Genomic DNA, 114522 nt, shown 5'->3' on the forward strand with positions numbered 1-114522 from the left:
GCCGAATGCGAACGGCTCGGCAACCCGTCTGAGCTTGCAGCAACGGCACCGATCGCACCGGAAACCAGCGCTGCGTCCGCGCCACGCTCGCCTCAAGCGACGGTTCCCCAACCCGGTGAACGGCCGCTCGCAGTGATCGGCCCGGGAACCGGGCTCGGGATCGCGTTCTTGTGGCAACCGGCGCGTACACCGGCACCCCTCGTCCTTTCGACAGAAGCGGGCAATCTGCGCCTACCGCTTCTGCCCGAACTGGCGACTCACTGGCCAGCGATCGCGGCAGACGCGCCGGCGCAACAACCCTATTGGGAATGGCTCCTTTCCGGCCCGGGACTCATGCGACTCCATCAGTTCCTCAACGGCGCGACGCTCGCGCCCGAAGCGATCGTCGCCGCCGCGCACGCGGACCCGGAAAGTGCCGCCGCCCACACCGTTACCCTCTTTTCCCGCTTACTGGCCCATTTCGCCGCCGAAGCCACGCTGATGGCGTGGGCGACTCAGGGCGTCGTGCTGGTCGGTAGCCTCGCGAACGCGATCGCGCCGTGGCTGCGGCGGCGAGAATGGCATGACGCGTTCCTGAGCGGTCCACGCTACCGCGACGCGCTCGCCGCAACCCCGCTTTGGCTCGTGCATGCGAGCGACTTGGGGCTACGCGGTGCGGCATATGTTGCGTTTCGCCAGGCACGCGCGGCGCGCTGACCACCAACCGAGCGCTACGCCTCGATCAACGCGCGAATGTGCGCCCCGGCCGAACGGGCGAGCGAACTCATCACGTACCCCCCTTCGAGCATCGAGACGATCGGCGCGGCCCCTCCGGTGATCTCGCGCAGACAACGGACCAACTCGTGGGTGGCCCACGCGTAATCGCCTTCGCGCAGTGCCAATGAACCCATGTCGTCTTCCAGATGGGAGTCGAACCCAGCAGAGATCAAAAGCAGCTGTGGCTGATGCGCGCGAATCGCCGGCAACCAAAGGTCGGTCACCACTTGACGGAATTCGTCACTGCCCGAACGCGCAGGCAGCGGCACATTGACCATGTGCGGCGGCGGATTTTCCGTCCCGGAATAGGGATAGAACGGGTGCTGAAAGATACTCACCATCTGCACGCGCGGGTCGTCGCGAAAGATTTCCTCGGTCCCGTTGCCGTGATGGACGTCCCAATCGACGATCGTCACCCGCTCAAGGCCGTGGTGCGCGAGTGCATGGGCTGCGGCAACCGCAATGTTGTTGAAGAAACAGAACCCCATCGCGCTGGCACGCCCCGCGTGGTGCCCCGGCGGGCGCACCAAGCAAAAGGCGTTTCCCACCTCGCCGCCGAGCACGAGGTCCACGGCGAGCACCCCTGCACCGGCGGCGCGTTGCGCGGCAACCAGCGTATCGGGGTTCATCGCGGTATCGGGGTCAAGGTGCACCAGCCCGGTGAGCGGCGCGCTCGCCCACAGTTCGTCGAGATACGCGGGGTCATGGACCCGCTCGAGCGCTTCGCGCGTCACCAGCGGCGCCTCATAGGGCACCAGATAGGCGTCTAAACCCTGCGCGATCAGATGGTCGTGAATCGCACTCAAACGCCGCGGGCATTCCGGGTGGTGGCTCCCCATCTCGTGCCGCGCGCAATCCGGATGGGTAATCAGCGCCGTCATCGTCATCCTTCCCTCCCTTTTGCTCTCTCTTTCGTTATCGGACTGGCAAGCTCTGTCAAGAGGTCAACATCTCGTCCGGTCGCACCCCGGATTGGCGTGCGATCCGGCGCAAACGGCGAATCGCCTCCATCTGGATCTGCCGCACCCGCTCCCGCGTCAAGCCGACCTCTTCCGCGAGCTCCTCCAGCGTAGCCGGATCGCGACCGTCCAATCCAAAACGGCGGGTCACGATATAGGCGTAACGGGTGGGCAGCGTATCGAGCCAGCGCCGGATCACCTCGGTCACCTCGCGTTGCGCGATCACCGTTTCGGGTTGCGCGTCGGGTTCGTCGGGCAGATTGTCGGCCCATTGCCGTTTGTCGTCGTCGCCCAACGACTCGTCGAGCGAACGCGGCGTCATCCCAACTGCTTGCAGCGAATGGAGATCGGCAAGCGCGATCCCGAGCGCTTCGGCCAATTCGCCATCGCCCGATTCCTCCCCTTGCCTCGCGCGCTCTGCCGCGCGCATCTGGCCAAGACGGCGGTGGATGTGGGTGGGCAACCGAACGGTTCGACTTTGACTGATCACCGCCCGTTCGATCGCCTGCCGAATCCACCAGGTTGCGTAGGTCGAGAAGCGAAAACCGCGTTCCGGGTCATACTTCTCCAGCGCATGCATCAGCCCAAGGTTGCCCTCTTCGATGAGATCGAGGAAGGGCACCCCGCGATGTTGATAGTGTTTGGCGATGCTCACCACGAGCCGCAAATTGCTTTCGATCATCTGCTGCCGCGCCGCTTCGTCCCCGGCTTTCGCGCGGCGGGCAAGCGCCAACTCTTCCTGTGGCGCCAAGAGGCTGATCGAGCCGATCGCGTCCAAGTAGCGGTGAGCCAGATCGGAGAAGAGTTCGTCGTCGAACCGCTCCTCGGTGTCATCCACGCACGCGTCGGCCACCGACGTCTCGGAATCGAAATCCGGCGCGTCGTCGAACGCCGCCGAGGTATCGCCGTCCAAAGGCGTTTCGCTGGGTTCGTTCCCTTGCGCCCTGTCGACGTCGGACGCGTGGGTCTTCTGTGGTTCGGTTTTCGTCGTTTTCGTGCGCCCCATCACTCCTCCCTCCGATCGCCGCGAAGCGATCGTTCGGTCACGTTTTGGGTAACACGGTCTCCGGGTCGATCGCTTTACCCGCGCGGCGGATCTGGAAGTGGAGTTTCGGCCGATCGGCATTACCGCTTTTCCCCATCCGCGCGATGATCTGGCCCCGTTTGACCGTATCGCCTTCTTTCACGACTACCTTGTCGTTGTGGGCATAGACCGAGACGTAGTCGTTTGCATGTTGCAGGATCACGATCAGCCCGAACCCCTCGATCCCTTCGCCGACGTACGAGACCGTCCCGTCCATCGCCGCATAGACCGGATCGCCCACGTTGCCGCCGATGTCGATCCCTTTGCGGATTTTGCCGTCGAACGGCGCAAGCACCGGACCACGCGCTGGCCACGTCCAACCGCTGGCGTTCGCAGGGGGTGTCGTTGCGGGCTGTCCGGTGGCCGTTGCGGTGCCGCTCTCTGGCGTACCGACCGGAGCCGTAGCCGTGAGCGGCGGCGCACTCAAACGCCCGCCAGTGGCAACACCGGTCGAAGAAGCGGTGGATCCGCCCGGCATCCCCGCACCACCCTGCGCATCCGGCCCAGTCGCTGTCGTGCTCGGCGTGCCCACAGGGAAAACCTGAACGCCCGTTGCCCCCCCACTTGGCGTCGCCCCCGGACGCAACCGCAGCTGCTGTCCAACGAAGATGCGATCCGGGTCGCTCAAGCCGTTCAACTGCACCAACGTTTCAGGCGCGACACCATAGCGGCGGGCAATCGCAAAGAGCGTCTCACCGGGTGCGACTTGATGGAATTCGGGGAGCGACGCCGCCCCCACGCTTCCCCCGCCAACCGTCGGTGCGGTTGACGCCCCGCTACTGCGGTCGACCACCGGGGATTTCACCGGTGTTGCACACCCAGCGAGCACGACCATCGCCACCGTCGCCCACAATCCGACTCGCATCGCAATCCGTTCCCTCATGTCCGTTCTCCTATTCCACGCCGGCAACGAGCGGCACGAACCGCACCGGCTCGACGGTTTCTGCCACCCACTGCCCATTTTTCTGCTGCCAGACCGTCAACCACTGCGCCGTCTCGTCCCCCATCGGCGCAACGATCCGGCCGTGGGGCTCCAGCTGTTCGAACCACGCCGCAGGAGGCTTCGCGCACGCTGCCGCAACGAGGATCGCGTCGAACGGCGCCGCTTCCGGCAACCCCGCAGCGCCATCTCCCCACTTCAAGCGCACGTTGGCGAACCGAAACGGTCGCAGGTTGGCTTTCGCCTGTTCGAACAGCGCCTGGATCCGCTCCACACCGAACACCTCGGGGACCAAATGGGCGAGCAGGGCCGTTTGATACCCACACCCCACCCCGATTTCGAGCACCTTGTTCGGCTGCGGCGGGGCGAGGAGCAATTCCAACATCCGTGCGACGATATAGGGTTGTGAGATGGTTTGTCGATGTCCGATCGGCAACGCGACATTCGCATACGCTTGATATTGGAGCGCCGCATCGACGAACCGGTGGCGCGGCACTTGACGCATCGCGTCGAGCACGCGCGGATCACGAATTCCCTCGGCTGCCAACTGCTGCACCAGCGCGTCGCGTTGGCGGCGAAACGGCGCATCGCCACGCTCCGTTTCGTTCGCTTCCTGCCAACGCAACTGATGGGCCATGGGCTGCTTCCTTACGCCAGCCACGCGCGCAGCGCGTCGATGCCCTCGTAATCGGTGAGGTCGATCTGGAGCGGCGTCACCGAAACGTAGCCTTGTTCCACCGCATGGAAATCGGTACCCGGTCCGGCGTCGGCCGCTCCGCCTGCTGGGCCGATCCAATAGACGGTCTCCCCCCGCGGATTGGTTCCCTTGATGAGCGGCTCCGCCTTGTGGCGCCGCCCCAGCCGCGTGACTTCGATCCCTTTGATCGCCTCGAGCGGCAAGTCGGGAACATTGACGTTCAAAAGCACCCGACCCAACGGGTTCGCTTGCGCCCGCGCCACCAACTGGGCGGCAATCGCCGCAGCCGCCACGAACGACTGCGGATTCTTACTCACCAGTGAGATCGCCAACGAAGGCACCCCGAGCAGATACCCTTCCATCGCAGCGGCGACGGTCCCCGAATAGATGGTATCGTCGCCCATGTTCGCCCCGAGGTTGATCCCGGAAACGACCATATCCGGAACGACGTCGAGCATGCCGGTGACCGCCAAATGGACGCAGTCGCTCGGTGTGCCGTTGACGAACCAGAACCCATTGGGCGCGCGCCGCAGCATGAGCGGACGGTCGAGGGTGAGGGAGTTGCTTGCGCCACTGCGGTCGCGCTCCGGAGCGACCACCGTCACCTCGCCGTACGCACGCAGTGCTTGTGCCAATGCTTCGATACCCGGGGAAAAATAGCCGTCGTCGTTACTGATCAGGATCCGCATCGCGCTCTCGAATCAGGGAAAAGGCCCTTCTTTCGGGAATCTTACCATAGGCGCTCAGCGCGCAATGAGCCGGTCGAGCATCCATTGGGCGGCGGCAAAGCCCATCGCTCCGGTCACGGTGACCACCGAACCGTAGCCGGCACACGCCAGTCCCGCAGCCGCGTCACAGGCAGCGCCGCGCACCATCGGTTCGTCGCTGAAAACGACCTTCACGCCCATTTTGCGCGGCGCGCGGGGAAAACCGTAGAGGCGCCGCAGACGGCTACGCACCTTCGCAAGCAACGGATCTTGGATCGCCGACGCGAGATCGGCACAGCGAATCCGCGTCGGGTCGCGTTTGCCGCCGGCAGCGCCCGCTAGGATCAACGGGGTGCCGCTTTCCCGCGCCCAACAGGCAAGGGCAACCTTCGCCTTGCCGTCGTCGGTCGCATCGATCACGCCATCGGGCGCCTCGGCAAGAAGCGTCGCGACATTGTCCGGGGTCACGAACGCATCGACCGGACGCACGTCAAGCTCAGGCGCAATCTGAGCAAAACGTTCGGCAAGCGCCGTCACTTTGGCCATCCCGCAGGTGGTGCGCAGCGCCTGTACCTGACGGTTGAGGTTACTTTCGACGACCACGTCCATATCGATGAGCGTGAGGCGTCCCACGCCGCTACGCGCCAACGCCTCGGCCGCCCACGAACCGACACCGCCCAGACCGACCACCGCCACGTGCGCGTCAGTGAGGCGTGCCACACCTTCAGCGCCAAAGAGGTTGGCGAGCGCCGTCAGACGGCGCGGACGGTCCGATCGCGCCAAATGCCCAACCCCTGCGCGTTCAATTCGAGATCCCACGCGAGGAACTCGAGTAACATCTCGCCGGTAAGCGGCCACCCTTGGCGTTCCCCCTCTTCGAGCATCAACGCCCGCAGCCCCTCCAAGATCTCGAGGTGACGCGTCGTCCCCTCGCCACGCGCCGAACGGGCGATCCCGACGTACGCATCGACCAAGCGGTTGTGCTCCGCAACCAGACGCGCCACTTCGGTCACCCCGCCAAAATGGGTGAGGTACGCCTTTTCCGGCGCAAGCGCGGCGATGCGGTTCGTCGTCGCCACGAGCGCATCCGGGTCGAACTCGCTTGGCGTCGTGGTCGGGACCACCGTCGGGCGCCCCTCGACGTCGAGCTCCCGGTACGACAACCCCAACGTGTCGCCCGTAAACACGATCCGCGCCGTTTCGTCCCAATAAAAGAGGTGATGGCGCGCGTGTCCCGGCGCGTCGAACGCCACGATGGTGTGATCGCCAACGGTGAACCGCTGACCCTCCGTTGCCGGGATCACCCGCTCTTCGGGCACGGGCATCAGGTAACCGTAGAGCGCAAAGGCTTGCGCTTCACCGTAGACGGCACACGTTGCCTGCCACAGGCGCGAAGGGTCGATCAGATGGCGCGCGCCGCGCGGATGGACCACCACCTGCGCGTTGGGAAGCGCAGCCAACAACTGCCCCGTCCCCCCCGCATGGTCGAGGTGGATATGGGTGAGAAAAAGATAACGGACCGCTTCCGGCGCGATTCCGCTTCTGGCCAGAGTTTCCAGGTAACGCGGCAACGCGCTATTGACGCCCGTATCGAAGAACGCCGCTTCGTTTCCCGCTGCCAAGAGATAGACTGCAGCGAGATTGGAGCGAAGATAACCGGTATCGATCGTGGCAACGCCACGATCGTCCCACACCACCGTTTCGGACATAATCGTCAGAACGGGATATCGTCGTCGGCAAAGCCATTATCGACGAACGGCGCCGCCGCGGCACTGGGCGCGCCAGACGGTTGCGCAGCCGGAGCTGCCGCCGGTTGCATCGGCACGTCGCCTTCGCTGCCCCCGCGCGAACCCAGCATTTTGAAGGTATCGCCACGGATTTCGGTCGTATAACGCTCTTGTCCGTTCTGGTCCGTCCATTTGCGCGTGCGGATCGACCCCTCGATATAGACGGGCGAGCCTTTGCGCAGATACTGCGCGGCGACCTCCGCCTGCCGCCCGAAGAAGACGACGCGGTGCCACTCGGTCTGTTCGCGCATCTCACCGGTTTGCTTGTCACGCCACCGTTCCGACGTCGCCACTGAGAGATTCACCACCGGCTCACCGCTGGGCAGATACCGCGTTTCGGGGTCGCGCCCGAGATTACCGACCAGAATGACTTTATTGACCGATGCCATGATTTGCCTCCTCGATGCCCTCTGCCGGGGGAGAGAGCCGTTGCGCGGAAGCATACCACAAAACCCCTGCCAGGGCGCAGGCAAGGAAGAGCGCACCACGCCCCCAGTGTTGCGCTACCCAACCGCCGAATGCTCCGCCCGCGAAAAGCCCCAACGACTGCAGCGTGTTATAGACCCCCAACGCTGCCCCTTTGTATCGCGGTGGTGCCACTTTCGAAATCCACGACGGCTGGGTCGCTTCGAGCACGTTGAACGCGACGAAAAAAAGCGTGAGCGCTACACCCAACGACCACAGGCCGCTGCGGTCCGGGAAAAAGGCCAACAGGGCGAACCCCAGTTGCACCGCGACCAGCAACAGCACCGCCCCCCGATAGACCGCAGCGATTTTCCCCCGCTTCTCCGCGAGGATCACCAGCGGCACCATCACGAGCAACGCGACCACCACCGCGACCGCATAGACCTGCCAGTGGGCCGATACCGGCAACCCAGCCTGTGCGACCAACAGGGCGGGAACGACTACCCACATCGCCATCTGAACGAAGTGCAGGCAAAAGACGCCGAAATCGAGACGCAGCAAGCGGGAATCCCGCAAGACGACCGCAAAACCCCGGCGTTCCGCTTCCCCGTGCGACGCACTGTGCGTTGGGGCTGGCGGCGGCGGATTGGGCACTCCGCGCGCCACCATCACGAGCGCCAGCACTCCCATCACTGCGGTGAGGAGAAAGATGCCGCGCATCCCGATCACCCCGTAGAGCCACGGCGCCACCGCCAGCGACCCCGCAAACGCCAACCCGATCGACGCCCCGATCATCGCCATCGCGCGCGTGCGAAACGTTGGAGCGGTCAAATCGGCGACGAGCGCGGTCACTGCGGACGAAATCGCTCCGGCCCCTTGAATCGCGCGCGCCGCAACCAGCCAATGCACGGTCGGTGCCCACGCCGCTAACACCCCACCGAGCACGAACAGCACCAACCCAAAATAGATGATCGGTTTGCGCCCCCAACGGTCGGATGCCCAGCCAAGCGGCAGCAAAAGCAGCGCTTGGGTCAGCCCATAGACCCCCAACGCCAGCCCCACCGCCGACGCCGAATCGCCACCCGGCAAATGGCGAGCGTAGTCGGCAAGCACCGGTAATACCAAAAAGAGCCCCACCATACGGAGCGCAAACACCCCCGCCAGGCGAACTGCGACCTTTCGTTCGTCTTGCGTATCCGTCATCACCCCTCCACAAATGACAAGGGCGCCCCCTCATCCAAAGGGTAGGCGCCCTGATTGGGTAGCCTGCCTAGGCAAGAATCACCGCGGCAGGATCGACGTTCCCATCAGCGCCTCGTCGACGGCCCGTGCGCACTGCCGCCCTTCGCGAATCGCCCAGACCACGAGCGATTGTCCGCGGCGGCAGTCCCCCGCGACGAAGACACCAGGTACGTTCGTTGCGTAGGCGTTGGGCCCATCGGTTGCCGCAGCCGCGTTGCCGCGCGCGTCCTTTTCGATCCCGAACGCATCGAGGAGTTCCTGCGCCGGATGGACGAACCCCATCGCCAAGAAGACGAGGTCGGCAGGCAGTTCGAATTCGCTGTCGGGGATCTCGACCGGCTTGCCGCTCGACCAGTCGAGCCGCGCCAAGCTAATCGCTCGCACGCGCCCGTGCTCGTCCCCCAGGAACGCTTTGGTCATCACCGCCCACTCGCGGACGACCCGCCCCTCTTCGTGCGAGGTCGAGGTCCGCAGTTTGTGCGGCCAATAGGGCCAGGTCACGAGCTTTTCTTCCTTTTCCGGCGGTTTGGGCAACAGTTCGAGCTGGGTGACCGAAAGCGCCCCTTGGCGCAGACTCGTCCCGGTACAGTCGGCGCCGGTATCCCCGCCACCGATCACGATCACGTGCTTGCCTTTGGCGTCGATGGGATTGGGTTGATCCCCCGCGACCGCTTTGTTTTGCGGCGTAAGGAACTTCATCGCGAAATGGATGCCCGCAAGCGTCCGCCCCGGCACGTCGAGATCGCGCGGCACTTCCGACCCGACCGCAAGGACCACGGCGTCGAACTGCGCCCGCAATTCTTCTGGAGTGATCGACTCGGTGGCGTCGTCGTTCACCGCTTCGGGCAACGGCGGCCCGACACGCACGCGGGTGCGAAACACCACCCCTTCTGCCTCCATCTGCGCGATCCGGCGGTCGATCTGCCACTTTTCAAGTTTGAAGTCGGGAATCCCGTAGCGCAGCAGCCCCCCGATGCGGTCGCTCTTTTCGAACACGGTAACGCTGTGTCCGGCACGCGCCAACTGCTGGGCACACGCCAGCCCTGCCGGGCCCGAGCCGACCACCGCGATCTGCTTTCCGGTCTTTTCACGCGCCGGTTCCGGAACGATCCAGCCGTGTTCCCAACCGGTATCGGCGATATACCGCTCGATCGATTTGATACCGACGGGGTTGTCGTCGAGGTTGAGCGTGCAGGCCGCCTCGCACGGTGCCGGACAGATGCGACCGGTGAATTCCGGGAAGTTGTTGGTGCTGTGCAGCACCGTCACCGCCTCGCGGACCTTACCGCGATAGACGAGGTCGTTCCAGTCAGGGATGAGGTTGTTCACCGGGCAGCCGTTGTTGCAGAACGGGATCCCACAATCCATGCACCGCGCACCTTGAATCTTCGCCTGTTCGTCGGTGAGGCGATGCACGAACTCTTTGAACGATTTGACCCGCACCTCGGGCGCTTCGTACGCCTCGGAAATGCGCGCAAATTCCAGAAAACCGGTTGGTTTACCCATCGTTGTTTTCCCTTATCGATCAAGCGGACTGCGTTTCCCGTGCCTGCGCCATCTCGCCGAGTGCGCGACGGTATTCGTGCGGGAAGACCTTGACGAAACGGCTCCGCCAGTGACTCCAGTGGGCCAAGATCTCTTTCGCGCGGCGGCTGCCCGTGAAATGGGCATGCCGCTCGATCAACCCTTTGAGGATCAATTCGTCACCCATCGTCAGGTGGTCGATCGCGACGAACCCGTGCGACTCGAGCTCTGGGCCGCAGTCACACTCGGCGCGCGCAGCGATCTCGTCCGGCAACGGTTCCAGCGCCACCATCGCGAGGTTGCACCGCTCCGCAAACGTGCCATCCTCGTCGAGGACGTAAGCGATGCCACCGGACATCCCGGCGGCGAAGTTGCGTCCGGTGCGCCCCAAAACGACCACTGTACCCCCGGTCATATATTCGCAGCCGTGATCGCCCACCCCTTCGACGACCGCGACGGCGCCCGAATTACGGACCGCGAAACGCTCACCGGCAACGCCACAGAAATAGGCTTCCCCTTCGATCGCCCCGTAGAGCACCGTATTCCCAACGATGATGTTTTGGGTCGGTTCTCCCCGGAACTCGGGCGACGGACGCACGATCACGCGACCGCCCGAAAGCCCTTTACCCACGTAGTCGTTCGCTTCACCGATGAGATCGAAGGTGATCCCGCGCGCGAGGAACGCCGCGAAGCTCTGGCCCGCGGTGCCGCGCAACGTCACGTGGATCGTATCGTTCGGCAGCCCTTTGTGGCCGTAGCGCTTCGCCACCTCCCCGGAGAGCATCGCCCCGACGGTACGGTTGACGTTGCGCACCGGCAGGTCGATGCGCACGGCGTCGCCCCGCGTCAGCGCCGGTTGCGCCTCGCGGATCAACTGATGGTCGAGCGCTTTCTCGAGCCCATGATCCTGCGTTTCGCAGTGATAATGGGGGGTTTCGCCGTAGCCCTTGGGCTTGGCGAGGATGCGCGAAAAGTCGAGCCCTTTGGCTTTCCAATGGTCGATCGCCGGGCGCATCTCGAGGAGTTCGTGCGCTCGGCCGATAAGCTCGTCGAAACGGCGCACCCCGAGTTCGCTCATCAACTGCCGCACCTCTTCGGCGACGAAGAAGAAGTAGTTGATCACGTGCTCGGGCTGACCGACGAAGCGGCGGCGCAGTTCCGGGTCTTGCGTTGCCACCCCCACCGGACAGGTGTTCAAGTGGCACTTGCGCATCATGATGCACCCTTCGGCAACCAACGGTGCGGTGGCAAAGCCGAATTCGTCGGCGCCCAACAGCGCCCCGATCACCACGTCACGCCCCGTCTTCATCTGACCATCCACTTGCAGTCGCACCCGACCACGCAAGCGGTTGCGCACCAACGTCTGCTGCGTTTCGGCCAGGCCAAGCTCCCACGGCGTCCCCGCGTGCTTGATCGACGACAGCGGCGACGCGCCGGTGCCGCCGTCGTGCCCGGCGATCACGATGTGGTCGGCTTTCGCCTTCGCCACACCCGCTGCAACGGTGCCGACCCCCACTTCGGAGACCAGTTTCACCGAGATCGACGCGTTCGGATTGACGTTCTTGAGGTCATGGATGAGCTGCGCCAGATCCTCGATCGAATAGATGTCGTGGTGCGGCGGCGGCGAAATCAATCCGACCCCCGGCACCGAGTGGCGCAGGAAGCCGATGTACTCGGAGACTTTGTGCCCCGGCAGTTGCCCGCCTTCGCCCGGCTTGGCCCCTTGCGCCATCTTGATCTGGATCTGGTCGGCATTCACCAAGTATTCGGTGGTCACTCCAAAGCGGCCTGACGCCACCTGCTTGATCGCAGAGCGCAGGCTATCCCCCGCTTTGAGCGGAATATCCCGCACGACGCGGTCTTTGCCGAGCACTTCCGCGAGTGTCGTGTCGCGCGTGATCGGGGCAAACCGCGCCGGGTCCTCCCCACCCTCGCCGGTGTTCGATTTCCCGCCGATGCGGTTCATCGCGATCGCAAGCGTGGTGTGCGCCTCGGTCGAAATCGAACCGAGCGACATCGCGCCGGTTGCGAACCGTTTGACGATTTCGCTCGCTGGCTCCACTTCGTCGAGGGGCACCGGCTCGGCCGCTTTCTTGAACTGGAAGAGCCCGCGCAAGGTCATCAGCCGCTTCGACTGATCGTTGATGATCTTCGCGTATTCGGCGTAGGTTTCGAACTTGCCGGTGCGCACCGCGTGTTGCATCTTCGCGATCGCCTCCGGCGTCCACATGTGCTCTTCGCCGCGATGGCGCCACGCGTATTCCCCGCCGACGTCGAGCATCTTTTCGAGCGTCAGATCCTTGCCGTACGCCGCTTGGTGCATGCGGATCGCCTCTTCCATGATCGTGAAGAGGTCGATCCCTTCCACCTGACTGACCGTCCCGGTGAAGTATTTGTCACACACCGCTTGCTGGATCCCCACCGCCTCGAAGATTTGCGCCCCGGTATAGGACATGTAGGTGGAGATCCCCATCTTCGACATCACCTTCATCAGGCCTTTGCCTACCGCCTTGATGAAGTGCTGGATGTATTTCGCTTCGAGCGCTTCGTCGCCATTGGCGAGCTCTTTGAGCGTCATGAGCGCCAGGTAGGGATGCACCGCCTCGGCACCGTACCCGGCCAAAACCGCGAAGTGGTGGACTTCACGCGCCGATCCGGTTTCGACCACCAACCCGGTGCGGGTGCGCAACCCTTTGTTCACCAGGTGCTGATGCACCGCGGAGAGTCCAAGAAGCGCCGGCACCGCGACCCGTTCGCGATCGACTTTGCGGTCGGAAAGGATCAGGATGTTGTACCCATTGAGCACCGCATCCTCGGCTTGCGCCTGCAGCGACGCCAAGAACGCTTCGACCGCCTCTTTGCCCCAGGAAACGGGGTAGGTGAGGTCGAGCTCGAAGCTCTTGAAGCGGCCGTCGGTGAAACGGGCGATCTCACGCACCTTCGCCATCGCGGCAAAATCGAGCACCGGCTGCGGCACTTCGAGCCGGTACGGCGGGTTGATCTCGTTGAGTTCGAGGATATTGGGCTTCGGCCCGATGAACGAAACCAGCGACATCACCAACTGTTCGCGAATCGGGTCGATCGGTGGGTTGGTCACCTGCGCGAACAGTTGCCGGAAGTAGTGGTAGAGTGGCTTCGGTCGGTTCGAGAGCACCTCGAGCGGCGCGTCGTTGCCCATCGACCCGACCGCCTCTTCACCCGTTTTCGCCATCGGCTCAAGGATGAATTTCAGGTCCTCGTGGGTATAACCGAACGCCTGTTGCAGATCGAGGATCGGCTGTTTGCTCAAACCCGCGGCGATCGACGACGCGCCGGGCACCGGCAACGAGTCGATATGGATGTTGATCCGCTCCAACCACTCGCGATACGGTTTGGCGTTGGCAAGCGTCGTCTTCAACTCTTCGTCTTCGATGATTCGCCCTTGCGCCATGTCGATGAGGAACATCCGCCCCGGCTGTAGCCGCCATTTGCGCACGATCCGCTCTTCGGGGATCGGCAAGACTCCGGCTTCAGAAGCCATCACCACGACGTCGTCGTCAGTGATCAGATAGCGCGCTGGCCGCAACCCGTTGCGGTCGAGCGTCGCACCGATCTGGCGACCGTCGGTGAAGGCCACCGCGGCAGGGCCGTCCCACGGCTCCATCATCGCCGCGTGGTATTCATAGAACGCACGCCGACGCGGGTCCATTCTGGTATGCGCTTCCCATGCCTCTGGGATCAGCATCATCATCGCGTGGGCGAGCGAATAACCGGCCATCACCAGGAGTTCCAGCGCGTTGTCGAACGACGCCGAATCGGACTGTCCGGGATAGATGATCGGCCAAAGTTTCTCCAGGTCGTGCCCCAAGAGCGTAGAAGAGACTCCGCGTTCGCGCGCGCGCATCCAGTTGTAGTTGCCGCGTAGCGTATTGATCTCGCCGTTGTGGGCGATGAAGCGGAACGGGTGCGCCAACCGCCATTCCGGGAAAGTATTGGTCGAGAAACGCTGATGCACCAACGCCAACGCCGATTCGCAGCGTGGATCGACGAGATCCCGGTAGTACTCGCCCACTTGATGCGCCAACAGTTGCCCCTTATAGACGACAGTGCGCGCCGAGAACGACGGGACGTAGAACTCTTTGGCGTGTTCGAGCTTGAGCGACAGGATCGCGTTCGCCGCGCGGCGACGGATCACGTAAAGCTTGCGCTCAAGCGCATCGGTCACCATCACGTTGGGGCCGCGTCCGATGAAGAGCTGGCGAATCACCGGCTCTTTCGCCTTCACCGCGGGCGACATCGGCATTTCGTGATTGACCGGGACGTCACGCCATCCGAGCACCACCTGCCCTTCCGCGACGACAGCGCGCTCGAGCGCCTCTTCACAGGCACGGCGTGCAGCGGGCTCCTTGGGCAGGAAAATCATTCCGACGCCGTACTCTCCCGCCGGCGGCAAGGTCACCCCTTGCTTCGCCATCTCTTCGCGGTAGAGGCGATCGGGAATTTGGATCAGAATGCCTGCGCCATCGCCTTGCAGCGGATCGGCGCCCACCGCGCCGCGGTGATCGAGATTCTTGAGGATCTCGAGCCCTTGCAAGATGAATTCATGGCGTTTCTCACCGCGGATGTGGGCGACGAAACCCACCCCACAGGCGTCGTGTTCGAGATGCGGGCGGTAGAGCCCTTCTTTCCAATCGTGCTCGGACATCGTGCTTCCTTCTGAGTGCGGATCGAGCCAAAAGACGGACAAACCAATCTATTTTAGCGCAATCCGTCAAGCAGGGAAAACCCCAGTTGACAAATACCGATCCCCCCGATCACAAACGATGAACACGATCACCGCATCGGACAGAGTTTCCGCGATGCGCAGCGTCACCGCCAACGCGCCGCCCGAAGAGATTCCCGCAAAGATCCCCTCTTCGCGAGCCAAGCGCCGCGTCATCGCCTCAGCCTCGGCTTGCGAGACATACTCCAGCCGGTCGACGCGATGGGGCTCAAAGATTTTCGGCAAGTACTCCGGCGGCCACTTGCGGATCCCGGGTATCTGCGAGCCCTCGTCCGGTTGGCACCCGATGATCTGGATCGCCGGGTTTTTCTCTTTGAGGAAACGCGACACCCCCATGATCGTTCCCGTGGTCCCCATACTGGAAACGAAATGGGTGATGCGTCCGTGGGTCTGTTCCCAAATCTCCGGCCCGGTCCCGGTATAGTGCGCGAGAGGATTGTCTGGGTTCGCGAACTGGTTGAGGATGATCCCTTTGCCCTCACGCTCCATCTGCTCCGCGACGTCGCGCGCCAACTCCATCCCCCCATCCTTGGGCGTCAGGACGAGCTCAGCGCCAAACGCGCGCATCGTCTGGCGCCGTTCCACGCTCTGGTTTTCCGGCATCACCAGGATCATCCGGTACCCGCGAATCGCCGCCGCCATCGCCAACGCGATTCCGGTGTTGCCGCTGGTTGCCTCGATCAGGGTGTCGCCAGGCTTGATCCGGCCACGCGCTTCAGCCTGCCGGATCATCGAGATCGCCGGACGATCTTTCACCGACCCGGCGGGGTTGTTCCCTTCCAATTTCGCCAGGATCGTATTGTTCTTGCCAGCGGTAATCCGCTGCAACCGAACCAACGGTGTATTGCCCACAAACGCTTCGATCGTTGGAAATTCCATCTTTGGTTCCTGTGTTGTCATTGCGCTCGACTCCCCTCAAAAGCCACCGTTCGCCGTGGTGGGAACGTCCCCCACTCGCCACATGCGGGGCAGCGCCAATGGTGCTGCTTGGCTTTGAACCCACACTTTTGGCAATGATAGCGCGCCAGCCGCTCCACATACCCATGCACCAGCGAACGGACCCGATCGACCTCGACCCGCCACCCTTCCGGCACCATCCAGACGACAAGGCGCAAATAGGCGTCCAGCACCATCAAGTCGGGCGATACCCGCATCGCTTCCTGTAAACGGCGAAACGCCTCATCGGCAGAACCGCACTGCAGCTCCACATCGACGTACCGCGCCCAGGCGTCGATCTGCGGAAAACGCTGAAACCATCGGCGAACGACCGGCAAGACCGTCGGCCACTGCTCGACGGGCAGCGCACTGAGCCATTTGTCCAGCACCAACGCCAAGCCGTCGGGGTGGATGCGCTCGATCCGCTCCCAAACAGAACGAACACCAGCTTCGTCCTGGGTGGCGAGGCGCCACTCCCCTTCGACCAGTAACGTCCGGAGCGCCTGTCCGCCCCCTGCCTCGCACGCGGCTCGCCAATGGTGCGCCACCGTCGCCCAGTCTTCGCGGGAAATCGCTTCCTGGGCCAGTTCACAGTGCAAATGCATCTGCAAAAGTTGCGCGTGGGGCAACGCTTCCGGTGCCGCTTCGAGCAGCGCGAGACACTGGTTCCAATCGCGTTCGGTTTGCAGGATCGCAACGAGCGCCGCGCGCGCCCAGCCATCGCGCGGACCGCCCAGCATCTGTCGGTACGCCGCTTCAGCCCGATCCAAAAAACCCGCCCGATGGTAGTCGAGCGCCAGCTCCGCGATCACCTCGTCACGCTGCTGTGCCGTCAACTCGGATCGCGCCGCAAGCGCCCGATGAATCGCGATCGCCCGCTCGTACTCGCCCCGGTCGCGCATCAGCGCCGCCAACGCAAGTTGCAGTTCGACCGGTCCCGGGTGGAGTTCGGCCGCAGCAAGTAAGGCTTCGAGCGCTTGATCCCGCCGCCCGTGCAACAGGTGGTTGAGCCCCGTCAGGTAGGCGCGTGGGAGTTGACTCGCCGCTCGTGTCACCGCACGGAGATCGATCCGTCCGGCGATCCAACCCAAGGCAAAAAAAAGCGCCCCAATGAGGAGCGCGTACCACCATTGATCCCAGATCATGCGTCAGTGCGTCTCAGGAGTCATAAGCTGCTGCCGAGACAAGCAGGCCACTTCCCGCCGGGCGCGCCAGAGCTGCCACCGCTGACGCAACGCCGCAGGGAAAAAGAGCAAAAGCGTGAGAACCACCCCCAACGCAAATGCCCCCACGAGCAACCAAACGAGCGGCACCTCGCCCTGCCAGATCAACGCGTGAAAAAAGACGTTGTGGTGGTTGCGAAACGCAAGCGCGCCCACGACCGCGAACACCACCACGAAGAGGACGAGGATTATCAGCCGCTTCATCACTGCTCCTTAATTATTTCCCGATTTTGCCGCATCGACCCGCTCGCGCAGCGTCTTGCCGGGCTTGAAATGCGGTGACCATTTCGCAGGCACCGCAACCACTTCACCCGTTTTCGGGTTACGCCCCATCCGCGGCGGCCGACGGTGCAGCGTGAAGCTCCCGAAGCCGCGAATTTCGATCCGCCCACCCTTGGCGAGCGTATCGCACATCGTCTGCAACAACACGCGCACCGCGGTGTCGACATCCTGCGGAGGCAATTGGGAAAACTGAGCAGCCAATGCCGCGATCAGCTCGGATCGTGTCATGGCTGCGCCAATTTACCGTTTCTGCTCGTTCAGCTTGGCTTTGATCAGGTCGCCAAGCGTCGCCGGCGCCGCAGGCTGTTCGGCAGCGATCCGGTTCATCGCTTCGTCTTGCTCGGCCTGCTCTTTCGCTTTCACCGACAACTGAATCGAGCGGTTCTTCCGGTCGACGTTGGTGATCACCGCTTCGATCTCGTCGCCCTCTTTCAACTCTTGGGTGAGGTCGTCGACCCGATGGATCGCGAACTCGGAAGCGCGCAGGTAGCCTTCGACTTCGTCGTCGAGCTGGATCACCGCCCCCTTCGGCTCGACCGACTTCACCTTCCCTTTGACGACGGTCCCTTTCGGATTCATCGCAATGTAGTTGGTGAAGGGGTCACCCTCGAGCTGCTTGATCCCAAGCGAAATCCGCTCCCGTTCGACGTCGATCCCCAACACGACCGCTTCGACCTCGTCGCCCTTCTTGTAGCGGCGCACCGCCACTTCGCCAGGTTCGGTCCAAGAAAGGTCGGAAAGGTGCACCAGCCCATCGATCCCCCCTTCGAGACCGACGAAAACCCCGAAATCGGTGATCGATTTGATCTGACCGCGCACTTTGTCGCCCTTTTGATGGTTGTGCGCGAACTCTTCCCACGGGTTCGGCTTGCACTGCTTGATCCCGAGCGAAATCCGACGGCGTTCTTCGTCGATTTCGAGCACCATGACCTCGACTTCGTCGCCCACTTGGACCACTTTGGTCGGATGGATATTCTTGTTGGTCCAATCCATCTCGGAGACGTGCACCAACCCTTCGATCCCCGGTTCGATCTCGACGAATGCACCGTAGTCGGTGAGGTTCGTGACCTTACCGAAGAGACGGGTCCCCGCTGGATAACGGCGCGCGATGCCCACCCACGGGTCGTCACCGAGCTGCTTCATGCCAAGCGAAACGCGCATCTTCTCGCGGTCGAACTTGAGCACCTTCACGGTGACTTCGTCGCCCACCGAGATCACTTCGGACGGATGGCGAACACGACGCCAAGCGAGGTCGGTGATATGTAGCAGCCCGTCGATGCCACCCAGATCGACGAACGCACCATAATCGGTGATGTTCTTGACCACCCCCTGGACCACTGCGCCTTCTTCCAGCGACTCGAGGATCCTCTCCCGTTCGCTGCCCATCTGCTCTTCGAGCACGGCGCGGCGCGAAACGACGATATTGTTACGTTTGCGGTCGACTTTGATGATCTTGAACTCGAGCTCTTGCCCTTCGAACGGCGTGGTGTCACGCACCGGGCGGATATCAACGAGAGAACCCGGCAAGAAGGCGCGCAGGCCCATCACATTCACGGTCAAACCGCCTTTGACGCGCCCTGTGACCCGTCCGGTTACGGTCCGACCCTCTTCGAAGATGCGCTCGATCTCGTCCCACGCTTCCAGCATCTTCGCGCGGCGACGCGACAGACGGGTTTCCCCATAACCGTCTTCCAGCGCTTCGATCGCCACCTTGACGAAGTCGCCAACCTTCACCTCGAGTTCGCCGTTCGCGTCGAGGAACTCTTCTTTTGGAATGTAGCTCTCCGACTTCAGCCCGGCGTTCACGACGACGAAGTTGTCGTCGATATCGACCACTTCGGCCGTGATCACTTGCCCAGGACGGAACTCCTGCATCAGGCTCTCTTCGAAGAGCTGAGCGAAACTTTCGTTGGTGGTTGGTTCAGCGACTGCGGTAACAGAATCCATGTTGCGTTTGTCCAAAATGTGAAAAAAGTTTGATTTACCCCACACGTACGGCATCGCTCACGGCACATGCCGTACGCACCCACTCGAGCACCGTCGCGACCGCCTCGTCGATGGTCATCGCCGTGGTATCAAGTTGCCGCGCATCCGGTGCTGCTTGCAACGGAGCCACGGCGCGCGCCCGATCTTGGGCATCGCGCGCCGCCAGTTCCCGACGCAATTGGTCAATGTTAGCATTGAATCCTTTTGCGATCAACTGCTTATAACGCCGCTCGGCGCGCACCTCGGGCGACGCGGTGAGAAAGACCTTGACGCACGCGTCCGGAAAGACGACACTGCCCATATCGCGCCCGTCGGCGACCAGCCCGGGACGCCGCCGACTGGCGCGTTGCAACGCCAGCAACGCGTCACGCACCGCAGGCAGCGTCGCGATGCGCGACGCCGCGCACGACACCGCTTCGGTACGGATCGCATCCCCGACATCGACCCCATTTACCGCAACCCCACCGTCCCGAAATTCGAGCCGTGCGGTGCCAGCCAGCGCAACGAGCGCCGCAGGGTCGTCGAGTGCGACACCCTTTTCCAGTGCCAGCCATGCGAGCGCCCGGTAGACGGCCCCGCTGTCGAGGGTGTGCCAACCCAACGCGGCTGCGACCCGCGCCGCGACCGTTCCTTTCCCCGACGCACTGGGGCCGTCGATCGCCACTACAGGCACCGGACGCACGATCGCCCGATAACACGCCCAATAGGTGGGAAAAGTTTTGTTCACGCACGCCGGGTCGAGAATCCGCTGGTAGCAGTCGCCAAACGCGGTAAGCGACATCGCCATCGCCATTCGGTGGTCGTCGTACGTGGCAATCGTCGCAGCGCGCCACGTCGCAGGTGGCGTCACCTCGAGCCAATCGTCGCCACAAGCGACCGTTGCACCCACTTTGGTGAGCTCGGCAGCCATCGCCGCGATCCGGTCGGTCTCCTTCACCCGCCAACTGCCGATCCCCGTCAAGCGGCTTGTCCCGTCACCGAAGAGCGCAAGCGCTGCCAAAGTCATCGCTGCGTCGGGGATCGCGGTCGCATCATAGGTCAATGCCCGCAGCCGTGGCGCGGCTCCGCCCATCGGATCGAATCCTTCGGGCGCCGCGGCTTCGATCCAATTCTCCCCTTTGCGCACCCGCGCACCCATTTGCGCGAGCGCGTCGGCAAACGCGACATCGCCTTGAACACTCTTTTCCCCGACGCCGACGACGCGCACGGGCCCACCCCCCAGCGCTCCGAGCGCCAGAAAGTAGGAGGCCGACGAGGCGTCTCCTTCGACGTACCAGGTTCCAGGAGAACGGTAGCGACTGCCTGCGGGAACGACGAAACGCTGCCACCCCTCGCGATCTACCGTCACCCCGAAGTGCGCCATCAGCGCAATCGTCATCGCCACGTAGGGTTGGGAAATGAGCGTCCCGTCCACCTCGATCACCGCCTCTTGTCCCAAGAGCGGCGCGGCGATCAGCAACGCGGTGAGGAACTGGCTCGAGACGTTGCCGCGCACGCGGGTGACCGCAGGTGCCGCAACGCTTTGGCGTTCACCGATGCGAAGTGGCGGATATCCCTGCGTCCCAAGGTAATCGATCTGACACCCCCACCGCGCCAGAGCATCGACCAAATCGCCGATCGGGCGTTCGCGCATCCGCGCCACACCGTCGAGGCGGTAATCCCCTCCCAGCACCGCGAGCGCCGCAGTCAGTGGCCGAAACGCGGTACCCGCGTTCCCCAGAAAGAGCGACGCCTCGCGGTTGGGGAAACGGCCACCACAACCTAGGACGTCGAGCGCGCCGTCCGGTTGCGGTTGTAACGTGACGCCCAGCGCTGTGAGCGCTTCGCGCATGCGTGCGGTATCGTCTGCATCGAGCAGGTCGTAAAGACGGGTTGTGCCGTGCGCGAGTGCCGCCAACAACAGCACGCGATTCGAGATGCTTTTGCTGCCGGGCAATTGAACCGTTCCTGCCGCGGCACACGCGGGCGGCAGATCCAGATGTGGAATGCGTTCGCTCACTCCGGCCCCTCCGTTGCCCGTTCGCGCGCCACCGCCCAACGATTACGCGCTTCGCTCGCCGCGGCGAACAGACGATAGAGCCCATCTCCGTTGCCACTCATCAAGAGCGCTCGGATCCACGCCAGTTCTGAGAGGTATTCGTCGAGCTCCGCGAGGATCGTCTGTCGGTTGGCCAAGCAGATGTCGCGCCACATCTCCGGGTGGGAACCGGCGATGCGCGTGAAGTCACGAAACCCCCCCGCGGCGTAATCGAAGAGCGTCTCGGCGTTGGCGCGCCCCGCCAATTCGTGAACGAGCGCGTACGAGAGCACATGAGGCAAATGGCTCACCGCCGCAAAAACACGGTCGTGCTCCTGCGGCGTCATGGTCCGAACTTCCGCGCCGCAAGCCGCCCAGAGCGCGGTCACGCGCGCCACCGCTTCAAGGTCGTTTTCCGGTAGCGGCGTCAGTACCACCTTGCGGTCGACGAAGAGCGCGGCGTCGGCCGCGTCGGGGCCACTTTGCTCCTTTCCCGCGATCGGATGCCCCGGCACGGCACGCGCCAGATGATCCGGCAAATCGAGGTAGAACGCTTCGACGACGTTTTGTTTGGTGCTTCCCGCGTCGGTAACGATCGTCTCTGGAGCAAGATGCGGTGCGATCGTCTGCACGATCGTCCGCGTCTGCCCAACGGGCATCGCCAAGAAGACCAAATCGGCGCCAGCCACGGCCGCTTTCGGTTCGGTCGTACCCCAGTCGATCACGCCAAGGCGCTGCGCGCGCTCCAGCGTCGCTTCGCGGCGCCCCAGACCCACTACCTCGGCAACGAGACCCGCGCGTTTCAGCGCCAATGCAAACGACCCACCGATGAGGCCGACGCCCACCACCACCAACCGCTTGAGTGACGCCGTTGCTCGCGATTCCGGATTGCTCACGACCGCTCCTTTAGGATCGAAGCAAGCGCAGCCAAAAACTGCGCATTCTCTTCCGGCAACCCAACCGAGACCCGAAGCCACTGAGGCATCCCATAACCGGCAATCGGCCGCACGATGATGCCGCGGTCCAACAGCGCGTCATTTACCCGCGCCGCATCGCCGACCCGAACCGCGACGAAGTTGCCTTTCGACGGCAGGTAGGACAAACCCAGCGCCTCGAACCCTTCGGTCAGCTGCCGCAACCCCTCGCGATTCACCGCGACACTCTCCGCCAAAAAGCGCGTATCCGCCAGCGCCGCGGTCGCAGCCGCGAGCGCGAAGCTATTGACGTTGAAGGGCTGTCGGATGCGGTTCATCGCATCAGCAACCGCGGGGTCTGCCACCGCGTAACCGACACGCAAACTGGCCAGACCGTACGCTTTCGAGAAGGTGCGCGTCACCACCAGATTGGGAAAGCGTTCGAGCCACGCGAAACTGTCGTAGCGGTCGGCGGGTTCAAGGTATTCGGTATAGGCTTCGTCCAGCACGACGAGCACGTCTGCGGGGACGCGGTGCAAAAACCGCTCGATAACCTCCCCGGGCACGAAGGTGCCTGTTGGGTTGTTCGGGTTGGCAACGAAAACGATACGGGTATCCTCGGCGATCGCTTCAGCGATCGCGTCCAAATCGTGGCCGTAATCCCGCGCGGGCACGACGATCGCTCGCGCCCCCAACGCTTGGGTCACCAAGGGATAGACTGCGAACGCATATTGGGAGAAGACCGCACTCGTTCCCGGTTGGAGCACGAGCCGCGCCACCAGCTCCAGCACATCGTTGGAGCCATTCCCCAAGACGATTCGTTCCGGTGCCAGTCCGAAACGTTCGGCAAGCGCTGCTTTCAACGCAAAACCATTGCCGTCGGGATAGCGTGCTCCGTCGGCCAACGCCGCGCCTACCGCAGCCATCGCTTTCGGGCTCATCCCCAGCGGATTTTCGTTCGATGCCAATTTGATGATCCGATCGGGATCCAGACCCCGTTCCCGCGCCAACTCTTCGATCGGTTTTCCGGGCTGATAGGGGGCAAGCGCTCGAATCGCTGCGGGGACATGCGGCAATACCGATCGCTGCACCCCGCTCGTCTGTTCCTGGTGTGGTCGATTGGTCACGTGTCACCTCACTGGGTTGTTGTCATCATGAAAAGGAAGCTGCCGTGCAGACGCTCAGGCGATTGCGGCGGGATAGGAACCGAGTCGTTTGACGAATGCGGCACGCTCCTCGAGTTCCGCCAACGCCTGTGCCACCTCCGGGTCACTTTGATGCCCTTCGATATCGATGAAGAAGACGTACTCCCAAAGCCCCCCTTTGGCTGGCCGCGATTGGAGTTTCGTCATCGAGACACCATGTTTGGCCAACGGCTCCAACAAACGGTGCATCGCTCCTGGGCGGTTCGGCGCGGAACAGACGAGCGACGTCTTGTCCTTGCCCGAAGGCCCGGCGTCGTGCTTCGCAATCACCAGAAAGCGCGTCGTATTGTTGGGGTCGTCCTCGATGTTGTGCGCGAGGATCGGCAACCCGTACCGTTCTGCCGCCGCCGCACCGGCAATCGCCGCGCCGTCGGGGTCTTCGGCCGCCATCCGCGCCGCCTCGGCGTTGCTCCCCACTGGGATCCGGGCCGCGTCGGGAAGATGGAGGTTGAGCCACTCATGACATTGCGCTAAACTCTGCGCGTGCGAATAAACCCGCTTCACCGCCCGCAGCGACGGAACCTGTCCCATCAAATGTTGGTGGACGCGCAGCAACGCCTCGCCGCAGATCTTGAGGGGGTGCAGAAGCAGCAGGTCGTGGGTCACCCCAACCGCCCCTTCGGCCGAATTTTCGATCGGGACAACCCCATAGTCGAGGTTGCCCGCTTCGACCTCGCGAAAGACTTCGTCGATCGTGGTCATCGGGTGGAAATGAGGCGCCGAACCGAAGTGTTTGCGTGCCGCCATCTCAGAGAACGTTCCCCAAGGACCGAGGAACCCGACTTGCAGCGGCTGTTCGAGCGCCAGACACGCCGACATCACCTCGCGAAAAATCACCCGCACCGCTTCGTTCGGCAGGGGTCCGGGATTCGCGGCGATCAGGCGGCGCAACACGTCGGCCTCTCGCTCAGGACGGTAGATGACCCCCTCGCCTTTGAGCGCACCGATGCGCCGGGCGCATTCGCCCCGTTCCGACAACAGACGCAAAATTTCGGCATCGATCGCGTCGATCCGCTGCCGCACCGCTATGAGTTCCCGCTCCCGCCACGCCGGGTCTTCGGTTGCTTTCTCCGACGCCTCCATGATCATCCGCTCCCTACCAGTTCCCATCAGCCGTCAAGCGGTGTGGCGCGCGGCAAAATCGTGTAGGAACGCCACCAACGCGTCGACCCCCTCTTCGGGCATCGCGTTGTAGATCGACGCCCGCATCCCGCCGACCATTTTGTGTCCTTTGAGGTATTTGAGCCCAGCCGCGTCGCTCTCGTGCAAAAACCGTTCGTTCAGCGATTCGTCCCGCAACCGGAAAGGCACGTTCATGCGGCTGCGCCACGGCACCTCGACTCGATTCTCATAGAGCGGCAGCGCGTCGATTGCAGCGTAGAGTTTTTCCGCTTTCCGTCGATTGACCGTTTCGATCGCCGCAACACCGCCTTGCGCCTCGAGCCAGGCAAACACGAGGTTCGCCACGTAGATCGCGAAGGTGGGCGGGGTATTCAACATCGACTGGTTGGCGTCCTGCGCCGCGTACTGCATCACCGACGGCGTACCCACCCACGGGTCGTTGATGAGGTCACGGCGCACGATCACGATCGTCACCCCAGCGGGGCCGACGTTCTTTTGCGCCCCCGCGTAGATCAAACCGAATTGGCGCACATCGATCGGCCGCGACAACAGGTGCGAACTCATATCGGCGACGATCGGCACGCCTGTGGCGGCAATCGCGTCGAGATCGAGCCATTCGACGCCATGAATCGTTTCGTTGGTGCATACGTGCACGTAACTCGCGTTGGGATCGAGGTCGAGCTCGTCGGCACGCGGCGCCCGGGTGAACCCGCTCTCTTCGGTAGAACCCGCGAGCCGCACCTTTCCCCCCAACGCCGGCGCCAACCGCAAGGCTTCGCGGTAGGCCTTTTGTGACCACGCGCCCGTGACGATGTAATCGGCGGAACCCCCACGCAAGAGGTTCATCGCTACTTGCGCGAATTGCAACGTCGCGCCACCTTGTAAAAACAACACCGCGTAATCGTCTGGAATCGCCAAAAGCTGGCGCAACCGAGCCTCCGCTTCATCCCGCACCGCAGAAAAGTGCGGCCCGCGGTGGCTCACTTCGATCAGACTCGACCCGATGCCGTGCCAATCCAAAAGTTCGCGCTGCACCTGTTCGAGCACGGGTTGCGGCAAAGTCGCCGGCCCGGCACTGAAATTGAATACCCGCATCGCACCACCCCTCACCGTGTTTCTCGTTATCCCGCTCCGTACTTCCTACTTCCCTTTCCGGTTACCCGTCACATTCGTCCGTTTCGCCGTTTGGCCCTTGCGCGACTTTCACCACCGCCGCCAGACGGTCGTTGGCGTCGAGCGCCATCAACGTCACGCCTTGGGTTGCACGCCCCAATTCGCGGATGTCATCGACTCGGGTCCGAATCACGACACCGTTTTGGGACATCAGCATTACCTCATCCCCGGGGCGCACCAGACATGCGCCGACCAATTTGCCGTTGCGGGCACTCGTCTGAATCGCGATCATCCCTTTGGTGCCGCGGCTGTGGCGGGTGAATTCGGCAACCGCGGTCCGCTTGCCAAAGCCGTTTTCGGTCGCCAAAAGCAGACTCGCATCCTCGTCTGGCTGCGCCACCGCAACCATCGCCACGACCCGCTGCCCCTCTTCCAGCTGCATCCCGCGCACCCCGCGCGCTTCCCGACCCATCGGACGCACGTCGTGTTCGGAAAACCGCACCGCTTTACCGGCGTCGGAAAGCAGCATCACGTCGGCATCACCATCGGTGATCGCTACCCCGATCAGGCGGTCGCCGTCGTCGAGCCCCAACGCGATGATGCCCGCTTTACGCGGATTGGCGAACGCATCGAGCGCAGTTTTCTTCACCACTCCTTGCGCTGTGGCAAAGAAGACGAACGCGTCGCTGGCAAACGTTTTCACCGACAATACCGCCTGGATCTGTTCCCCAGGCTGGATCGGCAGCAAATTGACGATCGGCTTGCCACGGCCGGTCCGCCCCCCTTCGGGCAGATCGAACACGCGCAACCAGTAGACCCGCCCACGGCTCGAAAAACAGAGCACCCAGTCGTGGGAGTTCGCAACGAAGAGCTGTTCGGCAAAATCGTCCTCTTTGGTGCTCGCCGCCAATTTTCCACGCCCGCCGCGCCGTTGCGCGCGATAGTCGTCGAGCGGCTGCCGCTTGACATACCCCGAATGGGTCAGCGTCACCACGGTTTCGTGCGGCGCGATCAAATCCTCCAATCGGATTTCGTCCGCTTCGGTCACGATCTCGCTGCGCCGCGGGTCACCGAAACGCGCTTTCACGTCACGCAACTCGTCGGCAATGATCGCAGTCACCCGCTCACGCCGCGCCAAAATATCGAGCAGATCGGTGATGCGGTCGATCACCTCGCGGTATTCGTTGAGGATCTTCTCCTGCTCGAGACCGGTAAGCCGCTGCAAGCGCAACGCCAGGATCGCGTCGGCTTGCGCTTCGCTCAACCGATACCCCTGTTGTGCCAACCCGAACTCGGCAGGCAACCCTTCCGGCCGGTAGGCACGGGCGTCGGCAACGGCACGCGAGAGCATCTCCTCGACCAGAGGCGAGCGCCAACGGCGCGACAGCAATGCCGTTTTCGCCGCAGCAGGCGTAGGAGACGCCTTGATGAGCGCGATGATCTCATCGACGTTCGCCAACGCCACCGCCAACCCTTCGAGGATATGGGCGCGCTCACGCGCCTTGCGCAGTTCGAAGACCGTGCGCCGCGTCACCACCTCACGCCGGTGGTCGAGGAAGCACTCGACTAATTCCTTGAGATTCAGCGTGCGCGGACGCCCGTCGACGAGCGCGACCAGGTTCATCCCAAAGGTGTCTTGCAATTGCGTCAATTTGAAAAGATGGTTCAAGACCACCTCGGGATGCTCGCCGCGCTTGAGTTCGATCACCACCCGCATGCCCGATTTGTCGGACTCGTCGCGGATTTCGCTGATCCCATCGATCCGTTTCTCATTGACGAGTTCGGCGATGCGCTCCAGAAGGGTCCGTTTATTGACCTGATACGGCAACTCGTCGATGATGATCGCCGGACGCTCGGATGCCCCCTTACCGATGGTTTCGAAATGGGTGCGTGCCCGCATCACCACGCGGCCACGGCCGGTGCGATAACCTTCCCGCACCCCTTCCAAGCCGACGATCAAACCAGCAGTGGGAAAGTCGGGTGCGGGAATGTAACGCATCAGGTCGTCGACGGTGAGTTCCGGGTTTTCCAACAGCGCGAGACAACCATCGACCACCTCGCTCAAATTGTGCGGCGGGATATTGGTCGCCATCCCCACGGCGATACCGCTTGCGCCGTTGATCAGCAGATTGGGCACACGCGTTGGCAACACCAACGGTTCGCGCTCGGAGTTGTCGTAGTTCGGCCCGAAATCGACGGTCTCTTTGTCGATATCGGCCAGCAACTCGTGCCCGATACGCGCCATGCGAATTTCGGTGTAGCGCATCGCCGCGGCGGCGTCACCGTCGATCGAACCGAAGTTTCCTTGCCCATCGATCAACGGATAGCGCAGGCTGAAATCCTGCGCCATGCGCACGATGGTATCATAGACCGCGGAGTCACCGTGCGGGTGGTACTTACCGATCACATCCCCGACGATGCGCGCCGATTTCTTGTACGGCTTGTTCCAATCGTTACCCAACTCATACATCGCGTAGAGCACGCGCCGGTGGACCGGCTTCAAACCATCCCGCGCATCGGGAAGTGCTCGACCCACGATCACGCTCATCGCGTAATCGAGATAGCTGCGACGCATCTCCTCTTCGAGGCTCACCGCCAAGGTTTCACGCGCAATCGACTCCATACGGTACACTCATGCGATTCGTTATGCCGATTTTACCACCCAGAGCAAGGAACACCGGACGATGGCCACGCAAGATCGCCAAAATGGGCCCACGACGACGCCCCAACCACCCATACAGGAACGCTTCGTTTTGGCCGCTGCTTGGGTGATCCCGATGGATCCCCCAGGCACAGTCCTCACCGACCACGCCGTCGTCGTCGCCGAGGGGCGCATCGCTACGTTGCTCCCCATCACAGAAGCCCAAACGCGCTATCCACAATCGGAATGGCCATGGATCGTTCGCCCAAACCATGTCGCGCTCCCGGGGTTCGTCAATGCCCATACCCACGCCGCGATGACCCTGTTGCGCGGTATTGCCGACGATCTGCCGCTCGAACGCTGGCTCAACGAAGCGATCTGGCCACGGGAGCAGGCGCTCGTCTCACCCGAATTCGTCTATGAAGGGAGTTGGATCGCCGCTGCGGAGATGATCGCGGGCGGCATCACCACTGCGCTCGACATGTACTTCTTCCCCGATGCTGCCGCGCAAGCGTTTCATGAAGCGGGGCTGCGCGCGATGCTTGGGCTCGTCACGCTGGAGTTCCCCACTCCATACGCCAACGACGCCGACGCCTACCTCGAAAAGGGGCTGGCCGCTTGGGAAAAATGGCGCGACACGCCGCTCCTCTCCTTTGCGCTGGCGCCCCATGCCCCCTACACCGTCAGTGACGCCACATTTGCCCGAATCGCGGCGCTCGCCAACGAACTGGAACTCCCAGTTCACCTGCACCTCAACGAAACGGCCAACGAAACGCCGCAGTCGCTGGCGCAGTTCGGCGTCTCGCCGCTTGAACGGCTCGCGCGCACGGGCATCCTGGAAACGCCGCAAGTGATCGCCGCGCACGGCGTCCATCTCGATCGCGACGAATTGGTGACGTTGGGCAAATACGGAGCCGCGCTCGTCCATTGCCCCACCTCCAATATGAAACTCGCCAGCGGCGCCGCCGATGTCACCGCTTGGCACGCGCACGGCGTCATCGCGGCGCTTGGCAGCGACGGCGCCGCGAGCAACAATCGGCTCGATCTGTTTTGGGAGATGCGCCACGCTGCGCTCCTTGCCAAACTCACCCAGAAAAACGCCGCCGCACTCCCCGCCGCAACCCTACTCGAAATGGCGACGCTCGGCGGCGCGAAAGCGCTTGGGCTTGGCGACGAAATCGGCTCGCTCACCCCGGGCAAAAGTGCAGACCTCATCACCGTCTCGTTCGAATCGTTCCTGACGCGGCCTCTGTTTGACCCCATCTCCCATCTCGTTTGGGTTGCCGACCGCGAACAGGTTTGCGACGTTTGGATTGCTGGCGTTGCGAAAAAACGCGACCACGCCCTCTTGTTGCAAAAAAGCAACACACAGCTCGCCGTTTTCGCCGAAAAGTGGCGCAAATATCGCAAACAATCTGGCCCATGCTTGTCATGAGGTGGCACAGTCATTATAATGGGCTAGTCAGTGACCCAGATAAGAAAGGAAGGCACCATGAACCCAATTCGTACCCTTATCGCGGCCGCACTCGTTACGGGCGCTTCGATGGCTACTTTCGCGCAAGACATCGTCGTCGATGCCAAACAGGGCGACATTCCCTACGTGATCGACGGTCGCGGCGTCGTGGCGCGCAGCGGCACTGGGCTCTGCTGGCGCACGGGCTATTGGACGCCGGCGCTCGCCGAGCAAGTCAAAGACACCAACGGCAAGCCGCTTGCCTGCTCGTGTGACCCCGAGGTAATCGCCAAAGAGAAGTGTGAACCTCCCAAACCGATGGCGAAGCCGGCACCGCAACCGGTCTCCAACAAAGTGAAACTCTCTGCCGACACCCTCTTTGACTTCGACAAAGCAACCCTCCGTCCGGAAGGGAAGCGCAAGCTCGATGAACTCGCCGCACAAATTAAAAACATCAACGTCGAGGTCATTTTGGCGGTGGGCCACGCTGACCGGATCGGTTCCGATGCCTACAATCAGAAACTCTCCGAGCGTCGTGCGGAAGCGGTGAAGAAATACTTGGTGAGCCAGGGCGTTCCGATGAACCGCATCTACACCGAAGGGAAAGGTGAGAAGATGCCGGTCACCGGTAACAAGTGCGACAAGATCAAAGAGCGCAAAGCCTTGATCGCTTGCTTGCAGCCGGATCGCCGCGTCGAAGTGGAAGTGATTGGCACCAAGTAATCACCGATAACTGTTCACCCCAAAACGCCCTGCTCCAGCAGGGCGTTTTACTATGGGCGATACCATGAACGCAACTGCAAACGTCGATCCAAACGAAATCGCCAAATTCAGCGAATTGGCACACCGCTGGTGGGACCCCACCAGTGAATTCCGCCCATTGCACGAAATCAACCCGTTACGCCTCGACTGGATCATCGCGCAGTGCGGAGGGCTTGCCGGCAAACGCGTAGTCGACGTCGGATGCGGCGGTGGCATCCTCACCGAGGCGATGGCGCACGCAGGCGCTGAGGTTACCGGCATCGACCTTTCGGAAAAAGCGCTCACCGTGGCCAAGCTTCATGCACTCGAAAGCGGCGCGCCGGTGCATTACGAAATGATCGCTGCTGAAGCATTCGCCGAAATGCACCCAGATACTTTCGACGTCGTCACCTGCATGGAGATGCTCGAACACGTACCCGACCCCGCGAGCACCATTCGCGCCTGCGCCAAGCTGGCAAAGCCGGGCGGCACCGTCTGTTTCGCAACGCTCAACCGAACCGCCAAATCGTACCTCTTTGCGATCATCGGCGCGGAGTATCTCTTGCAGCTTTTGCCCAAAGGCACCCATGACTGGCAAAAATTCCTCAAACCTGCCGAGATCACTGCGTGGGCGGAAACGGCAGGCCTGACACCCAAAGCGATCATCGGCATGGGCTACAACCCGCTCACGAAACGCTACTTCCTCACCGACGACGTCGCTGTCAACTACCTCATCGCACTCGCCAAATGGTAAAGGTGATTAGCAATGTGCCCAGATGCAGTGTCTGTTCCCAGCCACGAGCGAATTCACAGCAGTTTCTCCCGCCAAGCAGCGATGGCGCTGATCCGCGCTGAACTCACGGATGTGCAACCTGGCACCGTTACGATCACGCTTCCTTGCTGGGACGGAATCAGACAACAACACGGTTACGTGCATGGCGGTGTCGTCGCAATGATCGCTGACTCAGCCGCTGGCTATGCCGCGATGACCCTGGCACCGCCAAACACCTCCGTCCTGACCGTCGAGTACAAGATCAACTTGGTAGCACCTGCCCTTGGTAAAAAGCTGATTGCTGAAGGGAGTGTCCTCCGTTCAGGAAAGACGCTATCGCTCACCCAGGCACGTGTCTTTGCGGTCACCGACGATGAAAAGAAGTTGTGTGCAGTATTACAACAAACCATAATGATCTGCGCCGATCGTCCGGAACGCTAATGCCAGCCAGTGCGGCACGCCTTGCACCCGAGGCATTTCGGCGTATCTGCTCGCTTTTTTCTCCCCAATAGGAACTTGCTCCTGCATTTTTCGTCTATAATGGTACTTGCGCTGGGGCCGTACTTGGCTTCGACGGGGGCTGCAAAGCAGTCGAGGGCATGCCGAGGTCCAGTCACCTCGTAAATCCACTGGCAAAAAACAAACGCCAACGACGAGCGTTTCGCCGTCGCCGCTTAATCCCGGCGACGCGCTGCACCGGCTGAGCCTCACGGCCGGATGGTGACTTCGGTCACCTGTGCAGCGTCACCACTTGAGGCTAGCCAAAGCTGCCTGGCCGTTTGGCGGCTTTGTGCGAAACCCAAAATGGCTCGCATCGACGTGGCGCGCGCCTTGGCCGGCGTCGATGCTAAACGCAACAAGGCGCTAAGCATGTAGTCCTCGCTGTGGAGGGCTTCCGGACGGGGGTTCGACTCCCCCCGGCTCCACCAAAATGGTTGCAAGAACCCATTGACCAAAACCCCGAATTCCCGTATCATTCGGGCTTCTCGGCCAGGTAGCTCAGTCGGTAGAGCAGCGGACTGAAAATCCGCGTGTCGGTGGTTCGATTCCGCCCCTGGCCACCATCTCTCATCACTTCGACCTTCCGCTCACTTCCAGCGTATCGCACTGGCGCGTGCCAGATCCATCTGCTCGCTCAGAAACGGTACGGGCAATTCGAACACGGTCGATCGCGCTGCTTCTCGGTTCTCAAAAGGTCCCAACACCAGCAACCACTGGTGTTGGTTATTGCCGCGGGAGGCGGATACCAGTAGCAGCTCCAAACCAGACGGCACCATCGACTGCAAACGTAACTGTTCTTTTTCGAGCGACGCTTTCGATACGCTCCGACGAACGATCAAAACCCAGCGATTCGCCTGTTGCCACGCATGCCATTGGTGACGCGCCGCCTCAATCGAAGCGTCGTCGTGAACAGGCACCGCAGATTCTGACATAGGTCGAATGGAAGTTTTCTCGGCCTCTGTACCGGAAATGGCAGACCACGTTTGGTCATTCGTTGGGTCGGCGGAATTTGGAGCGGGCGATCCCAGGCGCGTCATAGGCGGTTGCTTCTGATCCCCTGGGTTCGTGGGGGTCAGCGACCGTTCCGTTGATGCAATATTGACCGCGCCCCCGACTTCCTCCACGGGAGCTTGCATGCGGGGGAGAGACTGCGGAACGGGAGCGACCTGCATCTCAACAGCCGATTCTGCGGCGACAACTTTCTCCGCATCGTTTGGTTGTTGCCGCCAGTGCCACCACGCGACCACCCCAAAAAAACCCAGCCAGAATGCCAAAACGACCCCAATTCCTGTCAGCAACCAACCCGGCATGCGTCGTAAATAACTTTCCACCCTTTACTCCTTGGAAATTCCGTTACAATTCTAACTGTAACAGCCAGTCGGAGCAGCAAAAAATGGCAACGTCCCGTTTAGGCTTGTGGCTTGCTTTGTCCGCAATCCTTCCTGCGTGTTCGCATATCCCTTCCACATCCGAATCCACACCACCACGCACTGAACATGACACCGCGGCTTCGCGTCACACCCAACCACCAAAAACGTCCTTGCCGGCACCGAATCCTCAGACACATTCGTTGCCCAATCGAATCGCCTCGGAACCCAGCCCCGCCCATCATACCGAAACGGCCGACCAGACCTCCAGCCCATCGCAATCACCAGAACAGAAAGCCCTCCAACCGTTGCTGACTACCCGTGTCACTCCGGGACAATGCTGGGTCCAGGCCGTGATCTATCCCCTCCCGAAAAAAGAGCCGCTCTCGATCGTCGTGCAGGATAGTGCGACAACGTTCGAAGTCTCCCCGCCGCAGCTGGCAAAGACGCAGAAAGAGGTCATCATCCGCGAAGGAGGAACAACCTACCGTATCGAACCACCAGTCTATAAAGCGGTAACCGAGAAAATTTTGGTCAAACCCGAAATCCGCCGCACGATCACGATCCCGCCGGTCTATGAGACCCAAACAGAAACGGTTGTGATCGAAGCCGAACGCACGATACTCGAACGGTGCCGCTTACCTGGTGTCAACCGTTTGCTGGAAGGCGCAGTACAACCCCTTTGCGCACGCACCATCCCCGCCAAGACCAAACAGGTCGAGCGCCGCGTGTTGGTGAAACCCGCCACGACCAAAGTCGAAGTCATCCCTGCCGAATACAAAGAGGTCACCCGCTGGGTGCTCGACAAACCGGCACGTGCGGTACCCGTGCAGATCGAGCCAGCAATCCGAAAAATTCCTGTGCTGACTATCGCCAAACCGGAAGAGATCGAGGAGAAAGCGATACCGCCCAAAGTCATCGAACTGGTCAAGACGCTCTATGAAGGCGAGCCGCAGGTGGCGCTTCGCCAGGCGTTGTGCAACAACGACTTGACACCCGAACTGGTCAAATCCCTCCAGGTGAAGCTCAAAACCGCGGGTTACGACCCGGGCCCGATCGACGGAAAGCTAGGCATTGCAACCAGCCGCGCGATGATCGCGTATCAACGCGACCATGGGCTGGCGGCAGGCGCACTCACGTTGGAAACGCTCGAGCATTTCCAAATCCCGCTTCCCAAAACGCAATCGCGATGATCGTTTTCGATCTGACGTGTGACCATGCCCACCGCTTCGAATTATGGGTACCATCTGCGGAAGCGCTGGATCAACAAATCGCGAAAGGGTGGGTAACGTGTCCGCACTGCGGCACGCAAGCGGTTCGCCGCTTGCCTGCCGCCCCTGCTGTCCATACCACCCCCAAACTTCAACGCACTTCGGCGCAACAAAAACAGGCATCGACCACTTCCGACAACCCGCCGAATCTGTCTGCGCAAGCTTTGGAACGTATCTGGAACACGCTTCAGAAACTCAAGCGCGAAGCGCAAGATGTCGGCACCCGTTTCCCGGAAGAGGCGCGAAAAATCCACTACGGCGAAGCGCCGCTTCGCCCCATCAAGGGTCAAGCAAACCGGGAAGAGTTCGTCTCCCTTTTAGAAGAAGGGATCCTGGTCATACCACTGCCGCCCGACAAAGAAGAGATGCACTGAGCTATGGAGCGGGAAACGGGACTCGAACCCGCGACCCCAACCTTGGCAAGGTTGTGCTCTACCAACTGAGCTATTCCCGCATGGGCGTTGATTCGCCGAACTGGAGGCGCGGGCCGGAATCGAACCGACGTCCAAGGATTTGCAGTCCTCTGCATAACCACTCTGCCACCGCGCCACTGGAGCGGGAAACGGGACTCGAACCCGCGACCCCAACCTTGGCAAGGTTGTGCTCTACCAACTGAGCTATTCCCGCTCGGCGAGGTTTGCAATTATAATCGAGCGATTGCCAAAGTCAACAATCAGCGCGCGCTGTCTGCTTCATCGATACCATTCCCCCTTCCCTTCAGGCTGGGTTTTGAAGCGGCGATGAACCCAAAAGTATTGCGCAGGCAAACGGCAGACCGCAGCTTCGATCTCGCGATTCATTCGCTCGACATCCGCACGTTCATCATCGGTTGGATAATCGCGCCACGGCAGTGAAAAACGCGCACGATAACCCCGCCCAGAAGGATCCATTTCAGCAATACACAACACCACCGCTGCATTCGCCAGACGCGCGAGGCGAGGAAGCGCAGTAATCGTCGCCGCCGGTACCCCGAAGAAGGGAACGAAAATCGCATCCTTCCCGCCATAATCGAGGTCGGGCAGATAATAGAACGGCTGCCCTGCCTTGAGTGCACGCACCACCGGGCGGATACCATCCTGCCGCGCGATCAAGAGTTGCTGTCCAAATCGCGAACGACCGTGGCGCAACCAACGATCGGCAACCGGGCGGCGGCGCTGTCGTGAATAGACGCTGACGAAATCCCCTTCGAGCGTCAACCGGGTCCCGACCAGATCCAAACCCAGGAAATGGGGCGTCACCAGAATGACCGGTTGCCCCGCTGCGATCAACGGCGCGACATGCTCTGCCCAGCCCTCCAAACGGACCAGCCGACGGATCCGTTCCGGCGACGCAAACCACGCGATGCCCCGCTCCAGGAGGCTGCGCCCCAAGAAATGGAAATGTTCGCGCAGCAGACGCGCGCGCGCATCATCCGTCCATTCCGGAAAACAACGGGCGAGATTGACTTCCGCGATCCGTCGACGCCGCTTGGCCAGCAACCGTAACAGCGTACCAAAGCGTGCGCCCACTTTCGCCAATACCGGTAGCGGCAGCCAATGCAGCGCCCAAATGAACGCCACCACCGCGCGATCCGCCTGACGCAACGCCCAAAGCCGCAGCGGCGAATCTTTGTGCCAACGCAACCGCTTACCCATGCGCCGTTTCCACCGGCGGGGCTACTCCAGCTGGCACCTTGAAGCGTGGGTACCCCCAAAGGTACTGCTCAGGAGCACGCCGAATCCACGTCTCCAAAACGCGATTGATCTGCGCAGCGCGTGTCGCCACCGCCTCATCACCCGACCACGCCACCGGCGCGAAGTGCAAGCGAAAACCGGCTCCGTTCGGCAACCGTTCGCCCCACACCACCACCGTCACGACATCACCCATCAGACTCAAGCGCGCCGCCAGGGTCATCGTCCAAACGGGACGGCCAAAGAACGGCGCCCACACCCCTTCTCCCGCTTTTGGCGTCTGGTCGGGCAACAACCCCACCGCTTCACCCCGACGCAACGCGGCCACCAACTGCCGAACCCCGCTGCGATCGGCCGGCGCAAGCTGCACCCCGCCACGAGCGCGCCCCGCGCGCAACCAGGGCACCAGTTCGGGCTGACGTGGCGGGCGGTAGAGCACCGTGAGCGGCATCGCCTGCGCAGCCCAGAGCGACGTGATCTCGAAACAGCCCAAGTGCGGTGTCAAAAAAAGGATTCCTTTCCCGCTCGTTCGTGCAGCGCGTACCGCTTCCCAACCTTCAACCGACCGAACGAGTGAGACCACGCGCGCATACGGCTGCAGCCAAAGCCATAAGGCTTCGACGACCTGCACCCCTGTTTCACCGATCACGCGACGCCGCAACGCACGCTCCGAAAATCCAGCATGCGCAAGCGTTTCTGACAGATCGCGGCGATAGCGGGCAGAGGCCAGCCACCATACCCAACCCAACATCCGGCCCAAGCGTTGCGCGCCTGCCAGAGACAGCCGCGCCAACACCCAACGCAGACTCCGCAACAAAACCGTCCGCACCCGTTTCGTCAACCGCGGTTCCTTTTGTCCCAAAATTTTGTTATGATACTCGGTCATCCGCCGAGTTAATCCGACAACTTGCGGGGCGGACAGCAAATACCGCTAAAGCGTCGGCAGCTCTGCCCACGATCCCCTCAGAGCCGCCTACGCAGGGCTGGCAAGGGGATCGGAGAAAATACCATGGGCAAACACTACCTCTTCACCTCCGAATCGGTTTCCGAAGGGCACCCGGACAAAGTCGCCGACCAAATCTCCGATGGCGTGCTCGACGCCGTCCTCAGCGAAGACCCAACCGGGCGCGTTGCCTGTGAAACGTTGGTTTCGACCGGCCTCGTCGTCATTTCGGGCGAAATCACGACCACCGCGCACATCAATTATCGCGAAATCGCCCAAGAGGTCGTCAAACGCATCGGCTACGACGACTCCGAGATCGGCTTCGACTACAAATCGTGCGCCGTCCTGGTTGCGATCAACCGCCAATCGCCCGATATCGCGCAAGGGGTCAACCAGGCGCACGACGATCCTCTGGACCAAGGGGCTGGCGACCAGGGGTTGATGTTCGGCTTTGCCTGCAACGAAACGCCGACCCTGATGCCGCTACCCATCTATTACGCCCACCGGATCATGGAGCGGCAGGCCCAACTGCGCAAAGACGGGCGCTTGCCGTGGCTGCGCCCCGACGCGAAAGCACAATTGACCGTGCGCTACGAAGACGATAAACCCACCGCGATCGACACCGTCGTCGTCTCGACCCAACACCATCCCGACATCCCCTACGACCAGATCCGGGAAGCGGTGATCGAAGAGATCGTCAAGCCGGTCCTCCCTCCCGAGCTTATCAAAGGGGAGATCCGCTACCTCATCAACCCGACGGGACGCTTCGTGATCGGCGGCCCGCACGGCGACTGCGGGCTCACCGGGCGTAAAATCATCGTCGATACCTACGGTGGTGCTGCCCACCATGGCGGGGGCGCGTTCAGCGGCAAAGACCCCTCGAAAGTCGACCGCTCCGCTGCCTACGCCGGACGCTACGTCGCGAAAAACATCGTCGCCGCAGGGCTTGCCGAGCGCTGTGAGGTTCAGGTGGCCTACGCGATCGGTGTCGCCCGGCCGGTGAGTCTGATGGTCAATACCTTTGGCACCGGCAAGATCCCCGACGAACAGATCGCAGCGTTGGTGGCACGCCATTTCGACTTGCGCCCGCGGGCGATCATCGAAACGCTCGATTTGCGCCGCCCCATCTACACCAAAACCGCCGCCTACGGGCACTTCGGCCGTGAAGAACCGGAGTTCACCTGGGAGCGGACCGACAAAGCCGCCGCGCTGCGGGCTGACGCGGGTCTCTGAGCCCCGAGGAGCACCGATGAACACAACTGCTTGGGGAGCTCTCGTTGCCGGTCTCGTCGTTCTTTCGCTGGGCGCCGACCTGATGGTGCGGGGCGCGGCCAAACTCGCGGTGCGTTTCGGCATCTCGCCGCTCGTGGTCGGCCTGACGATCGTTGCGTACGGCACGAGCGCCCCTGAATTTTCTGTCTCCGTAGGCGCCGCCCTCAAAGGAAGCGGTGAAATCGCCATCGGCAACGTCGTCGGTTCCAACATTGCCAACATCCTGATCGCATTGGGCCTATCGGCGCTCATTGCTCCGGTTGCGGTACACCTGCAGGTGATCCGCCAGGAACTGCCGGTACTGCTTGGCGTTTCGGTGCTTTTTGCCGTCACTGCGTTGGACGGAACGCTTTCTGCGTTCGACGGCGCGCTGCTCTTTGCACTCATCATCGGTTACACCATCTTCCTGATCCGTCAATCGCGCAACGCGGGCAAAGATGCAGAAGCCGAGTTTGCCGAAGAGATCCCGAAAAGCCACTGGGACGATCCTCTGCCGGTGCAAATCGCGCTCATCGTCGGCGGGTTGGCATTGCTCGTTTGGGGCTCCGACCTGGCTGTGAGCGGTGCGGTCGCAATCGCCAAGTCGCTCGGCATCAGTGAAGTGGTCGTCGGATTGACGGTGGTCGCAGTCGGCACGTCGCTCCCAGAAATCGCGACCTCGCTCATGGCCGTTTACAAGGGCGAACGCGACATGGCGGTAGGCAACGTGATCGGCTCCAACGTCTTCAACCTGCTGGCAGTGGGCGGGGCGTCGGCGCTCGCTGCGATCCCGCACGGTGGCATCACCGTACCTGTCTCGGTGACGACGACCGACCTCTGGGTGATGTTGGGCGCCACGTTGCTGCTCTTGCCAGTTGTCCTCTCTGGCTATTCGGTCAATCGTCAGGAAGGTGCGCTTCTGGTCGCGCTCTATATCGCCTACCTCACCTATCTGGTGCTCGACGCGCTGCACCACCCTGCCCTAGCGGCATTCCGCACCTTTGCGCTAGGTTTTGCACTTCCCTTGCTGGTTGCGGGCGTACTGCTTCGTTATCTCACCCATATCACCCGCGATACACCGCCGTCATAGCGCCTGCCCCAGTGTGGTATCATTACTGTGCCGAGGAGCGCTGCAAGCGGTCGTTCGCCCAGGCTCGGCTTACCCAAACGGCGCTCACCAATTCCCAACCCGCCGGGTTGGGGGACTGGTGAGCCCCCCACCCGGCCACCGTTCAACGTCAAGGAGTCATTCGATGAACGCTGTGGCTGATCTACTCCTCGTCGGCAAACCTTTTGCCGACTGCGCCATCGCCGACCCCGCCCTAGCGGAATGGGGGCGGCGTGAAATCGCAATCGCTGAAACCGAAATGCCCGCACTGATGGCGATTCGCCGTGAATACGCGGGACAAAAACCCCTTGCGGGCGCGCGGATCGCCGGCAGTCTCCACATGACCATCCAAACCGCGGTCTTGATCGAAACTTTGGTCGATCTCGGTGCAGAAGTGCGGTGGGCGAGCTGCAACATCTACTCCACACAGGACCACGCCGCAGCGGCGATCGCCGCGCGCGGCATCCCGGTCTTCGCCCGCAAAGGTGAGTCGCTCGAAGAGTACTGGGACTACACCCACCGCATCTTCGACTGGGGCGAAGGGCGCTTTGCGAACATGATCCTCGACGACGGCGGCGACGCGACGCTGCTCCTTCACCTCGGGGTCAAAGCGGAGCACGAACCTTCGGTACTCGAGAACCCAACCAGCGACGAAGAGCGCGTCCTTTTTGCCCGGATCCGGGAGCAGCTGCGGCGCGACCCCCACTGGTATTCGCGGCGAATCGGGGAAATCCGCGGTGTCACCGAAGAGACCACCACCGGCGTGCATCGCCTCTACCAAATGCACGAACGGGGCGAATTGCGCTTTCCGGCGATCAACGTGAACGACTCGGTGACCAAATCGAAGTTCGACAACCTCTACGGCTGCCGCGAATCGCTGCTCGACGGCATCAAGCGCGCCACCGACGTGATGATCGCCGGCAAGATCGCAGTGGTCTGCGGCTACGGCGACGTGGGCAAGGGCTCGGCGCAAGCGCTGCGCGCGCTGTGCGCGCAAGTCTGGGTCACCGAAATCGACCCGATCTGTGCGCTGCAGGCGGCGATGGAAGGCTACCGGGTCGTGACGATGGATTACGCGTGCGACAAAGCCGACATCTTCGTCACCGCAACCGGCAACTACCACGTGATCACCCACGACCACATGGTACGGATGAAAGACCAAGCAATCGTCTGCAACATCGGCCACTTCGACAATGAGATCGACGTCGCCAGCCTGAGACAGTATCGCTGGGAGAACATCAAACCGCAGGTCGATCACGTGATCTTCCCCGATGGCAAGCGGATCATCCTCCTTGCCGAAGGGCGGCTGGTCAACCTGGGATGTGCAACCGGCCACCCCAGCTACGTGATGAGTTCGTCGTTCGCGAACCAGACCCTGGCGCAAATCGAACTCTTCAACCACCCGGAGCGCTATCCGGTGGGAGTCTATCGGTTGCCGAAGGTGCTCGACGAAAAGGTCGCGCGGCTGCAACTGACCCGCTTCGACGCGCAGCTCACGACACTGACGCCGGAGCAAGCGGCCTACATCGGGGTTCCCGTGGAAGGTCCCTACAAACCGGAGCACTACCGCTACTAGTCCGGACGGCGCGCGATGGCGATGAACCACTTTCACGCGCGCAGCAAACGCTCCCCTGCGGCGTCGCAACGGCGTGGGCACGAGGCATCCGTAGCCGTGTCCACGCCACCGCAGGCAGACCGTTCGCATTCCACCGCCACCACGACGCCGACGGACCTCTGTCGCCTCGACCTGCAGCTGGTCGCGCGGGGTCTTGCGCCGTCGCGCACTGCCGCGCAGCGGTTGATTGCCGTAGGCGCTGTGCATGTCGATGGCACGATCTGCCGCAAAGCGGCGCATCGGATCCCAGCCGACGCAACCATCATCGTCGCGGATACCGCACGCCCGCGCTATGTATCCCGTGCGGGTGACAAACTCGACGCGGCACTCACGGCACTCGGCTGGTCGGTCGCCGGTTGTGTTGCGCTCGACGTCGGACAATCGACGGGCGGTTTCACCGACTGCCTGCTGCGCCATGGCGTGCGGCGCGTCGTCGGCTTGGAGGTCGGGCACGATCAGTTGGCGTCCCCGCTGCGCACCCAAGCGCTCGTGGTTTCCGCAGGCACGAATCCGGACGCAGCCGCCGTTCGTGACGTACCGATCGTCACGTTCGAAGGCGTGAATGCCCGCCATATCACCCCGGCGCAACTCGGCGCGCTGTTTCCGCCTGCCGGGTTCGACCTCATCGTCGGCGACCTCTCCTTCATCTCCGCGCGAACGGTGTGGCCTGCGGTTCTGACCCTTGCAAGCAGCACCGCGCGGCTGATCTGGCTCGTCAAACCGCAATTCGAGCTGGGCCCCGCGGCGCTGAGCAAAAACGGCATCGTTCGCAATTGGGCGCAGCACGAACCCGCACTCAAACAGCAGATGGTCACGGCGCTGGACGCACTCGGTTGGCACACCGTCGCGTGGTTCCCCAGCCCGATTCGGGGTGGCGGCGTCGGCAACCAGCCGGGGAATCAGGAGTTCCTGATCGCGGCGGTTCGGGGTACGCCCACGCAGACGAGCGATCCGGGTTCCCATTAGTCCGCTGCCCAACACCGCTACCGATCGTTTGTGTCGCCGCCCTACCCTTCTAACCCGAAACAGGAAATCCGAAGATGGAGTACTCAGTCGAATTCTTTCCCCCGCAAACGCCTGAAGGCATGGCAAAACTGAGCGCCACTGCCCAAAAGCTCCAAAACTCGGGACGCTTTGCCTACGCCTCTGTCACCTACGGCGCCGGTGGCAGCACCCGTGACCGCACTTTCGCTGCGGTCGACGCGCTGCAAGCGGCTGGCTGGGACGTCGCGCCGCACCTCTCTGGCATCGGTGCCACCGAAGCGTCGATCGTCACGATTCTCGACCGCTATCGGGCCGCAGGGATTCGCCGCTTGGTGCTGTTGCGCGGCGATCTCCCCTCCGGTGTCGTCGATCCCGGGCCGTTTCGTTACGCACGGGATCTCGTTGCGTTCGTGCGCGCCCGGTACGGTGACACCTTCTGGATTGCGGTGGCGGCGTACCCAGAGTACCACCCCCAAGCGAAGCACGCCACCGCCGACCTCGACGCGTTCGCCGCAAAAATGGCCGCCGGTGCCGACTGCGCGATCACCCAGTTTTTCTACAACCCGGACGCGTACGCCCACTTCAGTGACGAAGCGGCACGCCGCGGTGTCACGCAACCGATCATCCCGGGGATCATGCCGATCACCCAGTTTTTCCGCTTGGCCCGCTTCGCCGACAGCTGCGGCGCGGAAATCCCGCGCTGGATTCGGCGCAAGATGGAAGGGTTTGGCGACGACGTCGCGAGCATCCGCGCCTTCGGCCACGAGGTGGTTGCACGCCTCCTCGAACGGTTGCGCGCTTTGGGCGCGCCGGGGTTTCACTTTTACACGATGAATCAAGCCGAACCGACGTTGGCGCTGTTGTAACCGGTTGCCAAAAATCGATTTTTTCGGCATCATCGCGTAATGGTCGAGAACCGCCCACTTCCGCTCCTGGCGCTCCTTGCTGCGCTCCTGACCCTATCTGCTTGTAGCACGGTTGGGAACAACCGCTCTTGGCTGAGCGCCGAGCCCTACACCGTCGCCACCCAAGACGCCAGCGAAGAGGCTCAGGAAAATGAGGAGAAAGAGGAAGAGAGCGACGCGCTCGACGGTTGGCTCCAGGCGCTCGCCTACCGATCCCCGAATTATGGATTCGAGCTTCCGCAACGGGAAAACCGTTTACGCGAAGCGCTCAAGACCGCGTTCGAGCTCCAGGGTACTCCTTACCGCTTGGGTGGCACGGACGCGCAGGGGCTCGATTGCAGTGGCTTGGTGTGGGTGGCGTTCGCGAGCGCCGGTATCAAACTACCCCGTACCTCACAAGAGCAGTTTCACGCCACAGAGCGCATTGCACGCGACGCGTTACGTGCGGGCGATCTGGTCTTCTTCAAAACAGGAAGAAACAAAAAGCGCTCTGTCGACCACGTAGGCATCTATATTGGCAACGGCCAATTTCTCCATGCGCCGCGCCGGGGCAAAGCGGTCACCGTCGCTTCGATGGATGAGGCATACTGGACCAACCGATTTGTCGGCGCAGGTCGGGTTCTCGGTGTTACCCCTGAGAGCGTCTTACGCAACGCAACAGCAGAAGCCACCATCGCCGAAAGTGCGGACCACACACAGCCCACGACCCAAAGCAAACCGGCTCCGGCGAAAATGACGACGGCCAACACGAAGGGCAACACGACAGCAAAGGCGGCGGCCAAGACGGCCGCCAACACGACGGCTAAGACGACAGCTAGAAAGGTCTCTCAAGCACAACGTCCTCAAGCGGGCAAAGCGGTGGCTACTGCTTCGAAAAAGAAAGTTGCCCAAAAAGATACCGCCGTGAGGACGGAGACCTCTCAGGCAAGCAAAAAAGATGGGGTTCGCAACGCGAAAACTCTGGCGACGTCGGGAAAACCTCCGACTGACCGCCCCGTCAAGCGCACTCAGACGAACCACAAAAAACGGGAAGCGGCGCTCGCTACGACCGACGCTTCCCGCTGACGCCTCCCGCTTTCGTGACCGTTCCAGATCAAAACGCCGCAATCCCTGTTTGCGCCCGCCCCAGAATGAGCGCGTGGATATCGTGCGTCCCCTCGTAGGTATTGACCACCTCGAGATTCACCAGATGGCGAATCACGCCGAACTCATCGGAGATCCCGTTGCCGCCCAGCATGTCACGCGCCATCCGTGCGATTTCGAGCGCTTTGCCGCAGGAGTTGCGTTTCAGCATCGACGTCACCTCCGGCGCGGCGATTCCTTCGTCTTTCATCCGCCCCAACCGCAAACACGCCTGTAACCCGATTGCGATTTCGGTTTGCATATCGGCCAACTTCTTCTGGATGAGTTGGTTCGCCGCAAGCGGCTTCCCGAACTGCTTGCGGTCGAGCACATACTGCCGCGCCGTATGCCAGCAGAATTCCGCAGCGCCCAGAGCCCCCCAAGCGATTCCGTAACGCGCCGAATCCAGGCACGTAAAGGGGCCGCGCAACCCACGGATCTCCGGAAAGACATTCTCTTCGGGGACGAACACCTCATCCATCACGATCTCACCGGTGATCGAGGTGCGTAGCCCCACTTTGCCGTGAATCGCTGGCGCGCTCAACCCTTTCATGCCCTTTTCGAGCACGAAACCGCGAATCTTGCCTTCGTCATCTTTTGCCCAAACGACGAAGACGTCGGCGATCGGACTGTTGGTGATCCACATCTTACGCCCAGTCAAGCGATACCCACCGGGGACCGCACGCGCCCGACTCTCCATGCTGCCGGGGTCGGACCCGTGGTTGGGTTCGGTAAGGCCGAAACAACCGACCCACTCGCCTCTGGCCAGCTTCGGAAGAAATTTCTGCCGCTGCGCTTCGGTGCCAAAGCGGTAGATCGGCAGCATGACGAGCGAACTTTGCACGCTCAACATCGAGCGAAAGCCGGAATCGACGCGTTCCACTTCGCGGGCGATCAACCCATAGCTCACCGCATTCATCGCGGCGCACCCATACTCGGTGGGCAGCGTGCATCCCAGAAGTCCCAGTTCCCCCATCTCGCGGAAAATCGCGCGATCGGTCTTCTCTTCGCGAAACGCTTCGAGCACCCGCGGCTGCAAGCGCTCCCGCGCGTAGCGCGCTGCGGTATCCCGTGCGGCGCGCTCCTCGTCGCTCAACTGATTTTCGAGTAAAAACGGATCTTCCCAACAAAAAGGGTGATGGCTCATCGATCTGCTCCCAGTACGCGCTTCTCTTGTTCATCGCGACACGGCGCGATCTCCATACGCCAAGCCGACACCGACGTCGTCGGATCCTGCTTGGCACCGAAACGGCTTGTCGGTGGCAACAATGCACGACAGCGGTTCCCTTCGTCACACCATTCATAGGGTGCAACAAAGGAAGAGTGGGTCAACACCACTTTCGGCAACAACCGGTTGGGTCGATAGACCCAAACACCGTGCGCGAAATGCGCATCCGGTGGCGGTTCCATGCCCGCACCGCTACCCCGCACTCGTGCCGTACGCAAGCGCACTCCACCGGGTTCGGCCGTGTACTCCTCTTCCCACCAGATCTTTTCGATGGAATGGCGCCAACGCAACGTCCCAGCTGCCCCCAATACCTCCTGAATCGGCGCCAAAGGGGCGTCCGGCAACGACACGTCACGCGCCTCCAACGCACCGAATGCCGCCCATGAGAGGCAAAGCAGCCAATGCATGGGTTAGCCATTCTGCCCCGTAGGTGGTTCCATACGCTTTTCCGCTGTACCGGCGGAAGCCCGAAGAGCGGAGTCGTCGCGCGTTGGTTCCTCTGAGCGAAACCGATACAGGCGAACGATGAGCAGCCCGGCCGCAAAGATCCCAGCAAGGTCGGCAACCCACCACGGTGTTGCCAAAAGGATTGCCGCCGCCACTGCCCAGAGCCGCTCCCACCAAGCGAGGGAACCACCTTTACGGGCGCCGACGATGGCGTACCCCCAACACCCTATGGCGAACAGGGCGCGCAGGATCGCCCACAAAACCGCCCACCAAGCAGGGTCGCCTTGCAACATCAACGCGGGGTCATAAACGGCAAGATAGGGAACGACAAAACCGGCAATTCCCAGCTGAAACGCTTTGAGACTGGTGGGCAGTGGGGGTGATTTCGCAACGCTCGAAGCGGCATACGCCGCCAGCGCCACAGGAGGCGTGAGATCAGCCATCAAACCGAAATAAAAGACGTACATATGGCTGACGATGAGCGGTACGCCCAACTCGAGGAGCGCTGGCGCCGCGATCGCACTGACGATGATGTAATTGGGGATCGTCGGGATCCCCATCCCCAAGACGAGACAAATCAGCATCGTCAAGACGAGCGCAAGGAACAGATGTTGCTCACCGACAGAAAGGATAAAGCCGGCAAGCGACGTCGCAGCACCCGTCAGTGTGAGCACGCCGATGATCACCCCAACGATCGCACAGGCCACCCCAACGGGCAATGCCTGCAACGCCCCAATGATGAGACTTTCACGCACGAGACGCAACGTGTTCCGCCCTTCGCGACGCCAAAGGAGCACCACCCCCAACGCGGCCAAGAGCAGCAACACCGGCAAGACGCCCCAGCGTACGACCAGTGCCCCGCAAACGCCAACGGCAATCCAGAAGAGGTAGCGAAACGCTTGCCGCGACAACATCGCCGCCACAGCGGTTCCCAAGACGAGCACTGCGGTAAGCGCCAACCCTGCCATCCCCGCATACATCGGGGTATAACCCGCGAACAATAACCAGACGAGCCCAGCGAGCGGCAACACCAAATACCACCGCGAGCGCAACGCCTGCCATGCGTTGGGGCAATCTTCAGGCGCCAGTCCCTCTAGGCCGCGTCGCTTCGCTTCCAGGTGCACCATCCAAAATACCGTAGCGAAATAGAGCAGTGCCGGCACGATCGCCGCACGGACGATTTCGGCGTATGGAACACCGATGTTTTCTGCCATGATGAATGCCACCGCCCCCATCACGGGTGGCATCACTTGCCCACCCATCGACGCAGTTGCCTCTACCGCTGCGGCAAAAGTCGGGGAAAATCCACCGCGTTTCATCAAAGGGATCGTGAATTGTCCGGTCGTCAAAACGTTTGCCACCGCGGAACCGGAAATCGTCCCCATCAACGCCGACGAAAGCACCGAAACTTTCGCAGGTCCGCCCGCCGCGCGACCCACCAACCCCAACGCCACGTCGTTGAAGAGTTGCACCATCCCGGCCCGTTCCAAGAACGCACCGAAAAGGATGAAGAGAAAGATGTACGTCGCGGAGACGTAGATTGGAATTCCGAAGATCCCCTCAGCGCCGAAACTGAGCTGCTCGACTACCTGTTGCCATGCATAACCGCGATGGGCGAGCGCCCCAGGCGCCCACTGACCAAAGAGCGCATACAACAAAAAGAGCGCACAGAGAAGGGGCAGAGGCCAACCCAACACCCTTCGTGCGGCTTCGAAGACCAGTATCAAGAGCGCAACGCCCACGACAAGATCGGCTTGGGTCGGATCTCCGGCGCGCAGGATCAGGTCATGTTCGAAAACACCGTAGTAGACAGCCAGAGACGCAGCGCCGAGCGCAAGCAACAGTCCTCCGATCCCACCGCCTCGTACCGGCGCTGCCGCATCTGTGGCAAGGCGGCGCGCCGGATAGAGCAAAAAAGTGAGTGCGAGCAAAAACGCAACATGCCACTCCCGGATCAATTGCGACGACCAGGGATGAAATGCCGCGACCACCAGTTGATAACACGAAAACGCAAGCGCAACTGCCCCCACCAACCCCCGCCATCCGCGGCTGAGCACCGCTAGACGTGCAACCGCTTCCGACTCCTCGGCGTGGGGTATATGGGGTGGTGAAGCAGTCGGCTCGACCGCTTCACCCGTAGAGGTTGCTTGACGCATCGCTTCACCCGCTCGCAATCACACGGAACGGGTCAGCGCAACACACCTCGTTCGCGGTAATAACGGGCCGCACCCGGATGCAGCGGTGCGGGGGGATTCTTTGCCGCCCGTTCGAGCTGGATCCCTTTTGCGGCACTGTGCGCCGCGACCAACGCATCGTGATGCTCGAAGAGCGCTTTGGTGATCGCATAGACAAGATCTTCATCAACGCCTGCATGGGTGGCAAGATAGTTGCGAATCGCCACCGTCTGTACGTCCTCGCTCTGCCCTTCGTAAGTCCCGGCCGGAATGGTCTCAGACTGGAAGACCGGGTTGCCGATCTTTTCCACCACCGCTTCGGGGACGGGCACGAGCACGATTGGTAACGCTGCGGCCAAGTCGCGCACCGCAGCAACCCCCAAACCAGCGGAGATCAGCGTCGCGTCGAGTTGGCGGTTCTTCATCAGTTCCACCGATTCCCCGAACGAGACATATTCGACTTTCCCGAGGTCGTCGTAGGTGAACCCTGCCGCCTGAAAGATGGTCCGAGCGTTGATCTCGGTACCACTACGGGGCGCACCCACTGCAACCCGTTTCCCTTTGAGGTCGGTCAGGGAGCGAACCCCCGAATCTTTGCTCGCGACGATTTGGATATAGTTGGGATAAATCGCCGCCAGGGTACGTAACTCTTTGAGTGGCGTTTTGAAACCCGCCTCGGCATCGCCATTCCATGCGTGCGCGAACGTGTCCCCCAACGTAAACGCCACTTCACCCCGCCCTTTCGCAAGCAGGTTGAGGTTTTCGGCAGAAGCCTTGGTGGCTTGGACATTCACTTTGGCATTGGGCAAAACCTGCCCAACGACCTGCGAGAGTGCGACACCGAGCGGATAATAGACACCACTCGTTCCGCCAGTGAGGATCGTCACGAAGGTTTGACCCTGCGCTTGAGCGTGCCACGCAACCAGAAACAACAGGGCTGCGAGTGAACTGTGTAGAAATTCCCGTCTTTTCATCACCGTCTCCTTTGGTTGTGGGTAAAACTTTCTTTATTTAGGATAACTCAAATCACCCCCTTTTGGCGCAAAGTAGCGATTTCGGATGCGTCATACCCCACCGAACGCAGCACATCCTCGGTGTCGGCACCCAGGATCGGCGGTGCATTGCGATAGGTGACAGGGGTTTCGGAAAAGCGAATGGGATTGGCCACCTGCGGGACTTCACCCGCTAGCGGATGCGGCAACGTGCGCATCATTTCACGATGAGTCACTTGCGGATCGGCAAAAACCGCAGCCAGATCGTTGATCGGCCCACAGGGCACACCAACCGTTTCCAACGCACGGATCCAATACGCCGTCGGCTGTTTGCGCGTCTCTTGCGCAATGAGTGGAATCAAGAGGTCACGATGAGCAACCCGCGCCGCGTTGGTGGCAAAACGGGGATCGACAGCCCACTCGGGGTGCCCCAACTGCTCGGCAAGCCGCGCAAATTGCGCGTCGTTCCCCACCGCGATAATCATGTGGCCGTCGGCGCTGGGAAAATCCTGGTATGGAACAATATTCGGATGGGCGTTGCCCAGCCGATCGGGCACCCTACCGGAAACGAGATAATTGAGCGCCTGATTCGCCAGGCACGCCACTTGAACATCCAAAAGCGCCAGGTCGATATGCTGACCCCGCCCCGTCTTTTCTCGCGCGGCCAGCGCCGCAAGAATCGCGATCGTCGCGTACAACCCGGTGAGAATGTCGGTGAGCGCAACACCGACCTTCATCGGGCCGCCGCCGGGCTCGGAATCGGGACGACCGGTGATACTCATCAACCCACCCATACCCTGGATGAGAAAGTCGTACCCGGCGCGACCAGCGTAAGGGCCCGTTTGACCAAACCCCGTAATCGAACAGTAGATGAGGCGTGGATTGCACGCAGCCAGGGTCGGGTAATCGAGGCGATACGGTGCAAGCCCTCCGACCTTGAAATTCTCGACCACCACGTCCGCACGTTGTGCCAGCCGATGCAGCACCGCTTGCCCTACGGGCTGGGTGAAATCGACGGTCACCGAGCGTTTGTTACGGTTTGCGCAGAGGTAGTAGGCCGATTCCCCTGTTTCGTTACCCTCCCGATCGCGCAACCACGGCGGCCCCCATTGCCGGGTATCGTCACCACGACCAGGTCGTTCGATCTTGATCACCTCAGCCCCTAGGTCGGCCAACAGTTGCGTCGCCCATGGCCCGGCCAAGATTCGTGACAGGTCAAGGACGACCAATCCCGTCAAAGGTCCGGTTCGGCATGCGTCCGTATCGTTCTCGGCGTCACGTGCCATGGTCACCAAACCCCTGCTGCTTCGAGTTGCGCCACGGCCTGCGCCGCCCACCCCCGGTTCGCCGCAGGGCTCGCGGGGCTGGGATGAAGCATCGTGACGACCTTGGGCGTGGGTATCGTCTGCGCGGGCCGATCGGGTCGATCACCGTTTCCTGGCAAGACGATGGCAGCTTCCTTCCCTGCGGTGCATGCGAGCGCCTGCGCCACCCGTTTCGTCGCCCATTGCCCAATCCCAACCACCCATTCGGGTTGCAACTGCGAGACCACCGCGCGCAAATAGGCGTCACACTGCGTCAATAGGGGTTCCCGCACCGCAGCGGGCAGTTTGTCCGGCGTGACGTTACGCCCATGCGCCAAGAACGCCAGCGGACAGTAGTTGAGGACGAAATGGTCGGCGAAAAACCGTTGCGGGGTGCCAAACCGCTTAGCGAACATACCCCAAAGGCGCACTCCAGAAACTTCGCGACGCGGACAGGAAAACCCACGCACCGGTTTTTTCGGATCTTGGCGGGGCGGCGCTTCCACCGGCGCGACGATCCCAAGCCAGTCGCGCACGCTCGGCACGTCGCCAAACGGAATCCCCGTCTGGACCATCCCGAACGGCCCCGGATTCATGCCGACAAAGAGCACCCGTTTCCGGCCGCTGCCATAGCGACGCAGGTACGCTTCGTGCGGTGCCCACGCATAGGTGAGCGGCGCATAGACGTGGGTAATCGCCGGTGCGTGCACCGCAATCGCTGCCGCCTCCGACCACGGCAGTGTCCTATTCCGAAAACAGAGCGTGCGCGCAACAAGCGGGTGATCCGCTGCGATCACGCGAAGAGTTCCGCCAAAAAGTTCTGCATCGCCTGCCACGAACGGGCATCGGCCTTCGCGTTATAGACCGTGCCGAAGTCCGGGTCGTTTGCTTCTGGATTGGTGAACGCATGCATCGTGTGGCCGTAGGCGTGGAGCTGCCAGTCGGCACCCGCGTCGGTCATCTCTTTGGCAAAAGCCAAGACGGCCTCCGGTTTTGCCATCGGATCGTCCCAACCGTGCAGTGCGAGCACCTTCGCAGTGATTTGGTTCCCCGCGGTATTGCCGGGTGGCGTGAAGAGCCCATGGAAACTCACCACCCCTTTGACTGGCGCACCAACCCGTGCCAGATCGAGCACCGAAAGCCCACCGAAGCAAAAGCCGATCGCAGCGACTTTTTCCGGATCGACTTCGGGCTGCATCGCCAACGCATGAATCGCCGCTTGCAGCCGTTTTTGCAGCAGTGCGCGATCCTGCACCAGGGGGGTCATCAGCGCCGCATTCTCCTCGCGCGATCGCCCCAACACCCCTTTGCCATAAACGTCCATCGCAAAACCGACGTACCCCAGTTCGGCAAGACGCTTTGCCTTGTCGACTTCGAACGCACTGCGGCCTGCCCACGCGTGCGCCACCGCAACCGCCGGGCGCTTGCCTTGCACGCGATCATCCCACGCCAGGATTCCTTCGAACGTTTTGCCATCGACCACGTATTCGATAGCGCGCGTCTGAATGCCCATCTTTCCCTCCTTACCGTGTCATAAAAAACCGATAACGTGCTAAGCCCACAGTACCTCAACCCTGCCACGCATGGGCCACAAGGAGATCGTACGGCACAGTGTCGAGAACCGATTGGTCGGTTGCTTCGAGCACAACCGGCGGCGCGACGCCCGCTTCCAGCGCCTCGATCCAGCGCCAAAGAGAGACACACCAGCGATCGCCCGCTTTGAGTCCAGGAAAACGCCATTCGGGTCGCGGGGTGACGAGATCGTTACCCCGCTGCAAAGAAAATTGGAGAAACGCGTCGGTGACGCGCACACAAATGGTGTGCGCACCGGGATCTTCGGGGTACGCACAACAGTGACCATTGCGCGTAAAACCGGTCAACGGGGCAAAAGAACAGGGCGCCAACGGCTCGCCGAGCACATTGACACCCAGGATCACAGGGGGTTCGGTTTCGGGGTATTCCGCCATACGCGGAATCATACCCGATCAAGGCCGAATGTAGGCGTACCCCTCTTTTGCCTGCAAGCGCGCCACTTCCGCAACACCACTGGGAACGATTTTCGCTTCCAGCGCCAGTTTCTCTTTGGGAATTTGGAATGCCGTCAACGTGTTGTTGCAGACGCGGAACTCCACCCCCCGGTTGGCCAGTGCGCTGATCCGCTCCGCAAACGGTTTGCCATTGTGGTCCACCGCGTCCTCCAAGATGAACTGGACACCGGCTTTACCGTTCGCGACGACGACGATCTTTGCGGTTGGGTCGGCGTCAAGGTGGTTACGGATGTTGTTGAGCCCACGCGCAGCCTCTTCCACTCCTTGGGTGAAATGGTAAACCGCTTTCACCGGTTCATCGGCGCGGACCGTTGGAACCCACGCGCCAAGCGCAACAGTAGCAAGCAACGTATGCACAAAGGCTCTTTTGTTCATGGGGTCTCTCCTTCGGGATCGATTCAACGTGTGAAAATCGCTTCAGTTTTCACCCCAATAGTGCCACCACTGACGAGATCGATCACTGCCATCGCTATCGCATCAGGGTTTTCCAATGGTAGCATAAGTCGATTGCAAGATAGTTTTGCGCGCAGATCCGGTGTAGTGGCCACAGCGAAAACCCAAGCGTCTTCTGGCCAGAGCGGCGGGCCAAAGGTCTCACCTCGCCAGACTTCTACTTTCGGAATCGCCGCACGTTTATAGCCTTCGACAAGTACGAGATCGCATGGTTGCAGAGCAGCCAACAACTCGGACAACATCGGCTCTCCGGCCTGATTTTCATGGATCACCGCCCAGCGCCGAGGTGATGCAACCACGACCTGACGCGCGCCAGCATGGCGATGGCGCCAGGAATCCTTTCCGGGATGATCGATATCGCTCATGTGATGGGCGTGTTTCACGACGGCGATGTTCCACCCTTTTGCTGTCAGCGCAGCAACCACCTGAGTGACCAATGTCGTTTTTCCGCTACCCGACCATCCCGCAAAGCCGATCACGGGCGCCCCGTTTGGCGCACGCACCAAGGGAACAATGTGGTGACTGCCGGCAGGTTTTTTCTCCGACGCAAAAACCCCAGCGGCAGTCATCCACTCGGTTGCTCTCATTGCCGCCGTCCCGTGATCTCTTGATACCAGACCGCGTGGTGTTGTTTTGCCCACGCTTCGTCCACGTAGCCGGTCTTCATCCCGTCAAGCGACCCTTCCGAACCGATCGTTCCAATATAGATATGGCCAAACGCCATCGCGATCATGAGGAGCGCGGCCGAGGCATGGAGGATATGCGCAAGCTGCATGTCCTGGCGGGTCTGACCAAAGAGCGGGAAATCGAGAATCAGTCCAGTCACCGTGACCGTCAACCCCAGCACGGTCACACCCACCCAGAACCAAAACTTCTCGCCGAAATTGAAGCGTCCAGAGGGAATTTCCTCCCCGGAAAGTAAACCACCGAACTTTTTCGCCCAGAGCCAATCTTGGTCGGTCAAGAGGTTGTCTTTCGCCCACCGCAAGATCATCAACACCAAAAAGAACCCAAAGACAGGGCCCGTATAGTTATGGACATTCTTGGCTACCCACAATAGCGCAGCATTAACCGAAGTACCGAAGACCGGTTCGATGAGATGCTTACCAAAGAGAAGGCCCAATCCGGTTAGTGCGAGAAGCACAAAGCTGACTGCCACGATCCAATGAACCAAGCGCTCGTAGAACGTGAAGCGAAGCAACTTCCTTCCCGTTGCAGGTTCATGGAGCTTGATCGTCCCCTTTACCAAATAAAAAAGGGTGATCGCCACCATCACCGCCAGGATTAACCATCCGCCCCACACGGTGATCGGGCCATTACGGATTTGCCGCCATGTGTTCCCCTCGGATTGGATGAGGACGTTCGCTTCCGGCGTCTGAATCGAGGTCACCCCGGGCGCATAAAGAGTACGCCGAACGCCATCAAAAAAGGCCGCGTTATTGTGCCCTTGAGGCACAACCATTGCAGCGGGAGCATTCGGATCGATCCGTCCGCCCCGCGTCTCACCGACTTCGGCGCCCTGCGCGGAAACGGTGAAAAGAAGCAGGCAGAACACCAGAATTCCCGCCTCTTTCCACCCAATTAGCCAACGTTCACCAAACCCCTTCATGACACGTTCTCCTCTTACTGAACGCGGACATATTCGCTCTGTTTCTTCGTCCGCGTATTCACCGCTTCGAGCCAAGCCTGACGATCGCCGGCGAAAGGCGCCGAGACGTACGAAGGAGGATCGTAGGCCGCCGTGCTTTTCCCAGGGGTGTAATCTTGTGGTTTTTCCGTACAGGCCGTCAAAAACAGCCCCGCGATCACCAATAAGCCTGTGCCCCAATGTCTCAACATGGCCTCCCCTCCTCTCAACGCTTGTCTGGAGTTGCCGATTGCCCAGACTCATTGCCGTAAGCAACGCGCCAACCCCATAGCTCCACGCCATAACCGCGGCGCAACACCCGCTCCCGCATAATGTCGGAGAGCACTTCGGCATCCCCCGCGATCAATGCTTTGGTCGAACACATTTCCGCGCAAAGCGGCAATTTGCCTTCCGCCAGACGGTTACGACCATACTTTTTCAGCTCCTCCTCAGAACCGTTTTCGCCAGGCCCCCCTGCGCAGAACGTGCATTTATCCATCTTGCCTCGTGCGGCAAAAGCGGTAGCGCCATTGGGGAATTGCGGCGCACCGAAGGGACAGGCGTAGAAGCAGTAGCCGCACCCGATGCATTTGTCTTTGTCATGCAATACCAACCCCTCTTCGGTCCGGTAGAAGCAGTTGGTGGGGCAGACCGCCATACAAGGAGCATCCGAGCAGTGCATGCACGCTACCGAAATCGATTTTTCACCCGGCTGGCCTTCGTTGAGGGTAACGACGCGCCGGCGTTGAATCCCCCACGGCACCTCATGTTCGTTTTTACAAGCCGTAACGCAACCATTGCAGTTGATGCACCGTTCGGCGTCGCAGACGAATTTCATTCGCGCCATCGTTTTACTCCTTCGTTATGCCTTTTTGAGGCGGCAAAGCGTCGTTTTCGTTTCCTGCATCATCGTCACGACGTCATAGCCGTAAGTGGTCGCGGTATTGACCGCTTCGCCGCGAACGATCGGATGGGCCCCTTCGGGGTAGAACGGCAACATGTCCTGCCCCATCCAATGGCCTGAAAAGTGAAACGGCAGGAAGACCGTGCCAGGGGGAACGCGGTGGGTAACCCGTGCTTTGACTTTGATCCGCGCACCCGTCGGGGTTTCCACCCACACCCACTCGCCGTGTCGCACGTTGGCGTTGTTGGCGTCGCGTGGGTTCACCTCGACATACATCTCCTGCTGCAACTCCGCCAACCACGGGTTGGAACGGGTCTCTTCGCCCCCGCCTTCGTACTCGACCATCCGCCCCGAGGTCATGATGATTGGATACTCTTTGCTGATCTCCTTCACCTGCTGTTGCAAGGTCTTGAAGAGCGTTGGCAACCGCCAGAATTTCTTGTCCTCATGGGTCGGATATTTTTCGACCAGATCGGGACGCGGTGAGTAGATCGGCTCGCGATGTTTGGGCACCGGATCGGGGAAGTTCCAGACCACGGCACGTGCCCGGGCGTTGCCATAAGGCAGGCAACCATGATTCTTCATCACCACCCGAATGATCCCGCCGGAGAGATCGGTCTTCCAGTTCTTGCCTTCAGCCGCTTGCTTCTCCACTTCAGTCAATTCGTCCCACCAACCGAGCTGCTTGAGGAGTTTGTCGTCGAACTCAGGGTGCCCCCCTTGGATGTCGGCCCCCTTGGGATGGGAACCTTGGGCAGCCAGCAGTGAAACCCCGTTGCGCTCAACACCGAAGTTGGCCCGGAAACAGCCGCCCCCCTCCATCACCGGCTTCGACGTATCATAAAGGTTTGGGGTACCGGGATGTTTCATCTCCGGCGTCCCCCAGCACGGCCAGGGGAGGCCAAAGTATTCGCCGTCACAGGGACCACCGTTGGCACGGAGCGTCTTGACGTCGAAGGTGTGCATGTACTTCATGTGCCGCTTGATCCGTTCTGGCGAGATACCCGAATAGCCGATCGTCCAGGTACCGCGGTTGATCTCGCGCAGGATATCTTCGACGTCGGGCTCTTCCCACCCGCGGGCGTTTTGGGTCACCTTGATGTTTTTGCACAGCTCGTTCGCAAAGCCAAACTTTTTCGCGAACGCGTACATGATCACGTGGTCAGGCTGTGATTCGAAGAGCGGTTCGATCACCTTTTCCCGCCACTGCACGGAACGGTTCGACGCGGTGCAGGATCCTTCGGTCTCGAATTGAGTCGCTGCCGGCAGGAGATAAACGCCGTCTTTGCGTACCATCGCTGCCATCGCTGCGGTAGCCGAAGGATAGGGGTCGATCACGACCAGCGTGTCGAGCCGTTTCATCGCTTCGACCATCTCTTTGCCGCGCGACAGACTGTTGGGCGCGTGCCCCCAAAAGACGACCGCTTTGAGATTGGTGGGTTGATCCATCTTGGTCGGATCTTCCATGACCCCGTCGATCCAGCGCGAGACGGTGATCCCTGGGCGTTCCATCAGCTCTTTGGAAGCAAATCTCCCTTTCATCCATTCGTAGTCGACACCCCAAACCCGGCACCAATGCTTCCACGACCCCTCCGCGATCCCGTAGTACCCCGGCAGCGAATCGGGGTTCGGCCCCACGTCGGTCGCCCCTTGCACGTTGTCGTGACCGCGGAAGATGTTGGTGCCGCCGCCAGCAACCCCGACATTACCCAGAGCCAGTTGAAGGATGCACATGGCCCGGACGATCGCATTTCCTATCGTATGCTGCGTCTGCCCCATGCACCAGACGACCGTAGAGGGGCGGTTTTCCGCCATCACTTTTGCGATCATATGGACTTGGTCATCGGGAACTCCGGTGACCTCTTCGACCCGCTGCGGCGTCCAGTACTCGATCTCCTTGAGCACCTCGTCCATTCCATAGACGCGGTCGGCAATAAACTTTTTGTCTTCCCAGCCGTTGGCGAAGATATGACGCAAAACCCCATAAATCAGAGGGATATCACTCCCTGATCGTATGCGGACAAAGTAATCGGCTTTGGCGGCGGTACGGGTAAAGCGCGGATCGACGACGATTATCTTCGCGCCGCTTTCTTTCGCATGGAGCACGTGCAACAACGAGACCGGATGTGCTTCCGCAGCATTGGAACCGATAAAGAGGATCGCCTTCGAGAACTGCATGTCGTTGTAGGAATTGGTCATCGCCCCGTAGCCCCAAGTGTTCGCAACCCCGGCCACAGTGGTCGAATGGCAGATCCGCGCCTGGTGGTCACAGTTGTTGGTGCCCCACATCGAAACGAATTTGCGCAATAGGTACGCTTGTTCGTTGCTGTGCTTGGACGACCCGACCCAATAGACGCTGTCGGGACCAAATTGCTCGCGCAGTTTCAAGAGGCGGGCGCTGACCTCGTCGAGCGCTTCTTGCCAACTGATCCGCTTCCATTTACCGTCGACGAGCTTCATCGGATATTTCAAGCGATGCTCGCCGTGACCGTGCTCACGTACGCTTGCCCCTTTGGCGCAATGTGATCCCAGGTTGATCGGGGAATCGAAGACCGGTTCCTGACGGATCCAGACACCATTTTTCACCACCGCATCGATCGCGCACCCCACGGAGCAGTGAGTACAAACGGTGCGCCGCACCACTTCCCCGCTTGCCGGGTTGACCGTTTGGGCGGTCTGCGCCTCTGCTGGCGCAACCCACCGACCAGAACCTGTGCCGAGAAAAGTCGCACCCGCTGCCGAAGCCAATCCCGCTCGTTTCAAAAACTCCCGCCGCGACAGCATCGGCGCGGAAAGGCTGCGCGCAGACCCAACCGTGGAATTGCTTACCCTTTTCTTGGTCAACATCTTATTTCTCCTTGTTCACTCTCGCTTTGGGCCAGATCCCGCCTCATCAAATACGTGCGGTACGAAAATATTTTTTCTGATGCCCCGAAAGCGTCTGTTTGCGCGCAGTAGGAGGCAACGCTTCGTTGCTCATTGGTACGGCTTCTGCGGATACAGCTGCGACCAACGTTCCACCGCCAATCGCCGACGCGCCGAGTGCTCGGAAAAAGCGGCGACGATCCACATTGATCGATGTGTGCATTTCGCTGTTGGTTTTCATGGTGTCCATGGGCAACTCCTTTTCTTCCTCACACTTCCACTTCCCAGTAAAAAGCTTCCAACGTCAAAAAGGCATCGAGCAACTCTGCGAGTGCACGGTACCCCCCAGCATTGGGGGCTTCGGCAAGGGCAGTAGCAAATCGCCCTGCCCATGGCCAGACGAAGCGAACGAAAAAGTCACGTTGTGCCGATTCGTCCCGCAACGCGATCAAATGGGTCATCACTTCGAGCACCGCTGCGATGTGATCCTCGGGCTCACTGATCTCCGCGCGCCGATGCAACCCTTTTTCAGCCCACCAGGAACGAAGTTCGGCCAGCGGCTCTTCCATCATGAATCCCGTCAGATAAAACGAACCGTACGGGATCACCTCGGGACGAGAGACACCATAGAAAAGCCGTTCGTACTCCTCTGCCCAGACTGCTGGCGGCTGAGTCTCCAAAGCCTGCGCGAACTGCCGCCAAGCCGTCACGAGGCGCGTCGTTTCGTCACCACTCCCCCCATAATGAGCTGCCAACCGTTTCGCCGCTTCCATCAACTCGGCGCTGGGTGGTTCAGCCAGCAACGCGCTGAACATCGCATAGTGTTCGACCCGCGCCTGCACCACTGTATCGTCGACGAAAGCGTCCGTTACCGTCATCTCAAAGCTCCCAAATGCGAACGGGGTCGGTTTCACGGAACTGTGCCTTGACACGGCAATCGGCACAGAGCCGCAAGAGAAGCTGACGATCCGGTTGGCCGAAAAGGGGATGCGATTGGAGCGTGGCCACCATTTTGTCGAGCACCGAGCGAGGTCCAAGAACAGCGCCACACTCTGCGCAATAGGCTGGCTCCGACTGCCGCAGGATCACAGCTTGGTTCGCTTCCTGTGAGGGATTCCAACGCGGAGTGAGTTCGATTGCTTGCTCCGGACACGTGTTGGCGCACAGCCCGCATTGCACACAACGCGCCTCCGTGAATTGAAGCTTCGGAATACCCCCCCCCGCCTGCAACGCTTGGGTGGGACAAACCCCGGTACAGGCGAAACAAAGCGTACACCGATCCGTAACTGCCACAGCGCCCCACGAAGAGCCAGACGGTAACAAAACTGGCGCATCGACCTGACGCTCGGCTGCAAGCTTGGCGAGTGCGTCGCGAATCAGGCGCATCGAATCGTTTTTTTCCGTTTGCAAGCGAAAACGGAACCGCCCCGGCGAGACATACGGTGAAAGGGGTGCTGAAAAGCGCTTCGTGAGCGCTTCCGGTGTGGTTTCGCAAACGATCGCTACACGCTCCGCTGCATACGGATCACCGAGCGCCTCGAATACTGTTTGCACCATCGCGGCGGCGCGTAACAGTGCCGGTTTTTCCGACTCGGCAGCACTAACCAACACTACCCGCGCAACACCGCGTATCAGCGCGTAGAGCAACCACTCTTCGCTGAAGATCGTGGTTCGCCAAATCGGCAGAGGCAAAAAGTGGTCGGGTAATTCTCCCCCTTCGGCCTCCCATTGCGCCAAAGCGCCACGCCACCGTTCGTCGTAACAAAGGAGTGTGCACGGAGTCTCATCGGACCACGCGTCGAGCGCTGCTGAAAGCGCGGTCGACCAATCGGCTGGGCGCGGGTACTGAAAACGCACGGCACCTGTTGGACAAACCCCGACACAATCCCCGCACCCTTGGCACCAGTAAGGATCAATGGCGACATGATCCCCTGAAGGCCGGATCGCTTGCGTATCACAGACCTCGAGGCAACGAGAACACCCCCCGATCCGATTCCGTTCATGAGCACAAAGCGCAGAGGAGAAGCGCACGTAACGGGGTTTTTCCCACTCCCCTATGAGCTGCACAAGTGCAAGCACTGCAAGGGCCTGATCAAGCGGATCGCTGCCTGGAGCGAAGTAACCCACAGGCAATTCGAAACCAGACCAGTGAGGCGTTGCCTGCAGATCGAGAATCAAGTCACAGGCAATCTCACCTTGTTCATCACCGCATTCCCACAGAACGCGGTAGGCGCCTGCATGCCCTTCGATCGCCGCGCGATCTACAGGAAGCACCAACGCGTCCGGGTGGGCAGCACGCAACGCGGCGAGACGGTGATGATGTGCAGTTGCCAGAACAATGACGGCACACGCTTGCTGGACACGCTCACCCCAACCGAAAGCAACATCAGGATCCCCAATGATCGCCAGTCGATTGCCGACCGTAAATTCGAGCGCAGGAACCGGCGCAAAGGATGGAAGCGCCGCAATCGCGGCTAAGGCGCGTTCACGAGGCGAATTGCTCATCCTCATCCCCTCCCCCTTTTCTAACCACAAAAATAGTGACTATCTGAACGCGTATGGGAGGGAAAAGCAACTGACGCGGTGCACAAGGGTGGTCTCTCCGTTGTGAACGATCGTTATCGTTTGCTGAGCACTATAAACAAAGGAAGATTGAACTGCAATTTTGAAATTCTGAATCAATCAGTTTTTGTGTTCACAAAATTATAAGAAGGCACAAACTGGACGCTTTTTTCTTCAATTTCAATGGATTGCGATCGAAACTCCGCCTGCGCTACATCGCCAGTTAGTTTTTGCGCCTCCGCCTCAACCGGGGCCTGCGCCACTACTTCTTCGTCTGGTGAAGCAGCGCGCGTATCTCCCAAATCCTGGCTCTGCTGTTCTTCGCGATACAAACAAGAAGTGACGTTTTGCCATTGGACGAGTGCTTTGGCCTCGTCCTCGCTCAGCAGCGGGTCTTTCGTGACATCGATGAAATCGCTGTCGAGTTCGTCCGGTTGGCCAAATGCCCCCGTTGCCCAAAGGCGTTGCAATGCTTCCTGGCGAACCTCTTCAGGAGCATCAGACGCCAAGAACGGCGTCAGATCACCGTCAGGCGGTACCGCAGCAAGCGCTGCACGCCAGCGGGTAACCGCTTCACTTTCTTGCGCCGCTCGTTTGCGTTTTGCCCAACCTCGCCAATCGATCATTCGTCGCCCCCCATCTCCTCGTCCGTCGACCGCTTGAGTATTCCCAGCGGGTCGTTGCGCCGCACCCTACGTTTGCGTTCAGGTCGATAGTGCGCCAAGGCGAACACCCGCAGCGGATCCCACAACGGCGAAGGCAATGGACACGATTCCACCCATTCACCACCGTCCATCCAACGCGCGGCTTCGTTTTGACTGACTGTCACATGCCGCGGCGTCGGCCACGCCTCGCCTTCGTCGCACCGCAACAAGACGAAGAGCATGGGGTGCGGCGCCGTTACGTTGAGGTAGATCCCTTCTGCTTCCGCTGGAAAGATTCGAAGTGGCAACGGCCCCATCGCAAAACATTTGCGCATGGCATCGTCTTGGAGCACCGCAATGGTTCGCCCCCCTACTTCGGAGCGTGACGACCATGAAAGACCCTCTGGCATGGCAACGTGAAACGCGGTCACCTGCCAATTGCCGTCACTCCACGGCGTCTGACTGGGAACCCATTCGAGCACTACGTAACCCGATAATTCGACCTCTTCCATATTGCTCATCGTAATCTGAGGCACGTTAGAATGCAAGACCATCGATTGCGCAAGGAGCCAACGATGCAAAACCCAAAACCACTTCTGAGCAACGCTCAGATCCCCCTCACCCAAACGATCTCCGCATGGGACGAAACGGGTACGCAACGGGAAATCGCGATCGCTGCCGAACGTCCCTTGACCGTGTACGTCAACAAACGAGAGATCGTCACCTTGATGACGCTTGGAGCTGCTCCGGAGGCATTGGTGATCGGTTACTTGCGCAATCAACGGTTGGTCAGTTCGCTTTCGGCGATCGCGTCGGTCCAGGTCGATTGGGAAGTCGAATCAGCAGCAGTGTGGCTTCATGAGCTTGCCGCGCTCGATTCTGACCGCCTAATGCAACGAACCGTGACAACGGGCTGTGGTCAGGGAACGGTTTTCGGTTCGATCATGGAAGCGGTCGAGGCTGCGTCGTTACCCACCACTGCCTCTATTCACCACGAAGCGATTGGCGCGCTTTTGGAAGCAGTTCGTCTGCGTCCAACGCTCTACAAAACCGCAGGCGCAATCCACGGTTGTGCCCTCGTTGCCGTGAACGAGACAGCGGTAGCGATTCGGTATTACGTGGAAGATGTCGGCCGTCACAATGCCGTCGACACGATTGCCGGTTGGATGTGGCTCGACGACATTTCAGCGGCAGGTCACGTCTTCTATACCACCGGCCGGTTAACCTCTGAGATGGTGCTCAAAGCAGCGCTGATGGGCATCCCGATCGTCGTCTCACGATCCGGGATATCGGCAATGGGATACAACGTTGCTCAACGTCTGGGTATGACGCTGATTGGACGTGCCACAGGCCAACATTACCTGATCTATACCCACCCCGAACGGGTGGTGCGTTGACCTGCCTGGACAAACCGTCATCCCACTTACCGAGAATATGCTACCCCTCAACTCCCCTCGCGCTCGACATCGCCCAGTTTGGCTTCGAGCTGAGCCACCCGCTCATGCAGCCGCGCGGTCTCTTGCCGCAAATGGTGGAGACTCTCGCGCAGCGCCTCGAACTCTTCCCGCGTCACCAAATCCATGCGCTCGAACATCGACGCCATCAAGAGTTTTGCGTTCTTTTCGAAATCGCGCAGCGGGCTCGTTTCCGTGAGTTCGCGCAATTTCTGCGCCACTTCGTCGAAAGCAGGGGGTTTCAGTACCATCGCTTCGTCCTCATAATGTGCTTCGATCGCCATTTACTATAGCACGCCGCCACAACAATCCCACCAGCGCCATACCCGGCAACGTCAAGACGAAACAGAGCACGAAAAAGTGGGGCCACCCCAGCGCCTCGACGAGCACGCCCGAAAAGGCATTGACGATGCTGCGCGGCGCAGCGGCAAGGGAGGTGAGGAGCGCCAGTTGCGTCGCGGCATACGCGGGATGGGTCCGCTGCGCGACGAACGCAACGAGCGCCGTGGTGCCCAAACCTGCCGCGAAATATTCCGCGGCGATCACCGCAGCAAGCGCCGCAAGCCGCACCGCATCGCTCGGCCCGGCGCCCAGCAGCGCCAAGGCCCAATAGCCGAAAATCGTCACCGCCTGTGCCCAGCCGAACCACCACAACGCAGGGACGATCCCCAAACGCATCATCCAAATCCCGCCCACCAGGCTGCCGGCGATGAGCGGCCAGAGCGCGGCGTGCTTCGCGATCAGCCCCACTTCGCTGAGCGAAAATCCCATCGCGAGGTAAAATGGCGTGGCGAGCGCGGTTGCCAACGCGTCACCCAATTTGTACGCGAAGACCACCGCAAGCGTGAGCAGCGCAGCCACACGCCCCTCGCGGTGAAAGAACTCACGAAAGGGTTCGACCACTGCTGCACGCAACGAAGCGGGCGCTGCCTCCTCGCCATGCGCCAAGGGCACCCGCCAAAGGGCCAAAACCACGCCCGGCAGCAGAAATGCCGCGGTGAACGCAAACACCGCAGGCCACGGCCAATCTTCAGCCAAAATGAGCGCCAACGAGCCCGGGACGAGTCCCGCCACGCGATACGCATTGACGTGCACCGCGTTGCCAAAACCCAGCTCGGCATCAGATAGGAGTTCCCGCCGGTAGGCGTCGAGCACGACGTCGAGTGTTGCACTTCCCCAAGCGATCGCAACGAGCAGCGTCACCACAAGCGGCAGCGAAGCCACCGGATCGACCTGACCGACGCCTGCGATCGCCGCGGCAACGCCCAGCGAAAGGACCAGTATCCACCCCCGTCGACGCCCCAATCGCGGCCAAAGCGCCCAGCGGTCGAGCACCGGTGCCCAAAGAAACTTCCACGTGTACGGCAGTTGAATCAGGGAAAGCGCACCGATCGTCGCCAAACTGACCCCCTCTTGCTGCAACCACGCGGGCACGAGCTGCAGCAGAGTATAAAGCGGCAAACCGGACGCAAAGCCAGTGAGCACACACGGCAAAAAGTGGTCTACAATGCGGCGGATGACATTTGGAGGGAGATTGACCATGAGCACTACCGTCACCGTCCGCTTCGCAGTCGACCGCGAATACACCTTCGATTTGACCGACAATGCCGTTGCGACGTTGGAACCCGATGCGGCGCGCAGCTGGCTTGCCCACCAGATGGACGCACTCGAATGCGACATGCCGAACAAGATGGGCAAGATTCTTGCCGCCGATATCGCACTGGCGCTCGCACACTGCGCTGGCGAATCGCTCTTTGCCGAAGGTGGCGAATGGGCCCAGTGCTACGCCCAAGCCGTTGCGGCGATTTTCGATCGTCCGGTGGTGTTGGTAGACGTCGAACAGAACCGCATCGGCTAGCCCCTAAGTGCGCACTGCGCGCCCACACCATCGTTCATACGGGCGCGCAGATCAGCGACGCGCCAGCCGCGCGATCGCCAGTGTCGCCAGAAAATTGAGGTCGGCATCCGGCGGAAGCGGCTGGTGCTGATCGTCGAACCCCATCCATTCCAAAATTTCGATGTCCAGAAGATCGCACAGGGTGGTGAAGTCCGCAACCGTGAAGAAACGGATGTTCGGCGTGTTGAACCACTGATGCGGCAAGCTTTCGGAAACCGGCATCCGCCCTTCCAGAATGCTTTTGCGGTGTTTCCAGAACGCGAAATTGGGAAAGCTCACCACCGCTTCGCGCCCCACGCGCAGCATCTCTTGCAGGATTCCCTGCGTATTGTGCATCGCTTGCAGCGCCTGACTCATGATCACGCGGTCGAAAAAGCCATCCTCGAACCCAGCCAGTCCTTGATCGAGGTTGCTTTGGATCACATTCACCCCGCGGTCCAAACAGGCGATCACGCGATTGACGTCGTTTTCGATACCGTAGCCCACCACCCGCTTGGTTGCGCTCAAATAGGCAAGGAGCGCCCCGTCACCGCACCCGAGGTCGAGCACCCGCTCTTCCGGTTGAACCCATCGAGCGATCGCGGCAAGGTCGAAGCGCAACGCCGATTCCGGCTGGGCCGTTTCGTTCGTGGCAGGGGTCGTCACCGTACTCATCCGCTCCTCCTTCAGACCGCCACTTGGTTGAGGTAGGCCCGCACCGCGGCATGATAGTGGGGATGCTCCAAGAGAAAGGAGTCGTGCCCCGCTTTGCTCTCGATTTCCAGATAACTGACCGGCTTTTCCGAATGGACGAGCGCCGAGACGATCTCGCGGCTGCGCGCCGGCGAAAAGCGCCAGTCGGTAGAAAAGGAGAGCACGAAGAAACGCGCCTGCGCGCGGGCGAACGCCTGCGCCAGATCCCCACCGTATTCGGCCGCCGGGTCGTAGTAGTCGAGCGCACGCGTCGTCAAGAGGTAGGTGTTCGCATCGAAATAGCGGGAAAATTTCTCCCCCTGGTACCGCAGATAGGATTCGATCTCGAATTCGACGTCGTACGAATAGCGAAACGCGCCATGTTTCAACGCCCGCCCGAATTTTTCTGCCATCGCATCGTCGGAAAGATAGGTGATGTGGCCGATCATCCGCGCAAGCATCAATCCGCGTTTCGGCACCACCCCGTAGCGGTAGTAGTCGCCACCATGGAAATCGGGGTCGGAAAGGATCGCCTGCCGCGCCACTTCGTTGAACGCGATGTTCTGGGCCGTGAGCTTCGGAGTGGTGGCGATCGCCAACACGTGCCGAACCCGCTCAGGATACTGCAACGCCCACGAAAGCGCCTGCATCCCACCGAGCGACCCACCGATCACCGCCGCGAACTCGCTGATGCCCAGACGGTCGGCAAGGCGCGCTTGCGCTTCGACCCAATCTTCCACCGTCACGAACGGAAAGCGGGAACCGTACGGCTCTCCCGTCTCCGGATCGATCGATTTGGGACCGGTCGAACCGTAACAGCCGCCGAGATTGTTCACCCCGATCACGAAAAATTTCCGGGTGTCGAGCGGTTTCCCCGGTCCAACGAAATTGTCCCACCAGCCGATGTTCTTCGGGTCGTCTTCGTAGTAACCGGCAACATGGTGCGAACCGGAAAGCGCGTGGCAAACGAGCACCGCATTCGTTTTCGCTGCGTTGAGTTCGCCGTAGGTCTCATAGACCAGTTCGTAGCGCGGCAACACGCCGCCGCTCTTTAGCCGCAGCGGTTCGTCGAAGACCATCCGTTGCGGCGACACTACCCCGACTGATCGCACTGCCATCCTTTCTCCCCAGTTGCGGCGCCGAAAGGAGCGCAAGCCTACCCAAAAGTAAAGCATTGTAAGCAAGTTTGCCGCGGTTGCAAAGGGACGTACAATCTTGGCCGGGTGTCTCCGCAAGAGTGTCCGAATGACCGCTACTGTCAAGCTTCCGCCCTATGCCACGATCCGTCGTGACGAAGATACCGTCGTGATCCTCGACCAGCGCGAACTTCCGTTCGCGGTCCGCTTCTTGACTTTGCGCACGCTCGAAGATACCGCGGACGCGATCCGGACGATGGCGGTACGCGGCGCCCCGCTGATCGGAGTCACTGCCGCGTTCGGCGTCGCGTTGGCGCTGCAACGAGACGCGCGTGATGCGGCGCTCGACGACGCGATCACGACGCTCGCCACCACCCGCCCCACCGCCGTGAATCTGCATTGGGCGCTTGCGCGCATGCGTCAGGTACTCGCGCCGCTTGTGCCCGCCGAACGCGCCCAAGCCGCGTGGGAAACCGCCGAGCGGCTGCGTAACGAAGACGCCGCGCTCTGCCACGCGATCGGCGAAACCGGGTTGCCGTGGCTGCAAGCCGCGGAGAAAAAGCGTGCCGGTGAACCGGTGCGGGTTTTGACCCACTGCAATGCCGGTTGGGTGGCAACCTGTGGAATTGGCACCGCGCTCGCCCCAGTCTATCTGGCGCACCAAGCCGGTATCGCGGTCGAAGTCTTGGCGAGCGAAACGCGACCGCGCAATCAGGGTTTGCTGACGGCGTGGGAGTTGTCGGTTGCAGGCATTCCTGCTCAGGTGGTCACCGACAATGCGGCAGCGTGGTTACTCGCGAACGGCGTGGTAGACTTGGTGATCGTCGGCGCGGATCGCATCGCCGCCAACGGTGACGTCGCCAACAAGGTCGGGACCGCGCTCAAAGCATTCGCCGCGCACACCTACGGCATTCCGTTCCTGGTTGCTGCGCCCACGAGCACGTTCGACCCCGATTGCCCCCACGGTGGCGCGATCCCGATCGAAGATCGGGGCAGCGACGAACTCACCCATGCGGTGGTACGAACCGCAAACGGCGTCACGCGGCTGCCCGCGTTGCCTGACGGTATCGGTACCGGCCCCAACCCGGCGTTCGACGTCACTCCGGCCCGCTTCGTCACCGCGATCCTCACCGAACGCGGTGCGATCGCACCGCCGCTTGCCGGGCCTTGGTGCCGGAGTCACTAGCAACCGTCACGCTTCGTCTGGCGCTTCCTCCGTCGGCGCGGCCAAAGCACCTGCGGTGCGATCGGTGCCGTGCACACAGGGGGGTTGGACGAGGTCGCGCAAAAGCGCCTCGACCTCGGGTTCTTCCAGCGTCTCTTTCTCGAGGAGCGTTTGCGCCGCGGCTTCGAGCGCGTCACGGTTCGCGCGCAAGATTTCCAGGGAACAGGCAAATGCGGTCATCACGATTCGCCGCACCGCGGCGTCGATCTGCTCGCGCACCCGCTCCGAAACCGCCGCAAGAGCTTGATCGGCAGGAACGGCCCCTTCCAAGAAGCGGGGGCGCTGCGTTTCGAACGCAACGAACCCCAAATCCTCATCCATCCCGTAGCGCGTCACCATGTCGCGTGCGATCTGGGTCGCCCGCGCCAGATCGTCCGCAGCGCCGGTCGAGAGGTGACCAAAAACCAGCACTTCGGCAGCGCGTCCGCCCAGCAGCACCATGATCTTACGCTCCAGCTCTTCGCGCGTCAATAGATACCGATCTTCGGAAGGGCGCTGCAGGGTATAGCCCAGCGCGCCGACGCCCCGCGGCACGATCGAAATCTTGTGCACGGGGTCGGTACCCGGTAGCGCCCGCGCAACCAACGCGTGGCCGATCTCGTGGTACGCCACCACTTCGCGCTCGCGTGTGTCGAGCGTTCGGCTCTTGCGCTCAGCGCCTGCCACCAACCGCTCGAACGCGGCGGTGAAGTCGCTCATCGTCACCGCGTCGGCTTTGCGGCGCGTGGCCTGGATTGCCGCTTCATTGACGAGGTTCGCAAGATCGGCGCCGGCAAAACCGGTGGTCATCGCCGCGACCTTTTCGAGGTCGACATCCGGTGCCAAGCGGATTTTCTTCGCATGTACCTTCAAGATCGCCAACCGCCCCGCTTTGTCCGGACGGTCGACGACCACTTGGCGATCGAAGCGGCCCGCGCGCAGCAGTGCCGGGTCGAGAATTTCAGGCCGGTTGGTCGCGGCGAGCACGACGATCCCCGCGGAGGTGTCGAACCCGTCCATCTCCACGAGCAGCTGATTGAGCGTCTGTTCTTTTTCGTCGTGTCCGCCTAATCCCGGAAACGCACCCCGTGCGCGTCCCAGCGCATCGAGTTCGTCGATGAAGATGATGCATGGCGCGTGCTGTCGCGCCTGTTCGAAGAGGTCGCGCACCCGCGCGGCGCCCACCCCGACGAACATTTCGACGAACTCCGAGCCGGAGATGGAAAAGAAGGGCACCCCGGCTTCCCCTGCCACTGCTTTCGCGAGCAGCGTCTTCCCGGTGCCCGGCGGGCCAACCAAGAGCACCCCCTTGGGCATCCGCGCCCCCAACCGGGTATATTCCTGCGGATTCTTGAGAAACTCGACGACCTCTTGCAGTTCGGCTTTCGCTTCATCGACCCCGGCGACGTCGTCGAAAGTCACGCCAGTGGCTTTTTCGACATAGACCTTCGCGCGGCTCTTGCCGATGGTCATGAACCCGCCCATCCCTTGACGATCGAGGAAGCGGCGGAAGAGGAAATACCAGACGGCGAAAAAGACCAGAACCGGCACGACCCACGACAACAGATCGCGGAAAAAGGTGTTTTCCAACCGCCGGGTATAAGTCACCCCGTATTTTTCCAACCGCTCGGCAAGCTGCGGTTCGACCAGCGTCGCGACCAACGCGCGCTTGTTCCCTTCCGGCTGCTTCAAGATGCCGGTCACCGTACGCTCACCGATCACCACTTCCGCCACGCGCCCTTCGGCCAGGGCGCGCTCGAATTCGGAGTAAGGCACCGGCTCGACCTGGCTCGCTGCTTGCCATTGGCTTTGGAAAAGCAACAGCAGCGCGATCGCGATCAACCAGTAACCGACGTTGAGATTCTGTTTTTGTTGCTCGTTCATGGCACCCTCTTGAAAAGCGCGGTTCCAACCCTATGAAAAGAGCATAACACATCAACCAAGGAGTGACGAAATGATGAGCCTTCTGCGTTTTCCTGCGCACGTTTTCGAAGAGTTCGAACGGTTGCAGCGCGATTTGGAACAGGCGCTCGCGGGGTGGCCTTTGTCGCTACGCGAAGCAAGCGGCGTGCCGCTCTTTCCCGCGGTCAATGTCGGTCGAACGAACGATGCGATCTTCGTCTACGCGTTTGTCCCGGGTGTCGACCCCAACGCGCTCGACATTACGTTGGAGCAAGGGGTATTGACGATTGCGGGCGAGCGGGGCCCGTGGCAGCCGAAAGAGAAAGAGACGATCTACGCGCAAGAACGCTTCAGCGGCAAATTCAAACGGACGCTGACGTTGCCGGAAGATGTCGACCCCGACCAGGTCGACGCGAAATACCGCGACGGGGTCCTCACCATCCGCATCGGCCGCAAAGCACACCTGATGCCGCGCCGCATCGCAGTGCAGTGAGATCTGCCCAGGACGGCGCATGAGAAAGGAGGTAACGATGACCACGCAAAACGAACGGACGGTACCAACCACGACCGCGAACCCGAACGAAACTACGAACCCGCGCACTTCGGAGAAGGTCACCGCGGTTCCACCTCGCGTCGATATCGTGGAAGACGAAACGGGCATCACCTTGTGGGCCGACCTTCCTGGCGTCAGCAAAGAGGCGTTGGCGGTGAAAATCGAAGGCGAAACGCTGACGATCGAAGGTAACGTCACCCTCTCGACACCGGAAGGGCTGGAACCGCTCTACGCCGAAGTGCGCGCCCCCCGTTTCGCGCGGCAATTCACCCTTTCCCGTGAACTCGATCCGGAAGGGATCGAAGCCAAACTGCACGACGGCGTTTTGCACCTGCGCATCCCCAAACGCAAACACGCCCAACCGCGGCGCATCACCGTTCAGGTTGGCTAACCCTTTTCTCTGGACGCAGCCGAATCGTCGCTGCTACAATGGGGCGCATCCGGGTCACCGAGGATGCGTCCCATGCGTTTCAGCGAACCTCCCACAAGCGGCAGACGGCTCCTTTCACCGCTGGTCTGGGTTGCCTTTGCGATCATCGCCGCCGCAGCTGTCACCGGTTGGCTGGTTCCCAAAGAGAGTGCTTTACCGCGAGAAGCCGTCGATCCGCGGCCCGTGGTTGCCCGCGGCGATCTGGCGGCAGACGAACAGAACGCGATCGAAGTCTTTCGCCTTGCCTCTCCCTCCACGGTCCATATCCGCACCGCGCAAACCGCACTCGATTTCTTCTCGCTCAACCTCTTCGCGATTCCCAAAGGCAGTGGCACCGGCTTCATCTGGGATCGGCTCGGTCACATCGTCACCAACTTTCACGTGATCGAAGGCGCCGATCGCGCGTACGTCACGCTTGCGGATCAAAGCACCTGGCAAGCGACGATCGTCGGCGCCTATCCGGACAAAGACCTGGCAGTGCTGCGCATCGGCGCGCCGCGCGAGCAACTGCACCCCATTCTCATCGGCGAAAGCCGGTCGCTTCAGGTGGGGCAGCGGGTCTATGCCATTGGTAACCCGTTCGGCCTCGACCAGACCCTTACCACAGGGATCGTGAGCGCCCTCAACCGCGAGATCGAATCGGTCACCGGGCGGCCCATTCGCGGCGTGATCCAAACCGACGCCGCGATCAACCCCGGAAACTCCGGCGGGCCGCTGCTGGATTCCGCGGGCCGACTGATCGGCGTCAACACTGCGATTTACAGTCCCAGCGGCGCGTTTGCCGGGATCGGGTTCGCGATTCCCGTCGACGAAGTGAACCGTATCGTCCCGCGACTCATTCGCGACGGCCGCTTGATCCGACCCGCGCTGGGCATCCGCGTCGCTCCGCCAGCATTCCTCGAAGCATTAGGCATCGCGCAGGGTGTCGCGGTGATCGGCGTCGATCCCAACGGTGCCGCGGCGCGCGCCGGGATCGTTCCGTTCCGCCCGACGCGCGACGGTGCGGTGATCGCTGGCGACGTAATTGTCGCACTCAACGGCGAACCCACACCCGACCTCGAAACGCTGCTCGATCTGTTGGAGCGCCACCAACCCGGCGAAACGGTCACCTTGACCGTCGAACGCGCGGGCGAGCGCCGCGAAGTGCCCGTAACCCTGGACGTCGCGTCGTGATGGCGTCTTGAGTGACTGCTGATGCGCCCGTTTCGCCCCTCGGAACCGGAATCGTCGTTCAAAAGCCGCGGGGGATTCCAGCGGCTGGGCGGCGCGTTGCGCTATTCGCTGCGCGGGCTCGCTGCGGCGTGGCGTTTCGAGGCGGCGTTTCGCCAAGAAGTGGCGCTCCTCTTGATCGCGCTTCCGCTGGCGATGTGGCTTGGCGAAACCACGGCGGAACGGCTGCTCCTCGTGCTGAGTCTCGTCGCGGTACTCGTCGTCGAACTCCTCAACTCAGCGATCGAGGCCCTTTGCGACCTCGTCCATCCCGATCCCCACCCACTGATCGCGCGCGCCAAAGACCTGGGAAGCGCTGCGGTCTTTCTGACGCTCATCGCAGCAGCGGCGCTTTGGCTCTTCCTGTGGCTGGAACGGTTCTGACACCGCATCATGACCGCGACCGATCCTTCCCACGAACTCGGCGCACTGGTGGCGTGGCTCGACGCGCAAGAATCGCCTTACGTCGTGATCGACCGCGACTATCGCGTGGTTGCCGCAAACCCTGCCTACCGCGAACTCATGGGCCCGTTCGGCGAAGCCACGACCTGCTACCGCCTCTCCCACCACTACGACGTCCCGTGTGACCGCGCCGGTGAGACCTGCCCCCTCCAAACGGCGCTGCGTACCGGAACGAAAGCGCGAACGGTCCACCGCCACCACACCACCGATGGCGAACGCTACGTCACGATCGAACTCACCCCGTTGCCCGACCAGACGGGCACCATCCGCTGGTTGGTCGAACGGCAGCAGCCGCTGCCGATCGACCGTCACGGTGAGACTGGGACCCAACTCATCGGACAGTCACCCGCATTTCGCCGGATGGTCGAATTGATCGATCGAGTGGCGCGTGCCAACGCGGCCGTCCTGCTGCAAGGCGAATCGGGTACCGGTAAGGAACTGATCGCACAGGCGATCCACCGCATGAGCCACCGCGCCGACAAACCCTTCGTGGCGGTAGATTGCTCCGGCATTCCGGAAACCTTGTTCGAGTCGGAACTGTTCGGACACGAAAAAGGGGCGTTTACCGGCGCGACCCAGCGAAAAATCGGGCTCGTCGAAGCCGCCGACGGCGGCACCCTGTTCCTCGACGAATTGGGTGACATCCCCTTGTCGATGCAGGTAAAACTGCTGCGTCTGCTGGAAACGGGCACCTTTCGCCGTTTGGGGTCGACCGAACTGCGTACCACTGACATCCGTCTGATCTCCGCAACCCATCAACCGTTGGCGGCAATGGTGCGCGAAGGCCGCTTCCGGCAAGACCTCTTCTACCGCGTCAATACCTTTCCGATCCGTGTCCCGCCGCTACGTGAGCGCACGGGCGACATCCCGCCCCTTACCGCGGCGCTCCTCAAACGAATCGTGCCCGAGAAGCCACCCACGGTGACTCCGGACGCGATGGCGCTACTCGAAGCGTACCATTACCCCGGCAACGTACGCGAGTTGCGCAATATCCTCGAGCGTGCGGTGCTTTTGAGCGACGGCCAAACGATTCGTGCCGAAGACCTCCCTGACGAGGTCCGTTTTCGGTCGGCCGAAGCACTAGTCCCGCAGGCGAGCCAAGGCGCCGGGCACGCGGTCGACGCGCTCGATGACGCACGGCTGCGCCGACTGGCGGAAACCTTTCCTGGCCCGCGCCGCGCTCTGGCCGCCCATCTGGGGATCAGTGAACGCACCCTCTACCGACGCCTCGCGGCGTTGGGGATCGCGCGCCGCAAACCCGGTAAAAAATGACAAGATACTGCCAATCTGTCGCATCGTGTCAGTATCTGGCAGTTTCGTAACCGTCGTTTTCGTCCTTCGTTCGGCCCCTACCTCAAAAAATTCTTTTTGCTTCAGTGATTTACCAATAATTCACCCCAGAAGAATTTTTTGGCACGCCATTTGCTGTACGCTTCGATGAAGCGAACTTTTGACCTGTGTCCAATGTTTGGCACCTCCAACCCCAACGCACAGGTCTCATGGGTCTCTCCTCCTAACTTCGCTTCTTTGGCGGCGCACACCCGTGCGCCGCTTTTCTTTTCCGTTTATCAGAAAATAGCGATTTGCTAGAATAGCGTACCGTGCTGGTGCCGATGAGGAAACCCCGATGCGTCAACCAACTGCCGAACCGTCGCACACCGTGCAACCCGACGTGATCCGCTACTTTCCGTTGCCGCTCTTTGCTTCGATCATGGGGCTCTGCGGATTGGCTTTGGTCTGGCTCAAAGCCGCCCATCTGTGGCACTGGCCCGCAGTGATCGGGCAGGCCGTGGCGGTTGCGGCAACCGCGCTCTTCCTCCTTTACGGATTGCTCCTACTCTTGAAAGCCGCGCACAACCCCCAAGGCATCCGTGAGGATTGGCGCCATCCGGTACGGCTCAACTTCTTTGCGGCGATCACGATTTCGCTGATGCTCTTGGGAACCGCGTACCAGAGTTTTGCCCCGGGAATCGGCCATGGATTCTGGCTCGTCGGCGCGATCGGACACGCAATCCTCGTTCCCGTGATGATGCACATCTGGCTCCACCACGCCCACTACCAACTGACCCACATCAACCCGGCCTGGTTCATCCCGGTGGTTGGGAACGTCGTCGCGCCGCTTGCGGGCGTCGGGTACGGCCATCTCGAAGCAAGCTGGTACTTTTTCGCGATCGGGATCGTCTTCTGGTTGGTGCTGATGACGATCGTCATGCACCGCCTCATCTTCTTCGAACCGCTGCCGCAGCGGCTCGCCCCCACGCTCTTCATCCTGCTTGCGCCGCCCTCGGTCGGGATGCTCGCGTGGCTCAAACTCGACGGTGAGACGCTCGACGCTGCTACACGCATCCTCTATGGGGTCGCCCTCTTTTTGGCGCTGGTGCTCGCGACGAACGCGGCGCGTTTCGCCAAAGTACCCTTCTTTCTCTCCGCCTGGGCCTATTCGTTCCCCCTCGCGGCGCTCACGGTCGCGACGATGACGATGGCACACCTCACCGCGAGCCGCGGTCTGCACACCCTTGCCCTCATGCTCGTCGCGCTCACCACCGCGGTCGTATTGTGGCTGATCGTGAAAACGGCGCTTGCCGCAGCGAAACGGGCGATCTTCTTACCCGAATAAACGCAAACGGGTCAAGCCCCAAGCACGCAGCGACTAACACCCGACGAGTGCGCGCCAATCGCAGTGGGTTGCGACGCTGTCGGCCAGCCGCTCGATCATCGCTTCGCGCCGCGCCTCGGCATCGATCGCGGTGAGCGACCCTGCACCTGCCCAACGCGCGAACGCGGCAAACGCCGGCGCGGCGTCGAAGAGTCCGTGCCAGTAGGTTCCGACGATCTGACCATCTGCCGAAACCGCCCCGTCGCCTGCGCCGTCGTCACCCGTCAGAAGCGGCGCAGCGAGTGCCGCCCCGTCGCTCACCCCCAGGTGAATCTCATAGCCCGTCACGGGAACCGGCGTCGCGCCGACGACCGCAGGGTGGATCATGCGGCCGCGCGCTTGCGTGAGGCGCTTGGCGCGCGTGAGCGTGGTCGTGATCGCGAGCAACCCCAACCCTTCGCTGTGCCCTGCCGCCCCTTCGACTCCCTCGGGGTCAGCGATCGATTCACCCAGCATCTGAAAACCGCCACAGATCCCAATCACCTTGCCGCCGTAGCGCAAATGGCGCAAGAGGTGCGCATCCCCTTGCTGCGCGCGTAGCCAGGCCAAATCGGCGCGCACCGCTTTCGACCCCGGGAGGATCACCAGGTCGGCACCCGGCCACGGGCCGCCCGCCCACCAGCGAAAATCGACCTCCGGGTGGAGCCGCCACGGGTCGAGGTCGGTGTGGTTCGCGATCCGGGGGTAAGCGATCGCCACCACCCGCAGCTTGGCGTCGCACCGCACCGCTGCCGACTGCAAACTGTCTTCGGCGTCGAGCGACCAATTGCGCAAATAGGGGAGGACGCCAAACACCGGCTTGCCCGTACGTTCGGTCAGCCATTCGATCCCTGGCGTCAAAAGCGAAACGTCACCGCGAAAACGGTTGATCACGAAGCCGCGAATCCGCGCCACTTCGCTTGGCGACAGACACGCAAGAGTCCCGACGAGCTGCGCAAACACCCCGCCGCGATCGATATCGGCAACGAGCGCTACCGGAATGTCGACCGCTTCGGCAAACCCCATGTTCGCGATGTCATTCGCGCGCAGATTGACCTCGGCAGGGCTGCCCGCCCCCTCGACCACGATGAAATCGTACTGTGCGGTCAGACGCGCCCACGATTCGAGCACCGCTTCGCGTGCGCGCCGTTTGTAGTCGTGGTACTGCCGCGCGTCGAGCTGCGCCGCCACCCGCCCGTGGATCACCACCTGTGCGGTGCGGTCACTCTGTGGCTTCAAGAGCACCGGATTGAAATCGGTATGCGGAGCAAGCCCCGCTGCTTGTGCTTGCACCGCCTGTGCCCGCCCGATCTCGCCGCCGTCGATGGTGACCGCAGCGTTGTTCGCCATGTTCTGCGGTTTGAAGGGGGCCACCCGTACGCCTTCACGCCGCAGCAGCCGACACAGTGCAGCGACGAGCGTACTCTTGCCAGCGTCCGAAGTCGTTCCCTGAATCATGATCGCGCGTGTGTGCATCGCGTCATTGTACCTGCAGCGCCGCTTACCCCCTAACCCGGTTGGGTTGCCAAAGCACCGCCCCCACGCTACGCTTACCCAAACCCAACAAAACCCAACCAAACCCAACCAAACCGAGCCAAACCAACCGCAACCAAACCCAAGTTCCCCACGGAGTCCCAGAGATGCCGTCGACACCCCACGTTGCGCTCCCCCCGTTTCCGTTCGACAACACCTTCGTCCGCGAACTGCCCGATTTCGCGATCCCGTGGCAACCCGACCCCGTCCCCGACCCCAAGCTCGTCTATCTCAACCACGAACTTGCGGCCGAGCTCGACCTGCCGCTCGCGATGCTCGACGAAGCCACCTGCGCAGCGCTTTTCACCGGCCAACAGCTGCCCGCAGAAGCCGAACCGGTCGCCCAAGCGTACGCCGGACACCAGTTCGGCGGATTCGCCCCAGTACTCGGGGATGGCCGAGCGCTCCTTTGGGGCGAGGTCGTCGATCGCCACGGCAATCGCCGCGACCTGATGTTCAAAGGCTCCGGCCCGACCCCTTTCTCACGCGGCGGCGACGGCAAGGGGGCGCTCGGGGCGATGCTCAAAGAGGCGCTCTACGGCGAAGCGCTGCACGCGCTCGGTATCCCGACGACACGCGCACTGGCGGTAGCAACGACGGGGGAATGGGTCGTACGCACACACCGCCACCCTGGCGCGATCCTCACCCGAGTTGCCGCGAGCCACCTCCGCGTCGGCACCTTCGCTTTTTTCGCCGCGCTCGGCGAACGCGAAAAACTGGAACGGCTGACCCGTTATGCGCTCGCGCGCCACTACCCCGAACGCGTGACGGACACGGCACCTCCTGCGCTCGCGCTCCTCGAAGCGGTAGCGGAACAGCACGCGCACCTCGTCGCGCAATGGATGGCGGTCGGATTCATCCACGGCGTGATGAACACCGACAACATGACGATCAGCGGAGAGTCGATCGACTTCGGACCGTGCGCCTTTCTCGAACCGTTCGACCCGCAAACCGTTTTCAGTTCGATCGACCGCTTCGGCCGCTACGCCTATCGCGAACAGCCCCGCATCGCGCAGTGGAACCTCGCCCGGCTTGCCGAAGCACTGCTGCCGCTGCTCGACCCCGACCCGCACACTGCAGTGACCCTTGCAAACCGCGTCCTCGAGCGCTTTCCCGCCTTGTACGAAGCGGCCTGGCTCGCCGCGATGCGCCGCAAATTGGGGTTGACGCCGGACGGCGACGCGCGGACGATCGCGCACGACCGAGCACTCATCTCCGACTGGCTTGATCTGCTGGCGACGCACGCCGCCGATTTCACCGCCGCTTTCCGGGCGCTCGTGCGCTTCAGCGTCGGTAACGACGCCCCGTTGCGCGCGCTCATTCCCGATCCCGAACTGTCGCGATGGCTCGAACGGTGGCAACACCGCGTGGGCCTGGTGCCAGGGCAACTGAACCACGCACTCGCCGAACGGCTCGCGCAAGCAAACCCGTGGCTGATCCCACGCAACGAAGCAGTCACCGCCGCATTGAGCGCTGCCGAAGCGGGCAGCCTCACCCCGTTCGAACGGCTCCTGGTCGCGATACAAAATCCCTTCCGTGAAAATCCTGCGTACGCCGACCTGGCGCGCCCCTCCAGCCCAGAATTTCTCGCGCAGTTTCGCACCACGTGTGGCACCTAATGTTCTGCGATAATCGCGGCCATGACCCACTTGCTTGCGCTCCTCATCGGTTTGGCTTGGGACCGCCTGATCGGCGAGCCGAAGCGCTTTCATCCCCTGGTTGCGTTCGGACGCTGGGCCGAGCGGTGTGAACGCTGGGCGCGCGAACGCGGCTTACACACGCAGCGCGTCGGGCCCCAACCCACCCCCGATTCCATGGCTACTGCAATGTGGCGTGAGCGGCTCGCCGGACTCTTCGCTTGGCTGGCGGCAGTGACCCCGCCGCTGTTGCTCACCCTCTGGCTGTTGGCCGCATTCCCGAAACTGCGCTGGCTCTGGGAAGGGCTCATCCTGGGTTTGGCGCTTGGCTGGCGCAGTCTCGAAGAGCACATCGTGGCCGTGGCCGACCCCCTGGCGCGTGGTGATCTTCCCGCCGCACGTGCCGCGGTGGCGAAGATCGTCAGCCGCGACGCGGCGCTCTTGGACGCCCGCGGCGTGGCCACCGCTGCGACCGAATCGGCACTCGAAAACGGCCACGATGCCGTGATCGCGCCGCTCTTCTGGTTCGCCGTCGCGGGCGGCATCGGGGTCTTGCTCCACCGCCTGGCCAATACGCTTGACGCGATGTGGGGGTACCGAACCCCGCGCTACCGTGACTTCGGCTGGTTCGCCGCCCGAGCCGACGACCTCCTTGGCTGGCCGAGTGCGCGCCTCACCGCGCTTGCCTACGCGCTTGCCGGTCATGTTCGCGACGCCCTGCGCTGTTGGCGGCGCCAAGCCCCCCATTGGCCCAGCCCGAACGCCGGCCCGGTAATGGCTGCGGGCGCGGGCGCACTGGGCGTGCGGCTCGGTGGCCCCGCCCCCTACCACGGCGTCTGGCAACCGCGCGGCACGCTCGGCTGCGGCGCTCCTGCCACACCAGAAACACCGCTTGCCGCCCTTGCGCTCCTGCGCCGCGCCACGATCGGCGTACTCCTTTTGACCGCGTGGTGGGTAAGCCGATGAGCGTCTCCGAGCACGCGAACCCCGCGATCGGCCACGGCGGGCGCCTGCGCGCTGCGATCGCCCGTTACGGCGGGCCTCCAGAGCGCTGGATCGACCTCTCGACCGCAATCGCCCCATGGCCATACCCACTCCCGCCGGTCCCTCCCGAAGTCTGGCAACGCCTCCCTGAGCCCGACGACGCGCTGCCCGCGGCGATCGCCACGTACTACGGCGCCGACGGGCTTCCGATCCCCGGCACCCAAGCGGCGCTGCAAATCCTCCCTACCCTCTTTCCCGCGATCCGCACCGTAGTGATCCCCACCCCGAGCTACGGCGAATACCAGCGCACCTGGGCGCTTGCCGGCCGCTTGGTCCGAACCGTACCGCTCACTGCCTCAGCGATCGACCAGGCACTCGAAACGGCCGACGCCCTCGTTTTGGGGCAACCCAACAACCCCACCGGCCACCGCTGGTCGTTCGACCAGATCCGCGCCTGGCACGAGCGGCTGGCGCGGCGTCACGGTCTGCTCGTAATCGACGAAGCGTTTGCCGACGCCGAAGCCATCGCCACCGCCCGCCCCAGTCCGCTGCCCGCATGGGCCACCCAAACTCGTGGCGCAGTCATCCTCCGATCGCTCGGCAAGTTCTTTGGCCTGGCGGGCCTACGTTTTGGCGTTGCGTTTGGCGAACCCCCACTCCTTGCCGCGCTCGACGCACACCTGGGCCCATGGGCGGTCAGCCACCCCGCGCGCTGGGCCGCGACCCTTGCGCTTTCCGATACGACGTGGCACAAACGGCAACTCATGCGCATGCAACGCGCATACCACGAACTGGCAACGGTGCTCGCGCAAACGGGTTGGTTGTCGGTCACCCCCTCCAATCCCGCCCCACAAACCTTTCGTGATGGACTCTTCCCCTACGCGATCCTACTCACCCATCCCGATCCGGAAGTGGCCGCGACGCTTTTCGCAACCCGACAGATCCTTGTCCGTTCGTTCCCAACGCTGCCGTTTTTGCGTGTCGGCATCGCCCCAACGGAACAGATCTCTGAGCTGAGGGCACGCCTCTTGACGCTGACGCCCGAAAGCGCCAAAGTCCCCACTCGGTGTGGTGCGGTTACAATTCACCACGGCACCTCCGCGACAGGCCACTGCGACCATGGACCCAAAACCTAACCCCACCCTTCGCACGCTTTGGTATGTGCACTACCAATCGAGTCCAACCGACGGCTCCGCGGTCCATGTTGCCGAATTCATCGCGGCTTTCGCAGCGCTCTGCGCACAAAGCGGTGTGCGCTTTCGTGTCGTCGCGCCTCCACAACGGTCCAGGGTGCCGACGACGAACGAGACGGTGTGGCGCAAAGTCCGTCGCGCGTTGGGGCGTTACTATCTGCGCGACCTGCTCCTTTTGTGGCGGCAGTGGCAGCGGTCGCGTCAAGAAGGCGCGCAGCTCGACGCCGATCGCCCCGATCTGGTGATCACCCGTTATGATGCCGAAACGCTGTCGATCCACTGGGCGTGTCACAAACGCGGGATCCCTGTGGTCACCGAATTCAACGGCATCGACCGCGGCGAACTAAGAGGCACCTACCTCGACGTCAAACCGCTTCCCTGGTGCGATCGCCTCTTCAGCAATTGTCATGCGTTCGCCCTCTCAGCGGGCGCGCTTACGGTCACGGGTGCGATCGCCGCGCCGTTACACCGCTGCAACCCAGACCAGAAACCGATCACTGTCAATCACAACGGTGTCGATACCACCCGCTTTCACCCCGAGATCGACGCAACACCCCTGCGGCAGCAATGGCAGTGGCCAACCGAGACGGTGGTAATCGGCTACAGCGGCAGTTTCATCGTCTGGCACCGGCCGCAACGGCTCATCGAAGCGTGGCAGCGGCTTCGCGCAGCAGGCCACCCCGTCGCGCTGCTCCTCATCGGGCGGCACGACGAAGCGGTTGCGCGCAGGCTAGCGGAGTTGCCCGCGCACGAACGTCGATGGGTCGTCTGGACCGGACATCTGCCTCATGACGCGATCCCACAGCACCTGGCGGCGATGGATATCGCGGTGCTGCCCCACACCCAACCCTACTGTTCGCCGCTCAAACTCTTCGAATACATGGCGATGGGCAAAGCAGTGGTTGCGCCTGACACGGCAGGTGTTCGGGAAGTGCTCACGGCCGAACGCGAAGGGTTGCTGTTCGACCCGGACGACGACTCCACCTTCTTTGCGGCGCTCGAACGCTTGGTACGCGACGCGCCGCTGCGCCATCGCCTGGGCGACGCGGCACGGGCACGGGTTGAACGGGAATTCACCTGGACGCACAACGCGGAGCGAGTCTGGACCACCGTGCAAGCGGCGTGGCAATGGCACCACCAAAAGGCGCGGCGGTGACGCGATGACCATTCGGTGGCGCTGTTATACCGAACCCTGGTGGCAAACACAACCGGAACGGTGGCACGAATGGGTTGCTGCGGCCGAACTCCCCCTCTTTTGCGACACCCTTTGGCTCGACGCCGTGGTTCGCCACTATCGCCCCCGCTTGCGTCTATGGGTTGCATTCGACGGGGCAGAACCACTCGGCGCGCTCCCGCTCGAAGCCGTGCGTTGGCACGGTTTTTCGGCCTGGCGTTGGCTGGGTGCCGCATTGCACCCCGATCATCTCGACCTCGTCGCCCCTCTGGCGCACCAGGATCGGCTCTGGCACAGTTTTCTCTCCGACGTGGTGGCACACGCCGACGTCACGCTCCTCTTCTGGGAAGGGGTGCGAAGCACGAGCGCGCTGTTGGCGCTACCGTGGCCGAAAACGCTCGTACTGTGGGATCGGCCACCCCGGCGCTGCCCCTATATTCCCCTAGCGGGAATCCCAGACATCGACGCGCTGGCACGAAACTGGCGCCCCAAATTGCGTAAAGAACTGGCCTACTGGCACCGCCGCATCGCACGCGACACTCCGAACGCCACGCTTCGTGCCGTTCCAGCGGACGCGATCGGGGATACCCTGAAGCAGCTCGCTCAGTGGAGCACGCGCCAGCACGGTGCCGCGTCGGCATGGAACGACCCCCGGTTCGTCGCGTTTCACCATGACCTTTCGCACAGCCTCCACGCCTCGGCGCAACTTGGGCTCTACACCTTCGGCGAACCCGGCACACCGTGGGCGATCGCCTACGGCTTTCACGACCAAGGCACCTACCGCTATTACCAACCGGCGTTCGACACCGCTTTTGCGCGCTTCAGCCCCAGCAAAATGCTCATCGCCGCGCTGCTCGAAACCGGCATCGCAAAGGGGTGGCGGGAGTTCGATTTCCTGCTGGGCGACGAACCCTACAAGTTCGAATGGGGACCGCGCGTGCGCGAAGAGGCCGACTGGCGCGTCGCGAAAGGGTGGCTTGGGCGCGTGCTCGTCACGTGGCTGACAGGTTGGTCGCGATGAATCCCCGTGAGCGCAAAACCGGCAGCGGGATGGCTTGGACGATCGCACGCGCGTTGCTGCAACTTTTCCTCAGCGTCGGTGTCGGCGTTGCGCTTGCGCGGCTTTTACCGCCGCGTGATTTCGGGGTCGTCGCGATTGCTACCGGTTTTGCCGTCCTTGCCGAAGCGCTGGCGATGGCCGGGTTGGGATCGGCGCTGATCCAAAAACGGCGCATCCGACGCGCCACGGTCGAAACCACGTGGCTACTCTCGCTTCTGCTCGCTACCCTTTTTCTCGCACTCTTTTTTGCCGCGGCGCCAATTCTGAGCCTCTGGTTCGACGCGCCGGAACTCAAACCCATTTTGCCGATCATCGGTGCCACCCAAGCGGTAATGACCTTAGGGATCGTACCGCGCGCGCTCTTGCGCCGCCACCTCCACCTCAAACGATTGGCGCTGATCGATCTCCTCAGCTACGCGCTCGGCTACGCGGCGGTCAGCGTGACGCTCGCATGGCACGGCTGGGGCGCCGTCAGCCTCGCGTGGGGATTCTTCGCCTGGTGGCTACTCGCCACCCTGCTTTGCTGGCACGCTTCGCGTATCCGCGTCTGGCGACCACGCTGGTCCGCGCAGGAAGGAACGGCGATTGTGCGCTACGGCCTCACGTTGAGCGCCAAGGGGTTTATCGTCTATTTGGGCGGCGCGCTCGACAGCCTGATCCTGGGGTGGCTCCTTGGCCCTGCACCGCTTGGCCTCTACCAGCGGGCCGCGCAACTGGCATCGATCCCTCTGCAACGCCTGGGCGCTACGGTCGGCCACGTGATGTTTCCGGCGTTTTCGCTGATTCAACAGAATCGGGTGAAATTGGCGTGTGCGCTCCTCGACGCCCAAAAGACGCTCGCGCTCGTCTGTTATCCGATCCTGGCTGCGCTCGCCGCCGTTCCCGAGGTCGTGATCGTCGCGCTCTACGGCGATGCTTGGCGTGACGCGGCACCCATTCTGCGCATCCTGGCGCTGATCGCGATGCTCGATTTGACGCACCATCTGGCTGGCCCTCTGCTCGAAGCGTGTGGCCGCGCCAAAAAAGAGTTGCGCCTGCAAAGCGGCTATCTTGGACTCCTTGCCGTCAGTTTGCTGGTTGCGGCCCCATTGGGACTGCACGCTGCAGCGTGGGCGCATCTCATCCCCAGTCTTTACCTCTTGGCAACCATGGGAACCGTCGCACTGGGACTTCTACGCCTCGATTGGCGGCCCTGGTTGGGTGCGAACCGCGCAGGCTTAGCGCTCGCTGCGGCGACGGCGCTCACCGCGCTGCTCCTCTCTTTCGCGGTGCGCACGGCTTTGCCGTCGGCTTCTCCGATCACGGAATTCCTGATCGTCGTGCTCGGTTGCGCGTCGGTCTATGGGGTGGGTCTGTGGCGTATCCCAGGCCCCCACCAACGGTGGTGGCGCAAAGAAGGCGCGCTCAACGACTGAGCAGCCAGACCTCGACGACGCGGTTACGCGCTTCGACCACCCCGTCTGGTGTCGGAACCGGAACGCGCCGCTCACCGTACGCGCGCGCTTCGACGATACGATCGCGCCCGATCCCTTCTGCCGCCAAAAGGCCCAACACGTGCCGGAGCCGTCGCTGCGCCAACGCGTCGTTGTAGCGCGTGCTCGCCGAAAGGTCGGCATGGGCGGCAACGACGATCATACCCGGGTGCGTTTTGGCCGCCTGGGCCCAGTCACGCAGTTTTTCCCGTTCCGCCGCCGAGAGCTGATCCTTGTCGAGGTCGAAATAGAGCGACAGGGGCGCACACGCGTTCGCGACACACGCAGCAGCACCCTCCGGTTGTCTCGGCGTTGGCGCGGGAGTCACGGCGGGGGCTCCGTTGCCCGCTTCCAGTTGACTCATCGCTTCCTCGTACGCCATGCGACAACGGTGCACGTACTCAGGATAGCGATTGGCTTCCTGTGATTCCATCCAGCAGTCGAACGCCACCTGCGCCCGCGCGGCAATGCGCGGGTAACGCTGGTCGGCACCTTGATCGAACGCGCGCATCAGACGGGTTCGCGCATAGATGAGATCCTGAAGCGCATATTTCGGCAACACGCGCGCGGCGATCTCTTCTGGCCAGATCCGCTCACCGCGCGCGGCGGCGCCTGCGCGCTGCAAAAATTTTGCGGCGTCGGCAAAGTCGCTGGCACTATCGCGCTCGCGCGCCAATTCGCGGTAGCCCATACTGAGTGCCCCGAGGAAATCTTGCCCGGCCGGTCCGTCGAAGAGGTGATCGGCGTAGCGCTCGACGATCGCACCGCTCGGCGGTGGCGCCGCGACCCCTTGCGTCGCGGGCAAAACCCCCCGTTCCTTCTCTTCTATTCCCGGCACGTTGTAGGCTGCCGACTGACACCCCGCGATCAATGCCACCACCCCAACCGCGACCAACGGCAAACGAGACGTTCGCACTTCCACGATACGACCTCCCTACCCGCTCGACATGTCTTACAATATACACGACAAATTGCGCCATAACGAACGAAACACCCACAAAAATTCGATCGTGCGCGATTTATCCACTATACTGTCATCAGCAGATCGAATAGGGGGGGTACGTTTATGTCGGTTTTTCGGCTGCGCAAAGGGTTCATGGCACTGGTTGCAGTAACCCTGATCCTCACGGGATGCGCCACCCCGCGGCCAGAGATCCCCAACGGGGTTTCCGTCCATACTTCCGACGTGCGGGAAAATACCGCGCTCTTCGTCGGGCGCGACTATCTCCTCTCCCCAGGTGACGAACTCGAAATCGTCTACCAATTCGACACGCAACTCCAACCCGAATACCGGCTGGCGATCGGCGACCAGATCCGGGTCGAATTCGTCGACTACCCGCAGCTCGATCGCACGGTCGACGTCCGCCCGGACGGGCGGATCACCGTTCCGTACATCGGGGACGTCAGCGCCGCAGGAAAAACCCCGGAGGAATTGGCGCGTGACCTCGATCGCCTCTACAGCAAACTGCTCACAAAGCCCCGTAGCACCGTAAGCTTGGTACGCTACGGTCAGCGCATCCGCGACCTCAAAGAAGCGATCCGCACCGCAACGCGCGGGCAGAGCCGGTTGACGGTCGTCGGACCCGACGGCCGAATCACGCTCCCGCTGATCGAACCGATCTTCGTCGCCGGGAAAACGATCGACGAAGCCCAGCGGGCGATCACCGCGGCGTATGCCCGTGTCATCTCGGGTCTCAACGTCTCGACGCTGCTCCTCAAAGCGACGGGTAACCGGGCCTATGTCTTCGGCTATGTCGGACGACCCAACTACGTCGAACTGATCGGCCCCACCACCGTCACCCAGGCGATCGCGATGGCTGGCGGGCTCGACCCGCGCGCCGAAGCCCGCACCGTTCTGCTGATCACCCGTGACGAAGCGAACCACCCCGTGGGTCGCGTCATCGATCTCAACGCGATCCTGACCACCGGCAATTTGGGGAAAGACCCGATCCTGCGCCAAGGTGATGTCATCTATGTCCCCAACACGCGACTGGCTGATGCGGCGCTTACTGCGGAACAGCTCTGGTCGTTGATCCCCCGCCCGTTCAGTTTCAGCTATCAACGGAACCTGTAAGGATCTCGCGATGAACACAGCGTCTTCGAATCTTCCCGTGCCCAGCAGCCCTCCGCCTTCCACGACACCAACGCAAACCGTCCGCGACGTCCTCAGCATCTTTTTCTACAAAAAAAAGGTCTTCGTTGCGACGCTGCTTGGCGTGATCGGCGTCACGCTGGCCATTACCCTTCTCTCCCCGCCGCGCTACGAAACCAGCGCCGATCTTCTCGTCAAACCGGCGCTCACGCGCCCGTTCATGATCTCGCCTGAGGGGGGAGCATTTTTTGCCTCGGACGTCACGTTGAAAGACCTCAACACCATCATCTTTTTGCTGCAATCGAGCGAACATCTCGCCCAAGTTGCCAAACGGTTGGGGGTAGCCAATGGCGACGACCCCGCGGCAATACAACGAGCGGTAGCCGAACTCAAAGGACGACTGAAAGCCGAACCACTGACCGAATCGAACGTCGTTCGCGTCACGTTGAAAGGGGGGGATCCGCAAGAAACGCAGCGCGTGTTGCAAACGATCGTCAAAACGTTCGTCGATTACTACATCGAAATCAACCGCGTTTCCGGCGGCATCGAATTTTTCCGCAACCAGACCGAATTTCTGCAACGGCGGCTCGCGCAACTCAATCGCGAACTCGAACAGGTTGTCGCGCAAACCGGCGTCGTCGATCCCGCTGTCCAACGCCAAACCCTGCTGCAGTTGCTGCGCGATCTCGAGCAGGAGCGGATGAAAATGCTCTCCAATCTGGAAGAGATCCGGGCCAAAACCCACGCATTCTCGGAAGCGCTCACCCGATTCGAGAAGAATGGGGGTCGCACCCTCGTCGGCCTACCGAAAACGACGATCTACGATTACCCCGCCCTGATCGAGATGGAAAAGAGTCTGGCGCAGCTCACGATCAATCTGCAGCGTGCCCGGAACGACTATCAGCCGGGTTCGAAACCCGTGCAAGACGCCGAAGCGCAGTACGCGAACATGCGCACCCAGATCCGGCAATACCTCAAACAGATCATCGAAGACCTCAAGGTCGAAGCGGAAAGCGGCCAAGCGGCGCTGCAAGCGCTTCAGGCACGCATCAGCGACCTCAACGACAAGGCGGTGCAATTGACGGGCAGGTCGCTCGCCTACGAACAACTACAACTCGAACGCGAACTCACAAGCAAACAGTACGGCCTCTACGTCGACAAACAAGAAGAGGCGCGCATTCGCCAAGCCAAAGACGACGCACGATTCGCCAACGTCTCGATCGCTGCGCAACCCCAACTGCCCGTGTCGCCCGTCTTTCCCCGTCCCGGCTTGATGCTTACGCTGGCACTCATCGTCGGACCTTTCGTCGCCGCCGGCGTAGCGGCAGCAGCGTACCTTGCGGAACAGCGCATCTATACCCCCACCGACGCGGCACCGTACGCGCCCCTCTTGGGTGCGCTCGATGCCCCTCCGCCTGGACACCCCTGGCAAAGCGCCTTCGCGCAGACCATTCCGCACGCTAGCGGGAGAGCATCATGAGACTTTCCGACATTCTGGCGCGTGACAACACAGACCCCTGGCGGCGCAAAACCCCGTGGGATGCCGCAATCGATAGCCACGACCCCTGGGGTCGATTCGATGAGCTGGAAAAGCCCGATACCGCTTACGAACCCCAGCCAACGATGCCGCATGCTCAGAAACCGCAACGCGAGACGAGCGTGCGTGACGCAGCTCAGGCGAAGCCGGCCCACACCACGCGCCCGGACGACTTGGGCGTAGTCGCCCAGCCATCCCGTTCGGAGACAGCACGCGCGCCAAAACGGCTGATCCTTCCGCCGCCTATTCGCCAACTGCCCAGCGCTTGGGGCATGGAGGTGCAACGCATCGCGCACCATTTGGCGTTTGGCCATGCGCAAGCGCCTCACACCGTCCTTTTTGCGGCACCGATTCCACAAAGTGGCGTCTCCACCCTCACGTTCCTTCTGGCCCACCACCTGGCGAGCAGCACCCCAGACGGGCGGACCCTCCTGCTTCGCCTCGTGCTCGAACCCCAACCGATGCGTCACGATTCGCTGACACTCGCTGTGGGCGACCCTTTTTCCTGGCAGCAACTGCCTTCGGACCAAGCGCTCAACATCCTCACCTTGTACGGCGGTGAAAACTATTCGGTTGCGGAAAAAGTCCGCTGGTACCGATCCCTGTTGGCTTCAGCGCGTCGTCTCTACGCGACGGTGGTGATCGATACCCCGCCATTCAACCGTTGTCCGGATAGCTATCTCTTGACAAGCGAAACCGACGGCGTGGTTTTGGTGCTCAAAAGCGGCGCCGTGCGCAAGCCAGCTGTCGCAGCGCTCGTCAAGGAGCTCAACGGCTTGAGCATCCCGGTCTTGGGGTCGGTTCTCACCTTCCGTGAATACCCCTTGCCCCGTTGGTTGATTCGCTTGCTGTGACGACCATGCGCGCTGGCGCCTCCGACCCACACGCCTTGCTCACTTTTCCCGCGGCGCTGCTTGTTGGCGCCAGTAGCGCTTGGTTGCTGTCGATTGCCTTTGCTCAGCAAGATACGGCTACGCTTTTGGCAACGCTGGCGGGGCTACTCGGTATTGCGCTCTTTCCCGTTCTCTTTCTGTTTCTCTCGCGTCAAGCGATCGACCAGCTGGCGTGGACGGTGGCCGTTTTCGCACTGGCGCTCACCTTCATCGACAACAACTTCGCGTTCCGCGAAAACTGGCCGTACACCGTTTTGGCAAACGGTTTTCGCGTTTCGCTCAGTGATCTGTTGTTGCTGTTCCTTGCCCTGTTGTGGTGGTTCGATCGCACGTACCAGTCTGCGACCTCCGCGATTCCCAAGCCCCTGGCGATCGCACTCGTTGCGATGCTCTTGTGGGACGGCGCCAATGCGCTCCTGGTCGCCAAGGAATCGTTCTTTGCCTGGAGCCTCTACTGGCGCGAAATCAAGGCCGTCTTTTTTCTTTGGATCCTGGCACGATACCTCCGCCCCTACCACCTCCATTGGCTCGGATTGGCCCTTGCTGCCGCGGTGATCCTCGAAGCGATCGCGGTGTTGGACCAACGAACCGTCCAGGCCATTTTCACGGAAGAATTGCTCAAAACGGAATTTGCGCTCAAAAGCGCCGCGGGAAGCGGTTATCTCCTGCGCTTCGGCGGCACGTTCGGTCACCCCAATACCCTGGCGAATTTTCTTGCAGTCGCGTTGCTCTACCTCTGGTTCTTCGTTCCCACACTCAAGGGAAGACCATGGCAACGCGCTTTCGTCGTGTTCGCACTGATCGTCGGGTTTGCTACCTTTACGCTGACCGGTTCACGTGCCGGGTGGCTGGGTTTCGGCTTTGCGCTGGCCTTGGGAATGCTGTTGTGGATGAAGAAAAACGGCAAGAACGTCATCATCGGCGCACTCGTGATGATTTTTTCAGTGAGCACAGTCTTTGCCGCGTTGTACGCCACATCGGCGACGTTCCGTGACCGGTTGACCAAAGAGGATCGCGGTTCGGCGCTGGTGCGCATTCCCCTTGCCGAAACGGCCGCAAACATCATCGCCGACCGGCCACTTGCTGGCGTTGGACTTGGACAATATACCCGTGAAATGCACCGCTACGACCGTACTTACCTCCAAGTCGCTTCGTGGTACAACCAACCGGTGCACAATTTTGCATTGCTGACTGCGGCCGAAACGGGCATTCCTGGCCTTATCGTCCATCTGGTCGTTCTGGCTTTGATAAGCTGGTACGGTTGGCAGACGTTTCGCGGAGGCACCGGCTTTTTTGCCGATATCGGGCTGACCGCAATGGGTGGTACGCTCGCGTGGGCAATTCAAGAACAGGCGAACCCGGACTACATCTTCATGCCCTACTACCTGTGGGTCATCTGGGGTGCAATGCTCGCGGCGCGGCGATGGGAACGTCAGTCGCGGGGTGAAACCGCAAAATAGCGCCACGCTACTGCACGCATCAAAAACAGAGGATTACCCAGCCAATAGCGCCGCCAGGTGTAACGCGGCTGCTGGAAGAATCGGTAGAGCCATTCCAACCCATGATCGGTCATCCAGCGCGGCCCGCGCGGAATTCGCCCAGTCGCGATGCGCGCGTATCCCCCGGACATCAGCGCGACGCGTACGCCGGGGAGTCGATGCCGGTTTGCTACGAACCACTCCTCCTGGATCGGCATGCTCATCCCGACAAGGAGCACCTGTGCGCCGCTTGCGTTGATTGCCGCGACCACCCGTTCGTTTTCTGCACCCGACCGCACAAAAAAACCATGATGATGCCCAGCCCAGACGATGCCCGGATAGTGCGCGCGTACCCACGCGGCGAACGCAGCGCCAACCTCGTCGGTATCCCCTAGAAAGAAGAGTGCCGCTTTCCGCGTCGCACAGACGCGCAAGAAATCGGGCATCCAATCGGCAAAAGTCAGCCGCTCGCCGATTTCCAATCGCAACAGACGCGCCGCAAGCACCACACCGTAGCCATCGACGAAAACCAGATCGGCGCAGTTGAGTGCCTGCCGAAACGACGGGCGTACCCATGCCAAGTTCATCGCGTGGGCATTGACGTTGGCGACGAACCGGCAGGCTTCCCCGACAAGGGCATCCCCCAACCACGCCAGCAGCGTTTCGCGGTTGACACGATGGATCCGTACCCCCATCATCTCGACTGACGGCAGTGGTGCCGCGACAACACCGTCTCCATTCATGACCCTGCGCTCCTTCTTTCGATCTGTCGTCCCGCGACGCGTTTGTATCGAACTCTTCGCCGCCCCGCGTGACCGCGCGGCATCCGATCCCCCCCCCGAGCCTCGGGTTCGGGAAGTGACCCTGGCATGGATCGATACGCCCACCGCTTGTCACGCACACCTCGCCCCTTTTTTTGCTACCGACCCCCATTTGGCACTGGTCGATCGCGTCGCACCTTCCCGTTTCGCGCGCGGCGACCTCCTTTGGGTTCTCCGTGCCCACGGCGACCCAGTCCATTTCGCCTGGACGCGCCACGACGGGTGGCTGGACCTCTCCTACGAACTGGGGCGAGATGCCTGTTGGTCCCTTCCGCCCAAATCGGTGGTGATCTACGACTGCTACACGCTCGGTGCTGCCCGTGGGCGCGGCCATTATCCCGTTGCGCTGCGCTGCCTCTGCGACCATTTTCCCACTGCCACTCTTTGGATCTATTGCGCCTCACAAAACTGCGCCTCGCTCAGCGGCATTCGCAAAGCAGGTTTCGCGTGGCAACAGCGCCTCTGCCGCTGGCGCTGGTTATCGCAGTAAGCTTGCCCAAAACATTGCTGCACGCATGGTATCATTGTTCCCCTTTTTGATCCGATCGGTGACGCAGTCGTGCCCCCGTTCGTCTTGCGCTCGTTGCCCCTCGTCGATCTCGTCGCGCTCTGGGTCGCATTGTTGTTTGCGGCCTATTTCACCGGGCCCGCGTTCGAGGGCGTACGGTTCCTCCGCCTCCTGGAATGGCGGATCTCGCTACAGAACCTTTTGCTGCTCCTTGTTTGGAGCGGTTTTTGGCTGCTGCTCTCCTACCTGGTGCAGACGCGTACCAAAACAACTAGGCGCTTCGTTTTACCCACCGTGCAGATCGCCGTGATGACCGGAATTGGGGTGCTGGTGCTTGCGGCAAGCAGCCAACTCTTTGCGATCGCGCTCATCACCCCGCAGTATATCGTGGCGTTCGCGCTCCTCTATTTCGTAGCCAGCCATCTGTTGCACTGGCTCTACAACCGGGTGCTCCGTTTTCTCGATCCGGAACAACACTACCTAAACCATACCGTGCTTCTTGGCGCCACGCCGCTCGCGGCAGAGATAACTTCCTCGCTGCGAGCGAACGCCCATTTTCGGCTCCTGGGTTACTTCGGTACGCCAACAACGGAAACAGACGGGCTAAATTTGGTTCCCTGTTTGGGGCAACTGCACGATTTCGCCTACTGGATGCACGAATCGGTCGTCGATCAAGTGGTCGTGACGTTGCCGCTCGCCACCCTCGATCCAGCGGTCAGAGACGCGCTCAGCGCGGCCGAAGCGGAGGGTATCGAGGTGTTGTTCCCAGTGCCGCTCCTTGCGCCCTATCTCCCTCTGCCAGAGCCGTTGGCGCCACGAACCCATCTGATCCGCTGGTCAGCAAGCGGGCACGGGGCTGTACCCCTCTTGAGCTTCGACTCCGGCCCACAGATGGGGTGGGCATTGCTCGTCAAACGCCTACTGGACGTCACTGCCGCCGCGCTCGGCATCTTGATCCTCTCGCCGCTCTTCCTCCTCATCGCGCTGGCGATCCGCGTGACGATGGGTTCTCCGGTTCTCTTCGTCCAACCGCGGCTGGGGTACCACCGCCGCATCTTTCCGCTCTACAAGTTTCGGACGATGATTCCCAATGCTGACGCGCTGCGGGAAACCTTGCGCGCCCACAACGACCGCGACGGCGCGGCGTTCAAAATGCGCAACGACCCACGCATCACCCCGCTCGGCCGTTGGTTGCGCAAACTCAACTTGGACGAACTGCCCCAACTCTTCAACGTCCTCAGGGGCGATATGAGCCTGGTTGGCCCCCGCCCGTTGCCGCTCGACGACTACGCCCGAATGGACCGCATCACCTACCTGCGCCGGGTGAGCGTACTCCCCGGCATCACCTGCACGTGGCAGATCGCCCCCAACCGCGCGTCGATTCCGTTCGACGAATGGATGCGGATGGATCTGGCCTACATCGATGACTGGAGTCTTCACACCGACCTGTTGCTGCTCGTCAAGACCGTTTGGGTGACGCTGCGCGGCAAAGGGGATCAATAGGGAATCAATAACGCGGACTACGACGCTCGCCCACGGCTATTGCGGGATCAGTGCCGTCGGTTGCGCACGCAGCCACTCGGCAAAGCACGCATGGTTGCGGCGCAGATCGAAGCGTTCGGTCAGCCGCGCATGCGCGGCCTGGGTCATGCGCGCGCTGTCGATTTTCCCTTCCGCGATCCGAAGAATCGCTTCGGCAACCGCGTCGGGATCCTCCTGCGGCACCAACAACGCCCCCTCTGGCCCCACCAATTCTGGGATCGCCCCAACCGCGGTCGTCACGATGGGTATACCAGCATTCATCGCCTCCATCAAAACGAGCGGCATCCCTTCGACCACACTCGTCAAGACAAAGACGTGGTAGCGCCGATAGCTGGCCAGGATTTCGTCGTGAAATTTGGCGCCCAGCAACCGAACCACGTCGCCCAACCCGGCCTGGGCGATTTGCGCGCGCAGCGCCGCTTCGCGCTCGCCACTGCCGATGATGTCGCACAAAAAGGGAACACCTTTTTCCCGTAACTGCGCGCACGCGGCAATGAGCACATGTTGGGCTTTGTGTTCGCTCAAACGCCCAACGTTGAGGAGACGCAGCGGTCGCGCGATCGGTGGCGGCGGCTGGTACGGCAGCGGTTCGACGCCCAGCGGAATCACGGCTCTGTTACGCGGCAATAGACCCGGAAAACGGGTGCCGAGCACCGCTAAATTGTGCGCCGAAATCGACACAAGCGCCTCGGCTGCCGCCAATTTGCGCGCCAAATCGGGCGGGTTGTCGTAGAGCGCGTCGGAGCCGTGTAACGTCAACGAATAGGGCACGTCTGCCAAACGGTGACACCAATGAGCGACCGCCGCAGCACCGTACGTGAAGTGGGCGTGCACATGGACCCGTTGCCCACGAAAGTGGTACAGCAACAAGACGGCACCGGCCCAGTGCGCCAACGCGGTAGGTAGCGGCGCTTCGTACCGTAGGGTTTCGGCAAGCGTTTGCCAATAGCGACGCGCAAAACGCTCAATCGCCCAACGGTGGGCGCGTACCCATACCGAGAGGCGCTGCGATTGCAGGTACAATACCCGTTCCAGCCAAGGACGCATCGGCGGATGGACCTCGTCGAACGCCGGGCGGCGGTTAGCGATATGGCAAACCGGTACCCCCATGCGCGCCAACGATTCAGCTTGTGCGACGACGAACGTCTCGCTCAAACATGGGAAACGGGAATGAACGAAGAGATAATGAGGCTGCGGCGATGACATGGTGGTGGCTCGTCTGGCTTTTGGGTGGGATACCGTCATTCTATCTGCTCCTTCTGACCTGGGTCGCTGCGCCCCTTCCCTACCCGTGGCTACCGGAAAAAGCCCGGTCGTCGCGTGCGCAGGGCCAAACCCGCTTTCGCATCGTGATCCCGGCACACAACGAAGCGAAACATATCGCGACGACGGTCACCGCGGCGCTGGCGTTGGATTATCCCCGTTCGCACTTTTCGGTTCTGGTGGTTGCCAACGCCTGCACCGACGAAACTGCTGAAGTGGCGCAGGCGGCAGGGGCGGCGGTGCTCAGCTACCCGCCCCCCGGAAAAGGGGGGGCGCTCGATTATGCGTTCAACCAACTCCTTCGCGACCCGTCGTGGGACGCAGTGCTCGTGCTCGACGCCGATTCGGTGCTCGACCCACATGCGCTCACCGTGCTGGACGCCTGTTTCCAATGCGGAGCCGAGGCGGTTCAGCTCCGCTACGCAGTGCGCAACGTGCGTGTCAATGCGCGCACGGAGATCGCAGCGATTCAACTGGCGTCACTCAACGGCGTGCGCCCGCTCGCGCGCTCCCGTTTCGGGTGGTCGGCGGGCATTTTCGGCAACGGCTTTGCCTTGGCGCGCGCAACCGTTGCCGCTGTTCCCTACCGAGCGCACGGCATCGTCGAAGATATCGAATACCACCAACACCTCTTCCTCGCGGGGAAACGAGTCGATTTCACCGATGCGGCAGCGGTGTGGGCAGAGATGCCGGTTGCGCGCCACCAGTTGGCTACCCAGCGCGCGCGCTGGGAACGGGGCAAGTTATGGACGATTCGCCACTACGCGCCACAGGTTCTCCGCCAGCTGCTTCGCCGCCCCTGGCAAACCGTCGGGCAACTGTTCGATCTGCTGATCCCGCCAATCGCCTGGGTGGCGATCCTCTTGGCGCTCCTTGCATGGATCGCGCCGCAACCGGTCCGCATTGCCGCGTTGCTCGGTTTCGGCGCAATCCTGATCCACTACCTACACGCCGCGCATCGCTATCGACTCCTGCCACTCTTTGCCCGCGCGTTGATGCACGCACCACGCTATATTTTTGAAAAACTGTGGGCTGTGTTGCATTCGATGGTGACGGAACGCCGGTTGGGGTGGAAACGGACGGAGCGCGACTAAAGATGTTTACCGCCGACCTCATCGTAATGTACCACGGCGTCGTACCCGACGACGAACCGCTCGACGATTGGCTCCAAGTCCCCGCGTCGCGCTTTCGCGATCAATTGGCGTTCTTCACCCGCTGGTTTACGCCCGTCTGCGTCGAAACGTTTTTCACCACGCCACGAAAAGCATGGCAGAAACCACGGCTCCTCGTCACCTTCGACGACGGCTATGCCAACAACCTAACCGTCGCCGCACCCATTCTCCAAGAGTACCGGGTGCCCGCACTCTTTTTCCTGGCTACCGGCTACCTGGAAACTCCGTGGTTCTGGTGGGACCGTCTCCAAGCCAGCCTTGCCACGGTGGGACAAAAACCGTCGCCTGCGCTTATCGCCGAGATCAAAGCACTCGCGCCACCCGATGTCGAAGCGAAGGTTACCGCGATTCTGCGCGACAGGGGCGCCAACCCGTTTCCGCCACCAACCCCCGCACTTCGCCCCCTCACCTGGCGAGAAGCGCAGCAACTCGCAAGCCTCCCGGGGTTTGCGATCGGTAACCATGGTCATTGCCATGAAATTTTCGCGCATCTTGACGACACTGCACTCACGCATACCCTCACACTCAGCCAGCGGTTGCTCACCGAGCGACTTGGCGTCCAACCCACGTGGATCGCCCCCCCCAATGGTGATTGGCGTCGTGACCAAATCGACCGCTTTGCCCAGCTCGGTTTTCAGGCCATTTTCACCACACAACCCGGCTGGGTGACTCGGCGGCAGCGCGCTTCTTCACCGGTGCCCCGCGTGTTTCCCCGAATCGGGATCGGCACAACCGATCGCCCCTTCGATTTGGCGAAGCGCCTCCTCAAGACCCGCTTGCGCCAGACCGTTCCAACAGGGGAAGGTAGGTAAACCGGACCAAATCGGCCACGCGTGCCGCTTCGTCGAAATCGGTAAAGGGGCCAAGGTAGAGGCGAATCACAGTCTGCCCCGCGAGCATCGTGGGCAATTGCATCACCGAAACGCCCAACGGTGCCAACCGCTGTTTGACCGCTGCGGCCTGCTGGTCGTCGGCAAGCGTGGCGTAGTAGAGATAGAAGCGCCCCCGTTGATCCGCCACGATCATGTCCGTACGACGAAATTGCGGCAGCCGGATCCGAGTATTCGCAGTGATCCGATCGAGATTGACGCCAGGGTTTGCTGCGGTGAACAGATCCCGCACCGTGGTATTGTCGGCGCCGAAATGGTTGCTGATCGCTGTGAGCGCCGCCTTGGTGTCATTCACCACCTGCTCCGTGCTGTGCGTCGCAACCGGAAGCGGGAGCGTCGTGGGCAGTTGCACGACCGGTACGGGTTGCGCCGCCGTTGCAACCGTGTTGTTGTCCAGGCTATATTCGGATGCTGTAGAGAACGGAGCAGGCGCACTGCGGTTCGATGCGATCGCGTCGGCACGGTCACTCCGCACGGGGGTGTCGGATGCACGAGAAGGCCCCAGGCGATCCATCCCTTCCGTTTGCGTGCGGCTTGGCGCTGGCCCCAATGTGCGCCCGAGGGACGATTCCGATGGGGATTGGTTGTGCATCCACCAATAGGCCCCGCCTGCGCCAAGCAGCAGCGCGATGCCCATGCTCAAAAACCACTGCCCCCAGGCAAGCGAATGGCCACGAGTTTGCCCGCCCCCCTTTTGCGGAGAAGACGACGGCCATGCTGACGCCGCTTCGACGTTGGCGCCCAACGCAGCGACATCGACGGGCGAGCGTGCCGCACCGTCGGGCGGAAACGGCGGCGCTGCGGCAGGACTGGATTGCGACTGCGCGTTTAGCCCGGGAATCTCCGGCGGAATATCGGCTGCGGCGGCCTGTTGCGGCGAAAGATCTGGGGTGGATGCCGCTCCTGCCGCCGCTTGTTCCTCGGCTTGAGCGGCGTTTGCTGGCGACTCTCTTTGGTGTGACGAAACCGCTTCCGGTTCCAGAAAAACCGCAGCCAAGGGAAGCTTCGCCAATGCCGCTTCGATATCCTGCCGTTCGACTACCCGCGACTCGCGGCCAAACGCAAAAATCAGCGCATGATCGCAAATCTGGTTGATCAGCCGCGGTACGCCCCGGCTCTCCTGATGAATCCACTCCAAGCACGGGCGGGGGAAAAGGTACGGGTCCCCGCCCGCGGTGCGTAAGCGGTGCTGGACGTAGCAAATGGTGTCGTCCAACGAGAAGGGACGCAGATGATCGAACAACGCCACGCGCTGCAACAGCGGCCGCATGTGGTGTTGTTTGAGAATCAGCGCGAGCTCCTCTTGTCCGCTCAGAACGATCTGGATCAATTTTCCGCGTTCGTCTTCCAGGTTGAGGAGCAGACGCACCGCCTCGAGTAAGCGCTCGGGCAGCAGATGCGCCTCATCGGCCAGAAGTACGAAACGCAGCGCTTCGTCTTTTTTCGCCTGACGCGCCAGCGCTTGTTGAATCGCGGAAAGGGGCTCTCTGACGAACGCTGGTTCGTCCCCCTCACCCCACGCTTGCCACAACAGAGAAAAGAGCTCCTTTTCGGACAACCACGGATTGGTCAAAAAGAGGCACCGAAACGTGGGGTTGTCCGCGGCCAGTTTACGCAGCAAAAGGGTCTTGCCGCTCCCCACCGGGCCCGTGAGCAGGCACAATCCTTTGCGCTCCCGCACGCCATAAAGCAGTGTCGCCAACGCTTCGCGGTGTGCCGCGCTCGCGTAGAAACAACCGGGGTCGGCGGTATTGGCGAAAGGGGGGCGCGTGAAATGGAAAAATTCGAAATACATCTCAATCTCCCAATTCGACAGGTTGGTAGGCCTGCTTCATCCGCACCCCGATGAGTTTCGCCTGGACGATATCCCCTTTGTAATTCATCACATTGATCGGAATCCGGTTGATCCCTTTCTGAATGGGGATACTGGTGCGCACCACACGGCTGGCTTCGATGAGATTTTTCAAACGATCGAAGTGACCGATGCGCACCATGATGTCCACTTCCGCGGTCTCGTATTGATACGGCGTGGCATCTTCGACGAAGATGATCACGAAGTTGGGCGGATCTTGCTGCCACTTCAGAATCTGAAACTTTTCCCGTTTGATGAACGCAGTGTCGTTGTAGCCCGTGGGGTGGTACGGTACGCGGGTCACGTCGTCGCCCTGTTCGTCATAAATGATGCGCGGAAAAAAGAGTCCGGTTTCCGGGACATCGAAAGGGGGCGCGTCTTCCTCAGGCGGGCGGAATTCGTCTTCGACGAAAGCATCTGCGGGCTGACTCGCCCAAAAGAGTGCGAGAACCCCCCCGATCCAGAGACCTTTTTGCCACCGGTTGGATCCGTACCCCATCACCCAGTTCCTTCGCGCAACAACTGGTCGAAATAGTCGATCGTTTTCGCGAGACCCACTTCCAAAGGGACCGTAGGCGCCCACCCCAGGTGGGTTTTCGCCAGCGTGATATCAGGACACCGCTGCTTCGGGTCGTCCTGCGGCAGCGGACGGAAGACGATTTCGGACCGTGACCCTACCAGATCGCGGATGGTTTCTGCCAATTCCAAGATCGTGATTTCGTGTGGGTTGCCCAGATTGACCGGCCCAGTGAATTCCTTTGGTTGCGCCATCATCTTGAGCAAGCCCCCGACCAGGTCATCGACGTAACAGAGCGATCGCGTCTGCGATCCATCGCCATAGACGGTGATCGGCTCGCCTGTGAGCGCCGCGACGATGAAGTTGGAGACGACGCGCCCATCTTTGGGGTGCATGTTGGGACCATAGGTGTTGAAGATGCGCACGACTTTGATATCGACGCGATGCTCGCGATGGTAGTCGAAAAAGAGCGTTTCGGCGCACCGTTTCCCTTCGTCGTAGCAGGCGCGTGGCCCGATGGGGTTCACGCGCCCCCAGTAGTGTTCGGGTTGCGGATGGATTTCGGGGTCACCGTAGACTTCGCTGGTCGACGCCTGCAGGATCCGCGCGCGGGTGCGCCGCGCCAATTCCAGCATGTTGATCGTTCCAAGGACCGAAGTCTGCACCGTCGCCACCGGGTCGAACTGGTAATGGATCGGCGAAGCGGGGCACGCCAGATTGTAGATCTGATCCACTTGGACATAGAGGCGCTCATTGATAGGTTGTGTACCATCCTTTCTGTAAATTCCGTTTAGCGCCTCTGGCAGGAAGTGCGCGGCGCTCGGTCTGACGCCATGACTTCGAGAAAGGAGTATGCCCATCATGGCGATGCGTGTCGAAACCAATCCTTTGGAAATGGCTTATGCTGTGTTGCTCGAACACGGACTGGAGGGTGCCGGCGAGGCTCTGCGCATCCTCGTCAATGAAGCCGCCAAGATCGAACGATCCCAGTTCCTTGGAGCGGCGCCCTATGAACGTAGTGAGCGACGGCGTGACTACGCCAACGGGTACAAACCCAAGACGGTACTCACCCGCCTTGGTGAGCTGACCTTTCAGGTGCCCCAGGTGCGTTGCGGCGACTTCTACCCTTCTGCCCTCGAAAAAGGCACCCGCACCGATCAGGCGGTGCATCTGGCCCTGGCCGAGATGTACGTCCAGGGGGTCTCCACCCGCCGGGTGATCGAGGTACTGCAGCGCCTGCTGGGGCCGGAGATTTCGCTCTCCACCGCCCAGGTGAGCCGTGCCGCCGCCAGGCTCGACGAGGGGCTTGCGGCCTGGCGCGAGCGTCCTCTGGGCGAAGTGCCCTATCTCTTTCTGGATGCCCGTTACGAGAAAGTGCGGCTGGAAGGGCGAATCGTCGATTGTGCCGTCTTGATCGCCGTCGGCGTCGATGCGACGGGCAAACGGCGGGTGCTCGGTTGCACGGTGGCCACGTCGGAAGCCGAGATCAATTGGCGACGTTTCCTGGAATCCCTCCTGGCCAGAGGGTTGCACGGGATCAAGCTCATCATCGCGGATGATCATGCGGGCCTCAAAGCTGCCCGCAAAGCGGTGTTCCCTTCTGTTCCCTGGCAGCGTTGCCAGTTCCATCTGCAGCAAAACGCCGGCCAGTTCGTCACCCGACAGGAGGCGAAAAAGCACGTCGCCGCGACACTGCGCGCGATCTTCAATGCTCCGGACAAGGCAGAAGCCGAGCGGCTTTTGAAAGCCGCCCTGGACACCTGGCGCAAGGAGCATCCGAAACTGGCCGAGTGGGCCGAAACCGCGATTCCTGAATCCCTGACGGTGTTCGACTTCCCCGCTGCGCACCGTATCCGTTTGCGTACCACCAACGGGCTGGAACGCATCAACCGGGAACTGCGACGACGCACCCGGGTGGCCAGCATCTTCCCCAACATGGATTCCTGCCTGCGCCTGGTCTCGGCGCTGCTGGCCGAACTCGACGACGAGTGGATGACCGGCAAGGTCTATCTCAACCTCAACCCGTAACCCCGGCGTCATGACCAACACCACGGAAATTTACAGAAAAAAGGTTGCACAACCCATTGATATCGTGCCGTATGAATTCGAAACGGTAATCGTCCAAGAGCGCTTTGATGTTGCGTTTTTGTCCGGTGATGAAGTTGTCAACGCAGAGCACCTCATACCCTTCGGCCAACAACCGACGACAGAGGTGTGAGCCGATGAACCCCGCTCCCCCCGTCACCAGTACTTTGTTGCCCTGTGGCAGTCCAAGTGACATGATCCACTCCACCTTTTGCTACCATTGTAACAATAACCGTTTCGGACAGCCAATTTTTTTATGGGAAAAATAGACGAATTTGCGCTGATCGCGCGCTTTTTCCGATCGTGCGCTCCGCCCGAGCCATCCATCTTGGGAATCGGCGACGATGCCGCGCTCCTGCCGTGCGCGTCTGCGCTGCGTGGAAATCGCGACGATGCCTCTGCGACGCTCGCGCTCACCACCGATACCCTCGTTGCGGGCAGCCACTTTTTGCCGGACTTCGCCCCGCAGGACCTGGGGTGGAAAGCGCTTGCGGTGAATCTCTCCGATCTTGCAGCGATGGGGGCAGAGCCGACGGCGTTCCTCCTTGCGCTGACGCTCCCGCGATACGATCCGGAATGGCTCGAAGGGTTTGCCTACGGCGTGCAAGCGTGTGCGCAGCGCTATGGTGTCGCGCTCATCGGTGGCGATACGACACGCGGGCCGCTTGCAATCACCATCACCGCGCTCGGGGTGGTTCCGTGGCAAGCGGCGATTCGCCGTTCGACCGCTCAGGTTGGCGACGATCTGTGGGTGAGCGGCCAACCTGGCCGCGCCGCGTTGGGGCTTGCGGTGCGCACGGGACGCCTCTCAGGTGATCTGCCGGGGTGTTCCGAATGGATCGCTGCGCTGGAACGGCCGCAACCGCGCATCGCGCTTGGGCTTGCGCTGCGCGGCATCGCGACGGCGATGCTCGACATTTCCGACGGGCTGACGCAGGACGCGCACCATCTGGTGGAGACGCGACCCGAATTGACGCTCTGCGTGGAAGAGGCCGCATTGCCGCTGGCACCTTTGGTGGCCCAAGGCGCGCCTGCTGAAAAGGCATGGGCAGCGCTTTTGGGCGGCGGAGACGATTATGAGTTACTGTTTACTGCGAACCCGAGGCACCGAACAGCCGTCGCGGAAGCGGCACGACGCGCGGGTGTCTCCGTGCACCGCATCGGTTCGGTCGTGCCACGCTCCATCCCAGAGGCGTCGCCGCTGGTGCTTGTGCGGCGTGATGGCACCCGTACCACGCTACCTCCCCAAGGGTGGGACCCGTTCCGTGTCGCTGAGCCCTTGGATTTGGACATTCAACCGGAGTCTTTTTCGTGACACGCACCTCCGTGCGCGCCCCGGCACACGCGCGTTCCCCAACGGCGCTGCTGTGGCACCCCGTCCATTTCCTGTCTCTCGGCTTGGGCAGCGGCCTTTCGCGTTGGGCACCCGGTACGATGGGCACTTTGGCGGGTTGGTTCCTGTGGCCACTGCTCGTCCATCAGCTCCCCATAGAATGGCTGCTTGCCTGGCTCATCGCATGCACGGGCTTTGGCGTCTGGGCATGCGGCGTCACAGCACACGCGCTGGGGGACAACGACCCAGAGGCCGTCGTCTGGGATGAGATCGTCGCGCTGTGGTGGGTTTTGCTTTTCACGCCCGCGAACTGGCTGGCCCAAGGGGCTGCGGTTGCGCTCTTTCGCCTCTTCGACATCACGAAGCCGTGGCCGATTCGCATGATGGAACGCCGCGTCAAGGGGGGGTTGGGCATCATGATCGACGATCTGATCGCGGCGGTGATGACGCTCTTCGTGCTCGCCGTTGCGGTCCATTACGACGTGCTGCCGCGGTAAGCCATTTTCTGCGAAATGGCATTGCACACGAAAGGAAGAGACAATGCAGCAGTCCCGCATCGGACCAGCCAACGAGGCGCTCCCAGACGAAGAGACCTTGGACGATGCCCAGACCTACGATGCGGTGCACGACGTCCCGCCGCTTCTGTATGACCTTGCTGCGCGCGTCGGTCGCTTATTAGGCGAACGCGGTGAAACGCTCGCCACCGCCGAATCGTGCACCGGAGGTTTGATCGCCGCCGCGATCACCAGTGTTGCCGGTAGCTCCGAATGGTTCGAAGCCGGTTTCGTCACCTATGCCAACCGGGCAAAGACGGCGCTGCTGGGCGTTCTGCCCGAGACGCTCGCCGCGCACGGCGCTGTTTCCGAAGCGACGGTGCGCGAAATGGCAAGCGGCGCGCGCGCACGCGCTGCGACTACCTGGGCCGTGGCGGTTTCCGGTATCGCGGGCCCCACCGGGGGAACGGCGCACAAACCGGTGGGAACGGTCTGCTTTGCGTGGGCAGGACCAGACGGGGTGACGGCAGCGACGCGCCATTTCCGCGGCAACCGCGCTGCGGTCCGAATTCAGACGGTCGAATGGGCACTTGCTGCGCTGTTGCAGCTGGTTACGCCCCGCGCACAGCGTCCCCCCGTGGGGTAAACCGCGCAAACACGCCGCTCCGCCTTTTTCAGAGAATCGGGGCAAGCCACCGCTCGGCTTCGTCCAGCGCCATCCCAGTGCGGCGCGCCCAATCGCGCAGTTGATCGTCGCCGATCTTGGGGATCGCGAAGTAGCGCGCTTGGGGGTGGCTGAAGTAGAAGCCGGAGACGCTCGCGGCGGGATGCATCGCGAAACTTTCGGTGAGCGTCACGCCGATGCGCTGGGGTACCTCCAGCAGTGCGAACAGGTCGCGCTTCACCGTATGGTCGGGACAGGCCGGATACCCCGGTGCGGGCCGGATGCCGCGGTACTTTTCAGCGATCAGCTCGTCGTTGGTCAGGTACTCGTCCGGCGCGTACCCCCATTCCGTGCGCCGAATCCGTTCGTGCAACCACTCGGCGCACGCTTCGGCGAGTCGATCCGCAACCGCTTTGAGGAGAATCGCGTGATAATCGTCGTGGCGCTCGGCATAGGCCGCAAGAAGCGGTTCGATCCCAATCCCGGCGGTGACCACAAACGCGCCGATCCAATCGGGCGTCCCCACGGGCGCGACAAAGTCGGCCAACGCGTAATGGGGTTGGTCGGTAGGCCGTTCGTGCTGTTGCCGCAGGCCATGCCAGACCATGAGCGGATCCCCCGCATCCCGCCACGGCTGCGTATTGGGGGGATAGATCGCGATATCCTCGGGCGCCACCCGCTGCGCCGGGAACAGGCCCCAAACCGCACGGGCCGTGAGTGTTCCACTGGTGCCGACCACACCATCCGCAAGCGGCACCACCCCCTGCGGCAAGAGGTTCTCTACCGCTTCGTGCCAATGCGGTGTGATGCCCTGGGAGGCCGGGTCCGCCGCAACCAGCGCGGCAACGAGCGCAACGGCGTCGCGAAAAACGTTTCGCGCCGTTTCCCCGACGGTGGCGTCATCAAGGATCGCCGGAAATTTCCCGGAAAGATCCCACGTCTGGAAAAAGGGTGCCCAATCGATGTAGCCAACGAGCGTAGCAAGCGGCACCGTTTCGGTAAAAATCCCTTCGCGCTTGGGGCACGGGGGTTGGTAGTGCGCCCAGTCGGTGGCAAACGCGTTTTGCCGCGCCGTTTCGAGCGGAACAACCCGAAACCCCTGTTTCTGCGCGTGGCGCGCCCGAATGCGGTCGTACTCGGCACGGACGTTCGCCAAATAGGCGCTGCTTTCTGGGGAGAGGAGCGCCGAAACCACCCCCACCGCGCGCGATGCGTCCGGCACCCAGACCACACCGGCATCGTAGTGCGGGGCGATCTTGACCGCGGTATGGGTTCGACTCGTCGTCGCGCCGCCGATCAAGAGCGGCACCTTGAACCCTTGGCGTTGCATCTCTTTCGCCACATGGGCCATCTCTTCGAGGGACGGGGTGATGAGCCCGGAAAGGCCGATCGCATCGGCCCCATGCGCTTTGGCCTCGGCCAAAATCTTTTCGCACGGCACCATCACGCCCAGGTCGATCACCTCGTAGCCATTACAGGCCAGCACGACGCTGACGATGTTCTTGCCGATGTCGTGCACGTCGCCCTTGACGGTGGCGATCACCACCTTCCCTTTCGCCGCGGTGTTGCCGCTCGCCGCTTTTTCCGCCTCGATATAGGGCAGCAGATGGGCCACAGCCATCTTCATCACGCGCGCCGACTTCACCACTTGCGGCAAGAACATCTTGCCCGCGCCGAAAAGGTCACCGACGACGTTCATCCCGTCCATCAGTGGCCCCTCGATCACCGCAAGCGGCCCTTTCCCTTGCTGCGCGAATTCGGCGCGCATCGCTTCGGTGTCTTCGACGACGAATTCGGTGATCCCTTTGACGAGCGCGTGCTTGAGCCGCTCCGCAACCGGCAAGTTGCGCCATTCGAGCGCCGTCTGCGCCGTCTGGCTCCCTTGCCCCTGCCCCCGTTCGGCAAGCGTTTGCGCAAACGCGATCAACCGCTCCGCGGCGTCGGGGCGTCGGCACAATAGTGCATCTTCGACCACCGCGCGCAGTTCCGGGTCGAGCGCGTCGTAGATGCCCAGTTGCCCCGCATTGACGATCCCCATCGTGAGTCCCGCAGCGATCGCATGGTAGAGGAACACCGTGTGCATCGCTTCGCGAACGGTGTCGTTGCCGCGAAACGCAAACGAGACGTTGGAGATCCCACCACTGGTTTTCGCCTCCGGCAGGTTTTCGTGAATCCAGCGTACCGCTTCGATGAAATCGAGCGCGTAGCGGTCGTGCTCCGGGATCCCGGTAGCGATCGCGAAGACGTTGGGGTCGATGATGATCTCGTGCGGCGGGAATCCGTCTGCGGTGAGCAGCCGATAGGCTCGTTCCGCGATTTCGATCTTGCGGGCAAAGGTATCGGCCTGCCCCGCTTCGTCGAAGCACATCACCACCACCGCAGCGCCCAGCCGCCGCGCTTCACGCGCTTGCGCAAGGAACGTCGCTTCGCCCTCTTTGAGTGAGATCGAATTGACGATCCCTTTTCCCTGCAGGCATTTCAACCCGGCAACGATCGCTTCCCACCGCGAGGAGTCGACCATCACGGGAACCCGAGCGATTTCCGGCTCTGCGGCAACCAGTTGCAAGAAACGGCTCATCGCGCTCGGCGCATCGAGCATCGCGTCGTCCATATTGACGTCGATCGCTTGCGCGCCCGCTTCGACCTGTTGCGCGGCAACCGCAAGCGCTTCGTCGTAGCGCTCCTCACGGATGAGGCGCGCGAATTTTTTCGACCCGGCAACGTTGGTTCGCTCCCCGACGTTGATGAAACCGGTGGTTGCATCGACGACGAGTGGTTCGAGCCCCGACAACACCAGCGTCTTGCTGGGGGCCGGGCGTTTGCGCGGCGGATAGCGCTTGGCCACCTCCGCCAACGCCGCGATGTGCTCCGGAGTCGTGCCACAGCAACCGCCGACCACGTTCACGAACCCTTCGGCAAGCCACCCTTCGACTTCGGCAGCGAGCATCTCCGGCGTTTCGTCGTAACCGGTCGGCGCCAACGGGTTGGGCAGCCCCGCGTTGGGGTGGGCCGAAACGAAGGTGTCGCACACCCGCGCGATCGTTTCGATGTGCGGCCGCAATTCGCGCGCACCGAGTGCACAGTTGAACCCGAAGGTGAGCGGGCGGGCGTGCGCAAGGCTCGCCCAGAACGCCTCCGGCGTCTGTCCCGAAAGGGTGCGCCCGGCGGCATCGGTGATCGTCCCAGAGATCATGATCGGCAGCCGCTGGCCGCGTTCGGCGAAGAGCCGCTCGAGCGCCAAGACCGCCGCTTTGGCATTGAGCGTATCGAAGACCGTTTCGATGAGGATGAGATCCGCACCGCCGTCGATGAGGCCGCGCGCCGCGTCAAAGTAGTCGTCGGCGAGCGCGTCGAAGGTGATCGCGCGGTAACCGGGGTCGTTCACGTCGGGTGACAGGGAAAGGGTTTTCGACGTGGGGCCCAGCACCCCGGCGACGAAACGCGGTTTTTCCGGGGTTTTCGCCGTATATTCATCGGCAAGGCGGCGCGCGATCGCCGCCCCTTCGCGGTTCAATTCGTACGCCAGCGCTTCCAACCCGTAGTCGCTTTGCGACACGCGCGTGCTGTTGAAGGTGTTGGTCTCGATGATGTCCGCGCCTGCGTCGAGGTAGGCGCGGTGAATCGCAGCGATCGCGTCGGGCTGGGTAAGCGTCAGAAGGTCGTTGTTGCCTTTGAGCTCAGTGGGGTGATCGGCAAAGCGTGTTCCACGAAAATCGGCTTCGTCGAAGCGGTACCGCTGAATCATCGTCCCCATCGCGCCGTCCAAAAGCAGCACGCGGGTTTCGAGTAACGCGGTCAATTCGGCGGTTCGGTCGGGTTGCATCGCTATTTCCGTCAAAGAGGCTCCGTTGGGGAACCGATTAGCATACCATAGGGTCCAGGAACGCTTCGAGGACGGTGTTGAGGTAACGCCAACCAAGTGGCGTGCACGCCAGACGCGCCGCATCGTCCACCACCCAGCCACGCGCAGCGAGCCGCTCCCAGGTGTCTGCGATCGCCGCGAATGGCAACCCGGTCCGTTCGGTAAAAAGCGGGCGCGGCACCCCTTCGGCCAGGCGCAGCGCGTTCATCAGGAACTCGAACGGCAACGCGTCTGCCTGCACCCAATGTGCCGCAGCGGTATAGGGGTTGGTCACGGACGAGGTGTCCAAGCCCTGGGCACGGTCTGGGCGGTTCCTATGCTGCCCTGCCGAAAGGTAATCGTTGGGATGCGCGCGCTTGCGGGTTCGCAGAATGCCCGAACCGGGAAACGAAATCTTGCCATGCGCGCCCGGCCCAATCCCAAGGTAATCGCCAAAGGTCCAATAGTTGAGGTTGTGGCGCGCGCGGTGGTCGGGCTTGGCAAACGCACTCACTTCGTAGCGCGAGAACCCAGCGCCTGCCAACACCGCATGAACCGCCGCTTCGATCGCCCCCAAACGCGTCTCGTCCGGCAGGCCAGCCGGTGGCGCTGCGGCAAACGGTGTGTTGGGTTCGATCGTCAGCTCATACGCCGAAACGTGCGCGACACCAAGGGCGAGCAACCGCATCACCTCCGCTTCCGCTCCTTGCGGGGTCTGTCCCGGCCAGCCGTAGATCAGATCGGCATTGACGCGCGGGAATACCTCGAGCGCAGCGGCAACAGTCCGTTCCGCCGTGGGAGCGTCATGGATGCGCCCTAATTCGGCGAGCCCCACGGGATCGAGGCTCTGCACCCCGATCGACACCCGGTTCACCCCGGCGTCGCGCCACGCCGACAAGGCTGCGATTTCGGTGGCCCCCGGATTGGCTTCGAGCGTCACCTCGGCGTTTGCGGCGACGGGAAGCGTGGCGCGCACCTGCTGCAAAATCGCCGCGATGGCATCGGGTGACAGCAGACTGGGTGTGCCGCCACCGAAAAAGATCGAGGTAACAGTGCGGCCGGAAACGAGCGCCGCATCGTGTGCCAGATCTTCGGCGAGTGCCGCCACAAAAGCCCGTTCCGGCAACGCCCCCCGTTGCGGGTGCGAGTTGAAATCGCAGTAGGGGCACTTGCGCACACACCAAGGGACGTGGATATAAAGGGCTAGGGGCGGGGGCTTACTCGGTGCCGGGTAGGATTCCCGTTCGTTTGGCGGAGTGACCGGGTACGCGTCGGGCTTTGTCACGATGCGCAGGGACCTTACGAGCGCACGGTAGCAGTCGGAAGCGCCGCAGACAGTTCGGGCCACGCCGCCACGAGTCGCGCAACAGCGCGCGCACGGTGGCTACGACGGTTTTTCTCGTCGCGCGTGAGTTCCGCAGCGGTTTGGTTCGACTCCGGGTCGATAAAGAGCGGGTCGTAACCAAACCCGTTCGTGCCGCGGGGAGCCTCGGCAATCGTCCCCCACCACCGCCCTTCGGCGACGAACGGGGTAGGATCGTCACCGTGCACGACGAAAACCAGGCAGGCGTAAAAGTAGGCACGGCGCGCTTCCCCTTCAAGCGCTGCCATTTCGGCCAGCAATTTGTCGTTGTTGCGCGCGTCCGATTTCGGCTCCCCCGCGTAGCGCGCCGAAAAGACCCCCGGTGCCCCACCGAGTGCGGGCACGACCAGTCCGGAATCGTCGGCCAACGCGGGCAACCCGGTCAGACGTGCAGCATGCCGCGCTTTCGCGAGCGCGTTCTCCAGGAACGTACCGTACGGCTCGCTCGCCGCGGGCACCGCGAAAGCGCCCTGCGGCCGCACCGTCACCCCGAGCGGTGCGAGCAGCGCCTCGAATTCAGCGAGTTTGCCGCGATTGTCACTCGCGAGTACCACGGTCACCATCTTCCACACTCCTCGGCCAGCGCTACGCCAGCAGCCTGCAACGCAGCCCGTTGCGCAGCGATAAGCCCCTCAATCCCGTGTTCGGCAAGGGTCAGCAGCTGCATGAACTCGGCACGCGACACCCCTTGCCCTTCTGCCGTACCCTGGATTTCGATGAGTTCCTGACGCGCGTTCATCACCACGTTCATATCGAACGTACAGCGGAAGTCTTCCTCATATGCCAGGTCGAGCAGACGCGCCCCCGCAACGACCCCCACCGAGACCGCGGCGATCTGCGCAACCAGGGGGGACGAGGGTAGCACCGCCTCGCGCACCAGACGGTCGCACGCGAGCGCCAACGCCACCCAGCCCCCGGTGATCGCCGCGCAGCGGGTCCCGCCATCGGCTTGCAACACGTCGCAATCGAGAACGATCTGCCGCGGCCCCAAGCGGTCGAGATCGACCGCCATCCGCAGACTCCGTCCGATCAACCGTTGTATCTCTTGGGTACGCCCGCTTTGTTTGCCGCGTACCGCTTCGCGCTCACTGCGGGTGTGCGTCGCGCGCGGCAACATCCCATACTCCGCGGTGACCCAACCGCCGCCACTCTCTTTGCGATGCGGCGGCACGCGCGCCTCGACGCTTGCCGTGCACAGCACTCGGGTATTGCCCAGCGCGATCAACGCCGAACCTTCGGCATAAGGCGCGACCCCTGGGGTAATGGTGACAGGCCGTAACACATCCGCAGCGCGGCCATCGACACGCTCGCTCATCGGTTCCTCCGGAATTTTTCGATCGTTTCGTTGATCTCCTGAATTGCCCGATCGACTTCGTCGTCGGACAACACGAGATCGCTCGGCACCGCGTCGTCCATCTCGGAAAAAATCGAGGTCACCACCCCCGCGGTGGTCTCGGTCAATACGGCATCGAGCGATTCGTGCGCGGTTTCCAGCCACCGCATCGTCAAGAGCGTCACATTGTCGGAATGGCCCATCGCGCGGGTCACCGCCTCTTCGACCAGCGCTTTGGTTGCCCACTCCAGGTTGGGCACAGAGAGGCGCTTCGCGATCTCTTCGTCGTCCACTTGCCCCCACAACCCGTCGGAGCAGAGGGCGACGACATCGTTGTGCTGCAACGTGACGCGCCGCGTGAATTCGACCCGCGGCACCTCTTCACCGCCGATCGACGCCAGCAGCCGGTTGCGCGACGGGTGGTACCGCAGATCCGCTTCGGTCAAGAGCCCTTGCTGCAGTAAGAGCTGCGCTTGGGAGTGGTCGGTCGTGCGCAGCGTCACCCGCCCGTTACGCAGATGGTAGAGGCGCGAATCACCGACGTGGGCGATCCACAGCTGCCCATTTTGCACCAACGCGGCAACCAGCGTTGTCCTCGGTTGCTGATCGCTACCGGCGCGATCGCCGGCAACGAGCGCATTCACCGCGAAATGGGCTTCGATGAACGCGTGGGCCAAAAAAGCCGCGGGATCATCGACCGTGGGCTTTGCCGCAAGCGAGAAGGCTTTGGCCAAAACCTGTACCGCGACCTCTGCGGCACGGTCACCCGAGACATGCCCCCCCATCCCGTCGGCGACCATCATGAGGAGTGCGTCGCGGGAGTAAGCATAACCAGCCCGGTCTTCGTTTTTGCGGCGATCGCCCACCGAGGTCGCCTGGAAAATGGCAAACCGCATCCTCTTTCCCCTATTCGCCGCCCACCACGAGCGTACTCGTTCGCGTCAATTGGTAGGTACTTTCAGCGATCCGTTTATAGACTTGATAGGCGCTCTGCGGCCGGTTCGCGACATCGAGCGCCAAAAGTTGCGCGGTCAAGTCCAAAAGCTCTGCGCTATAAACTCCTTGCAGTTCGGCCAACTTACACGGCACCGGGTCTGCGGTCTGGCGCTCCTCGGCGCGCGGCGGCGAACTGCCCGTCATGCACGCATAGACGATCCCACCCAACGCGTAGAGATCGGTCCACGGGCCGATCGCCTCTTTTTTCGCTTCCAGCTGTTCGGGCGGCGCGTACCCCGGTGTGAACATCGTCCGCACCCAAGCGATCTCGTGCGCGATCCCTTGCCGCGCCGAACCGAAATCGATCAGCACCGGATCTCCCCCCTGGCGCAACAAAATATTGGCGGGCTTGAGGTCGAGGTGGAGCAGTTTGTGCGCATGAATCTCTCGCAACGCTTTGAGCAGCCGAATGAGCAGCACGCGAATAAACGTCTCACGCAATCGCCCGCGCTTACGGCGGATGTAGTCGTGTAAACTCGCCCCTTCCTCGAACGCCATCGCCAGAAAGACCGTCTCGAACGCGCGAAAGAGGCTATAGACCCGCACGATGTTGGGATGCCCGATCTGCCCCAACGTTCGCCCCTCGTCGAAAAAACATTTCAAGCCGAAGTAAAACGCCTTCTCTTTTCCTGGCAAAACGGTCGGCTCGACCTCTTTGGCGTGGCGCACGACCATCTCGTGCGGGAAAAACTCTTTGAGCGCGTAGGTCTGCCCGTCCATTCCCGTAACCCGATAGACGAATGAAAAGCCCCCGCGCGCCACGAGCGATCGGATCCGGTAACCCTCCACCAACCATCCGACGGGCAACGGAACGTTCGGCGCACTTTCAGCCATGGTGGGCAGCGTGTACAATTCCCATCATCGCATTATAACGAGCCAGCCGATGATCCACAGCATGACCGCGTTCGCGGCGAAGCGCATCGCGCTTGGCCCCGCTGCTGAAGCCACGTGGGAGCTCAGAAGCGTCAACAATCGCTTCCTCGACCTCTCCTTTCGCCTCTCCGACCCGTGGCGGCCTTTGGAGCCGGAATTGCGCCAGCGCCTTGCCGGACGAATCAAACGGGGCAAAGTCGAAGTGCGTCTACAACTCCAACACACCGCGGAAAGCCCTCCGCCCGCTGTCGACCCAAAAGCATTGGCGGCCTTGGCGCAGCTCCAAGCAACCATTCGCGACCACTTTCCCGACGCGCCGCCCCTCTCTGTCGGCGAAATCGCGCAATGGCCCGGGGTGCTCTCAGGTGATGCCGACGACACCGAAGCCCAACGTGCGGCGCTCCTTGCCGCGTTCGACGCCGCAGTGGACGAACTCATCGCCCACCGCGCCCGTGAAGGGGCGCAATTGGCTGCAGCGCTCGAAACGCGCGCCCAGCAACTCCGCGAATGGGTCCGCGAAGCGCGCCGTCTCGCCCCCGAAGCGCACGCCCGCTACGCCGCGCAACTCTCTGCAGCGCTTGCCCAGATCACCACGCCCGAGACCGAGGATCGCATCCGCCAAGAGGTAGCACTCTACGCCCAGAAAGTCGACGTCGCCGAAGAGCTCGATCGCTTGGACGCCCACCTCGACGAACTCGCCCATACGCTTACCCGCGACGGCCCCGTCGGGAAACGGCTCGACTTCTTGATGCAGGAGTTCCACCGCGAAGCCAACACCCTCTCGGCGAAAGCAGCACACCCGGACCTCACCCGCATCGCGCTGGAAATGAAGGTATTGATCGAACAGATGCGCGAACAGGTGCAAAATATCGAGTGACCCTCAGATGAACACGACTACAAACCCAACCGTCAACTTCGCCGGAACGCTCTTCGTGGTCAGCGCACCATCCGGAGCGGGCAAAACCACCCTCGTCCACCGCCTGATCGAGTCCGACCCGCTCCTTCGCCTCTCGGTCTCCTATACCACACGCGCTCCACGCCCTGGCGAACAAAACGGCGTTCACTACCACTTCGTTTCCCCAGCGCAATTTCGCACGATGGTCGAAAACGGCGCCTTTCTCGAATGGGCCGAAGTCCACGGCAACTACTACGGAACCGCGCGCGCGTGGGTCGAGGCGGAACTCACAGCTGGCCACGACGTATTGCTGGAAATCGATTGGCAAGGCGCGCGACAGATCAAAGCGCGTTTCCCCGCCTGCGTCACGATCTTCATCCTCCCCCCCTCGTTTGCCGAACTGGAAGCGCGGCTGCGCAAACGGGCTTCGGACTCGGACGCGGTGATCGCGAAACGCCTTGCGAACGCCCATGAGGAACTTCGCCACGTCCATGAGTTCGAATATGCTATCATCAATGATTGCTTGGACGTCGCAACCCAAGAACTCATCGCGGTCGTTACCGCTGAACGGTGCCGTACCGCCAAACAGGCTGCACGGCATCGGAAACTTTTCTCGGAAATTGCCGCATTGTCCCCAACGCATTGAGGAACCCGAAGATGGCACGCATCACTGCAGACGACTGTCTCAAAAAGATCCCCAACCGCTTCGAAATGACGCTCGCCGCCGCAACGCGCGCGCGGCAGTTGAGTCTTGGCGCGGAACCGCTGATTCCGCTCAAACCCAACAGCAAAGACAAACCCACCGTGATCGCGCTGCGGGAAATCGCCGCCGGTGCGGTGGGCGCAGAGATCCTGGAAAAACGCAACACCTGATCCGCAACCGGGAAGCCGCGATGGCAGACGCACCCCCTCCCGCTGCGGCTGCCGCGCCGCCTTCCCGGCTCAGCCCTTTTCAACCACAAAACATCCCGGTCACTTACGGCGCGCTGCGCAAAACGCTCGCTACCTACCTTGACGCCGCAGCGCTTGCCCGAATCGACGATGCGGTCCATTTCGCCGCATGGGCCCATGAGGGCCAGAAGCGCGCAAGTGGCGAACCCTACGTCACCCATCCGATCGCGGTTGCCGAAATCTCGGCGCAGTGGCACATCGACGACAACGGCATCATCGCGGCGCTGCTCCACGACGTGATCGAAGATTGCGGCGTCAAGAAGCACGAAATCGCGCACCGCTACGGCACCACCGTTGCCGAACTGGTCGATGCGCTCACCAAACTCGAAAAGCTGGAATCGCAAACCGTCGAAGAGGCACAAGCGCAGAACTTTCGCAAAATGTTCCTTGCGATGGCGCGCGACGTGCGGGTGATTTTGATCAAACTCGCCGACCGCCTCCACAACATGCGCACCCTTTCGGCGCTCAAATCCCACAAACGGCGGCGCATCGCCCATGAAACCCTCGAAATCTTCGCCCCGATCGCCCACCGTTTGGGGCTGAACGCCCTCTTTCGCGAACTCCAAGACCTGGCGTTTGCCGCCGAACACCCGTGGCGGCACGCAGTGCTCGCTGCCGCGGTCGAAACGGCGCGCGGCGCCAACGCGCAACTGCTCGACGAACTGCACGATGCGGTGGCAACCGCGCTCGCCGAATGGGGCATCCATGCCGAAATCTACCGCCGCGAAAAGCACCTCTACTCGATCTACCAGAAGATGCGGCAAAAGCATCTTCCCTTCGAGCAGATCCTCGACCTTTTCGGCCTGCGCATCGTCACCACCGACGAACCAAGCTGCTACCTCGCCCTGGGCGCGATCCATCGCCACTTCAAACCGATCCCCGGCAAACTCAAAGACTACATTGCACTCCCCAAGCCGAACGGCTACCAGTCGCTCCACACCACGGTGATCGGCCCACAAGGCGTGCCGCTCGAAATCCAGATTCGCACGGTCCAGCAACACCGTTTCGCCGAACAAGGGGTCGCCGCCCATTGGCTCTACAAAAGCGCCGAACCCGCGAGCGACGCCGAACGGCAAACCCACGCGTGGCTGCAGTCGCTCCTGGAACTCCAAGCCGAAAGCGAAGCGCACGACTTCCTCGAAGCGGTGCGTATCGACCTCTACCCCAACGAAGTCTTCGTCTTTTCCCCGCGCGGCGAGATCTTTTCCCTGCCACGCGGCGCCACCGCAGTCGACTTCGCGTACGCGATCCACTCCGAAGTGGGCCACG

The 114522-nt window shown here is 61.9% G+C and carries 105 protein-coding genes, 4 tRNA genes, 1 other RNA gene, 3 pseudogenes and 1 riboswitch (2 of these 114 running past the window's edge); of the genes and pseudogenes, 47 read left to right on the plus strand and 66 right to left on the minus strand.

Going from position 1 to position 114522, the window contains the following annotated elements:
* Positions 1 to 696, plus strand: partial view of a glucokinase gene (locus tag HPTL_RS09360; protein ID WP_119335740.1) — the 3' portion only. Its footprint begins 378 nt before the window's first position; only the last 696 of its 1074 coding nucleotides appear in the window; the start codon falls outside the window, past its left edge; it ends in the stop codon at positions 694 to 696.
* A 14-nt stretch (positions 697 to 710) separates the two neighbouring features.
* On the opposite strand, the gene HPTL_RS09365 is transcribed toward HPTL_RS09360, so the two are convergent.
* From HPTL_RS09365 to gyrA, 22 genes and pseudogenes are all read right to left on the minus strand, one after another.
* A complete protein-coding gene (locus HPTL_RS09365) occupies positions 711 to 1643 on the minus strand; it encodes a histone deacetylase family protein (RefSeq protein WP_119335741.1) in 933 nt (310 codons plus the stop codon).
* Between the two features lie 49 nt (positions 1644 to 1692).
* A complete protein-coding gene (locus HPTL_RS09370; protein ID WP_170141329.1) occupies positions 1693 to 2721 on the minus strand; it encodes a sigma-70 family RNA polymerase sigma factor in 1029 nt (342 codons plus the stop codon).
* Positions 2722 to 2758: 37 nt separating this feature from the next.
* Positions 2759 to 3682: a M23 family metallopeptidase gene (locus HPTL_RS09375; protein WP_197713668.1), complete on the minus strand. Its 924-nt coding sequence runs from the start codon at positions 3680 to 3682 to the stop codon at positions 2759 to 2761.
* A gap of 10 nt (positions 3683 to 3692) precedes the next feature.
* Entirely contained in the window at positions 3693 to 4376 is a 684-nt protein-coding gene (locus HPTL_RS09380) for a protein-L-isoaspartate(D-aspartate) O-methyltransferase (protein ID WP_119335743.1), read from the minus strand.
* Between the two features lie 11 nt (positions 4377 to 4387).
* The gene (gene surE / locus HPTL_RS09385) at positions 4388 to 5125 is read right to left on the minus strand and encodes a 5'/3'-nucleotidase SurE (RefSeq protein ID WP_119335744.1); all 738 of its coding nucleotides are present in this window, start codon (positions 5123 to 5125) and stop codon (positions 4388 to 4390) included.
* Between the two features lie 54 nt (positions 5126 to 5179).
* Complete coding sequence (locus HPTL_RS09390; RefSeq protein ID WP_119335745.1) at positions 5180 to 5926, minus strand: tRNA threonylcarbamoyladenosine dehydratase; 747 nt, start codon at positions 5924 to 5926, stop codon at positions 5180 to 5182.
* Positions 5896 to 6852, minus strand: a complete 957-nt coding sequence (locus HPTL_RS09395) for an MBL fold metallo-hydrolase (protein ID WP_119335746.1) — start codon at positions 6850 to 6852, stop codon at positions 5896 to 5898. Before HPTL_RS09395 ends, HPTL_RS09390 begins: the two co-directional genes overlap by 31 nt.
* Before the next feature lie 5 nt (positions 6853 to 6857).
* On the minus strand, positions 6858 to 7319 hold the full coding sequence (ssb, locus tag HPTL_RS09400; RefSeq protein WP_119335747.1) for a single-stranded DNA-binding protein: 462 nt from the start codon (positions 7317 to 7319) through the stop codon (positions 6858 to 6860).
* Positions 7303 to 8538 carry an MFS transporter gene (locus tag HPTL_RS09405; protein ID WP_119335748.1) on the minus strand — a complete coding sequence of 412 codons (1236 nt, stop codon included), beginning with the start codon at positions 8536 to 8538 and terminating at the stop codon, positions 7303 to 7305. Before HPTL_RS09405 ends, ssb begins: the two co-directional genes overlap by 17 nt.
* Positions 8539 to 8616: 78 nt before the next feature.
* Positions 8617 to 10083, minus strand: a complete 1467-nt coding sequence (locus tag HPTL_RS09410; protein ID WP_119335749.1) for a glutamate synthase subunit beta — start codon at positions 10081 to 10083, stop codon at positions 8617 to 8619.
* A gap of 291 nt (positions 10084 to 10374) precedes the next feature.
* Positions 10375 to 14785 (minus strand): annotated as a pseudogene (locus tag HPTL_RS09415) (glutamate synthase-related protein); the annotation flags it as partial.
* A gap of 66 nt (positions 14786 to 14851) precedes the next feature.
* Positions 14852 to 15742, minus strand: coding sequence for a cysteine synthase CysM (gene cysM, locus HPTL_RS09420; protein ID WP_119335751.1), 891 nt, complete (start codon positions 15740 to 15742; stop codon positions 14852 to 14854).
* A gap of 17 nt (positions 15743 to 15759) precedes the next feature.
* Positions 15760 to 16944, minus strand: coding sequence for a hypothetical protein (locus HPTL_RS09425; protein WP_119335752.1), 1185 nt, complete (start codon positions 16942 to 16944; stop codon positions 15760 to 15762).
* A gap of 3 nt (positions 16945 to 16947) precedes the next feature.
* Positions 16948 to 17226: a LapA family protein gene (locus tag HPTL_RS09430; protein ID WP_119335753.1), complete on the minus strand. Its 279-nt coding sequence runs from the start codon at positions 17224 to 17226 to the stop codon at positions 16948 to 16950.
* 9 nt (positions 17227 to 17235) lie between these two features.
* Positions 17236 to 17532: an integration host factor subunit beta gene (locus tag HPTL_RS09435; RefSeq protein ID WP_119335754.1), complete on the minus strand. Its 297-nt coding sequence runs from the start codon at positions 17530 to 17532 to the stop codon at positions 17236 to 17238.
* Positions 17533 to 17544: 12 nt separating this feature from the next.
* Positions 17545 to 19251, minus strand: coding sequence for a 30S ribosomal protein S1 (gene rpsA / locus HPTL_RS09440; protein ID WP_119336167.1), 1707 nt, complete (start codon positions 19249 to 19251; stop codon positions 17545 to 17547).
* Positions 19252 to 19285: 34 nt separating this feature from the next.
* On the minus strand, positions 19286 to 21277 hold the full coding sequence (locus tag HPTL_RS09445; protein WP_119336168.1) for a bifunctional 3-phosphoshikimate 1-carboxyvinyltransferase/cytidylate kinase: 1992 nt from the start codon (positions 21275 to 21277) through the stop codon (positions 19286 to 19288).
* Between the two features lie 8 nt (positions 21278 to 21285).
* Entirely contained in the window at positions 21286 to 22203 is a 918-nt protein-coding gene (locus tag HPTL_RS09450; RefSeq protein WP_197713669.1) for a prephenate dehydrogenase, read from the minus strand.
* Entirely contained in the window at positions 22200 to 23312 is a 1113-nt protein-coding gene (hisC, locus tag HPTL_RS09455; protein WP_408610120.1) for a histidinol-phosphate transaminase, read from the minus strand. The genes HPTL_RS09450 and hisC overlap by 4 nt, the downstream gene beginning before the upstream one ends.
* 90 nt (positions 23313 to 23402) lie before the next feature.
* Positions 23403 to 24509: a prephenate dehydratase gene (gene pheA / locus HPTL_RS09460; RefSeq protein ID WP_119335755.1), complete on the minus strand. Its 1107-nt coding sequence runs from the start codon at positions 24507 to 24509 to the stop codon at positions 23403 to 23405.
* A gap of 33 nt (positions 24510 to 24542) precedes the next feature.
* Entirely contained in the window at positions 24543 to 25643 is a 1101-nt protein-coding gene (serC, locus tag HPTL_RS09465) for a 3-phosphoserine/phosphohydroxythreonine transaminase (protein WP_119335756.1), read from the minus strand.
* A gap of 61 nt (positions 25644 to 25704) precedes the next feature.
* Positions 25705 to 28284: a DNA gyrase subunit A gene (gyrA, locus tag HPTL_RS09470; RefSeq protein ID WP_119335757.1), complete on the minus strand. Its 2580-nt coding sequence runs from the start codon at positions 28282 to 28284 to the stop codon at positions 25705 to 25707.
* A 61-nt stretch (positions 28285 to 28345) separates the two neighbouring features.
* On the opposite strand from gyrA, the gene HPTL_RS09475 reads away from it, so the two are divergent.
* From HPTL_RS09475 to HPTL_RS09500, 6 genes are all read left to right on the plus strand, one after another.
* On the plus strand, positions 28346 to 29737 hold the full coding sequence (locus HPTL_RS09475) for a TRZ/ATZ family hydrolase (RefSeq protein WP_119335758.1): 1392 nt from the start codon (positions 28346 to 28348) through the stop codon (positions 29735 to 29737).
* Between the two features lie 57 nt (positions 29738 to 29794).
* Complete coding sequence (locus HPTL_RS09480; protein WP_119335759.1) at positions 29795 to 30478, plus strand: OmpA family protein; 684 nt, start codon at positions 29795 to 29797, stop codon at positions 30476 to 30478.
* A 64-nt stretch (positions 30479 to 30542) separates the two neighbouring features.
* Positions 30543 to 31250, plus strand: coding sequence for a bifunctional 2-polyprenyl-6-hydroxyphenol methylase/3-demethylubiquinol 3-O-methyltransferase UbiG (gene ubiG, locus HPTL_RS09485; RefSeq protein ID WP_119336171.1), 708 nt, complete (start codon positions 30543 to 30545; stop codon positions 31248 to 31250).
* Positions 31251 to 31331: 81 nt separating this feature from the next.
* Entirely contained in the window at positions 31332 to 31709 is a 378-nt protein-coding gene (locus HPTL_RS09490; protein ID WP_119335760.1) for a PaaI family thioesterase, read from the plus strand.
* A 113-nt stretch (positions 31710 to 31822) separates the two neighbouring features.
* Positions 31823 to 32197: a transfer-messenger RNA gene (ssrA, locus tag HPTL_RS09495) on the plus strand.
* 59 nt (positions 32198 to 32256) lie between these two features.
* A tRNA-Phe gene (locus tag HPTL_RS09500) sits at positions 32257 to 32332 on the plus strand.
* A gap of 24 nt (positions 32333 to 32356) precedes the next feature.
* Here the strand turns inward: HPTL_RS09500 and HPTL_RS11220 are convergent.
* The gene (locus HPTL_RS11220; RefSeq protein WP_170141330.1) at positions 32357 to 33100 is read right to left on the minus strand and encodes a hypothetical protein; all 744 of its coding nucleotides are present in this window, start codon (positions 33098 to 33100) and stop codon (positions 32357 to 32359) included.
* A 389-nt stretch (positions 33101 to 33489) separates the two neighbouring features.
* Here HPTL_RS11220 and HPTL_RS11295 point away from each other — a divergent pair, with 389 nt between their 5' ends.
* Positions 33490 to 34329: a peptidoglycan-binding domain-containing protein gene (locus HPTL_RS11295; protein ID WP_170141331.1), complete on the plus strand. Its 840-nt coding sequence runs from the start codon at positions 33490 to 33492 to the stop codon at positions 34327 to 34329.
* On the plus strand, positions 34326 to 34781 hold the full coding sequence (locus tag HPTL_RS09515) for a DUF1178 family protein (protein ID WP_119335763.1): 456 nt from the start codon (positions 34326 to 34328) through the stop codon (positions 34779 to 34781). Before HPTL_RS11295 ends, HPTL_RS09515 begins: the two co-directional genes overlap by 4 nt.
* 4 nt (positions 34782 to 34785) lie before the next feature.
* Here HPTL_RS09515 and HPTL_RS09520 read toward each other — a convergent pair.
* The 5 genes from HPTL_RS09520 to HPTL_RS09540 all read right to left on the minus strand — a co-directional run bounded on the left by HPTL_RS09520 (position 34786) and on the right by HPTL_RS09540 (position 36918).
* Positions 34786 to 34861, minus strand: a tRNA-Gly gene (locus tag HPTL_RS09520).
* A 21-nt stretch (positions 34862 to 34882) separates the two neighbouring features.
* Positions 34883 to 34956, minus strand: a tRNA-Cys gene (locus HPTL_RS09525).
* A 2-nt stretch (positions 34957 to 34958) separates the two neighbouring features.
* Positions 34959 to 35034 (minus strand) — tRNA-Gly (locus HPTL_RS09530).
* 65 nt (positions 35035 to 35099) lie between these two features.
* Positions 35100 to 36041, minus strand: a complete 942-nt coding sequence (locus tag HPTL_RS09535) for a lysophospholipid acyltransferase family protein (RefSeq protein WP_119335764.1) — start codon at positions 36039 to 36041, stop codon at positions 35100 to 35102.
* Positions 36034 to 36918, minus strand: coding sequence for a lysophospholipid acyltransferase family protein (locus HPTL_RS09540; protein ID WP_197713673.1), 885 nt, complete (start codon positions 36916 to 36918; stop codon positions 36034 to 36036). The genes HPTL_RS09535 and HPTL_RS09540 overlap by 8 nt, the downstream gene beginning before the upstream one ends.
* Before the next feature lie 168 nt (positions 36919 to 37086).
* On the opposite strand from HPTL_RS09540, the gene metK reads away from it, so the two are divergent.
* The 6 genes from metK to HPTL_RS09570 all read left to right on the plus strand — a co-directional run bounded on the left by metK (position 37087) and on the right by HPTL_RS09570 (position 43948).
* Complete coding sequence (gene metK / locus HPTL_RS09545) at positions 37087 to 38253, plus strand: methionine adenosyltransferase (protein ID WP_119335766.1); 1167 nt, start codon at positions 37087 to 37089, stop codon at positions 38251 to 38253.
* 16 nt (positions 38254 to 38269) lie between these two features.
* Positions 38270 to 39361, plus strand: coding sequence for a calcium/sodium antiporter (locus HPTL_RS09550; RefSeq protein ID WP_119335767.1), 1092 nt, complete (start codon positions 38270 to 38272; stop codon positions 39359 to 39361).
* Positions 39362 to 39387: 26 nt separating this feature from the next.
* A riboswitch (S-adenosyl-L-homocysteine riboswitch) is annotated at positions 39388 to 39454 on the plus strand.
* A 70-nt stretch (positions 39455 to 39524) separates the two neighbouring features.
* Complete coding sequence (ahcY, locus tag HPTL_RS09555; protein WP_119335768.1) at positions 39525 to 40955, plus strand: adenosylhomocysteinase; 1431 nt, start codon at positions 39525 to 39527, stop codon at positions 40953 to 40955.
* A gap of 15 nt (positions 40956 to 40970) precedes the next feature.
* Positions 40971 to 41960: a TlyA family RNA methyltransferase gene (locus tag HPTL_RS09560; RefSeq protein ID WP_197713674.1), complete on the plus strand. Its 990-nt coding sequence runs from the start codon at positions 40971 to 40973 to the stop codon at positions 41958 to 41960.
* Between the two features lie 74 nt (positions 41961 to 42034).
* Entirely contained in the window at positions 42035 to 42844 is an 810-nt protein-coding gene (locus tag HPTL_RS09565) for a methylenetetrahydrofolate reductase (protein WP_119335769.1), read from the plus strand.
* Positions 42845 to 42883: 39 nt separating this feature from the next.
* Positions 42884 to 43948: a C40 family peptidase gene (locus HPTL_RS09570; protein WP_119335770.1), complete on the plus strand. Its 1065-nt coding sequence runs from the start codon at positions 42884 to 42886 to the stop codon at positions 43946 to 43948.
* A 28-nt stretch (positions 43949 to 43976) separates the two neighbouring features.
* Here HPTL_RS09570 and HPTL_RS09575 read toward each other — a convergent pair whose 3' ends face one another.
* The 17 genes and pseudogenes from HPTL_RS09575 to HPTL_RS11675 form a co-directional block, all read right to left on the minus strand.
* Complete coding sequence (locus HPTL_RS09575) at positions 43977 to 45152, minus strand: acyl-CoA dehydrogenase (protein ID WP_119335771.1); 1176 nt, start codon at positions 45150 to 45152, stop codon at positions 43977 to 43979.
* Entirely contained in the window at positions 45149 to 45640 is a 492-nt protein-coding gene (locus tag HPTL_RS09580; RefSeq protein WP_119335772.1) for a DUF1850 domain-containing protein, read from the minus strand. The genes HPTL_RS09575 and HPTL_RS09580 overlap by 4 nt, the downstream gene beginning before the upstream one ends.
* A 3-nt stretch (positions 45641 to 45643) precedes the next feature.
* Positions 45644 to 47836, minus strand: coding sequence for a TRAP transporter permease (locus HPTL_RS09585; protein WP_119336173.1), 2193 nt, complete (start codon positions 47834 to 47836; stop codon positions 45644 to 45646).
* A gap of 32 nt (positions 47837 to 47868) precedes the next feature.
* Positions 47869 to 48828, minus strand: a complete 960-nt coding sequence (locus HPTL_RS09590; RefSeq protein WP_119335773.1) for a TAXI family TRAP transporter solute-binding subunit — start codon at positions 48826 to 48828, stop codon at positions 47869 to 47871.
* A gap of 47 nt (positions 48829 to 48875) precedes the next feature.
* Complete coding sequence (locus HPTL_RS09595) at positions 48876 to 50132, minus strand: CaiB/BaiF CoA transferase family protein (protein WP_119335774.1); 1257 nt, start codon at positions 50130 to 50132, stop codon at positions 48876 to 48878.
* Positions 50133 to 50134: 2 nt separating this feature from the next.
* Positions 50135 to 50944, minus strand: coding sequence for a uracil-DNA glycosylase family protein (locus tag HPTL_RS09600; protein WP_408610121.1), 810 nt, complete (start codon positions 50942 to 50944; stop codon positions 50135 to 50137).
* Positions 50944 to 51663, minus strand: coding sequence for a dienelactone hydrolase family protein (locus tag HPTL_RS09605; RefSeq protein WP_119335775.1), 720 nt, complete (start codon positions 51661 to 51663; stop codon positions 50944 to 50946). The genes HPTL_RS09600 and HPTL_RS09605 overlap by 1 nt, the downstream gene beginning before the upstream one ends.
* A gap of 55 nt (positions 51664 to 51718) precedes the next feature.
* Complete coding sequence (locus HPTL_RS09610; protein WP_119336175.1) at positions 51719 to 52117, minus strand: DUF2237 family protein; 399 nt, start codon at positions 52115 to 52117, stop codon at positions 51719 to 51721.
* Between the two features lie 18 nt (positions 52118 to 52135).
* Entirely contained in the window at positions 52136 to 52573 is a 438-nt protein-coding gene (locus tag HPTL_RS09615; protein WP_119335776.1) for a DsrE family protein, read from the minus strand.
* A 23-nt stretch (positions 52574 to 52596) separates the two neighbouring features.
* Positions 52597 to 53220 (minus strand): molybdopterin-guanine dinucleotide biosynthesis protein B, encoded by a 624-nt coding sequence (gene mobB / locus HPTL_RS09620; protein ID WP_119335777.1) that lies wholly within the window; start codon positions 53218 to 53220, stop codon positions 52597 to 52599.
* A 14-nt stretch (positions 53221 to 53234) separates the two neighbouring features.
* Positions 53235 to 54335 carry a formate dehydrogenase subunit gamma gene (locus tag HPTL_RS09625; RefSeq protein ID WP_197713677.1) on the minus strand — a complete coding sequence of 367 codons (1101 nt, stop codon included), beginning with the start codon at positions 54333 to 54335 and terminating at the stop codon, positions 53235 to 53237.
* Positions 54336 to 54504: 169 nt separating this feature from the next.
* On the minus strand, positions 54505 to 55125 hold the full coding sequence (gene fdh3B, locus HPTL_RS09635) for a formate dehydrogenase FDH3 subunit beta (RefSeq protein WP_119335779.1): 621 nt from the start codon (positions 55123 to 55125) through the stop codon (positions 54505 to 54507).
* Between the two features lie 15 nt (positions 55126 to 55140).
* A complete protein-coding gene (locus HPTL_RS09640) occupies positions 55141 to 58029 on the minus strand; it encodes a formate dehydrogenase subunit alpha (protein ID WP_119335780.1) in 2889 nt (962 codons plus the stop codon).
* A 46-nt stretch (positions 58030 to 58075) separates the two neighbouring features.
* Entirely contained in the window at positions 58076 to 58297 is a 222-nt protein-coding gene (locus HPTL_RS09645) for a hypothetical protein (protein WP_119335781.1), read from the minus strand.
* Positions 58298 to 58316: 19 nt separating this feature from the next.
* Positions 58317 to 58925, minus strand: coding sequence for a TorD/DmsD family molecular chaperone (locus tag HPTL_RS09650; protein WP_119335782.1), 609 nt, complete (start codon positions 58923 to 58925; stop codon positions 58317 to 58319).
* A gap of 1 nt (position 58926) precedes the next feature.
* Positions 58927 to 59904, minus strand: a complete 978-nt coding sequence (locus HPTL_RS11495; RefSeq protein ID WP_231999985.1) for a 4Fe-4S dicluster domain-containing protein — start codon at positions 59902 to 59904, stop codon at positions 58927 to 58929.
* Between the two features lie 3 nt (positions 59905 to 59907).
* Positions 59908 to 60126: pseudogene (locus HPTL_RS11675) on the minus strand (4Fe-4S dicluster domain-containing protein); the annotation flags it as partial.
* Here HPTL_RS11675 and HPTL_RS11500 point away from each other — a divergent pair.
* Entirely contained in the window at positions 60049 to 60525 is a 477-nt protein-coding gene (locus HPTL_RS11500) for a hypothetical protein (protein ID WP_231999986.1), read from the plus strand. The pseudogene HPTL_RS11675 and the gene HPTL_RS11500 overlap by 78 nt on opposite strands.
* A gap of 200 nt (positions 60526 to 60725) precedes the next feature.
* On the opposite strand, the gene HPTL_RS09660 is transcribed toward HPTL_RS11500, so the two are convergent.
* Positions 60726 to 61235: a DUF3306 domain-containing protein gene (locus HPTL_RS09660; protein ID WP_119335784.1), complete on the minus strand. Its 510-nt coding sequence runs from the start codon at positions 61233 to 61235 to the stop codon at positions 60726 to 60728.
* The gene (locus HPTL_RS09665; RefSeq protein WP_170141333.1) at positions 61232 to 61774 is read right to left on the minus strand and encodes a DUF3305 domain-containing protein; all 543 of its coding nucleotides are present in this window, start codon (positions 61772 to 61774) and stop codon (positions 61232 to 61234) included. Before HPTL_RS09665 ends, HPTL_RS09660 begins: the two co-directional genes overlap by 4 nt.
* 54 nt (positions 61775 to 61828) lie before the next feature.
* On the opposite strand from HPTL_RS09665, the gene HPTL_RS09670 reads away from it, so the two are divergent.
* A complete protein-coding gene (locus HPTL_RS09670) occupies positions 61829 to 62650 on the plus strand; it encodes a formate dehydrogenase accessory sulfurtransferase FdhD (protein ID WP_119335786.1) in 822 nt (273 codons plus the stop codon).
* Positions 62651 to 62697: 47 nt separating this feature from the next.
* On the opposite strand, the gene HPTL_RS09675 is transcribed toward HPTL_RS09670, so the two are convergent.
* Together HPTL_RS09675 and HPTL_RS09680 are read right to left on the minus strand one after the other, a co-directional pair.
* The gene (locus HPTL_RS09675; protein ID WP_197713678.1) at positions 62698 to 62991 is read right to left on the minus strand and encodes an accessory factor UbiK family protein; all 294 of its coding nucleotides are present in this window, start codon (positions 62989 to 62991) and stop codon (positions 62698 to 62700) included.
* Positions 62969 to 64264 carry an AmpG family muropeptide MFS transporter gene (locus tag HPTL_RS09680; RefSeq protein WP_197713679.1) on the minus strand — a complete coding sequence of 432 codons (1296 nt, stop codon included), beginning with the start codon at positions 64262 to 64264 and terminating at the stop codon, positions 62969 to 62971. Before HPTL_RS09680 ends, HPTL_RS09675 begins: the two co-directional genes overlap by 23 nt.
* Here HPTL_RS09680 and HPTL_RS09685 point away from each other — a divergent pair.
* A complete protein-coding gene (locus HPTL_RS09685; protein ID WP_119335788.1) occupies positions 64248 to 64565 on the plus strand; it encodes a hypothetical protein in 318 nt (105 codons plus the stop codon). The two genes, HPTL_RS09680 and HPTL_RS09685, sit on opposite strands and share 17 nt — an antisense overlap.
* 51 nt (positions 64566 to 64616) lie before the next feature.
* On the opposite strand, the gene metW is transcribed toward HPTL_RS09685, so the two are convergent.
* Positions 64617 to 65258, minus strand: a complete 642-nt coding sequence (gene metW, locus HPTL_RS09690) for a methionine biosynthesis protein MetW (RefSeq protein WP_119335789.1) — start codon at positions 65256 to 65258, stop codon at positions 64617 to 64619.
* A gap of 11 nt (positions 65259 to 65269) precedes the next feature.
* Complete coding sequence (gene metX, locus HPTL_RS09695) at positions 65270 to 66394, minus strand: homoserine O-succinyltransferase MetX (protein ID WP_119335790.1); 1125 nt, start codon at positions 66392 to 66394, stop codon at positions 65270 to 65272.
* Positions 66395 to 66521: 127 nt separating this feature from the next.
* Here metX and mtnA point away from each other — a divergent pair, with 127 nt between their 5' ends.
* Entirely contained in the window at positions 66522 to 67598 is a 1077-nt protein-coding gene (gene mtnA, locus HPTL_RS09700; RefSeq protein WP_119335791.1) for an S-methyl-5-thioribose-1-phosphate isomerase, read from the plus strand.
* A gap of 6 nt (positions 67599 to 67604) precedes the next feature.
* Here mtnA and ftsH read toward each other — a convergent pair whose 3' ends face one another.
* Positions 67605 to 69500: an ATP-dependent zinc metalloprotease FtsH gene (gene ftsH, locus HPTL_RS09705; RefSeq protein WP_119335792.1), complete on the minus strand. Its 1896-nt coding sequence runs from the start codon at positions 69498 to 69500 to the stop codon at positions 67605 to 67607.
* Between the two features lie 70 nt (positions 69501 to 69570).
* Here ftsH and HPTL_RS09710 point away from each other — a divergent pair, with 70 nt between their 5' ends.
* The 6 genes from HPTL_RS09710 (at position 69571) to HPTL_RS09735 (ending at position 74789) form a co-directional block, all read left to right on the plus strand.
* A complete protein-coding gene (locus tag HPTL_RS09710) occupies positions 69571 to 70011 on the plus strand; it encodes an Hsp20/alpha crystallin family protein (protein WP_197713681.1) in 441 nt (146 codons plus the stop codon).
* Between the two features lie 37 nt (positions 70012 to 70048).
* On the plus strand, positions 70049 to 70462 hold the full coding sequence (locus HPTL_RS09715; RefSeq protein ID WP_119335793.1) for an Hsp20/alpha crystallin family protein: 414 nt from the start codon (positions 70049 to 70051) through the stop codon (positions 70460 to 70462).
* A 72-nt stretch (positions 70463 to 70534) separates the two neighbouring features.
* Entirely contained in the window at positions 70535 to 71674 is a 1140-nt protein-coding gene (locus HPTL_RS09720) for a S1C family serine protease (protein ID WP_119335794.1), read from the plus strand.
* Between the two features lie 21 nt (positions 71675 to 71695).
* Positions 71696 to 72094, plus strand: a complete 399-nt coding sequence (locus HPTL_RS09725; RefSeq protein ID WP_119335795.1) for a diacylglycerol kinase — start codon at positions 71696 to 71698, stop codon at positions 72092 to 72094.
* A 9-nt stretch (positions 72095 to 72103) separates the two neighbouring features.
* A complete protein-coding gene (locus tag HPTL_RS09730) occupies positions 72104 to 73444 on the plus strand; it encodes a sigma-54 interaction domain-containing protein (protein ID WP_119335796.1) in 1341 nt (446 codons plus the stop codon).
* A 355-nt stretch (positions 73445 to 73799) separates the two neighbouring features.
* Entirely contained in the window at positions 73800 to 74789 is a 990-nt protein-coding gene (locus tag HPTL_RS09735) for an SLAC1 anion channel family protein (RefSeq protein WP_119335797.1), read from the plus strand.
* Positions 74790 to 74822: 33 nt separating this feature from the next.
* Here HPTL_RS09735 and HPTL_RS09740 read toward each other — a convergent pair whose 3' ends face one another.
* Positions 74823 to 76283, minus strand: a complete 1461-nt coding sequence (locus tag HPTL_RS09740) for a cobyric acid synthase (RefSeq protein ID WP_119335798.1) — start codon at positions 76281 to 76283, stop codon at positions 74823 to 74825.
* A gap of 164 nt (positions 76284 to 76447) precedes the next feature.
* Here HPTL_RS09740 and HPTL_RS09745 point away from each other — a divergent pair, with 164 nt between their 5' ends.
* Genes HPTL_RS09745 through HPTL_RS09770 form a run of 6 tightly spaced genes read left to right on the plus strand, consistent with a single transcriptional unit; the run spans position 76448 to position 83803 of the window.
* Positions 76448 to 77959, plus strand: coding sequence for a protein adenylyltransferase SelO (locus HPTL_RS09745; protein WP_119335799.1), 1512 nt, complete (start codon positions 76448 to 76450; stop codon positions 77957 to 77959).
* A 21-nt stretch (positions 77960 to 77980) separates the two neighbouring features.
* Positions 77981 to 78943 carry an adenosylcobinamide-phosphate synthase CbiB gene (gene cbiB, locus HPTL_RS09750; RefSeq protein ID WP_119335800.1) on the plus strand — a complete coding sequence of 321 codons (963 nt, stop codon included), beginning with the start codon at positions 77981 to 77983 and terminating at the stop codon, positions 78941 to 78943.
* Positions 78940 to 80097 (plus strand): aminotransferase class I/II-fold pyridoxal phosphate-dependent enzyme, encoded by a 1158-nt coding sequence (locus HPTL_RS09755; protein ID WP_119335801.1) that lies wholly within the window; start codon positions 78940 to 78942, stop codon positions 80095 to 80097. Before cbiB ends, HPTL_RS09755 begins: the two co-directional genes overlap by 4 nt.
* On the plus strand, positions 80081 to 81310 hold the full coding sequence (locus tag HPTL_RS09760) for a glycosyltransferase family 4 protein (RefSeq protein WP_119335802.1): 1230 nt from the start codon (positions 80081 to 80083) through the stop codon (positions 81308 to 81310). Before HPTL_RS09755 ends, HPTL_RS09760 begins: the two co-directional genes overlap by 17 nt.
* A 4-nt stretch (positions 81311 to 81314) precedes the next feature.
* The gene (locus HPTL_RS09765) at positions 81315 to 82349 is read left to right on the plus strand and encodes a GNAT family N-acetyltransferase (protein WP_119335803.1); all 1035 of its coding nucleotides are present in this window, start codon (positions 81315 to 81317) and stop codon (positions 82347 to 82349) included.
* Positions 82346 to 83803 (plus strand): lipopolysaccharide biosynthesis protein, encoded by a 1458-nt coding sequence (locus HPTL_RS09770; RefSeq protein WP_170141334.1) that lies wholly within the window; start codon positions 82346 to 82348, stop codon positions 83801 to 83803. The genes HPTL_RS09765 and HPTL_RS09770 overlap by 4 nt, the downstream gene beginning before the upstream one ends.
* Here HPTL_RS09770 and HPTL_RS09775 read toward each other — a convergent pair.
* Positions 83793 to 84782: an OmpA family protein gene (locus HPTL_RS09775; protein WP_119335805.1), complete on the minus strand. Its 990-nt coding sequence runs from the start codon at positions 84780 to 84782 to the stop codon at positions 83793 to 83795. The two genes, HPTL_RS09770 and HPTL_RS09775, sit on opposite strands and share 11 nt — an antisense overlap.
* Before the next feature lie 144 nt (positions 84783 to 84926).
* Here HPTL_RS09775 and HPTL_RS09780 point away from each other — a divergent pair, with 144 nt between their 5' ends.
* From HPTL_RS09780 to HPTL_RS09795, 4 genes are read left to right on the plus strand one after another with little or no spacing between them, the layout of a single operon-like run.
* A complete protein-coding gene (locus HPTL_RS09780) occupies positions 84927 to 85934 on the plus strand; it encodes a polysaccharide biosynthesis/export family protein (protein ID WP_119335806.1) in 1008 nt (335 codons plus the stop codon).
* A 10-nt stretch (positions 85935 to 85944) separates the two neighbouring features.
* Positions 85945 to 87432 (plus strand): GumC family protein, encoded by a 1488-nt coding sequence (locus HPTL_RS09785; RefSeq protein WP_119335807.1) that lies wholly within the window; start codon positions 85945 to 85947, stop codon positions 87430 to 87432.
* Positions 87429 to 88343, plus strand: coding sequence for a P-loop NTPase family protein (locus tag HPTL_RS09790; protein WP_119335808.1), 915 nt, complete (start codon positions 87429 to 87431; stop codon positions 88341 to 88343). Before HPTL_RS09785 ends, HPTL_RS09790 begins: the two co-directional genes overlap by 4 nt.
* 5 nt (positions 88344 to 88348) lie before the next feature.
* On the plus strand, positions 88349 to 89842 hold the full coding sequence (locus HPTL_RS09795) for an O-antigen ligase family protein (RefSeq protein WP_119335809.1): 1494 nt from the start codon (positions 88349 to 88351) through the stop codon (positions 89840 to 89842).
* Here HPTL_RS09795 and HPTL_RS09800 read toward each other — a convergent pair.
* The gene (locus HPTL_RS09800) at positions 89815 to 90603 is read right to left on the minus strand and encodes a WecB/TagA/CpsF family glycosyltransferase (protein WP_119335810.1); all 789 of its coding nucleotides are present in this window, start codon (positions 90601 to 90603) and stop codon (positions 89815 to 89817) included. The two genes, HPTL_RS09795 and HPTL_RS09800, sit on opposite strands and share 28 nt — an antisense overlap.
* Here HPTL_RS09800 and HPTL_RS09805 point away from each other — a divergent pair.
* Together HPTL_RS09805 and HPTL_RS09810 are read left to right on the plus strand one after the other, a co-directional pair.
* Positions 90602 to 91171, plus strand: a complete 570-nt coding sequence (locus tag HPTL_RS09805) for a hypothetical protein (protein WP_119335811.1) — start codon at positions 90602 to 90604, stop codon at positions 91169 to 91171. The genes HPTL_RS09800 and HPTL_RS09805 overlap by 2 nt on opposite strands.
* 69 nt (positions 91172 to 91240) lie before the next feature.
* Entirely contained in the window at positions 91241 to 92692 is a 1452-nt protein-coding gene (locus tag HPTL_RS09810) for an exopolysaccharide biosynthesis polyprenyl glycosylphosphotransferase (RefSeq protein ID WP_170141335.1), read from the plus strand.
* 36 nt (positions 92693 to 92728) lie between these two features.
* On the opposite strand, the gene HPTL_RS09815 is transcribed toward HPTL_RS09810, so the two are convergent.
* Positions 92729 to 93937, minus strand: a complete 1209-nt coding sequence (locus tag HPTL_RS09815; protein ID WP_170141336.1) for a glycosyltransferase — start codon at positions 93935 to 93937, stop codon at positions 92729 to 92731.
* On the opposite strand from HPTL_RS09815, the gene HPTL_RS09820 reads away from it, so the two are divergent.
* Both HPTL_RS09820 and HPTL_RS09825 read left to right on the plus strand, forming a co-directional pair.
* Positions 93931 to 95088 carry a glycosyltransferase family 2 protein gene (locus HPTL_RS09820; RefSeq protein WP_170141337.1) on the plus strand — a complete coding sequence of 386 codons (1158 nt, stop codon included), beginning with the start codon at positions 93931 to 93933 and terminating at the stop codon, positions 95086 to 95088. The genes HPTL_RS09815 and HPTL_RS09820 overlap by 7 nt on opposite strands.
* Positions 95089 to 95090: 2 nt before the next feature.
* Positions 95091 to 95978: a polysaccharide deacetylase family protein gene (locus HPTL_RS09825; protein ID WP_119335814.1), complete on the plus strand. Its 888-nt coding sequence runs from the start codon at positions 95091 to 95093 to the stop codon at positions 95976 to 95978.
* Here the strand turns inward: HPTL_RS09825 and HPTL_RS09830 are convergent.
* The 3 genes from HPTL_RS09830 to HPTL_RS09840 are packed head-to-tail and all read right to left on the minus strand — an operon-like array spanning position 95932 to position 99288.
* A complete protein-coding gene (locus tag HPTL_RS09830) occupies positions 95932 to 97851 on the minus strand; it encodes an AAA family ATPase (RefSeq protein WP_119335815.1) in 1920 nt (639 codons plus the stop codon). The genes HPTL_RS09825 and HPTL_RS09830 overlap by 47 nt on opposite strands.
* Before the next feature lies 1 nt (position 97852).
* Entirely contained in the window at positions 97853 to 98407 is a 555-nt protein-coding gene (locus HPTL_RS09835) for a hypothetical protein (protein ID WP_119335816.1), read from the minus strand.
* A complete protein-coding gene (locus HPTL_RS09840; RefSeq protein WP_119335817.1) occupies positions 98407 to 99288 on the minus strand; it encodes a UDP-glucuronic acid decarboxylase family protein in 882 nt (293 codons plus the stop codon). The genes HPTL_RS09835 and HPTL_RS09840 overlap by 1 nt, the downstream gene beginning before the upstream one ends.
* Between HPTL_RS09840 and HPTL_RS09845 the strand changes: the two genes are divergently transcribed.
* Positions 99287 to 100453: an IS256 family transposase gene (locus HPTL_RS09845; RefSeq protein WP_119334379.1), complete on the plus strand. Its 1167-nt coding sequence runs from the start codon at positions 99287 to 99289 to the stop codon at positions 100451 to 100453. The two genes, HPTL_RS09840 and HPTL_RS09845, sit on opposite strands and share 2 nt — an antisense overlap.
* Positions 100454 to 100511: 58 nt before the next feature.
* On the opposite strand, the pseudogene HPTL_RS09850 reads toward HPTL_RS09845, so the two are convergent.
* Positions 100512 to 100706, minus strand: a pseudogene (locus HPTL_RS09850) (NAD-dependent epimerase/dehydratase family protein); the annotation flags it as partial.
* A gap of 60 nt (positions 100707 to 100766) precedes the next feature.
* Between HPTL_RS09850 and thiL the strand changes: the two are divergent.
* The 3 genes from thiL to HPTL_RS09865 are packed head-to-tail and all read left to right on the plus strand — an operon-like array spanning position 100767 to position 102983.
* Entirely contained in the window at positions 100767 to 101825 is a 1059-nt protein-coding gene (gene thiL / locus HPTL_RS09855) for a thiamine-phosphate kinase (protein WP_119335819.1), read from the plus strand.
* Positions 101822 to 102340 (plus strand): phosphatidylglycerophosphatase A family protein, encoded by a 519-nt coding sequence (locus HPTL_RS09860; RefSeq protein WP_197713683.1) that lies wholly within the window; start codon positions 101822 to 101824, stop codon positions 102338 to 102340. The genes thiL and HPTL_RS09860 overlap by 4 nt, the downstream gene beginning before the upstream one ends.
* A 43-nt stretch (positions 102341 to 102383) precedes the next feature.
* Positions 102384 to 102983 (plus strand): CinA family protein, encoded by a 600-nt coding sequence (locus HPTL_RS09865; protein WP_119335820.1) that lies wholly within the window; start codon positions 102384 to 102386, stop codon positions 102981 to 102983.
* A 28-nt stretch (positions 102984 to 103011) separates the two neighbouring features.
* Here the strand turns inward: HPTL_RS09865 and metH are convergent, their stop codons facing one another.
* The 6 genes from metH to HPTL_RS09895 are packed head-to-tail and all read right to left on the minus strand — an operon-like array spanning position 103012 to position 111368.
* The gene (metH, locus tag HPTL_RS09870; protein WP_119335821.1) at positions 103012 to 106824 is read right to left on the minus strand and encodes a methionine synthase; all 3813 of its coding nucleotides are present in this window, start codon (positions 106822 to 106824) and stop codon (positions 103012 to 103014) included.
* Between the two features lie 37 nt (positions 106825 to 106861).
* Positions 106862 to 108127: a radical SAM family heme chaperone HemW gene (gene hemW, locus HPTL_RS09875; protein WP_170141338.1), complete on the minus strand. Its 1266-nt coding sequence runs from the start codon at positions 108125 to 108127 to the stop codon at positions 106862 to 106864.
* Positions 108128 to 108141: 14 nt separating this feature from the next.
* Entirely contained in the window at positions 108142 to 108768 is a 627-nt protein-coding gene (gene rdgB / locus HPTL_RS09880) for an RdgB/HAM1 family non-canonical purine NTP pyrophosphatase (protein ID WP_119335823.1), read from the minus strand.
* Positions 108762 to 109520: a ribonuclease PH gene (gene rph / locus HPTL_RS09885; protein ID WP_119335824.1), complete on the minus strand. Its 759-nt coding sequence runs from the start codon at positions 109518 to 109520 to the stop codon at positions 108762 to 108764. Before rph ends, rdgB begins: the two co-directional genes overlap by 7 nt.
* On the minus strand, positions 109517 to 110434 hold the full coding sequence (locus tag HPTL_RS09890) for a PP2C family protein-serine/threonine phosphatase (RefSeq protein ID WP_119335825.1): 918 nt from the start codon (positions 110432 to 110434) through the stop codon (positions 109517 to 109519). Before HPTL_RS09890 ends, rph begins: the two co-directional genes overlap by 4 nt.
* 10 nt (positions 110435 to 110444) lie before the next feature.
* Positions 110445 to 111368, minus strand: a complete 924-nt coding sequence (locus HPTL_RS09895; protein ID WP_119335826.1) for a serine/threonine protein kinase — start codon at positions 111366 to 111368, stop codon at positions 110445 to 110447.
* 49 nt (positions 111369 to 111417) lie between these two features.
* Here HPTL_RS09895 and HPTL_RS09900 point away from each other — a divergent pair, with 49 nt between their 5' ends.
* The 4 genes in view from HPTL_RS09900 to HPTL_RS09915 are tightly spaced (at most 20 nt apart) and all read left to right on the plus strand, a layout consistent with a single transcriptional unit that may run on beyond the window.
* Positions 111418 to 112284 (plus strand): YicC/YloC family endoribonuclease, encoded by an 867-nt coding sequence (locus HPTL_RS09900; RefSeq protein ID WP_119335827.1) that lies wholly within the window; start codon positions 111418 to 111420, stop codon positions 112282 to 112284.
* 7 nt (positions 112285 to 112291) lie between these two features.
* Positions 112292 to 112948: a guanylate kinase gene (gmk, locus tag HPTL_RS09905; RefSeq protein ID WP_119335828.1), complete on the plus strand. Its 657-nt coding sequence runs from the start codon at positions 112292 to 112294 to the stop codon at positions 112946 to 112948.
* An 11-nt stretch (positions 112949 to 112959) separates the two neighbouring features.
* Positions 112960 to 113175 carry a DNA-directed RNA polymerase subunit omega gene (rpoZ, locus tag HPTL_RS09910; protein WP_119335829.1) on the plus strand — a complete coding sequence of 72 codons (216 nt, stop codon included), beginning with the start codon at positions 112960 to 112962 and terminating at the stop codon, positions 113173 to 113175.
* A 20-nt stretch (positions 113176 to 113195) separates the two neighbouring features.
* Positions 113196 to 114522 carry the 5' portion of a RelA/SpoT family protein gene (locus HPTL_RS09915; protein WP_119335830.1) on the plus strand. 887 nt of this gene lie beyond the right edge of the window, so only the first 1327 of its 2214 coding nucleotides appear in the window; its start codon is at positions 113196 to 113198; the stop codon falls past the right edge of the window.

The organism is Hydrogenophilus thermoluteolus, assembly GCF_003574215.1.
In the GTDB taxonomy this organism is placed as follows: Bacteria; Pseudomonadota; Gammaproteobacteria; order Burkholderiales; family Rhodocyclaceae; genus Hydrogenophilus; species Hydrogenophilus thermoluteolus.

Coding starts and splice junctions, on each gene's coding strand:
- HPTL_RS09365 (WP_119335741.1), bottom strand. CDS start 1,643: ATGACGATGACGGCGCTGATTACCCATCCGGATTGCGCGCGGCACGAG.
- HPTL_RS09370 (WP_170141329.1), bottom strand. CDS start 2,721: ATGGGGCGCACGAAAACGACGAAAACCGAACCACAGAAGACCCACGCG.
- HPTL_RS09375 (WP_197713668.1), bottom strand. CDS start 3,682: ATGAGGGAACGGATTGCGATGCGAGTCGGATTGTGGGCGACGGTGGCG.
- HPTL_RS09380 (WP_119335743.1), bottom strand. CDS start 4,376: ATGGCCCATCAGTTGCGTTGGCAGGAAGCGAACGAAACGGAGCGTGGC.
- surE (WP_119335744.1), bottom strand. CDS start 5,125: ATGCGGATCCTGATCAGTAACGACGACGGCTATTTTTCCCCGGGTATC.
- HPTL_RS09395 (WP_119335746.1), bottom strand. CDS start 6,852: ATGTCCGAAACGGTGGTGTGGGACGATCGTGGCGTTGCCACGATCGAT.
- ssb (WP_119335747.1), bottom strand. CDS start 7,319: ATGGCATCGGTCAATAAAGTCATTCTGGTCGGTAATCTCGGGCGCGAC.
- HPTL_RS09405 (WP_119335748.1), bottom strand. CDS start 8,538: ATGACGGATACGCAAGACGAACGAAAGGTCGCAGTTCGCCTGGCGGGG.
- HPTL_RS09410 (WP_119335749.1), bottom strand. CDS start 10,083: ATGGGTAAACCAACCGGTTTTCTGGAATTTGCGCGCATTTCCGAGGCG.
- cysM (WP_119335751.1), bottom strand. CDS start 15,742: ATGGAATTTCCAACGATCGAAGCGTTTGTGGGCAATACACCGTTGGTT.
- HPTL_RS09425 (WP_119335752.1), bottom strand. CDS start 16,944: ATGATCTGGGATCAATGGTGGTACGCGCTCCTCATTGGGGCGCTTTTT.
- HPTL_RS09430 (WP_119335753.1), bottom strand. CDS start 17,226: ATGAAGCGGCTGATAATCCTCGTCCTCTTCGTGGTGGTGTTCGCGGTC.
- HPTL_RS09435 (WP_119335754.1), bottom strand. CDS start 17,532: ATGACACGATCCGAGCTGATCGCGGCATTGGCTGCTCAGTTTTCCCAA.
- rpsA (WP_119336167.1), bottom strand. CDS start 19,251: ATGGATTCTGTTACCGCAGTCGCTGAACCAACCACCAACGAAAGTTTC.
- pheA (WP_119335755.1), bottom strand. CDS start 24,509: ATGGAGGCGTCGGAGAAAGCAACCGAAGACCCGGCGTGGCGGGAGCGG.
- serC (WP_119335756.1), bottom strand. CDS start 25,643: ATGCGGGTATTCAATTTCAGTGCCGGGCCGGCGACTTTGCCGCAACCC.
- gyrA (WP_119335757.1), bottom strand. CDS start 28,284: ATGGAGTCGATTGCGCGTGAAACCTTGGCGGTGAGCCTCGAAGAGGAG.
- HPTL_RS09475 (WP_119335758.1), top strand. CDS start 28,346: ATGGCCACGCAAGATCGCCAAAATGGGCCCACGACGACGCCCCAACCA.
- HPTL_RS09480 (WP_119335759.1), top strand. CDS start 29,795: ATGAACCCAATTCGTACCCTTATCGCGGCCGCACTCGTTACGGGCGCT.
- ubiG (WP_119336171.1), top strand. CDS start 30,543: ATGAACGCAACTGCAAACGTCGATCCAAACGAAATCGCCAAATTCAGC.
- HPTL_RS09490 (WP_119335760.1), top strand. CDS start 31,332: ATGGCGCTGATCCGCGCTGAACTCACGGATGTGCAACCTGGCACCGTT.
- HPTL_RS09515 (WP_119335763.1), top strand. CDS start 34,326: ATGATCGTTTTCGATCTGACGTGTGACCATGCCCACCGCTTCGAATTA.
- HPTL_RS09535 (WP_119335764.1), bottom strand. CDS start 36,041: ATGGGTAAGCGGTTGCGTTGGCACAAAGATTCGCCGCTGCGGCTTTGG.
- metK (WP_119335766.1), top strand. CDS start 37,087: ATGGGCAAACACTACCTCTTCACCTCCGAATCGGTTTCCGAAGGGCAC.
- HPTL_RS09550 (WP_119335767.1), top strand. CDS start 38,270: ATGAACACAACTGCTTGGGGAGCTCTCGTTGCCGGTCTCGTCGTTCTT.
- ahcY (WP_119335768.1), top strand. CDS start 39,525: ATGAACGCTGTGGCTGATCTACTCCTCGTCGGCAAACCTTTTGCCGAC.
- HPTL_RS09560 (WP_197713674.1), top strand. CDS start 40,971: ATGGCGATGAACCACTTTCACGCGCGCAGCAAACGCTCCCCTGCGGCG.
- HPTL_RS09565 (WP_119335769.1), top strand. CDS start 42,035: ATGGAGTACTCAGTCGAATTCTTTCCCCCGCAAACGCCTGAAGGCATG.
- HPTL_RS09570 (WP_119335770.1), top strand. CDS start 42,884: ATGGTCGAGAACCGCCCACTTCCGCTCCTGGCGCTCCTTGCTGCGCTC.
- HPTL_RS09575 (WP_119335771.1), bottom strand. CDS start 45,152: ATGAGCCATCACCCTTTTTGTTGGGAAGATCCGTTTTTACTCGAAAAT.
- HPTL_RS09580 (WP_119335772.1), bottom strand. CDS start 45,640: ATGCATTGGCTGCTTTGCCTCTCATGGGCGGCATTCGGTGCGTTGGAG.
- HPTL_RS09585 (WP_119336173.1), bottom strand. CDS start 47,836: ATGCGTCAAGCAACCTCTACGGGTGAAGCGGTCGAGCCGACTGCTTCA.
- HPTL_RS09590 (WP_119335773.1), bottom strand. CDS start 48,828: ATGAAAAGACGGGAATTTCTACACAGTTCACTCGCAGCCCTGTTGTTT.
- HPTL_RS09595 (WP_119335774.1), bottom strand. CDS start 50,132: ATGGCACGTGACGCCGAGAACGATACGGACGCATGCCGAACCGGACCT.
- HPTL_RS09605 (WP_119335775.1), bottom strand. CDS start 51,663: ATGGGCATTCAGACGCGCGCTATCGAATACGTGGTCGATGGCAAAACG.
- HPTL_RS09610 (WP_119336175.1), bottom strand. CDS start 52,117: ATGGCGGAATACCCCGAAACCGAACCCCCTGTGATCCTGGGTGTCAAT.
- HPTL_RS09615 (WP_119335776.1), bottom strand. CDS start 52,573: ATGAACAAAAGAGCCTTTGTGCATACGTTGCTTGCTACTGTTGCGCTT.
- mobB (WP_119335777.1), bottom strand. CDS start 53,220: ATGACTGCCGCTGGGGTTTTTGCGTCGGAGAAAAAACCTGCCGGCAGT.
- fdh3B (WP_119335779.1), bottom strand. CDS start 55,125: ATGGCGCGAATGAAATTCGTCTGCGACGCCGAACGGTGCATCAACTGC.
- HPTL_RS09640 (WP_119335780.1), bottom strand. CDS start 58,029: ATGTTGACCAAGAAAAGGGTAAGCAATTCCACGGTTGGGTCTGCGCGC.
- HPTL_RS09645 (WP_119335781.1), bottom strand. CDS start 58,297: ATGGACACCATGAAAACCAACAGCGAAATGCACACATCGATCAATGTG.
- HPTL_RS09650 (WP_119335782.1), bottom strand. CDS start 58,925: ATGACGGTAACGGACGCTTTCGTCGACGATACAGTGGTGCAGGCGCGG.
- HPTL_RS11500 (WP_231999986.1), top strand. CDS start 60,049: ATGAGCACAAAGCGCAGAGGAGAAGCGCACGTAACGGGGTTTTTCCCA.
- HPTL_RS09660 (WP_119335784.1), bottom strand. CDS start 61,235: ATGATCGATTGGCGAGGTTGGGCAAAACGCAAACGAGCGGCGCAAGAA.
- HPTL_RS09665 (WP_170141333.1), bottom strand. CDS start 61,774: ATGAGCAATATGGAAGAGGTCGAATTATCGGGTTACGTAGTGCTCGAA.
- HPTL_RS09670 (WP_119335786.1), top strand. CDS start 61,829: ATGCAAAACCCAAAACCACTTCTGAGCAACGCTCAGATCCCCCTCACC.
- HPTL_RS09675 (WP_197713678.1), bottom strand. CDS start 62,991: ATGGCGATCGAAGCACATTATGAGGACGAAGCGATGGTACTGAAACCC.
- HPTL_RS09685 (WP_119335788.1), top strand. CDS start 64,248: ATGAGCACTACCGTCACCGTCCGCTTCGCAGTCGACCGCGAATACACC.
- metW (WP_119335789.1), bottom strand. CDS start 65,258: ATGAGTACGGTGACGACCCCTGCCACGAACGAAACGGCCCAGCCGGAA.
- metX (WP_119335790.1), bottom strand. CDS start 66,394: ATGGCAGTGCGATCAGTCGGGGTAGTGTCGCCGCAACGGATGGTCTTC.
- mtnA (WP_119335791.1), top strand. CDS start 66,522: ATGACCGCTACTGTCAAGCTTCCGCCCTATGCCACGATCCGTCGTGAC.
- ftsH (WP_119335792.1), bottom strand. CDS start 69,500: ATGAACGAGCAACAAAAACAGAATCTCAACGTCGGTTACTGGTTGATC.
- HPTL_RS09710 (WP_197713681.1), top strand. CDS start 69,571: ATGATGAGCCTTCTGCGTTTTCCTGCGCACGTTTTCGAAGAGTTCGAA.
- HPTL_RS09715 (WP_119335793.1), top strand. CDS start 70,049: ATGACCACGCAAAACGAACGGACGGTACCAACCACGACCGCGAACCCG.
- HPTL_RS09720 (WP_119335794.1), top strand. CDS start 70,535: ATGCGTTTCAGCGAACCTCCCACAAGCGGCAGACGGCTCCTTTCACCG.
- HPTL_RS09725 (WP_119335795.1), top strand. CDS start 71,696: ATGCGCCCGTTTCGCCCCTCGGAACCGGAATCGTCGTTCAAAAGCCGC.
- HPTL_RS09730 (WP_119335796.1), top strand. CDS start 72,104: ATGACCGCGACCGATCCTTCCCACGAACTCGGCGCACTGGTGGCGTGG.
- HPTL_RS09735 (WP_119335797.1), top strand. CDS start 73,800: ATGCGTCAACCAACTGCCGAACCGTCGCACACCGTGCAACCCGACGTG.
- HPTL_RS09740 (WP_119335798.1), bottom strand. CDS start 76,283: ATGCACACACGCGCGATCATGATTCAGGGAACGACTTCGGACGCTGGC.
- HPTL_RS09745 (WP_119335799.1), top strand. CDS start 76,448: ATGCCGTCGACACCCCACGTTGCGCTCCCCCCGTTTCCGTTCGACAAC.
- cbiB (WP_119335800.1), top strand. CDS start 77,981: ATGACCCACTTGCTTGCGCTCCTCATCGGTTTGGCTTGGGACCGCCTG.
- HPTL_RS09755 (WP_119335801.1), top strand. CDS start 78,940: ATGAGCGTCTCCGAGCACGCGAACCCCGCGATCGGCCACGGCGGGCGC.
- HPTL_RS09760 (WP_119335802.1), top strand. CDS start 80,081: ATGGACCCAAAACCTAACCCCACCCTTCGCACGCTTTGGTATGTGCAC.
- HPTL_RS09765 (WP_119335803.1), top strand. CDS start 81,315: ATGACCATTCGGTGGCGCTGTTATACCGAACCCTGGTGGCAAACACAA.
- HPTL_RS09770 (WP_170141334.1), top strand. CDS start 82,346: ATGAATCCCCGTGAGCGCAAAACCGGCAGCGGGATGGCTTGGACGATC.
- HPTL_RS09780 (WP_119335806.1), top strand. CDS start 84,927: ATGTCGGTTTTTCGGCTGCGCAAAGGGTTCATGGCACTGGTTGCAGTA.
- HPTL_RS09785 (WP_119335807.1), top strand. CDS start 85,945: ATGAACACAGCGTCTTCGAATCTTCCCGTGCCCAGCAGCCCTCCGCCT.
- HPTL_RS09790 (WP_119335808.1), top strand. CDS start 87,429: ATGAGACTTTCCGACATTCTGGCGCGTGACAACACAGACCCCTGGCGG.
- HPTL_RS09795 (WP_119335809.1), top strand. CDS start 88,349: ATGCGCGCTGGCGCCTCCGACCCACACGCCTTGCTCACTTTTCCCGCG.
- HPTL_RS09805 (WP_119335811.1), top strand. CDS start 90,602: ATGACCCTGCGCTCCTTCTTTCGATCTGTCGTCCCGCGACGCGTTTGT.
- HPTL_RS09800 (WP_119335810.1), bottom strand. CDS start 90,603: ATGAATGGAGACGGTGTTGTCGCGGCACCACTGCCGTCAGTCGAGATG.
- HPTL_RS09820 (WP_170141337.1), top strand. CDS start 93,931: ATGACATGGTGGTGGCTCGTCTGGCTTTTGGGTGGGATACCGTCATTC.
- HPTL_RS09815 (WP_170141336.1), bottom strand. CDS start 93,937: ATGTCATCGCCGCAGCCTCATTATCTCTTCGTTCATTCCCGTTTCCCA.
- HPTL_RS09825 (WP_119335814.1), top strand. CDS start 95,091: ATGTTTACCGCCGACCTCATCGTAATGTACCACGGCGTCGTACCCGAC.
- HPTL_RS09830 (WP_119335815.1), bottom strand. CDS start 97,851: ATGTATTTCGAATTTTTCCATTTCACGCGCCCCCCTTTCGCCAATACC.
- HPTL_RS09835 (WP_119335816.1), bottom strand. CDS start 98,407: ATGGGGTACGGATCCAACCGGTGGCAAAAAGGTCTCTGGATCGGGGGG.
- HPTL_RS09845 (WP_119334379.1), top strand. CDS start 99,287: ATGGCGATGCGTGTCGAAACCAATCCTTTGGAAATGGCTTATGCTGTG.
- HPTL_RS09840 (WP_119335817.1), bottom strand. CDS start 99,288: ATGATGGGCATACTCCTTTCTCGAAGTCATGGCGTCAGACCGAGCGCC.
- thiL (WP_119335819.1), top strand. CDS start 100,767: ATGGGAAAAATAGACGAATTTGCGCTGATCGCGCGCTTTTTCCGATCG.
- HPTL_RS09865 (WP_119335820.1), top strand. CDS start 102,384: ATGCAGCAGTCCCGCATCGGACCAGCCAACGAGGCGCTCCCAGACGAA.
- metH (WP_119335821.1), bottom strand. CDS start 106,824: ATGCAACCCGACCGAACCGCCGAATTGACCGCGTTACTCGAAACCCGC.
- rdgB (WP_119335823.1), bottom strand. CDS start 108,768: ATGGTGACCGTGGTACTCGCGAGTGACAATCGCGGCAAACTCGCTGAA.
- rph (WP_119335824.1), bottom strand. CDS start 109,520: ATGAGCGAGCGTGTCGATGGCCGCGCTGCGGATGTGTTACGGCCTGTC.
- HPTL_RS09890 (WP_119335825.1), bottom strand. CDS start 110,434: ATGCGGTTTGCCATTTTCCAGGCGACCTCGGTGGGCGATCGCCGCAAA.
- HPTL_RS09895 (WP_119335826.1), bottom strand. CDS start 111,368: ATGGCTGAAAGTGCGCCGAACGTTCCGTTGCCCGTCGGATGGTTGGTG.
- HPTL_RS09900 (WP_119335827.1), top strand. CDS start 111,418: ATGATCCACAGCATGACCGCGTTCGCGGCGAAGCGCATCGCGCTTGGC.
- gmk (WP_119335828.1), top strand. CDS start 112,292: ATGAACACGACTACAAACCCAACCGTCAACTTCGCCGGAACGCTCTTC.
- rpoZ (WP_119335829.1), top strand. CDS start 112,960: ATGGCACGCATCACTGCAGACGACTGTCTCAAAAAGATCCCCAACCGC.